Origin of the sequence: Pseudocolwellia antarctica (genome assembly GCF_049933045.1) — a bacterium.
Lineage (GTDB): Bacteria > Pseudomonadota > Gammaproteobacteria > Enterobacterales > Alteromonadaceae > Pseudocolwellia.
The window spans coordinates 2,710,554-2,825,896 of record NZ_CP187926.1 but is presented as its reverse complement, the minus strand read 5'-3'; the positions used below and the strand labels follow the sequence as shown (position 1 = coordinate 2,825,896).

92 protein-coding genes, 5 tRNA genes and 1 pseudogene (2 of these 98 cut by a window edge) are annotated in these 115,343 nt (G+C 36.6%); 48 read left to right on the top strand and 50 right to left on the bottom strand.

Features of this window, described 5'->3' with window-relative positions; genetic code table 11:
* The 3 genes from ybeY to miaB form a co-directional block, all read right to left on the bottom strand.
* Positions 1 to 286, bottom strand: partial view of an rRNA maturation RNase YbeY gene (gene ybeY, locus ACPUVN_RS12210; RefSeq protein ID WP_426369186.1) — the 5' portion only. Its footprint begins 155 nt before the window's first position; 286 of the gene's 441 nt are visible here — the first part of the coding sequence; its start codon is at positions 284 to 286; its stop codon lies off the left edge, out of view.
* 15 nt (positions 287 to 301) lie between these two features.
* The gene (locus ACPUVN_RS12205; protein WP_426370566.1) at positions 302 to 1,282 is read right to left on the bottom strand and encodes a PhoH family protein; all 981 of its coding nucleotides are present in this window, start codon (positions 1,280 to 1,282) and stop codon (positions 302 to 304) included.
* 111 nt (positions 1,283 to 1,393) lie between these two features.
* Positions 1,394 to 2,851 (bottom strand): tRNA (N6-isopentenyl adenosine(37)-C2)-methylthiotransferase MiaB, encoded by a 1,458-nt coding sequence (miaB, locus tag ACPUVN_RS12200; RefSeq protein WP_426360044.1) that lies wholly within the window; start codon positions 2,849 to 2,851, stop codon positions 1,394 to 1,396.
* Positions 2,852 to 3,156: 305 nt separating this feature from the next.
* On the opposite strand from miaB, the pseudogene ACPUVN_RS12195 reads away from it, so the two are divergent.
* Positions 3,157 to 4,109 (top strand): annotated as a pseudogene (locus ACPUVN_RS12195) (IS30 family transposase).
* 134 nt (positions 4,110 to 4,243) lie between these two features.
* Here ACPUVN_RS12195 and ACPUVN_RS12190 read toward each other — a convergent pair.
* Complete coding sequence (locus ACPUVN_RS12190; RefSeq protein WP_426369185.1) at positions 4,244 to 7,000, bottom strand: hypothetical protein; 2,757 nt, start codon at positions 6,998 to 7,000, stop codon at positions 4,244 to 4,246.
* A gap of 28 nt (positions 7,001 to 7,028) precedes the next feature.
* Positions 7,029 to 7,475 (bottom strand): hypothetical protein, encoded by a 447-nt coding sequence (locus ACPUVN_RS12185; protein ID WP_426360047.1) that lies wholly within the window; start codon positions 7,473 to 7,475, stop codon positions 7,029 to 7,031.
* 337 nt (positions 7,476 to 7,812) lie between these two features.
* Here ACPUVN_RS12185 and ACPUVN_RS12180 point away from each other — a divergent pair, with 337 nt between their 5' ends.
* Entirely contained in the window at positions 7,813 to 8,994 is a 1,182-nt protein-coding gene (locus tag ACPUVN_RS12180) for an FAD-dependent monooxygenase (RefSeq protein WP_426369184.1), read from the top strand.
* A gap of 79 nt (positions 8,995 to 9,073) precedes the next feature.
* Here ACPUVN_RS12180 and ACPUVN_RS12175 read toward each other — a convergent pair.
* The 14 genes from ACPUVN_RS12175 to hisG all read right to left on the bottom strand — a co-directional run bounded on the left by ACPUVN_RS12175 (position 9,074) and on the right by hisG (position 18,412).
* Positions 9,074 to 9,158: transfer RNA gene (locus tag ACPUVN_RS12175), tRNA-Leu, on the bottom strand.
* Positions 9,159 to 9,194: 36 nt separating this feature from the next.
* Positions 9,195 to 9,269 (bottom strand) — tRNA-Gln (locus ACPUVN_RS12170).
* A 78-nt stretch (positions 9,270 to 9,347) separates the two neighbouring features.
* Positions 9,348 to 9,422 (bottom strand) — tRNA-Gln (locus ACPUVN_RS12165).
* A gap of 40 nt (positions 9,423 to 9,462) precedes the next feature.
* Positions 9,463 to 9,547, bottom strand: a tRNA-Leu gene (locus ACPUVN_RS12160).
* Positions 9,548 to 9,558: 11 nt separating this feature from the next.
* A tRNA-Met gene (locus ACPUVN_RS12155) sits at positions 9,559 to 9,635 on the bottom strand.
* Positions 9,636 to 9,998: 363 nt separating this feature from the next.
* Positions 9,999 to 10,496, bottom strand: coding sequence for a GNAT family N-acetyltransferase (locus ACPUVN_RS12150; protein WP_426360051.1), 498 nt, complete (start codon positions 10,494 to 10,496; stop codon positions 9,999 to 10,001).
* Positions 10,497 to 11,160: 664 nt separating this feature from the next.
* Positions 11,161 to 11,781, bottom strand: a complete 621-nt coding sequence (gene hisIE / locus ACPUVN_RS12145; protein WP_426360053.1) for a bifunctional phosphoribosyl-AMP cyclohydrolase/phosphoribosyl-ATP diphosphatase HisIE — start codon at positions 11,779 to 11,781, stop codon at positions 11,161 to 11,163.
* Positions 11,775 to 12,551, bottom strand: a complete 777-nt coding sequence (gene hisF, locus ACPUVN_RS12140; RefSeq protein WP_426360054.1) for an imidazole glycerol phosphate synthase subunit HisF — start codon at positions 12,549 to 12,551, stop codon at positions 11,775 to 11,777. Before hisF ends, hisIE begins: the two co-directional genes overlap by 7 nt.
* A 36-nt stretch (positions 12,552 to 12,587) precedes the next feature.
* Entirely contained in the window at positions 12,588 to 13,325 is a 738-nt protein-coding gene (hisA, locus tag ACPUVN_RS12135; RefSeq protein ID WP_426360055.1) for a 1-(5-phosphoribosyl)-5-[(5-phosphoribosylamino)methylideneamino]imidazole-4-carboxamide isomerase, read from the bottom strand.
* A complete protein-coding gene (gene hisH, locus ACPUVN_RS12130) occupies positions 13,322 to 13,957 on the bottom strand; it encodes an imidazole glycerol phosphate synthase subunit HisH (RefSeq protein ID WP_426369183.1) in 636 nt (211 codons plus the stop codon). The genes hisA and hisH overlap by 4 nt, the downstream gene beginning before the upstream one ends.
* Positions 13,957 to 15,027, bottom strand: coding sequence for a bifunctional histidinol-phosphatase/imidazoleglycerol-phosphate dehydratase HisB (gene hisB / locus ACPUVN_RS12125; RefSeq protein WP_426360057.1), 1,071 nt, complete (start codon positions 15,025 to 15,027; stop codon positions 13,957 to 13,959). Before hisB ends, hisH begins: the two co-directional genes overlap by 1 nt.
* Position 15,028: 1 nt before the next feature.
* Positions 15,029 to 16,177, bottom strand: a complete 1,149-nt coding sequence (gene hisC, locus ACPUVN_RS12120) for a histidinol-phosphate transaminase (RefSeq protein WP_426369182.1) — start codon at positions 16,175 to 16,177, stop codon at positions 15,029 to 15,031.
* 3 nt (positions 16,178 to 16,180) lie between these two features.
* Positions 16,181 to 17,509, bottom strand: a complete 1,329-nt coding sequence (gene hisD / locus ACPUVN_RS12115; RefSeq protein WP_426369181.1) for a histidinol dehydrogenase — start codon at positions 17,507 to 17,509, stop codon at positions 16,181 to 16,183.
* Between the two features lie 3 nt (positions 17,510 to 17,512).
* A complete protein-coding gene (hisG, locus tag ACPUVN_RS12110) occupies positions 17,513 to 18,412 on the bottom strand; it encodes an ATP phosphoribosyltransferase (protein WP_426369180.1) in 900 nt (299 codons plus the stop codon).
* Positions 18,413 to 18,887: 475 nt separating this feature from the next.
* On the opposite strand from hisG, the gene ACPUVN_RS12105 reads away from it, so the two are divergent.
* From ACPUVN_RS12105 to ACPUVN_RS12075, 7 genes are all read left to right on the top strand, one after another.
* Entirely contained in the window at positions 18,888 to 20,837 is a 1,950-nt protein-coding gene (locus ACPUVN_RS12105) for an ATP-dependent DNA helicase (protein WP_426369179.1), read from the top strand.
* A gap of 68 nt (positions 20,838 to 20,905) precedes the next feature.
* On the top strand, positions 20,906 to 21,622 hold the full coding sequence (tsaB, locus tag ACPUVN_RS12100) for a tRNA (adenosine(37)-N6)-threonylcarbamoyltransferase complex dimerization subunit type 1 TsaB (protein WP_426360066.1): 717 nt from the start codon (positions 20,906 to 20,908) through the stop codon (positions 21,620 to 21,622).
* Between the two features lie 82 nt (positions 21,623 to 21,704).
* Complete coding sequence (locus ACPUVN_RS12095) at positions 21,705 to 22,136, top strand: hypothetical protein (RefSeq protein WP_426360068.1); 432 nt, start codon at positions 21,705 to 21,707, stop codon at positions 22,134 to 22,136.
* Positions 22,137 to 22,161: 25 nt separating this feature from the next.
* A complete protein-coding gene (locus ACPUVN_RS12090) occupies positions 22,162 to 22,791 on the top strand; it encodes a M50 family metallopeptidase (protein ID WP_426360069.1) in 630 nt (209 codons plus the stop codon).
* 68 nt (positions 22,792 to 22,859) lie between these two features.
* Positions 22,860 to 23,456: a Slp family lipoprotein gene (locus ACPUVN_RS12085; RefSeq protein WP_426360071.1), complete on the top strand. Its 597-nt coding sequence runs from the start codon at positions 22,860 to 22,862 to the stop codon at positions 23,454 to 23,456.
* A gap of 69 nt (positions 23,457 to 23,525) precedes the next feature.
* Positions 23,526 to 24,416: an alpha/beta fold hydrolase gene (locus tag ACPUVN_RS12080; RefSeq protein WP_426360072.1), complete on the top strand. Its 891-nt coding sequence runs from the start codon at positions 23,526 to 23,528 to the stop codon at positions 24,414 to 24,416.
* A 146-nt stretch (positions 24,417 to 24,562) separates the two neighbouring features.
* Positions 24,563 to 26,218, top strand: coding sequence for an AMP-binding protein (locus ACPUVN_RS12075; protein WP_426369178.1), 1,656 nt, complete (start codon positions 24,563 to 24,565; stop codon positions 26,216 to 26,218).
* A gap of 125 nt (positions 26,219 to 26,343) precedes the next feature.
* Here the strand turns inward: ACPUVN_RS12075 and ACPUVN_RS12070 are convergent, their stop codons facing one another.
* On the bottom strand, positions 26,344 to 27,081 hold the full coding sequence (locus ACPUVN_RS12070; RefSeq protein ID WP_426360075.1) for a YciK family oxidoreductase: 738 nt from the start codon (positions 27,079 to 27,081) through the stop codon (positions 26,344 to 26,346).
* 240 nt (positions 27,082 to 27,321) lie between these two features.
* Between ACPUVN_RS12070 and ACPUVN_RS12065 the strand changes: the two genes are divergently transcribed.
* Positions 27,322 to 29,688 (top strand): VolA/Pla-1 family phospholipase, encoded by a 2,367-nt coding sequence (locus ACPUVN_RS12065; protein ID WP_426369177.1) that lies wholly within the window; start codon positions 27,322 to 27,324, stop codon positions 29,686 to 29,688.
* Between the two features lie 259 nt (positions 29,689 to 29,947).
* Positions 29,948 to 30,991: a protease SohB gene (sohB, locus tag ACPUVN_RS12060; RefSeq protein ID WP_426369176.1), complete on the top strand. Its 1,044-nt coding sequence runs from the start codon at positions 29,948 to 29,950 to the stop codon at positions 30,989 to 30,991.
* Positions 30,992 to 31,074: 83 nt separating this feature from the next.
* Here sohB and ACPUVN_RS12055 read toward each other — a convergent pair whose 3' ends face one another.
* From ACPUVN_RS12055 to ACPUVN_RS12045, 3 genes are all read right to left on the bottom strand, one after another.
* The gene (locus tag ACPUVN_RS12055; RefSeq protein ID WP_426360542.1) at positions 31,075 to 32,508 is read right to left on the bottom strand and encodes a tryptophan halogenase family protein; all 1,434 of its coding nucleotides are present in this window, start codon (positions 32,506 to 32,508) and stop codon (positions 31,075 to 31,077) included.
* Between the two features lie 77 nt (positions 32,509 to 32,585).
* Positions 32,586 to 34,133, bottom strand: coding sequence for a tryptophan halogenase family protein (locus ACPUVN_RS12050; protein ID WP_426369175.1), 1,548 nt, complete (start codon positions 34,131 to 34,133; stop codon positions 32,586 to 32,588).
* 120 nt (positions 34,134 to 34,253) lie between these two features.
* Entirely contained in the window at positions 34,254 to 37,235 is a 2,982-nt protein-coding gene (locus ACPUVN_RS12045; RefSeq protein ID WP_426369174.1) for a TonB-dependent receptor, read from the bottom strand.
* 517 nt (positions 37,236 to 37,752) lie between these two features.
* On the opposite strand from ACPUVN_RS12045, the gene ACPUVN_RS12040 reads away from it, so the two are divergent.
* From ACPUVN_RS12040 to ACPUVN_RS12010, 7 genes are all read left to right on the top strand, one after another.
* A complete protein-coding gene (locus ACPUVN_RS12040; protein ID WP_426360081.1) occupies positions 37,753 to 38,049 on the top strand; it encodes an isoamylase early set domain-containing protein in 297 nt (98 codons plus the stop codon).
* A 292-nt stretch (positions 38,050 to 38,341) separates the two neighbouring features.
* Entirely contained in the window at positions 38,342 to 40,423 is a 2,082-nt protein-coding gene (gene glgX / locus ACPUVN_RS12035) for a glycogen debranching protein GlgX (RefSeq protein ID WP_426360082.1), read from the top strand.
* A gap of 93 nt (positions 40,424 to 40,516) precedes the next feature.
* Positions 40,517 to 42,925: a glycogen/starch/alpha-glucan phosphorylase gene (locus ACPUVN_RS12030; protein WP_426370565.1), complete on the top strand. Its 2,409-nt coding sequence runs from the start codon at positions 40,517 to 40,519 to the stop codon at positions 42,923 to 42,925.
* Positions 42,926 to 42,981: 56 nt separating this feature from the next.
* Positions 42,982 to 44,247, top strand: coding sequence for a glucose-1-phosphate adenylyltransferase (gene glgC / locus ACPUVN_RS12025; protein WP_426360084.1), 1,266 nt, complete (start codon positions 42,982 to 42,984; stop codon positions 44,245 to 44,247).
* Between the two features lie 19 nt (positions 44,248 to 44,266).
* Complete coding sequence (gene glgB, locus ACPUVN_RS12020; RefSeq protein WP_426369173.1) at positions 44,267 to 46,483, top strand: 1,4-alpha-glucan branching protein GlgB; 2,217 nt, start codon at positions 44,267 to 44,269, stop codon at positions 46,481 to 46,483.
* 193 nt (positions 46,484 to 46,676) lie between these two features.
* A complete protein-coding gene (locus tag ACPUVN_RS12015; RefSeq protein ID WP_426360088.1) occupies positions 46,677 to 48,236 on the top strand; it encodes a glycogen synthase in 1,560 nt (519 codons plus the stop codon).
* A 116-nt stretch (positions 48,237 to 48,352) separates the two neighbouring features.
* Complete coding sequence (locus ACPUVN_RS12010) at positions 48,353 to 48,775, top strand: FKBP-type peptidyl-prolyl cis-trans isomerase (protein ID WP_426360544.1); 423 nt, start codon at positions 48,353 to 48,355, stop codon at positions 48,773 to 48,775.
* Between the two features lie 124 nt (positions 48,776 to 48,899).
* Here ACPUVN_RS12010 and purL read toward each other — a convergent pair whose 3' ends face one another.
* Complete coding sequence (purL, locus tag ACPUVN_RS12005; RefSeq protein ID WP_426369172.1) at positions 48,900 to 52,832, bottom strand: phosphoribosylformylglycinamidine synthase; 3,933 nt, start codon at positions 52,830 to 52,832, stop codon at positions 48,900 to 48,902.
* Between the two features lie 440 nt (positions 52,833 to 53,272).
* On the opposite strand from purL, the gene mltF reads away from it, so the two are divergent.
* Positions 53,273 to 54,775 (top strand): membrane-bound lytic murein transglycosylase MltF, encoded by a 1,503-nt coding sequence (mltF, locus tag ACPUVN_RS12000; RefSeq protein ID WP_426369171.1) that lies wholly within the window; start codon positions 53,273 to 53,275, stop codon positions 54,773 to 54,775.
* Positions 54,776 to 54,871: 96 nt separating this feature from the next.
* Positions 54,872 to 55,009 (top strand): hypothetical protein, encoded by a 138-nt coding sequence (locus ACPUVN_RS11995; RefSeq protein WP_426369170.1) that lies wholly within the window; start codon positions 54,872 to 54,874, stop codon positions 55,007 to 55,009.
* 77 nt (positions 55,010 to 55,086) lie between these two features.
* Here ACPUVN_RS11995 and ACPUVN_RS11990 read toward each other — a convergent pair whose 3' ends face one another.
* Complete coding sequence (locus ACPUVN_RS11990) at positions 55,087 to 55,677, bottom strand: carboxymuconolactone decarboxylase family protein (protein WP_426369169.1); 591 nt, start codon at positions 55,675 to 55,677, stop codon at positions 55,087 to 55,089.
* Positions 55,678 to 55,966: 289 nt separating this feature from the next.
* Here ACPUVN_RS11990 and ACPUVN_RS11985 point away from each other — a divergent pair, with 289 nt between their 5' ends.
* The 7 genes from ACPUVN_RS11985 (at position 55,967) to purF (ending at position 62,720) form a co-directional block, all read left to right on the top strand.
* Entirely contained in the window at positions 55,967 to 56,440 is a 474-nt protein-coding gene (locus ACPUVN_RS11985) for a MarR family winged helix-turn-helix transcriptional regulator (protein ID WP_426360095.1), read from the top strand.
* Between the two features lie 94 nt (positions 56,441 to 56,534).
* Positions 56,535 to 57,317, top strand: a complete 783-nt coding sequence (truA, locus tag ACPUVN_RS11980) for a tRNA pseudouridine(38-40) synthase TruA (RefSeq protein ID WP_426369168.1) — start codon at positions 56,535 to 56,537, stop codon at positions 57,315 to 57,317.
* A 222-nt stretch (positions 57,318 to 57,539) separates the two neighbouring features.
* Positions 57,540 to 58,406, top strand: coding sequence for an acetyl-CoA carboxylase, carboxyltransferase subunit beta (gene accD / locus ACPUVN_RS11975; protein ID WP_426369167.1), 867 nt, complete (start codon positions 57,540 to 57,542; stop codon positions 58,404 to 58,406).
* Between the two features lie 18 nt (positions 58,407 to 58,424).
* Entirely contained in the window at positions 58,425 to 59,690 is a 1,266-nt protein-coding gene (folC, locus tag ACPUVN_RS11970) for a bifunctional tetrahydrofolate synthase/dihydrofolate synthase (RefSeq protein WP_426369166.1), read from the top strand.
* A gap of 34 nt (positions 59,691 to 59,724) precedes the next feature.
* Entirely contained in the window at positions 59,725 to 60,387 is a 663-nt protein-coding gene (locus ACPUVN_RS11965) for an SPOR domain-containing protein (RefSeq protein ID WP_426360099.1), read from the top strand.
* 304 nt (positions 60,388 to 60,691) lie between these two features.
* Positions 60,692 to 61,180, top strand: a complete 489-nt coding sequence (locus ACPUVN_RS11960; protein ID WP_426360545.1) for a CvpA family protein — start codon at positions 60,692 to 60,694, stop codon at positions 61,178 to 61,180.
* Positions 61,181 to 61,199: 19 nt separating this feature from the next.
* Positions 61,200 to 62,720, top strand: coding sequence for an amidophosphoribosyltransferase (gene purF / locus ACPUVN_RS11955; RefSeq protein WP_426360100.1), 1,521 nt, complete (start codon positions 61,200 to 61,202; stop codon positions 62,718 to 62,720).
* 105 nt (positions 62,721 to 62,825) lie between these two features.
* On the opposite strand, the gene ACPUVN_RS11950 is transcribed toward purF, so the two are convergent.
* The 4 genes from ACPUVN_RS11950 to ACPUVN_RS11935 all read right to left on the bottom strand — a co-directional run bounded on the left by ACPUVN_RS11950 (position 62,826) and on the right by ACPUVN_RS11935 (position 65,734).
* A complete protein-coding gene (locus ACPUVN_RS11950; RefSeq protein ID WP_426360101.1) occupies positions 62,826 to 63,434 on the bottom strand; it encodes a Yip1 family protein in 609 nt (202 codons plus the stop codon).
* 255 nt (positions 63,435 to 63,689) lie between these two features.
* The gene (locus ACPUVN_RS11945; RefSeq protein WP_426360102.1) at positions 63,690 to 63,965 is read right to left on the bottom strand and encodes a hypothetical protein; all 276 of its coding nucleotides are present in this window, start codon (positions 63,963 to 63,965) and stop codon (positions 63,690 to 63,692) included.
* Positions 63,966 to 64,133: 168 nt separating this feature from the next.
* Positions 64,134 to 64,502, bottom strand: a complete 369-nt coding sequence (locus ACPUVN_RS11940) for a hypothetical protein (protein WP_426369165.1) — start codon at positions 64,500 to 64,502, stop codon at positions 64,134 to 64,136.
* Positions 64,502 to 65,734: a class I SAM-dependent methyltransferase gene (locus tag ACPUVN_RS11935; RefSeq protein WP_426360104.1), complete on the bottom strand. Its 1,233-nt coding sequence runs from the start codon at positions 65,732 to 65,734 to the stop codon at positions 64,502 to 64,504. Before ACPUVN_RS11935 ends, ACPUVN_RS11940 begins: the two co-directional genes overlap by 1 nt.
* 397 nt (positions 65,735 to 66,131) lie before the next feature.
* Between ACPUVN_RS11935 and ACPUVN_RS11930 the strand changes: the two genes are divergently transcribed.
* The 4 genes from ACPUVN_RS11930 (at position 66,132) to leuD (ending at position 72,292) form a co-directional block, all read left to right on the top strand.
* Entirely contained in the window at positions 66,132 to 68,192 is a 2,061-nt protein-coding gene (locus tag ACPUVN_RS11930; RefSeq protein WP_426360105.1) for a hydantoinase/oxoprolinase family protein, read from the top strand.
* A 14-nt stretch (positions 68,193 to 68,206) separates the two neighbouring features.
* The gene (locus tag ACPUVN_RS11925) at positions 68,207 to 70,069 is read left to right on the top strand and encodes a hydantoinase B/oxoprolinase family protein (protein ID WP_426360107.1); all 1,863 of its coding nucleotides are present in this window, start codon (positions 68,207 to 68,209) and stop codon (positions 70,067 to 70,069) included.
* A gap of 154 nt (positions 70,070 to 70,223) precedes the next feature.
* A complete protein-coding gene (gene leuC / locus ACPUVN_RS11920; RefSeq protein ID WP_426360108.1) occupies positions 70,224 to 71,639 on the top strand; it encodes a 3-isopropylmalate dehydratase large subunit in 1,416 nt (471 codons plus the stop codon).
* A 2-nt stretch (positions 71,640 to 71,641) separates the two neighbouring features.
* Complete coding sequence (gene leuD, locus ACPUVN_RS11915) at positions 71,642 to 72,292, top strand: 3-isopropylmalate dehydratase small subunit (protein ID WP_426369164.1); 651 nt, start codon at positions 71,642 to 71,644, stop codon at positions 72,290 to 72,292.
* Between the two features lie 231 nt (positions 72,293 to 72,523).
* Here the strand turns inward: leuD and ACPUVN_RS11910 are convergent, their stop codons facing one another.
* From ACPUVN_RS11910 to ACPUVN_RS11875, 8 genes are all read right to left on the bottom strand, one after another.
* On the bottom strand, positions 72,524 to 73,216 hold the full coding sequence (locus ACPUVN_RS11910) for a Crp/Fnr family transcriptional regulator (RefSeq protein ID WP_426369163.1): 693 nt from the start codon (positions 73,214 to 73,216) through the stop codon (positions 72,524 to 72,526).
* Between the two features lie 215 nt (positions 73,217 to 73,431).
* Complete coding sequence (locus ACPUVN_RS11905; RefSeq protein WP_426369162.1) at positions 73,432 to 74,958, bottom strand: aldehyde dehydrogenase family protein; 1,527 nt, start codon at positions 74,956 to 74,958, stop codon at positions 73,432 to 73,434.
* 21 nt (positions 74,959 to 74,979) lie between these two features.
* A complete protein-coding gene (locus ACPUVN_RS11900; RefSeq protein ID WP_426360113.1) occupies positions 74,980 to 75,897 on the bottom strand; it encodes a hypothetical protein in 918 nt (305 codons plus the stop codon).
* 1 nt (position 75,898) lies between these two features.
* Positions 75,899 to 76,645, bottom strand: coding sequence for a maleate cis-trans isomerase family protein (locus ACPUVN_RS11895; protein WP_426369161.1), 747 nt, complete (start codon positions 76,643 to 76,645; stop codon positions 75,899 to 75,901).
* Positions 76,646 to 76,654: 9 nt separating this feature from the next.
* Positions 76,655 to 77,848 carry an FAD-dependent oxidoreductase gene (locus tag ACPUVN_RS11890; protein WP_426360115.1) on the bottom strand — a complete coding sequence of 398 codons (1,194 nt, stop codon included), beginning with the start codon at positions 77,846 to 77,848 and terminating at the stop codon, positions 76,655 to 76,657.
* Between the two features lie 118 nt (positions 77,849 to 77,966).
* The gene (locus ACPUVN_RS11885; RefSeq protein WP_426369160.1) at positions 77,967 to 79,493 is read right to left on the bottom strand and encodes an aldehyde dehydrogenase family protein; all 1,527 of its coding nucleotides are present in this window, start codon (positions 79,491 to 79,493) and stop codon (positions 77,967 to 77,969) included.
* A gap of 37 nt (positions 79,494 to 79,530) precedes the next feature.
* The gene (locus tag ACPUVN_RS11880; protein ID WP_426369159.1) at positions 79,531 to 81,684 is read right to left on the bottom strand and encodes a TonB-dependent receptor; all 2,154 of its coding nucleotides are present in this window, start codon (positions 81,682 to 81,684) and stop codon (positions 79,531 to 79,533) included.
* Positions 81,685 to 82,201: 517 nt separating this feature from the next.
* Positions 82,202 to 83,251 carry an FAD-binding oxidoreductase gene (locus ACPUVN_RS11875; protein WP_426369158.1) on the bottom strand — a complete coding sequence of 350 codons (1,050 nt, stop codon included), beginning with the start codon at positions 83,249 to 83,251 and terminating at the stop codon, positions 82,202 to 82,204.
* A gap of 530 nt (positions 83,252 to 83,781) precedes the next feature.
* On the opposite strand from ACPUVN_RS11875, the gene ACPUVN_RS11870 reads away from it, so the two are divergent.
* The 10 genes from ACPUVN_RS11870 (at position 83,782) to ACPUVN_RS11825 (ending at position 93,061) form a co-directional block, all read left to right on the top strand.
* Positions 83,782 to 84,642, top strand: coding sequence for an isocitrate lyase/PEP mutase family protein (locus ACPUVN_RS11870; RefSeq protein ID WP_426360119.1), 861 nt, complete (start codon positions 83,782 to 83,784; stop codon positions 84,640 to 84,642).
* 42 nt (positions 84,643 to 84,684) lie between these two features.
* Positions 84,685 to 85,314 (top strand): isochorismatase family protein, encoded by a 630-nt coding sequence (locus tag ACPUVN_RS11865; protein WP_426360120.1) that lies wholly within the window; start codon positions 84,685 to 84,687, stop codon positions 85,312 to 85,314.
* Between the two features lie 198 nt (positions 85,315 to 85,512).
* Positions 85,513 to 86,853, top strand: a complete 1,341-nt coding sequence (locus ACPUVN_RS11860; RefSeq protein WP_426369157.1) for an MATE family efflux transporter — start codon at positions 85,513 to 85,515, stop codon at positions 86,851 to 86,853.
* 315 nt (positions 86,854 to 87,168) lie between these two features.
* Positions 87,169 to 87,945, top strand: coding sequence for a GntR family transcriptional regulator (locus ACPUVN_RS11855; protein ID WP_426360122.1), 777 nt, complete (start codon positions 87,169 to 87,171; stop codon positions 87,943 to 87,945).
* 178 nt (positions 87,946 to 88,123) lie between these two features.
* Complete coding sequence (locus ACPUVN_RS11850) at positions 88,124 to 88,792, top strand: isochorismatase family protein (RefSeq protein ID WP_426369156.1); 669 nt, start codon at positions 88,124 to 88,126, stop codon at positions 88,790 to 88,792.
* Between the two features lie 13 nt (positions 88,793 to 88,805).
* Positions 88,806 to 89,750 (top strand): polysaccharide deacetylase family protein, encoded by a 945-nt coding sequence (locus tag ACPUVN_RS11845; RefSeq protein WP_426369155.1) that lies wholly within the window; start codon positions 88,806 to 88,808, stop codon positions 89,748 to 89,750.
* Entirely contained in the window at positions 89,750 to 90,670 is a 921-nt protein-coding gene (locus tag ACPUVN_RS11840) for a polysaccharide deacetylase family protein (RefSeq protein WP_426360125.1), read from the top strand. Before ACPUVN_RS11845 ends, ACPUVN_RS11840 begins: the two co-directional genes overlap by 1 nt.
* Before the next feature lie 435 nt (positions 90,671 to 91,105).
* Positions 91,106 to 91,630: a tyrosine-type recombinase/integrase gene (locus ACPUVN_RS11835; protein ID WP_426369154.1), complete on the top strand. Its 525-nt coding sequence runs from the start codon at positions 91,106 to 91,108 to the stop codon at positions 91,628 to 91,630.
* Complete coding sequence (locus ACPUVN_RS11830; RefSeq protein ID WP_426369153.1) at positions 91,614 to 92,006, top strand: tyrosine-type recombinase/integrase; 393 nt, start codon at positions 91,614 to 91,616, stop codon at positions 92,004 to 92,006. Before ACPUVN_RS11835 ends, ACPUVN_RS11830 begins: the two co-directional genes overlap by 17 nt.
* Positions 92,003 to 93,061: an IS91 family transposase gene (locus ACPUVN_RS11825; protein WP_426369152.1), complete on the top strand. Its 1,059-nt coding sequence runs from the start codon at positions 92,003 to 92,005 to the stop codon at positions 93,059 to 93,061. The genes ACPUVN_RS11830 and ACPUVN_RS11825 overlap by 4 nt, the downstream gene beginning before the upstream one ends.
* Positions 93,062 to 93,316: 255 nt before the next feature.
* Here the strand turns inward: ACPUVN_RS11825 and ACPUVN_RS11820 are convergent, their stop codons facing one another.
* The 3 genes from ACPUVN_RS11820 to ACPUVN_RS11810 form a co-directional block, all read right to left on the bottom strand.
* A complete protein-coding gene (locus ACPUVN_RS11820) occupies positions 93,317 to 93,634 on the bottom strand; it encodes a hypothetical protein (protein ID WP_426369151.1) in 318 nt (105 codons plus the stop codon).
* Positions 93,635 to 93,742: 108 nt separating this feature from the next.
* Positions 93,743 to 94,132, bottom strand: a complete 390-nt coding sequence (locus ACPUVN_RS11815; protein ID WP_426369150.1) for a hypothetical protein — start codon at positions 94,130 to 94,132, stop codon at positions 93,743 to 93,745.
* A gap of 1,248 nt (positions 94,133 to 95,380) precedes the next feature.
* Positions 95,381 to 96,412, bottom strand: coding sequence for a putative porin (locus ACPUVN_RS11810; protein ID WP_426369149.1), 1,032 nt, complete (start codon positions 96,410 to 96,412; stop codon positions 95,381 to 95,383).
* A 204-nt stretch (positions 96,413 to 96,616) separates the two neighbouring features.
* Here ACPUVN_RS11810 and ACPUVN_RS11805 point away from each other — a divergent pair, with 204 nt between their 5' ends.
* Genes ACPUVN_RS11805 through ACPUVN_RS11790 form a run of 4 tightly spaced genes read left to right on the top strand, consistent with a single transcriptional unit; the run spans position 96,617 to position 100,103 of the window.
* Complete coding sequence (locus tag ACPUVN_RS11805; protein WP_426360133.1) at positions 96,617 to 97,180, top strand: response regulator; 564 nt, start codon at positions 96,617 to 96,619, stop codon at positions 97,178 to 97,180.
* A gap of 25 nt (positions 97,181 to 97,205) precedes the next feature.
* Entirely contained in the window at positions 97,206 to 98,036 is an 831-nt protein-coding gene (locus tag ACPUVN_RS11800) for a phosphate/phosphite/phosphonate ABC transporter substrate-binding protein (protein ID WP_426369148.1), read from the top strand.
* A 5-nt stretch (positions 98,037 to 98,041) separates the two neighbouring features.
* Complete coding sequence (locus tag ACPUVN_RS11795; RefSeq protein ID WP_426369147.1) at positions 98,042 to 99,709, top strand: ATP-binding protein; 1,668 nt, start codon at positions 98,042 to 98,044, stop codon at positions 99,707 to 99,709.
* Positions 99,702 to 100,103 carry a response regulator gene (locus ACPUVN_RS11790; protein ID WP_426360136.1) on the top strand — a complete coding sequence of 134 codons (402 nt, stop codon included), beginning with the start codon at positions 99,702 to 99,704 and terminating at the stop codon, positions 100,101 to 100,103. The genes ACPUVN_RS11795 and ACPUVN_RS11790 overlap by 8 nt, the downstream gene beginning before the upstream one ends.
* An 84-nt stretch (positions 100,104 to 100,187) precedes the next feature.
* On the opposite strand, the gene ACPUVN_RS11785 is transcribed toward ACPUVN_RS11790, so the two are convergent.
* Positions 100,188 to 101,681: a sensor histidine kinase gene (locus ACPUVN_RS11785; RefSeq protein ID WP_426369146.1), complete on the bottom strand. Its 1,494-nt coding sequence runs from the start codon at positions 101,679 to 101,681 to the stop codon at positions 100,188 to 100,190.
* Complete coding sequence (locus tag ACPUVN_RS11780; protein ID WP_426360138.1) at positions 101,678 to 102,220, bottom strand: heme NO-binding domain-containing protein; 543 nt, start codon at positions 102,218 to 102,220, stop codon at positions 101,678 to 101,680. Before ACPUVN_RS11780 ends, ACPUVN_RS11785 begins: the two co-directional genes overlap by 4 nt.
* A 405-nt stretch (positions 102,221 to 102,625) precedes the next feature.
* Here ACPUVN_RS11780 and ACPUVN_RS11775 point away from each other — a divergent pair, with 405 nt between their 5' ends.
* Entirely contained in the window at positions 102,626 to 102,994 is a 369-nt protein-coding gene (locus ACPUVN_RS11775) for a DUF3703 domain-containing protein (RefSeq protein ID WP_426360139.1), read from the top strand.
* Positions 102,995 to 103,287: 293 nt separating this feature from the next.
* Here the strand turns inward: ACPUVN_RS11775 and ACPUVN_RS11770 are convergent, their stop codons facing one another.
* The 3 genes from ACPUVN_RS11770 to ACPUVN_RS11760 all read right to left on the bottom strand — a co-directional run bounded on the left by ACPUVN_RS11770 (position 103,288) and on the right by ACPUVN_RS11760 (position 107,007).
* On the bottom strand, positions 103,288 to 104,319 hold the full coding sequence (locus ACPUVN_RS11770; RefSeq protein WP_426369145.1) for a methionine synthase: 1,032 nt from the start codon (positions 104,317 to 104,319) through the stop codon (positions 103,288 to 103,290).
* A 91-nt stretch (positions 104,320 to 104,410) separates the two neighbouring features.
* A complete protein-coding gene (locus ACPUVN_RS11765) occupies positions 104,411 to 105,388 on the bottom strand; it encodes a DUF1852 domain-containing protein (RefSeq protein WP_426369144.1) in 978 nt (325 codons plus the stop codon).
* A 437-nt stretch (positions 105,389 to 105,825) separates the two neighbouring features.
* A complete protein-coding gene (locus tag ACPUVN_RS11760) occupies positions 105,826 to 107,007 on the bottom strand; it encodes a CaiB/BaiF CoA transferase family protein (protein ID WP_426369143.1) in 1,182 nt (393 codons plus the stop codon).
* A 156-nt stretch (positions 107,008 to 107,163) separates the two neighbouring features.
* Between ACPUVN_RS11760 and ACPUVN_RS11755 the strand changes: the two genes are divergently transcribed.
* Positions 107,164 to 108,093 carry a hydroxymethylglutaryl-CoA lyase gene (locus tag ACPUVN_RS11755; RefSeq protein WP_426369142.1) on the top strand — a complete coding sequence of 310 codons (930 nt, stop codon included), beginning with the start codon at positions 107,164 to 107,166 and terminating at the stop codon, positions 108,091 to 108,093.
* An 80-nt stretch (positions 108,094 to 108,173) separates the two neighbouring features.
* On the opposite strand, the gene ACPUVN_RS11750 is transcribed toward ACPUVN_RS11755, so the two are convergent.
* The 5 genes from ACPUVN_RS11750 to ACPUVN_RS11730 all read right to left on the bottom strand — a co-directional run bounded on the left by ACPUVN_RS11750 (position 108,174) and on the right by ACPUVN_RS11730 (position 114,391).
* Entirely contained in the window at positions 108,174 to 108,608 is a 435-nt protein-coding gene (locus ACPUVN_RS11750; protein ID WP_426370564.1) for a ClbS/DfsB family four-helix bundle protein, read from the bottom strand.
* Between the two features lie 134 nt (positions 108,609 to 108,742).
* Positions 108,743 to 109,300 carry a GNAT family acetyltransferase gene (locus ACPUVN_RS11745; RefSeq protein WP_426360145.1) on the bottom strand — a complete coding sequence of 186 codons (558 nt, stop codon included), beginning with the start codon at positions 109,298 to 109,300 and terminating at the stop codon, positions 108,743 to 108,745.
* 99 nt (positions 109,301 to 109,399) lie between these two features.
* Positions 109,400 to 112,183 (bottom strand): XrtA/PEP-CTERM system TPR-repeat protein PrsT, encoded by a 2,784-nt coding sequence (gene prsT, locus ACPUVN_RS11740; RefSeq protein WP_426369141.1) that lies wholly within the window; start codon positions 112,181 to 112,183, stop codon positions 109,400 to 109,402.
* An 81-nt stretch (positions 112,184 to 112,264) separates the two neighbouring features.
* Positions 112,265 to 113,293, bottom strand: coding sequence for a choice-of-anchor A family protein (locus ACPUVN_RS11735; protein ID WP_426360147.1), 1,029 nt, complete (start codon positions 113,291 to 113,293; stop codon positions 112,265 to 112,267).
* Positions 113,294 to 113,569: 276 nt separating this feature from the next.
* Complete coding sequence (locus ACPUVN_RS11730; RefSeq protein ID WP_426360148.1) at positions 113,570 to 114,391, bottom strand: aldo/keto reductase; 822 nt, start codon at positions 114,389 to 114,391, stop codon at positions 113,570 to 113,572.
* Positions 114,392 to 115,155: 764 nt separating this feature from the next.
* Here ACPUVN_RS11730 and ACPUVN_RS11725 point away from each other — a divergent pair.
* Positions 115,156 to 115,343 carry the 5' end (the start) of a Crp/Fnr family transcriptional regulator gene (locus ACPUVN_RS11725; RefSeq protein ID WP_426360149.1) on the top strand. 523 nt of this gene lie beyond the right edge of the window, so 188 of the gene's 711 nt are visible here — the first part of the coding sequence; it begins with the start codon at positions 115,156 to 115,158; its stop codon lies off the right edge, out of view.

Genomic DNA, 115,343 nt, shown 5'->3' with positions numbered 1-115,343 from the left:
GTTTATTTTGTTCTTTAGCTTCTTGATTAACAACATCAGAGCAAATAACAAGGTCGCCTAATAAGTTAAGATCAATGCCTTCAGGTACTTCAAAAGGAAAAGACAACACGTTAGTCGGCTTCTCTTTTTGACGATATTGATGATTAAGTTCTTGGCTTTCTTGAGACTCAACGAGTCGGATAGTTAATTCAGGATCGTTTTCAAGTGTAGATAATGCGGTTTCTGCCCATAATTGGAGTTGCTCTGTTGAAGGTAGATTTTTTTTCTTCACAGGCAATTTGAACATCTAAAAATACAGCCATTAACTTTGCGCCTTGGCTCTATTTTCAGCGGCAATAGCATCTTTTTCTGCTTTTAAACGATTCATTTTCTTTTCATGAGCATCGTAAGCATCAACTATTCTTCCAACAACTGGGTGTCGTACAACATCTTTTGAATCGAAGAAGTTGAAGCTAACACCTGGAATGTCTTCTAAAACTTCAATTGCATGGCGTAAACCTGACTTCTGACCACGAGGTAAATCTACTTGTGTAATGTCACCTGTGATCACCGCACGGGCATTAAAACCTATACGTGTTAAAAACATTTTCATTTGCTCAACGGTCGTATTCTGACTTTCATCAAGAATAATAAAAGCATCGTTAAGTGTACGTCCACGCATATAAGCAAGAGGAGCAACTTCAATAACGTTGCGTTCTATAAGCTTTTCAACTTTCTCGAAACCTAACATTTCAAATAAAGCGTCATAAAGAGGGCGTAAATAAGGGTCAACCTTTTGTGAAAGATCACCAGGAAGAAAACCTAACTTCTCACCTGCTTCAACAGCAGGGCGAGTAAGTAGAATACGTCTAACTTCTTGTCTTTCCAAAGCTTCAACAGCACAAGCTACAGCTAAATAAGTTTTACCTGTACCAGCAACGCCAACACCAAAACTGATGTCGTTAGTTGTAACGTTATGTACGTAACTTTGCTGGTTCTCATTACGTGGCTTGATCACACCACGTTTTGTTTTAATAGTAATTAACTTATCAAAATTAACATCAAGTTTACTGCTGTTAGGCTCTTGCTCTAAAGCGCTAGAGCCAATGATGGCAAGGTGCACCATTTCATCAGTAATATCTTGTTGCTTGTTTTTAACGGTACTGGTTTCCACATACAAATCTTTTAGTATGTTACTAACTGCTAAACAATTACTTTCTTTACCCACAATTTTAATTTGATTACCACGATAACTTATTTCAACGCCTAAACGTCTTTCAAGTGTTTTTAAATTACCGTCCATAGGTCCGTATAACGAAGCCTGACGAGAATTGTCTTCTGGTTCTAATGTTAGTATGTGGTTGCTATTTGTGCTCAAAGTAACGGTCCAAAAAAAGTTAAGTTTACTATGTGATTAAGGTGTAAAAGTACCTACGCCAATGTCGTTAGTGCTATTTACATCAGTATGTTGTTTAGCATGTTGGTGATGATTGTTTGCAAGAATATCAGCAGGAGAAAGCGCAATACGTAATCCCATGTCTTTTTCTTCTCTTACTAACTCACCACGTAAGGAGTTTGAGTAAACGTCAGTCACTTTAATATCAACAAATTGTCCAATAACATGATGCGGTGCTTCAAAGTTAACAATTCGATTGTTTTCAGTACGACCACGAAGCTCCATAGGATTTTTCTTCGATGGACCTTCAACAAGAATACGTTGTTCAGTACCTAACATTTGACGTGCAATACGTAATGCTTGATTACTGATAGTGTCTTGTAAAAACTGTAAGCGATCTTTCTTTGTTTGATCTGAAACATCGTCAGGTAAATCAGCTGCTGGTGTACCTGGACGAGCGCTATAAATAAAGCTAAAACTTAAATCAAAATCGATATCAGTAATTAATTTCATTGTTGCGTTAAAGTCGTCATCAGTTTCACCAGGGAAACCAATAATAAAATCAGATGACATACAGATTTCAGGACGCGCTTTTTTCAATTTACGTATTTGAGACTTGTATTCTAACGCCGTATGTCCACGCTTCATTTGTACTAAAATTCTATCGCTACCACTTTGTACAGGTAAGTGCAGGTGGCTAACTAACTCAGGCACATCTTTATATACTTCGATAATATCATCAGTAAATTCGATAGGGTGAGATGTTGTGTAACGAATTCTATCAATACCATCTATTGTTGCGATTAAACGTAATAATTCAGAGAAACGGCAAATGCTACCGTCATGAGACTCACCTCGGAAACCATTTACATTTTGTCCTAATAAATTAACTTCACGTACGCCTTGCTCAGCAAGTTGTGCTACTTCATATAGAACATCATCAAGTGGGCGACTAACTTCTTCACCACGAGTATAAGGTACAACACAGAAAGTACAGTATTTACTACAACCTTCCATAATTGATACGAAAGCTGTAGCGCCGTCAGCCTTAGGTTCAGGCAAACGGTCAAATTTTTCTATTTCAGGAAAGCTCACATCAACAACAGGGCTTCTATCGCCTGTTACTTGTTGGATCATTTCAGGCAGTCTATGTAAAGTTTGCGGACCAAAAACCATATCAACATAAGGTGCTCTTTGACGGATAGCGTCACCTTCTTGCGAAGCTACACAGCCACCTACACCAATCACTAAATCAGGATTGGTGACTTTAAGGTTTTTCCAACGACCGAGTTGATGAAATACTTTTTCTTGAGCCTTCTCACGTATTGAACAAGTATTTAATAAAATAACGTCAGCATCCTCAGCTTCGTCTGCTAACTCGTAACCATGAGTTGAATCTAAAAGTTCAGCCATTTTCTGCGAGTCATACTCGTTCATTTGGCAGCCCCATGTTTTGATGTAAAGCTTTTTACTCATTAATACTTGCCTAATATTCAATAGTGATTTTAAAAAAGGAGTCGTATTTTACTCTTTCTTTAGATGAGACGCTAGGGTTGTTATTCTTTGTAGAGGAAAATTTGTTCAAACGAATTATGTTTTCTTCTAAAGGTTTGTAATGAGGTGTGATTTTATTGTGGATCAGTTGGATTTTATTCTGTTTATTATTTCACGTCTCCGTTTTATTATGGCCGAATTCATATACTAAGTGCGACACCCAATTTAATAAAAACGATGAACTGCTATATTCTTAGTTTTTTGCTCCCGCCAAGAAGTAAAACACTATGAAATACAAGCAGCTCACCGAAGGTGATAGATATACGTTAGCCGCCTTAAAAAGGCAAGGCCTAAGCTTTACTAACATTGCAAAAGCAATGAATAGAGACCGAAGTACGATTTATCGCGAGATAAATCGTAACACTTGTTGGCATCAAGACGGCTCATATCGTCCCATAAAAGCACAGCGACGGACAAGAGCACGGCGCAGTCGTTCAAGGCGAAATCAGCATTTTACTGAAAAAGATTACGCGATTGTACGACAGCTTTTACGTAAACAGTGGAGTCCTGAACAAATTACCGGTCACTTGAAACGACAAGGGTTGCGTTGCTTTAGTCATGAAACTATTTACCGATATATTTGGCGTGATAAAAAGAAAGGTGGCTTGTTATGGAAGCAATTGCGCTGCGCTCAAAAACGAAGACGTAAACGTTATAAGGCTTATGATAGCCGCGGCAGACTTGCCGATAAATGCAATATAGCTGAACGCCCTAGCGAGGGAGAAACGCGTAAAAAAAAGGTCATTGGGAAATAGATACTGTCATGGGAAAAGGCTCTAAACATTGTATCGTTACACTGGTTGAGCGAAAAACTGGCTACACCTTAATAGGCCAATTAAACGATAGGACAACCAAGTCAACCAATAAGCGAACGATAAAACTAATGAGTAATATGCCAGAGCAATTTAAAACCATCACATCAGATAACGGCACCGAGTTTCATCAATATAAGAAAGTTGAAGAAGCAACTAACTGCCCTTATTATTTTGCTAACCCACATCACTCCAGGGAGCGTGGAACCAACGAAAATACTAACGGGTTAATTAGACAATATTTGGTAAAAGGAACATCAATGAAAGGATTAACTCAACAGCGATGTAATATCATCGCTGCTAAATTAAATGCAAGACCAAGGAAGCGACTTGGTTATAAAACACCGGAGGAATGTTTTTATGAATAACTACTTTTGTTGCACTTCAAACTTGATACTAAGATGTAACTAAGTGCATAATCACATCAGAGAAGTTTAATATCTTTGAGTAAGTTAAATAGTATTGTTTCACGATATGAGGTTCTACAGGTTAAAAATAACCCTTATGAAATACTCATTAAAGGAATACTGATAACAAGCTGACTACTCGAATTTTCTGTATTGAAAACATTGAAAGAGGCATTGTGTTTATTGGCTATTTGTCGAATGTAGTACATAGACATATCAAAGTTAACTTTGTTTTTAAACTTAGAAAAACCATTTTCATCATTCGTAATGGTTAGCCATATTTTGTGTTTGAACTCTTCTAAGCTAATTTCAAAGTTTCTTCCGCTACCATTCATAATAGTAGATGTAATGGTTTCGTAAATAATTTTATAGATGTCTGCTTGCATTTCTAAATTGAGTGTCGATTCTGACATCTCAATTTCTAATTGAACATTTGAATGATACTTTTGATGTATATAATCAACAAAATAAGGAAGTGCAACTTCTAAAGACTTACCTCTGTTAGTGTTAGGCTCCTCTTCATTTTCATTTTGTGCTAATGAATGTATACATTTATTTATAATACTTGAAACTTGATACAGATTTCCTGCAGGCAAGCTTTCTAAGTTATAAAGTAAGCCTTTAGCTTTTAGTAAGTTACGCTCTACATTAAAGGTAACTTTACCGTGGCTTTTTATATTATTCGATAAAATAGTATGTATATGTTTTATAGAGCGATATCTTAAATAGGTTAACCAAATAACAGCAATAAAAATAAAACTGATACTGAAAATATAAAGCACTTTTATTTGAGGGGTTAAATACCAAGGGTAAGCGACATTAACTTCCGTAAAGGTTACATTATCACTCCATTGCCCTAAGCTATTTGTCCCTTTGAAGGCTAGTTTATATATGCCTGATTCAAGGCCTGTTAAGGTTAATTGGTTACCATAAATACTCTGCCATTCACCACTATTTATTTGGTATTTAAATTGTTTATCTTTACCTGGACGAAAATCTAAGCTTGCTAAATTAATAGAAACCACATCATTTTCAGAGCCTACATTAATATCATCATTAAATAATTGTGTGTTACCTGACACTGTTACCTGACTGATAACAATTTTGGGGTTATATTTAGCTACTTTAGTGAGAGGGATTTCGAGTAACCCCGTATGGTGAGGCACAAATATTTTACTGTTAAGTATGACTGGAGCATCGGTAAAGTTATATTTCTCAGTGTTTGGTATTAATGATATTGAATCGTCATGAGTATTTATACGATAGAACCCCTGTGCTGCAGGAGCCCAAACTTCATCAGCAATAACATTTATCATTGAAAAACTAACGTCTTCAGCTATTTGTGATAAGACATCGCCATGAAAATTTAGCACAAAAATCCCATTACCTTTGGTTGCCGCATAAACTTTATTATTATGTGTAGCGAACGAGATAACTTTATTTTTTACCGATAACTTTAATTGACGGTTGGTTTTTGTATATCGGTTATAAATTTCAATTCCATCGGGAGTTGCTAACCAAATATTATTGTTATCTAAGGTCAAAATATCAATAATTTCTGGGTTTTTGATACCTTCTCTTAAACTGATATGATCAATAATTCGCTGAGTTTTCAGATTATAAATATAGAAACCATTTCCATCTGTGGCAATATAGAGAAGATGGTCTTTTTTAGTCAATTTTAATAGGATTTGATTATTATCGATAAAATCAACTTTCTTTGCAGTATTAGAGTCTTTTTTATATACCCATAAACCATCAAAAGCTGCAATATACAAAGCATCATCTATTGCTAGTAAATCCATTGTTCTTTTACCCAACAAGGTTAGTGATGGATTAATTTTTTCTGATATGTTTTTACCATTATTAAAAGCTTTATATATACCATCACCATATGTACCAATAATCACTTCATTATTAAATACTTCTATTTCATTAGCATTATCTGCCACATTATAAATTTTTGGATGATTTTTAACGACAGAAGGAAATATTTTTTGTATGCCTTTATTACTGACAAGCCATATAGTATTTGATTCTGCTTGAATCAAATCTCTTGGGATCATTGACTCTATTTCAGGATAATTATGTGTGATATTTATTAATGAAGGAATCGCTATTTTTGATATGACTCCTTCTTTACTTAAAAGAATAGCATGACCATCGTTTGATTTTGTACTGATAACATGTTTTTGAGTGTTGGGTATTTCATGACGAGAGCCATCATCACCTAGGTACAAGATTAAGGCGTCAGTAACGACTAATACTCCATCGTTAATTGGAGTAATAGATGATACTTTATTTTTAAGTAGCTGAGTAAAACTATCGTTTTCTAACTTAAATAACCCACTAAAGCCTGCTGTGTATAAATTATCTTTAGTGTTTTTTAAAGCAGAGGTTTTTATTTCATCGACTAAAAGTTTTGTTGTTTTATTTTTTTGCGAATATACATAAATTTCACCTTTTGTGGTTTTGAAATAATAATTTCCTTTATAAATAGCTGTTTTATGAGTAGAAATATGATCTTGATTAATATTTAATTTGATTGTTTTAGCTGTTCTAGGGTTAAGTCGCCATATTTCAGATGTGTTTGTGGTAACTATAAAATCATCACCATCCTTAATAACATCAAATATCCATGTATAAGGTATATTCCATTTTTCATTATTATTAGAAAAATGAATAAGATCAGTACCATCAAATCGAGCTAAAGTATTTTGTCCAGAAAACCAAATATAATTATTTTCATCTTCAATGACGCCACTAACTTTAAGGTAACTTAAAATTGACTCATTAGACTCTGCTTGAACAGTATTATATAAAGAAGAGTATAGAAATATAATAAGCGGCAATATAATCAGCCACTTATTAAATATAGATTTAAACGATGGCAAGTGGTGAGGTATTAATATGATCTTTTCTACCACAAACAGCAAAAACACTAGGCATTTTGTTTTCATTAATAGGCTTTTGTACCAATAAATAGGTTGGTTTTCTTGGGTCCGATGGAAGTTCTTTATTTGCCCATGTTTGACGTATTTTATCGGCGTACTCTTTGCCATATTTTGTTTCAAATCCTGCTGCGAGCATTTCAACGCCAAAATCATCCATAATCATCATTGTGGTGTTATGGTAGCCACTTGTAGCGTTAAAATCTATATCTACCGTTAATATTTTATTGTTAGGGAGGACTAGGTCTGCTCGTAAATTAGCAATTACTGCACGGTCTTCATGAGCTTTTAAATCTGATGTATTAGGCTTTGCGGTTAGATCAAACGTTAAATTAATGTCTTCTGCTATTTGTAATTTCTCATCTAAATGACTCATTTCTATTCCTTTGGTATTCATTATTATTAGGTTTGGAGAGTTTTCGGTATTTTTATCGATAATTAATTGTATTATCGCATTTTTAGATTACAGGGTTGTATATTACTTACCACGATAAGAGCCCTTATATCTCAGAGAATACTTTATCAACCAAATTAAGCCATTATATGTAATATATATTTGTAGCGACTATACCTTTGTAAAGTATATTAAAATGAATACTAAATACTACTTATTTTAGTTATATAAGCTTATTGAGTGGCGCTTTTATTTAATCATCGTATAAACACAGAAGGTTAGTTAAAATATAGTTATTAATAAGCTGAAGATTTTAAATATGAAAAATTTTGATTGTGTAGTGATTGGTGGTGGAATGATTGGTGCAGCATCTGCTGTAGCTTTGGCAAATTTAGGTTTGAAAATTGCTATTGTTGAATTGTCACCTTGTCAGGTTTTTTCAGCTCAATCATCTTTTGATTTAAGAGCTTCAGCAATTTCAGTAGCTACGCAACAATTACTAGAGCAGCTTGATGTTTGGCAGTCTCTATCACAAAAAAGAATGTGCCCTTATTCTAGACTAGGCGTTTGGGAAACTGAACTTTCATATACAGAGTTTGATGCTAAAAATATTGAGCAGTCGATATTAGGCCATATCGTTGAAAATAAATTGATTCAATTGTCATTATGGGAAGTAATATCGAGCAATAATAATATCACTACCTTTTGTCCTGATACGCTTATATCTTTTACACAAAATAGCGAACAAGTCATTGTTGAATTGGAAAGTGAAACCATAACGGCTAAGCTTCTAGTGGCAGCCGATGGAGCTAATAGCAAAGTAAGATCATTAGCTAACATTGGCGTTACTGGTTGGGACTATAATCAATCAGCTATGTTGATAAATGTTGAAACACAATTACCTCAGCAAAATATTACTTGGCAACAATTCTATGAAACGGGTCCTGTTGCTATGTTGCCATTGAGCGGGGAAAGTGAATTAGGCGGCTATGCATCTCTCGTTTGGTATCATCAAAAAAGTGAGATTAAACGTTTATCCTCATTAAGTAACCATCAGCTTGAAGCAGAAATTATGCAGCACTTTCCCACTCGTTTAGGAAAAATAAAAGTGCTTGATAAAGGCGCATTTCCACTAACACGTAAGCATGCAAATACTTATCAAAAAAATAGAGTGTTATTGCTAGGCGACTCGGCTCATACCATTAATCCTATGGCAGGACAGGGAGTCAATATTGGCTTTAAAGATGTAAAGGCACTTCAGCATATAATCGCAAAGGCTATAGGTAATGGTGAGTCTTGGTCTAATATTAATGTTCTTGCTCGTTATGAAAAACAAAGAAGAACAGACAACTTAATGATGATGACAACAATGGATATGCTATATAGCTCGTTTAGTCACCCATCTACCATTGCTAAAGTTGTTCGTAATGTAGGATTGCTATTAGCCAATCACTCAGGTGCTATTAAAAACAAAGCACTGGCGTATGCATGTGGTTTATAAGGTAATAATTTTTATTGAATGGATATGTAAATTTTATTCAAGATGATTTTAAAGGGAGGGATTTTAATTAGTCATTTAATGGTGCGGGTCAAGAGACTTGAACTCTCACATCTTGCGATACTGGAACCTAAATCCAGCGCGTCTACCAATTCCGCCAAACCCGCATTATTAAACTAATTTTTATTTTTTAAGCTTTAGAGTGGCAGGGGTAAGAGGATTTGAACCTCTGAATGACGGGATCAAAACCCGCTGCCTTACCGCTTGGCTATACCCCTGCAGAAAACTCAAAAATGTAAATTACAAGACAACTATTCTATATGATGGATTTTTTATAAAAGAATCTTCAAAGAAAGTGGCAGGGGTAAGAGGATTTGAACCTCTGAATGACGGGATCAAAACCCGCTGCCTTACCGCTTGGCTATACCCCTGCAATGTAACTTACTTTGCAACTAACGTTGCGATTTGAAATGGTACGGGTCAAGAGACTTGAACTCTCACATCTTGCGATACTGGAACCTAAATCCAGCGCGTCTACCAATTCCGCCAAACCCGCATTTCAAAAAATGGTGGCTACACCGGGACTCGAACCTGGGACCCCATCATTATGAGTGATGTGCTCTAACCAACTGAGCTATGTAGCCTAACCAACCTGCCTGAGCAAGTGGCGCGTATTATGCAAATCTCGTTGACCTACGTCAACCGTTTTTTTATAAAAAAACACACTTTTTAACTGTTTGAACAAACTGTGTTCGATTTGTTGTTAAACTGTCCGCTATATCCCTTGTAAACAGCCATTAAATTGAAGCTGCTTATTTGTTAACCTCAACTTAGAACTATTTAGCGATTAACTGTTATTTCAGCCACTTTGTTATCTGTTAATAATAATAGGTTAATTGTTGAGTTATTTCGAACTTATCTTAATGACTCTTTATTTATTTGGTTTTTTTACATAAATCACAATTCACTATCTAAGAAAGTGAATTGTGATTTTCAGTTAAAAGTTATTATTGCTCTACTTTATATAACATAGAAATATGCGGGATATTATCTTCTAAATACATATCAGAAACCGTAACAAAGCCATATTGCTGATAATAAGCTTCTAGGTGCTCTTGGGCTGATATTTTTATACTTTGCCCTGGAAAGTTAGTTTTACAAACCTCTAAAGCTTTTTTTAACAGTAAATGACCTAGTTTATATCCACGATAAGCAGGAGACACAACAACACGGCCCATACTTATATAATTATCGTAACTCGTACCTTTAGGTAAAATACGTAAATAAGCCGCTATTGGGTTACTGGGTTGTGCTTCATTATCTTTTTCATTGATATAAGCAAAAAAGTGTAAGGTTTCTGGATGTCTGTCATGTTCATCAAGCTCAGGGTAATAGCAAGCTTGCTCAACAACAAAAACATCAACACGAAGTTTTAATATATCGAACAGTTCATCTGTAGATAATTTTGAAAAGGGTTTAGTAGACCATGTTAGATCTGGCTGCATGTAATGTTCCGCGAGTTTCTTTATTAAATTGAGATTATCATAAAGGTAGTGATTTTATAAATACAGCTTTAAACGTCAGGTTGGGTGATGACTTAACTTTAGCTAATACCAAACGGATTAATTTATTGAGCAACTTAGAGCTACATTAGCAAGCTTAGAACAAGCAAAATTGATTAAACATAGTTATTCTATATTTTTTTAATTTTGTAATGTTATCAGTTTGCTAATGAGCTCCCGAAGGGCGAGAATTTAAAGGCTCATATGCCGCGTTATTGATTTTGACAAGGTTCCTACATGGATGTAGGACATTAGGGTAACGCAGGAGCAGTTACCGAGAATAACCATTCTCTTCAATCAATGCCTCGCCTACATGGATGTAGGTGCTTAGGTTCAGTATGGAACTATGAACCTGTGCCTCTAAGCCTTTAAATTCTCGCTAAGTGAGCAATAAATTAATCCGTTTGGTATAACATAGGTTTGTTATTAGATTATGTGTGATAGCTTTTTATTAGAAGCGTATAGATCACAATAGCATTAAATATTTCTTTAATGCTAATTGCTAGTAGGAAAGTTTAAGATCTAAATAATAAGAGAATAAAAAAGGCACTAAAAAGTGCCTTTGATGATATCTGTACTGGGAATAATTACTTATTCATAGTCCAGTTTATTTATTATGTCTTTGTTGTAATACTTCCATAACTTCTGAAAGCTCAACATTCTGATCTTTTAAGAGTACTAATGTGTGATAAAACAAATCAGCACATTCGCCTAAAAAGTCTTCTTTGGTTTCAGCAAGCGCAGCTATTACAACTTCAACGCCTTCTTCACCTACTTTTTGAGCAACCTTGTTAGTACCACGTGATAATAACTTTGCTGTGTAGCTTTCTTCTATTGGATCATTAGCGCGTTTATCTACAAAACGTTCTAAGTGGCTTAAAAAGTTTTGTTGGCTAAGCTTCTCTTCAGGAAAGCATGAAGTTGTATTTAGGTGACAAGTAGGGCCATTAGGATTAGCAGCAATTAATAAACAGTCTTTATCGCAGTCGGCTAATACTTGTTGCACATCTAAGGTGTTGTTTGAACTTTCGCCTTTCATCCATAAACGTTGCTTAGAACGGCTAAAGAAGGTGGCTTTACCTGATGTTAATGTCGCGTTTAATGCTTCTTCATTCATAAAACCTTGCATTAATACAGCACCTGTTGCGGCATCTTGAATAATGGCAGGTAATAGGTTATCCATTTTGTCCCAAGCGAGTTCTTGGCTATTTTCTAATGTAACTAACATATTCTGATCTCAACTTTGTTTTGTTTGAGCATCTCTTTTAAGTCAGAGATAGGGATGATGCCTTTATGAAAAACACTGGCAGCTAAAGCACCATCAACATCGGCTTGTTGAAATACATCACTAAAATGCACCATTTCTCCAGCTCCACCAGAAGCGATTAAAGGCACATTACAAACAGCGCGAGCTTGCTCAAGTTGTTTAATGTCGTAACCTTTACGAACACCATCTTGGTTCATGCAATTTAAAACAATTTCACCAGCACCTAATTCTTGAACTTTTTTGATCCATTCAAAAGTGGTCCATGATGTTTTTTGTGTACGTGATTCATCACCTGTAAATTGATAAACATGATATTCGTTTGTCTCTTCATTGAAAAAACTATCGATACCAACAACCACACATTGTTGACCAAATTGATCGGCTAAGCGCGATATTAATGAAGGATCCATTAAAGCAGGGGAGTTGATGCTAATTTTGTCAGCACCCATTTTTAATATTTGTTGTGCGTCAGCTTCAGTTTTAATACCACCAGCAACACAAAAAGGAATATCGATAACTTGAGCAATACGAGTTACCCAGCTTTTATCCACAACACGGCCATCAGCACTTGCTGTAATATCGTAAAAAACTAATTCGTCAGCACCTGCTTTTGCATATTGTTCAGCTAGAGGAACAATGTCACCAATAATTTCATGGTTACGAAATTTAACGCCTTTAACTACTTTACCGTCTTTAACATCAAGACAAGGGATTATTCTTTTAGCGAGCATAAATAACTCCTTCAAATAGTTTAGCTACTAAAGTTTTTACTTTGACGGCCAGCATGCGATTGCCTCTTCTAAAGTAAACTTACCTTCAAGTAATGAACGACCTAAAATTACGCCGCTAACGCCTGTTGGAATTAAGGCGGTAATATCATCTAACGAACCAATACCACCAGATGCTTGCCAATCAAGTTCAGGATATTGTGCACATAACTCAGAGTACATAGTTACGTTTGAGCCTGATAAAGTACCGTCTTTGCTGATGTCTGTACAAAGTACGTGTTTTAAGCCAGCGTCTTGATAGTGTTCTAATAAATCTTCTAGGTTAACGCCGCTGTCTTTTATCCAGCCATGAGTCGGTAAAGTTTTATTACCTTTCTCATCAATTTTAACGTCTAACGCTAAAACAATTTTTTCACCGCCAAATTCTTTGATCCAATCAGCCACTAACTCAGGTTGTTTTATTGCTAAAGAGCCAATAACAACACGGTCAGCGCCAACAGCCAATAACTGTTCTACGTCTTCTTTACAACGTACACCACCACCTACTTGAATCGTCATGGTTTCGTGGTTTACTAAAGTTTTGAGTAAAGTTAACTGACGTTTAGTTGAATCTTTCGCGCCATCTAAATCAACAAAGTGCATAACCGTTGCGCCCGCTTGTGCGTACAAGTCTTGGCGTTCTTTTGCTGTGTAAACGTAATTTGTTTTTTGTTGGTAATCGCCTTGGTATAGACGAACAACTTGACCATCAATAAGGTCTATTGCGGGGATCATCATGCCTTCATCTCCAAGAAATTCTTAATAATTTTACTACCAGCATTACCTGAACGTTCAGGGTGAAATTGACAACCAATAAAGTTGTCTTTAGCTATGGCTGCTGAAAATTCAGTACCATATTCACAAACAGCCGCAGTATATTCACCTACAGGAACAGCAAAGCTATGAACAAAGTAGAAATAGTCGCCTTTGCTAATACCTTGAAAAACAGGATGGTCGATAACTGACGTTAGCGTATTCCAGCCCATGTGTGGCAAACGTAAGCCTGCAGACTCAAGTGGTTTTACTTGAGTAGGTATTAAGTTCAAACAATCAATAATCTCTAACTCGCCAGAGAAGTTACCTTCGTGTGAGCTTTCAGTCATTAATTGCATACCTAAACAAAAACCTAAAACAGGTTGAGTTAAGCTTTGAATAGTAGGCGCTAAGTTTTTCTGATGAATGTTAGCCATGGCATGTTTAGCATTGCCAACACCAGGTAAAATTACTTTGTCAGCAGACTTTATAATTTCAACATCGTCAGTAATTAATGCTTTTAAGCCTATACGTTCAACAGCAAACTTTACTGAAGATAGGTTGGCACAGCCAGTATCTACAATAACGTTTAATTGGCTGTTTACTCCTGAAGTCACTATAAAGCTCCTTTAGTGCTCGGTAATACATCGCCTTTTACTTCAATTGCTTGACGTAATGCGCGGCCAAATACTTTAAATAAGCTTTCTACTTGGTGATGACAGTTACCTTCAGTTGTTGATAAGTGAAGAGTAATTGCCATAGCGTCTGCTAATGAGCGGAAAAAGTGAGAAACCATTTGAGTCGACATCGTGCCAACGCGATCATCAGTAAATTTAGCATCAAAGGCTAACCAAGGACGACCTGATAAATCGATAGAACATTCAGCTCTACATTCATCCATCGGAAGTACGAAGCCAAATCGGCCAATACCACGTTTATCGCCTAAAGCTTCTTTTAATGCTTGGCCTAAAGCTAATGCTGTATCTTCAACACTATGGTGCTCATCAATATGGTAATCACCATCAACATTGACTTGTAAAGAGAATCCACCGTGAGCTGATATTTGCTCTAACATATGATCGAAAAAGCCTAAGCCAGTTTCGATTTTAGTGCCAACTGGTGAATCTAAATTAACGGCAATGTTAATATCAGTTTCTTTAGTGGTACGAGTTACATTTGCTTTACGAGGCTTAACGAGTAGTTGCTCAGCAATATCATTCCAGTTTAATGTTTTTGGATTGTACTGAATACCTGTAATGCCCATGTTTTCGGCTAACTGAATGTCAGTAATACGATCGCCAATTACATAAGAGTCAGCAAAGTTAACTTTACCCGCTTTTAAGTATTCACTCACCAAGCCTAACTTAGGCTTACGGCAAGTGCAGTTGTCTTCATCAAAATGAGGGCATAATAAAACGTCATCAAAAATAACGCCTTGAGAAGAGAATATATCCATCATTTTGTTATGAGGTAAATCAAAGTCGCTTTGTGGGTAGCTGTCAGTACCTAAACCATCTTGGTTCGATACCATAACTAAACGGTAGCCTTTACTTTGTAATTTCAATAACACTGGAATCACATTAGGTTCGAATACCAATTTCTCTAAAGTATCTACTTGTTTATCAGTAATAGGTTCTTCTATTAATGTACCGTCGCGATCAATAAATAATATGTTTTGTTTTGCCATGTTATTTCTCTGAAACCTCTTGTGACTCGTTCGTTAAGCTAGAATTTGAAGATAAGGCTGCAAAGCCTGTTTCTATGACTTGTCTAAGAGCCATTAATTCTTCGGGGCTACCAATACTAATACGTAAACAACCAGCTAATTGTGGTTGTTTAGATTGATCTCTAATTAAGATGTTTTTTTCTACTAAAAGATTAAAAATGAAATTTTTATGTGTAGTTTTGAATAATACAAAGTTAGCGTTTGTAGGAAATACTTTGCTACACCATGATTGCTGAGATAACCATGATGATAAATCTTCAGCCAATGCATTTGTATTTTCTACTCGTTTAGCTACTCGCGCTAAGTTTTCATTTTGTAATGCTTTACTTGCTAGTTCGGCAACAGGTGCAGAAATAGGGTAGGGAGCAATCACTTTGCTTAGCATTGTAATGACTTCAGGGTTAGATAAAGTAAAACCACAACGCAATCCCGCTAATGCGAAAGCTTTTGATAAGGTTCTTAAAATAATTAAGTTGTCGTATTTAGCTATCCAGCTTGATACTGATGTATCTGCACAAAACTCAATATAAGCTTCATCAACAACAACCATAGCGGAATCTTTAAATAGGTTTAATGCTTGCTCGATTTGCTCTTGAGGTAAAATATTCCCTGTAGGGTTACCTGGAGAACATAAAAACACAACTTTAGCGTTTCCAACTTCTTGCTCAATATTTTTCATATCAAGTTCGTTATTAATTAACGGAACTCGAATAATACCAGCACCATGGTTTTCTGCGCTTATAGCATACATACCATACGTTGGCGGACATATAAGAATACTGTCTTCATAAGCTTTACAAAAGGTACGTATAATTAATTCAATACCTTCGTCTGCGCCACGTGTAGCTAATATGTTTGCTTTAGGCTGTTGGCTATATTCACTGTATGCACTAATGAGTGATACAGGTTGAAAGTCAGGGTATCGATTAACACAATCAGCACTGAGTTCATATTCACCTAAGCCAGAAGCTTCATTCGCATTTAACCATGTTTTATTGTTAAATTCGCCATTGCCCGCATGTAAACGACGCGCCGATTCGTATGGGATCATACTAACCAGTTCATCTCTAGCGAGCTTGTTTACAATTGAGTTTTTATTCGAGCTAGTCATTATTTATTGTCCACTCTCACTATTAATATCACTATCAGCTTCTAAACGAATAGTCACAGCACGTTGGTGAGCGTCTAAACCTTCAGCATCTGTTAGTTCAATAATACATTCAGCTAAGCTAGCTAAACCAGAACGTGTTATTTCTTGCACGGTAAAGCGTCGAGAAAAATCAGCTAAAGACAAGCTGCTTACCACTTTTGCGTAACCATAGGTTGGTAGCACGTGGTTAGTACCACTTGCGTAATCACCTGCAGACTCTGGTGTATAAGCACCAACAAATATAGAGCCAGCATTACGTAAACTTGAAAGTAATGACGAAGCATTATCGGTTTGAACAATTAAATGCTCTGGACCATATTCATTTGATACTTCAACGGCTTGTGCAATTGTTTCAGTTAAAATTAAACGACTTTGTTCAAGAGCAACTGTTGCTATTGAGTTACGGCTTAATAACTTAACTTGTTTTTGAAGTTCGCTATCAACAGCGGCTAATAATTTCTCGCTGTCTGATACTAAAATAACTTGGCTATCTGGACCATGTTCAGCTTGCGATAAAAGATCTGAAGCAATAAAAGCAGGGTTACTGTTTTCATCGCCAATCACTAATACTTCAGACGGACCCGCAGGCATATCAATAGCAAAACCAGCTACTTGTTGTGATAGCTGCTTTTTAGCTTCAGTCACAAACTTATTACCAGGACCGAATACTTTATGTACAGGTTTAATGCTTTCTGTACCAAAAGCCAATGCTGCACAAGCTTGTGCACCACCTACTGTGTATATTTCTGTAATACCACATAAGTTCGCTGCTGCTAAAATTTCATTAGCTAGCTTGCCATTTTTATCTGGAGGACAAACTAAAACCGTTCTTTTACAACCTGCGATTTGTGACGGAACACCCAACATTAATACGGTAGAAGGTAATGGAGCACTTCCTGCAGGAATATATAAACCAACACTTTCAATGGCTTCAGATTTCAAAACACATTTAACGCCTGGTGTTGTTTCTACGGCAATGTCTTCATGTTTTTGTGCTTCATGAAAACGTTTAATTTGACCGTAAGCCGTTTCAATTGCTTTTAAACGTTTTGGTGAAAGCGCTTGTTTAGCTTCTAATACTTGTTTTTGTGAAACAGCTAAAGTGCTTAGCGCTATACCGTCAAACTTTTCAGTTAAGTCGTATAATGCTTTATCGCCTTGGGTTTTAACTAGATCAAGGATCGTAGCAACTTGAGCTGATAAGGTCGCACTATCAGCAATAGCTGGACGAGCTAAAGCTTGTTGCTGTGCCTTTTGATCAAGTGAAGACCAATTAACTATTGGGTATTTCATGATTTAGCCCATCATCTTTTCAATTGGCATTACAAGAATAGAACGGCAGCCTAAAGCTTTCAAATCTTCCATTGTTTCCCAGAAAAATGTTTCTGTAGCTACAACATGAACAGCAACCATTGTTTCACTGCTTGCTAAAGGTAAAATTGTTGGTGTTTCAGTACCTGGCATTAATGTACTTACTTCAGCAATTTTATCTTTTGGTGCGTGTAGCATAATGTATTTGCTTTCTTTCGCTTTCATTACGCCGTGTATACGAGGTAATAACGTGTCTAAAATCGCTTGTTTTTCTGGGTTCAAAGTTTCAGCACGTTGAATTAACGATGCTTTAGAGCGGAATACTTCAGCTACTTCTTTTAAACCGTTCGCTTCTAACGTTGCACCTGTAGAAACTAAATCACAAATACCGTCAGCTAAGCCAACACGTGGAGCTACTTCAACAGAACCTTTTAATAAACAAAATTCAACGTTGATGCCGTTTTCTTTAGCAAAGCGTTTTAATAATTGTGGGTAAGTTGTAGCAAAGCGTAAGCCGTCTAAACACTTAAGACCTGTGTATTTAAACTCTTCTGGCATAGCAATCGAAAAACGACAACCACCAAAGTTTAATGGTGTTGTACGAATGTAGTCATTTTTGCTACCGATAAGCGCACGTGATAATTCTTCTTCTTCAAGTGTGTTGTCGCCAACAATACCTAAATCACAAACGCCATCCATAATTAAACCAGGAATATCGCTGCTTCTAACACGCATGATATCAATAGGCATATTAGCAACATGCGCAAGTAATCTTCTGTCAGATACGTTGAGCTTTAATCCACAACGTTTGAATAAAGCTTGTGTATCGTCGCTAAGACGACCTGATTTTTGCATTGCGATGCGTAAACGTGTTTCAGTTGTCATGCTTAAGTCCTATTAATATTTAATTTTTTAATCTGTTGATTTAACTCTTTTCGAATAAGAGCTAAACGTAAAAACCCCCGAGAGAGAAGACTCTTTTCGGGGGTTTTAGAAACTTTATTTGTTTCGCTCACCACTGAAAGGTCTATAGCCCCCCAGCGAATAAACCTGAGCAGCTAATCGATATGGTGATGATGATGTAAGTTCAGGTTTAAAATCATTATTTTCTCTTTTTTGAAAACTTAGTGTTTTCTGTTTAATAATCATTGCGTAGAAACTTCAGTACAGAAATAATTTTGATCTGCTTAATGTCGGGTACAATACTGTTTATTTACTTTTAGGGCAAGAGATTTCTTGTATCTCGTTATGCGTTTATGGTCTAACTTATTGGCGTGTTTTATAGCTTTTTGTTTTAACCCTTTAGTTTCTCCCTTATAATAAAATTAATATTTCTCTTACTTCAATTCTTCCTCATTTCATGAATTCAGTTGAACTTGCTTTCTCACAAAATGGTGCCCTAGCGAATGCTATTGACGGTTTTAGACCTCGACAAGCACAAACTGATATGGCAATTGAAGTCGCTAACTCGATAAAAACTAAATCATCACTTATTGTGGAAGCCGGAACGGGTACAGGTAAAACCTTTGCCTATTTAATTCCTGCGCTGATTGCTAATAAAGAAGCCGCAGAAAACGATGAGAAGCAAAAGAAAATTATTGTTTCAACAGGAACAAAAAATTTACAAGAACAACTCTTCCATAAAGATTTACCTTTAATTAAAAAATCGTTGGCGACTAAAGCACAAGTGGCTTTATTAAAAGGGCGATCTAACTATTTATGTATTTACCGACTTGATCAATACAAAGAATCAAGAGGGCAGTTAGATGCGGAAAGTTTAGCTGATTTTGTAAAAGTAAGAGAATGGGCAAATGTTACTCATAGTGGTGATATTGGTGAGTTAGTTAATGTTATTGAAAACTCTCCTGTATTTCCTTTTGTTACAAGCACAGTTGATAACTGTTTAGCTAAAGACTGCCCGAACATTGAAGACTGTTATTTGGTTAAAGCACGTCAAAATGCTATTGATGCGGATTTAGTGGTGGTTAATCATCATTTGTTTTTTGCTGATATGGCATTAAAAGATACTGGCTTTGGTGAATTAATTCCGAAAGCTGACATTATGATTTTTGATGAAGCTCATCAAATAGCCGATATTGCTAGTGAGTATTTTGGTGAAGCGTTTTCTACACGCCAACTTTTAGATTTATGTACTGATGTTCTACAACAATATAAAACCACGTTAACCGATGTTAAACAGTTAGGTAAAGCTGCGGAAAAACTATTAAAAACCAGCCAAGAGTTTAGGTTGTTATTTAATTACGATCCTGAGCGCGGCAACTGGCGAGAGAAACATCATCAGCAGCGATTTTCTCAAGCTTTTAGCTCATTAAAAGTTGATTTAGACTTCCTTTATCAAGTGATTAAATTATGTGTTTCTCGTAACGAAGCTATTGACCATTGTTTTGAACGTGCCGTTAATTTATTAGCACAATACGACATTATGCTTGATGTTGACGCTTTAGGAATGAGTTTTTGGTACGAAACAACACCAAGGCATGTGGTACTTCATAAAACACCACTTTCAGTTGCTGATAAATTTAGTGCTTATGTGGAAGACTCTGGTGCAGGTTGGATCTTCACATCAGCGACATTAGCGGTTGATGGCAAGTTTGACCATTTTGCTCAACATTTAGGTTTAAACAAAGCTCGCCATTTATTACTTGAAAGCCCATTTGATTATGAAACACAATCACAGCTTGTTGTTCCGCGCTATTTACCAGAAGCGAATGATAAAAATCGAGCTAAGGTTTTGGCTCAAATTGCTTTACCTTTAATTGAAGCGAGTGAAGGTGCTTGTTTTATGTTGTTTACGAGTTACCGCGTTATGCACCAAGTTGCCGAGCTGTTGTCTGAATTGATAGAAAATCCCTTGTTAGTTCAAGGGCAAATGGGTAAAAGAAAACTACTTGAAGAATTTGTTGAACAAAAGCGTGCGGTATTATTAGCGACAGCTAGTTTTTGGGAAGGGGTTGATGTCAGAGGAAATAGCCTAACGTGTGTTATTATCGACAAGTTACCTTTTGCTTCACCAGACGATCCTTTGTTACAAGCCCGAAATGAAGATACAAGACGTCGAGGTGGTGAACCGTTCTCGCAAATACAACTGCCACAAGCGGTGATCGCTTTAAAGCAAGGCGTTGGTCGTTTAATACGTGATGTAAGTGATAAAGGTGTTTTAGTTATTTGCGACAATAGATTAGTTAATAAACCTTACGGTGAGGTGTTCTTAAATAGTTTGCCAGCAATGAAACGTACAAGAAATATTGAACAAGCCGCTGACTTTTTGAAAAGTTTAAATAAGACTTAAATTATAACTATTTGAATAATGAGTTACTCAAGCTTAGCGCTTAATAAGATTGTTAATAGAGAAATGAAATGAATGAAAAAAATTATTTAGTGATTGATGCTTCAACAGAAGCTTGTTCAGTTGCTTTACAGTATCAAGGTAATATCACGAGTTTATATGAGTTATGCCCACAATCTCATAGTTTACGTTTATTGCCTATGATAGATGACTTATTAAAAGCTGCCGATTGTACGCTAAGTAAATTAGACGGAATTATTTTTGGTCAAGGACCTGGAAGTTTTACAGGTGTAAGAATAGGTATTGGGGTGACTCAAGGTTTAGCTTTTTCAGCTAGCTTACCCGTAGTTGGTGTTTCAACGTTGCAGACTATGGCACAGCAGGCATTCATTGAACATGGTCAAACTCGTGTTGTTTCAGCGATAGATGCCCGTATGAGTGAAGTCTATACTGGATATTATGAAGCTGATAGCAATAAGGTTATGCAGCCAAAAACAGCTCAAAGGGTATTAGCGCCCGAACTTGTTAAGCAGCACTATATCGACAATGCAAACTTAGACTTTACAGTTTTACCTTATGGTGTAGGTACGGGTTGGGAAGCTTATAAGAATGATCTTGATGAACTTAAAGCGAATGCTGGCGAGCCAGAAATCTTATTTCCTCATGCACAAGCTATGTTATTTATCGGGCAACTGGCTTTTGAACAAAATAAAGGCGTAGAAGCTGAACATGCACAACCTGTATATGTGCGTGATACTGTGTCCTGGAAGAAGCTTCCTGGAAAATAGACTATAGTATTTATACTTGGTTAATTAGAAACTAAAATAAATTTAGTTTTATACTTGGTTAATATTTGTTAAATTAGCACTTATGAACATTAATGACTCAACATATTCAAATCTAACATTGCGATCTGCACAAGGTGCGCAAGGCGTTAGTAAAGCTAATCAACAGACTTATGTTAAGCCTGTTGTTCCAGCTGTTGATGAAAATAATGCAAACAATCAAAGTGAAAGCTTAGGTCAAAATAAGTCACGTTTTGAAGTGAGTGAGCAAGCTATTGCCTTTCTTGAAGGGCAAAATGCATTACAGTCTGAGTCGTCTGGCTCAGCGATTGCGCTTCGTGACAATTCAAACTCTGCAAATGCTGGCTATGCTCAAGGCGAGCAATCAAATGGCAATTCTCAATATGATCAACCATCACAACAAAACTTATCTGCTGTAGCGGCATACGAGTCTGTTGATAATATTGCTCAAAGAGAAAACATAAAACAATTCTTCGGCGTTAATCTATTTGCCTAATACTCAAAAAAGTTCAGTTGGTTTTTTGAATAAATATCAATTCTGGGTGTTTGTTCTTGTTGCCATTATCTTCATTCAACTTCCTCTTGTTTCAGTCCCTTTTAAATGGTTAGAAAGTTATTTTCATGAAGTAAGTCATGGTCTTGCCGTATTAATAACGGGCGGCTCAGTGGTTCAAATTGAGTTATTTCCTAATGGCGCTGGCTTATGTACAACTCGTGGTGGTTTTACTTTACTGATTAGTTTTATGGGTTATGCTGGCGCAATTATGTGGGGATATTTAATTTATTCCATTGCTTCTATTAATCAAAAAATAGCTAAGCTCGCCTCAGGACTTATTATTGCACTTATCCTTAGCTCTTTAGTTTTTTGGGTAAGAGACATATTAACTGTGCTGATCCTTTTGGTGGTCTTGTGTATTTTTTTCTTACAGTTTAAGCTACCTAAAATAGGTTATTTGCAAAAATTATTGAAATTTACAGGTATTATGGTGTTATTGAACAGTCTGTTAAGTCCGCTTTATTTACTTGATGGACGCTCTATTGGTGATGGGGCTCGTTTAGCTGAAATAACCTTTATACCTGAAATTGTTTGGGTGATAATCTGGTCTATTATGGCTGTGTTCAGCTTGTTTTTATTAAGTAAAAAATCTTGAACATACTTTAAATAACCAACATCGACTTAAATAGATCAGTTAAGTAACAGACATAGAGAGAATTTATCATGACAAAATATTTGCTTATATCGTGCGTTTTATTCTTAACAGCATGTTCTTCGGTACCTAAAAAATTAGAGTTACCTGAAAACACAAACTCAGTAGACTTCTCAAAAGCACAATCAACAGAAACTAATTTTGTTGGTCAAAAAGCACGTTGGGGCGGAGTTATTGCTTCTATTCAAAACAATGCTGAAACTACGATGCTAGAAATTGTTAACTTTCCTTTAACCGGGAATTTAAAACCTAAAAAAGGTGATGAAACCTTAGGGCGTTTTAGAGTGTATTTTAACGGTTTATTAGATCCTGTTATTTATAAAGCAGGCAGAAGTATTACGGCTGTAGGTACTATTTCTGAATTTGAGAATGGAAAGATTGGTGAGCATGAATATAACTTTCCTGTACTAAATGATGCCAGCGTTCATCTTTGGAAGAAAATGCAGAATGTTAATGTGACGGCGATTCGTCAACCATATTGGCTTCATAACGATCCTTACTTTTGGAGTGGATCACGTTCTCATTATAATCGTCCTGTGATAATTCGCTCTTCTAGATCATCGAGCCAGCCAGCGAGTAAGTCTAAAGTATCATCAAGCAAGAAGTAACTATTCTTTAGGATACTAAGAGTCGTTAACTTTAAGCATAATTACTTCTAAGCATAGTTATATAAACTTATGACTCATACAAAACTCAATATAAAAGAAGTGGCTTATACAACAGCCACTTCGAAAATTAGTGCACTTACCTTCAATCAAAACCCACAAACTAAACAACCTAAAAATATCATACTTTTTTTACATGGTTGGTTAGACAATGCGGCCAGCTTTACTCCACTTTTTGAGCACTTAACTGTTGATAAAGGAGAGGGGTTTCAGATTGTCGCTATAGATTTACCCGGTCATGGCGCTTCTTCTCATAAAAGTGCTGATGCTCATTATCATTTTATTGATTGGGTTTACGATATATTAGTACTATTTGAAGCGAATGATTGGACTAATGTTCACATTGTTGGGCATTCAATGGGGGGGATGATTGGCTCGGCTTTCGCTTCTGCGTTTCCTGAAAAGGTGAAATCACTTACCTTAATTGATTCTATTGGTATGATCTACGCGGATGAGAAAGACAGTTCGTCATTATTGCGAAAAGGTATGCTTAGCCGATTAAAGAAAACCTCGGTAGCAGCAAGAAAGCTATCGATAGACAGAGCAACTAAAGCGCGCATGTTAATGTCAGATCTTGAATACCAGCATGCTGAAATGATAATTTCTCGAAATATTTCAGCTATTGGTGATGAACTTCAATGGCGCTCTGATCGAAAGCTCAATACTGTTTCTCCTTATCGGCTTACCTTAGCGCAATGTAAACAGTTGGTGTCAGATATAAAAGCACCTGTTCAAGTGATATACGGCAGTAACGGTTTGGATTTTATTAAGAAAGGAATTGAAGTATATTCTTCTTTAATACCTTGTAAAAAAATAGTAAAACTTGAAGGGGGTCATCATGTACATATGGAAAAACCTTCAGAAACAGCTAAGCTGATTAAAGAATTCGTTTTATCTGTATAAATTAGAGTAAAAGAGGCTATATACTCTAATTTGGTAGGAATTACACAAATTAGATATGATTTAACTGGAATGACCAGTTGAAATTTGATAAAACGTAAAACATATCAAACCTCCAATATAAATATTACAAAAATAGGGTGTGCGTTGTGAGTAAAATTTGGCTTGAAAAAAGTTATCCTCCAAAACTTCCATTTGAAATCGATCCCGATAAATATTCATCTCTCGTTCAAATGTTTAATAAATACTGTGGGCTTTATCATGATCGCACCGCTTTTATTAATATGGGAGCGAAAATTAACTACAAAGAGTTAGCTGAACAATCTGAAGCTTTTGCTGCTTATTTACAGCATGACTTGGGTTTAGTGAAAGGCGATAAATTTGCCATTATGACACCTAATTGTTTGCAGTATCCTATCGCGTTATTTGGCGCTTTGATGGCAGGCTTAACTATAGTAAATGTTAACCCTCTATATACTGCTCGTGAATTAGAACATCAGTTAAAAGATTCAGATACTAAAGCAATTCTAATTATTGAGAACTTTGCTAGCACGTTAGCTGATGTTATTGATAAAACAGATGTGAAGCACGTTATCCTTACATCATTAGGTGACCGATTAGGCTTAGTAAAAGGTGCTGTAGTTAACTTTGCTGTTAAGTATGTTAAGAAAATGGTGCCAGCTTTTAAGCTCTCAAATATATTGCGTTTTAATACGGTATTAACTGAAGGTGCTAAAAGAACATTTAAGCCTGTAGAAATTAACGGGCAAGATTTAGCTTTATTACAATATACCGGTGGAACAACAGGTGTTTCTAAAGGCGCTATGTTAACTCATCGCAATATGGTGGCTAATTTAGAACAAGCTAAAGCTGCGATTAAGCCTTTATTTACAGGTGGAGAAGAGATCATAGTCACAGCGTTACCGCTTTATCATATCTTCGCTTTAACAGCTAACTGCCTGACATTTGTTACCTTAGGTGGTACTAACTTATTAATTACAAACCCTAGAGATATGCCTGCGTTTGTAAAAGAGTTAGGGAAGCATAAGTTTAGTGCAATAACGGGCGTAAATACCTTATTTAATGGCTTATTGAATACTCCAGGTTTTAAAGATTTAGACTTTAGTCATTTAAAAATGGCGATGGGTGGTGGCATGGCTGTGCAACGACCTGTTGCTGAAAAATGGCAAGAAGTTACCTCTGTATTATTACTTGAAGGTTATGGATTAACTGAATGTGCGCCTATGGTGACGTTAAGCCCATACACTCAAAAAGCATATGACGGAACTATTGGATTACCTGCTTCATCAACAGATGTAAAAGTAATGGGTGAAGACGGTCAAGAAGTTGCGATAGGTGAGCCTGGTGAAATGTGGGTGAAAGGACCACAAGTGATGGCTGGTTATTATAACCGTCAGGAAGCGACAGATGAAATTTTGAAAGATGGCTGGTTAGCAACAGGCGATATTGCTTGTATGGACGAAAATGGTTATTTCAAAATTGTAGATCGTAAAAAAGACATGATTATTGTTTCTGGTTTCAATGTGTTTCCAAATGAGATTGAAGAAGTTGTGATGATGCATCAAGGGGTACTTGAAGTGGCCGCTGTTGGTGTAAGTGATGATGACGGTGATGAAAGAGTAAAAATATTTGTTGTGTTAAAAGACAAAAAAGTAACAGAAAAAGAGCTTATAGCTCATTGTCGTGAAAACTTAACAAATTATAAAGTACCAAAGCTTGTTGAATTCAGAGATGACTTACCTAAGACGAATGTAGGTAAGATTTTACGAAGAGAGCTGCGCTAATTGAAAAGTTAAGTAGTCAGCTCTTTATAAACAAGCCCACATATGTGGGCTTGGTATTTATTTTTTTTATAGCGATTTAATGAGTTCGTACATCCTTGATGCAATAGATAACGAGTTTTAATTAGCTATTGAGCGTTAATCACTTGCCCATTTACTTCAATGCTACTGTTACACATTAAATAAACGTAAGCAGGCATAATGTCAGCTGTAGAGGCTATACTCTCTGAATCTTCTCCAGGGTAAGCAACAGAACGCATTTTGGTATTTGTAGCGCCAGGGTTGATTGCATTAGTTCGTACTGATGTTGTATCGTATTCATCAGCAATAACTTGCATCATTCCCTCAATAGCAAACTTAGATACGCTATATGCACCCCAGTAAGCTTTACCTCTATTTCCAACTCCTGACGTCGTAAATACTAAAGAAGACTCTTTTGTTGTTTGTAATAAGGGTAGAAGGGCTTGTGAAAGTAAGTATTGTGAATTCACATTCACTTGCATCACATCATTCCATATTTGCTCATGAATTTGTGTGAAAGGTGACAACTCACCTAACATAGCGCCATTTAATAAAGCACCATCAAGTCGACCGAATTGATCTTTAATAGTGGAAACCATATCCAGATAGTTCTGTTTGGTTGCACCTTTAAAATCTAAAGGGATAATTGCAGGTTGAGAAGAACCTTGTTCTACTATCGAATCGTATACTGCTTCTAATTTTTGGGTAGTTTTACCCAATAAAATAACGGTTGCGCCTAACTGAGCATAAGTTAGTGCGGCTTGTTTACCAATACCATCTCCGGCACCAGTAACTAAAATAACTTTATTCGCTAGAGTATTAGCATCAAATTTAAAATCAAACATAATCATTAGAAGGTAGTAAAAATAGAGGGTGAATTCTACTCTGAGCGGAGCAAACAAACGAGTAAAAATTGAATTTAAAATAATAAACCATATGATATTTACAGAAACAACTAGCGCAAATTGAATTCTTAGGTTAAGTTTGACTGGTCGAACAAGTTATGTTTTAGCTATAAAAACTATCAAAAAATGGCTAAAGCTACTACAACTTTATATATGAAAGAATTGTTCTGGGGAGAATTAATGAAAAAATTATTATTAAGTGTCACTATCGCTGGTGTTTTAGGTTTAGCTGGATGTGATAGCGAATCACTCAAAGACGTTCAACAAAGCGTCGAAAACAATAACTCAGGTATTAAAGCTTCTGCACGTGTTGTTTTTGATCCCACCAATGGTCTTTTATCTGTTCCTAATGACTTATTGTTTCAAGACACAGTAGATGGCACATTAAATTTGCCTGTTGATGATGCATCAGATGAAAGCGACCCTTTTGTTGCTTTAAGCGCTTTAGATGGCTGGTCTACAGTTAATCCATTTGTTCTAAGTATTGATTTCCCTACAGGCACATCATTAGATGCTGACTCTGTAGTTGGAGGCGTTCAAGTTTTTGAAGCGACCATGGGCGGTGACGCAAATGATGCTGACTGTACAAGTGTAACAAGAGGCTTTGCTTGTAAGGTAGTTTCACAACTGACTTTTGGTGTTGACTATTTTGCACAAAAGTCTGGTGACAGTGTTGCTATTGTGCCTTTAAAGCCTTTAAAAGCTGAAACAACTTATTTAGTTGCCTTAACTGATGCTTTGAAAGATAGTAATGGTCAAGCTGTTGGTGGTTCAACTACCTATGAACTCGTGCGCCAAGACTTTGCAACTAAACCTTTAGCAACTGAAGCTCAATTAGGTTTACAAGCTATTATTAATAGCTTTGAAGATGTTATTATAAATGAAGGTGTTGAAGCTGATTCATTGATTTACACGATGGCGATGACTACTCAGTCTACCACTAGAGTTTTAGATACACTTAAAGGCTTAATGGCTGCTAATTTAGGTGCTGGTGGAGCTGCTCCTGCTGTTACTATTGATCCTTCGGGAGCTACAGTAAATGATGTATTTTTGTCACAAGGTTTAACTTTATCTCCAGACTTACAAGCGCTTTATTCTACCGCTAACTATCATAAAGGTGCCGTTACACTACCTTATTATTTAGGTGTGCCTAGTGCCGATAACCCTTTAGCACCTGTTAATTCTTGGTGGAAAGCGCGTTGTGATTCTGGTGCTACATTACTAGGTTTAGCGACTGTAAATCCAAGTGCGATACCTGCTGATGCATTAGATGCTAATGACGGCTTTTGTATGGCTGTTGGTCTTAGAGATTTAAGTAGCGCTTTTGATGTAGATACAGAGCGTAACTTAACAAAGTTTAATCCTATTCCTGTAGCTCAAACGGAAATGGAGATTGAGGTTCAAATGACTACGCCTCAAATATCACCTGTAACAGATGCTGTTCGTGCTAACTTTGGTCTACCTGCTTTGGTAACGCCTGATAATGGTTGGCCTGTGGTTATGTTACAACATGGTATTACTTCTAAAAAAGACGATATGCTTGCAATGACAGGTATATTATCAACGTTTGGCTTTGCTACGATAGCAATAGATCATCCTTTACACGGTAGTCGTGGTTTTGATCTTGATGGTGACACTATAGATGATATTAATGCATCAACGGTTTCTGCTACTCATTATATGAACTTAGCGAGCTTATTAACAACACGTGATAATTTACGTCAAAGTACGATTGATACCTTAGGTTTACGTTTAGGTTTAAATGCACTTGTAGGTGCTGATATTGATACCTCTGAAGTTCATTATTTAGGACATTCATTAGGGGCTATATCGGGTATTAATTTTGTAGCACTTGCTAATACTTCTATTAACCCTCTTTTAGATGATATGTTTAAAGTGACGTCTAACTCCCTTGCAATGCCGGGTACTATGGTAGCAAACTTCTTATTAGAGTCTCCTGCTTTTGGTGATTTGATAAAAGCGACGTTAACTTTGTCTCAATCAACAGAATTTGCAACCTTTGTATCTGCGAACTTTCCTGATGCAACTGAAGCAGAACTTGCACAAGCATATACCTTGTTCTATGCAAACTTAACTGAAGAGCAACAAGCTGACTTAAATGGTGTGTTTTCACAATTCACATTTGCTGCGCAAACAGTAACAGATGCTGGAGACCCTATTAATTACATAACTCAAATGGCAGAAACACAAACACCAACCCATTTAATTGAAGTAGTGGGTGATGGTGGAACTAACCTATCTGATCAAGTAATACCTAATCGCATAACAACTTCACCATTAGGTGGAACTGAAGGTGCAATAGCTTTATTGGGTTTACCTAGTGTAAGTAGCACTTCAGCAGGTTCTGGGGCTGTACGTTTCTTAAATGGTCATCATGGTTCAATCTTAACACCTGAAGTTCGTGATGAAGCGCCAGATGCTGCTTTAACAGGAGCTGCCACTCAAGAAATGCAATCACAAGTAACCGGTTTCTTTGCCACTAAAGGTACAGTTATTAATGTTACTAACACGACTGTAGTACAATAGGCTGTAATAAAGAGATGCTAATTGCTTTTATGTTATTCAGTAAACTTACACTGTAATAACTAAACACAGCAGTATGAGAGAAAAAGTCCTTTTATAGGGCTTTTTTTTTGTGTTTTTATCCCCATATTTATATCATTATATTTTATCATTTTTAATTAATACCAAGCACAATAACCAATTGACCATTTATTCTTCGTATAAAATAGGTCAATTTATTAACTTGTTTGGTATAACAGCGAACTACCCTTAGGAGAAAGGCTTGGAATTTTTGTACGAGTACGGACTATTTTTCGCTAAAACAATTACATTTGTTTTAGCTGTTATTGCTATTGTTGCGGTAATTGCATCGTCAGCGATTAAGCAAGGAAGTAAAAAAGGTGAGTTAGAAATAACTGATTTGTCAGAACATTTTGATGATGTTGAAGATGAAGTTATGCATCATTTACTTACTAAAGAACAAATTAAACAAAAAGAAAAAGCTGACAAAAAACAAGCTAAAGAAGATGCTAAAGCTGATAAAAAGTCTGCTAAAAGTGGAGAAGCTGAACAAGAGTCTCGCGTATTTGTTCTCGACTTTAACGGTAGTATAGATGCAAAAGAAGTGTCATCTTTACGTGAAGAAATCAGCGCTGTATTGACTGTTGCTACGCCTGAAGATGAAGTTTTTGTTCGTTTAGAAAGTGGCGGCGGCATGGTGCATGGCTATGGTTTAGCGTCATCTCAATTAGATCGTATTCGTCAAGGTAACATCCCTTTAACTGTGTCTGTAGATAAAGTGGCAGCCAGCGGCGGTTACATGATGGCTTGTGTAGCAAATAAAATTATTTCAGCGCCATTTGCTATTGTGGGCTCAATTGGTGTTATTGCTCAAGTACCTAACTTTAATAAACTATTAAAGAAAAACGATATTGATTACGAACAATTTACTGCAGGTGAATTTAAACGTACGGTAACTATGTTTGGTGAAAATACAGATAAAGGCCGTGAAAAGTTTAACGAAGAGTTAGAAGAAACTCATCAACTATTTAAAGGATTTGTTTCAGATCATCGACCTAGTCTTGATATAAGCAAGGTAGCTACAGGTGAGCATTGGTTTGGTATTAAAGCTAAAGAATTAGGTTTAGTTGATGATATTCAAACAAGTGATGATTATTTACAGCAATCAAACAAATCTAAAAAAGTTATCTCAATTAAATATGTTGTTAAGAAAGGTTTAGCTGAGAAGTTCTCGAAAGCAGCTTCTATGACTGTAGATCGTGTATTTAGTAACTTATGGCAGAAGAACAGAATATTCCCAGGTTAATAATCCTTGTTTGAACTAACAAACGTAAGTCATTAATTTGAAAATTTAAAAAAGGAGACTGATGTCTCCTTTTGTGTTTTTAGTTAATCGATATTTGATTTGCAATATTGATTAATAAATTCAGCATGAGAGGGCAGGCTGCTGACAGCTTTATCGATAGACTGCTTCAAACTTCCCATAAATTTCTTAAGCTCTTCGTCAGACATGATTTCTGCAATATGATGATATTGCATTGGCATTAGACCTTGCCCTAACATGACCTGAGTCCATGAATCTACACGAAAAACATCACCGTCATCTAAAAATACTCGACCTGTTTCTTTAAATAAACGAATTTTATGAGCCAGTGATTCAGGCACTTCCATATTTTTACAATGTTGCCAAAACTCGCTGTCGTTACGTTGATTTACGTTGTAATGTAAAATAATAAAATCACGAACCGCATTTAACTCTGATGTGAGCTTATTATTGTATTCATCGATCATTGTTTGTTCTATCCCTTGAAATGGGAATATGCGTAACAACCTGATAATACCTGACATGATCAGATGGATACTGGTGGACTCTAAAGGTTCTATAAAGCCACTAGACAAGCCTAGAGCAACACAATTCTTATTCCAACCTTTACGACGGCGACCTGTTTGGAATTTAATTGTTCTTGGCTGTGTAATCATATCGCCTTCAATATGCTCCAGCAGCTCTGCTGATGCATCGGTATCAGACATATATTTACTACAATAAACAAGACCATTGCCAACTCTATGTTGTAATGGGATTTTCCATTGCCAGCCACTTTTTCTTGCTATTGAACGTGTATAAGGGACAGCTGGCTCTAACGTTTTAGTTTGTACTGCAATAGCACTATCGCAAGGCAACCAATGAGACCAATCGTCGTAACCTGTATGTAAGGCTTGCTCTATAAGTAAACCTTTAAAACCTGTGCAATCAATGAAAAAATCACCTTCAATAACTTGACCTGAATCAAGTGTTAAAGAAGATATAAAACCGGTGGCGTTATTTTTATTTACTTGACTGATTTTCCCTTCAATTCTTTTTACGCCTAGTTTTTCACTAAATTTTCTTAAATATTTTGCATATAAAGTCGCATCTAAATGATAAGCATAATTAATAGGTGTTTGTTTAGAGAAACCAAATTTATTGGCTTTAGCTGCTTGTAGTTCGAAACAGTATTCACCAAAATCAGCTGTTATGCCTTTTTGTAATCCGTGCAACCAAAAGTGATGAAACTCTCCAGCCCAGCATTCTTTTCCTGTAGCTCCAAAAGAGTGTATGTATTGGCTATCATTCACTTTCCAATTTTCAAAGCTTATACCCAGTTTAAAAGTTGCATGGGTTTCTCGCATAAACTCTTGTTCATTTATGTTGAGTAATTTATGGAAGGTTTTAATAGGAGGAATCGTTGCTTCACCCACACCCACAGTTCCAATTTCATCAGACTCAACTAATGTTATGTTTAAGTTTTTACCTATGAGTTTTGATATTGCTGCTGCAGCCATCCAACCAGCGGTTCCACCACCAGCAATCACGATGTTTTTAATCAAATTATCTTTCAAAATAAACCTCTATTCGTCGATTAGGTATTACCTAAAATAGCGTTGATAAGCTCTCTGTTAGAGGGCAGTCGAGCTTTGTATTTCTCTATTTTTATTTTATTTTCATGTAGCATTTTTATTGCGAACCTAGAGGAGCCATATTTATGATCTAACGCTCTCGGTTTTGTAATAAATTTCATTCCATATAAAATATATTGGTAACTAGCAGAAGGGAATATCTCTTCATTTTGAATGAAGTCTAAGCGGTTAGGTGGCTGATATTGCCATAACTCTAATAGCTCCTGTAAGCGATCGGGTATAGATGAAGGTAACTTATTATCAACCCAATAAGAAGAATCTGTTCGTTTACTTATTACATAATGTAATTTCAAAAATTCTATTGTTCGCTCCCAACGATAAGTAAACCTTTCATTAAATCGTTTCGCTAATATTTTCATATGCTGTTTATTTACAGGGAACTCTTCGGTTAGCATATTACAACTTAACTCTACCATCGCTAAAGCAGAGGCTTCTAATGGCTCTAAAAAGCCAGATGACATTCCAATGGCTAAACAGTTTTTATACCAAAACTTCTCTCTATGCCCTGGTTGGAAAGTGATTTTTCTGGTTTCAATTGTTGATGCTTTTTCAGCTCCAATCGAATTAGCTATATATCGTCTTAATTCTGTTTCGGCATCAATGTCATTAATATGTTTACTTGAATAGGTATAGCCTACACCTCTTCTTGAAGGTAGAGCTATATCCCAAATCCAACCTGAAGATTGGGCTGTTGAGTTAGTTGTCGAAGCAATGTTTGAACTGTTTTCGGGGTGAGGTACTTGCGTTGCTATTGCACTGTCATTAAATAGTATGTGTTTCTTTTCTAAAAATTTCACACCGTAATGCTTACCTAATAGAAGTGATGCGCTGCCGGTACAATCAATAAATAAGTCACCCGTTATTTGACCATTATTCCTTGTTTCAATAGCTGTAATATCACCATCTTCTTCTGAGATAATATTAACCATGTGATCAAGAACATAATTGACATTTAATTTAGTCGTACAGTGTTTACTTAGTAAATCAGCGAACTTTTTTGCATCTAAATGATAACCATAATTGGTTACGGCTGCGTAGTCTGGTGTTGCTATTTGTTTAGGTGCTAAATCAGCTGCACAGATATGACTTTGAACGTTTACAGCATCAGCAAAACTAATGTTGGATTGAGAGGCTTGCCACGCTTGGTGTAAATCTACTTGGTTGTACCCATCAGGAGTCATGAAAGGGTGATAGTATGAGTCATTATTATCATTTGTTGTCCAATCAATAAATTTAGACCCTTGTTTGAATGATGCATCACATTCTTGAATAAATTGTTTTTCGTTAATACCTATTTTTTCGAGCGTATTACGCATTGAAGGCCAAGTACCTTCACCAACACCAATACTTTTTACATCTGGAGATTCAATAAGGATAACTTCGATAGAACCGTTTGAATCAGACATATGCTTTGCAGCTATACATCCAGCAGTTAACCACCCTGCAGAACCACCACCAACAATAACAATTTTTTTTATAGGTTTATTCATGAAAACCTCTTTTTTATGGCAACTAATTTACTTAGTTATAGATATTTATTAATGCTCTAATACAATAAATGCCGTATAAAAATACAGCATTTATGAATAGCTACATTCTAACTGGATAGATTAGAATGTATAGCGAGCACCTAGAGCATAGCGAGCATCTTGTTCTGCTACATTCCATAGTTGTACTTGATAACGACCATGAGATCTAGTGTCTTCTCCAGTAATGTTTATACCTTCAAAAAATACAGATAGTTGTTCATTAACTTGATAAGCAACGTTAAAGTCAATTTGATAATATTCTTCAGTGTAACCCGGCTCGTTAATATATCTGGCTTGAGTGTTTAAGAATTTATCACGCCAGTTATAAGCGATACGCGCTTGGAAATCATCTTTTTCGTACATTGCAATAAAGTTTGCAGTATCACTCAAACCAACAAGTGCAAACTGTGTTATTAATGGGTCACCATCGTTGTCAAAACCAATGTCACCATTAACCGTTGTGTAGTTAGCTTGTATACCAAAACCTGAATCGCCAAAGAAGTGTTGAAGGGCTATTTCAAAACCATCAATTTTAGCTTCTCGGTTGTTAACAAACTTAGTTACAGTGAAATCCATTAGTGGATCATCAGCATTCGGTAAAACATCATAATCAACTTCGAAGCTTTCAGCACTCTGTGAGTAGAAATCTACGTTGTTTTCTGTTGCTGCTACCATCGCAAATAAGTTTGTATCAGTTAGTTCTTCACCTAAAGCGATTAATGCTGCTTCCGCTGCTATAGCACGAGGTCCTGCTGTCGCATCACGTAAACCATATACATTTTCAACTACAGGTTGACGACCTGCAAAGTTATTTACACGTTTTTCATAATACCCAATTGAAGCATAACTGGTTTCTTCAAAGTACCACTCTACAGATAAGTCAAAGTTATCAGATTCAAGTGGAGCCAATTCTGGATTACCGCTTGAAGCGGTACCTAGTTGAACACCAGGGAATGTTGTTGGACCGCTTGGACCACCAACTGCTGAAGCAGCAGAACTTAATTGATCATAAGTAGGACGAGCGATAGTTTTGCTAAAAGATAGACGAGCAACTACATCATCAACTACTTCAATATCAAAATCGAAACTTGGTAAAATGTGGCTATAACTTGCATCAGTTGAAAAATCTTGTGTTCCTTCGCCAAATCTCACATTAAAGTCATTGTTACCTTCCCAAGCTACAGCATTTGGTAAAGCTACATTTGCAGAAGAGGTTAAGCTAGTATTTTCGATACGCACACCAGCAGCAATATTATAAGATCTTCCTGCTAATTCGCCGTTAAGATCGAGTTGGAAGTAAGCTGAATTAACATCTTCTTTAATAACTCTATCTGTAGCAGCTGCACCATCTGCAACAAATTCAAAACCATACTCTTCAGCTGCCCAAGCAGCAATTTGAGATGCGCTACCTACGAAACCTTGGTTGTATGCTCCTGTTTTATCGAAGTCATTAATTTCACCCGTAAAGTCTATAAGTGTTAAAAAGTCTTCAGGTAATTCTCCAGGATTTTCTATACCCCAGTTACCCATGGTATGACGAGTTAAACTCTGTACCGAGTGACTTTCCATAGAACGAGACTCAATACCAAATTCAATGCTACCTTCGTCAAATTCGTATGTACCCATTAATCTGAATTGATCAACATCTGATTTCTGAGAAGAAACTCTCATATCTAGAATTGATGTACCTACATCAGATATATCAAGTGCGTTATTACAGTTAAGTCCTCTTTCAGCATGACAATCATCAAAATCTATAGACATAGTAGGAAAGTCTTTAGTGAAATCTACACTTTGACCTGCTGAGATGTTTGCGCCTAAACCTGTATTTAACCATGAGCCATAATCGGCATCAGGTGAACTTTCAGCCGTTGACATATGTCCATCAAAAGTAATATTGAAATAATCGTTTACGTCATAGCTAATATTTAAACCAATCGAGTCATTTTCGTTTACTTGATTTAACTCTTGTTGCGCTAGACCTAAATCACGCGGAGCTTGATCTCCACGATCTTCATTATAATCTACAGGTGTGGTAACTGTTTCGCCGTCAAAGCCTAAGTTTGATTTGTATGTATCCATCCAAATAGATTGTTCAGCACGAGCTTGGAATACATCTTGTTTTGAGTAAGTGTAATCTAAAGTCGCGGTTAAATTTTCTGCAGGTCTAAATTGCAGTGTTAATTGTGCATTGGTTCTTTCACGCTCTTCATCAGTGATGTAGTAACGTAAATCTGAAGGCATAGAGTAATACTGACCAAGTGCTGGTTCGTTCGTTAGTATAATATCGTCAGCTGCTTGTGGAATAACTCCCTCATAAGCACTTGTGCGCCATTCATTAACAAATGCACCTGATTCTGAACTATGTCTTTCTTTAACATTAAAAGATAAAGATGCACCAAATACTTCATCATCATCAGTCCAACTGAATAAACCTGACAACTCTGGTGTTATATCATTACCAACACGATTAGTTGTATCCATTAACGCCTTAGCTCCAACACTTACATGTGTACCTGGATTGTCTAAAGGTTTAGCCGTTACGATATCAACAGTTGCACCAATGCCACCTGTAGCAATATTGCCGCGACCTGTTTTATATACGGATACTGATTTAACTGCATCAGAGGCTAAGTTTGAGAAGTCAAAAGCACGTGAATTAGAAACTCCACCGCCAGCAGGTAAACTTGAAGCCGGCATAGTTCGGCCGTTTAAAGTCACCATATTATAATCTGGACCAAAACCACGTACGGTTATTTTGCTACCTTCACCGCTTGCTCGATCAATTGAAACACCCGTAATACGTTGCAAAGATTCTGCTAAATTAGTGTCTGGAAATTTACCAATGTCTTCAGCTGAAATAGCATCGACTACACCACTTGCATCGCGTTTAAGTGCTGTAGATTCTTTGATGCTTGAGCGCATGCCTGTTACTTGTATAACTTCAGTTTTATCAACTAATTCTTCTGCATTAACTAAAGTGATAGGTGATATGGCTGTTGCACTTAGTGCAATGGATAAGCTGGTTGCTAGTTTGGTTTTATAAAATTTATTATGTTTCATCATTCCCCCCAAGAAATAAGTTATGTTTTAATTTGTAACCGCTTACATTTTTATATTCTTTACAGAATTAAAAATACTACATTTGCATTAAATAAAACAGCTTTGTAAGCGCTTACATTTTAAGTTAGGTTATTATTTGACATATATCAATACATTTTTTTCTTTTAAAGAGTGATTTAATTTAATTCTTTGATTGTTATGTATTTAATTATTTGTGTTATTTGTTATCTAAAGGTTAACCAATGAAGATAAGTAGGTTAGAGTCAGGTTAATATTAAGTTATGGGTGATACTTTTTCACTTGTGGTCTTTTTATGCATATCTCATTTGCTAGAATTAAAGTTTGTGCGTATAAATAATGGTGAAGGTAAGGTTTTTATTCTTATTTTTGATACGAGTAGACTGCTTAATTAATGTTTGTTGTTCGTTTAGTTAACCCAATACTCGTCATAAGATTGTCATGCTTTTGCGAGATGATCAGAAGTTAGATGATACACAATTTAATTATGGAGAATATTATGTTAGCTAAGAAGTTTTTTAAAACAAAAGATGAAGTAGAAGTAACATTTGAGTTTAGTAGGGAAGATGTTACATCTGTAGCTTTGGCTGGCGAGTTTAACGACTGGCAACCTGTAAGTATGAAGTTTAATAAAAAAGAAAAAGTATTTCGTACAAAAGTAAAACTCCCTAAAGGTGGAGAGTTCCAATTTAAGTATTTATTGAATGAAGCTGAGTGGGAAAATGACTACCAAGCAGATAAATACATATCTAATACAGCAGGAACTGAAGACAGCGTTGTTTTTACTCACGCTTAATCTAAGCTGTTATTGAACGGTTAGGTTTTTATATATTACACCTAAAATCAAATATTTAGGTGTTAGAACTTATGCTTTTATTAAAAAGCAGAGTGTTTTTGTTTATTCCTCATATTTATATAAGAAAAAGTTTTTAGACGTTTATCGTTTTTAAGCTATTTATAAATTGTAGCTATTTTGTAATAGGTATATGGTTTAAAGCATACATAGTATTGAATTTGATAATGTTTATATTAATTACCTCGTGTTGAAGTTGTTGTTCTGAGAAAGTAAAAAGTATTAAAGGTGATTAATGGTTAATTATAGTGTGGAACCTGGTCGTGCTTATCCGCTAGGCACAGATGTTGATGAATCTGGTGTAAATTTTTCGCTTTTTTCTGCACATGCAGAGAAAGTTGAATTGTGTGTTTTTGATGAATCAGGCCAGAAAGAATTAGCGCGATTTGTATTACCTTCTTACGAACATCATGTTTGGCATGGCTATTTAAAAGGTGCTAAAGCAGGTTTAGTTTATGGATATAGAGTTTACGGACCTTATCATCCTGAAGCGGGCCATCGTTTCAATCATCACAAACTTCTTTTAGATCCCTATGCTCGAGCGTTAAAAGGTAAGTTTGCTTGGTCGGATCGTCATTTAGGTTATATCGCTAACTCCCCTGAACAAGATTTATCGTTTGATGATAGAGATAATTCTGATGTCATGCTTAAGTCTGTAGTTATCGACCCAATAAAACCACAAATTAAACGTGTAGCTGTTCCTTGGCAAAATACTGTAATTTATGAAGGTCATGTTAAAGGGCTAACTCAGTTAAACGCCAAAGTACCAGCCGAATTACAAGGCTCCTTTCTTGGTATAAGCCATCCAGCGATGATTGCTCATTATCGTGCTATCGGTATTACCACTATAGAGTTATTACCTGTACAGCAATTTCTTTCTGAAAAATTTTTAGATGACAAAAAGCTGAGTAACTATTGGGGATACAACAGTATTTCTTTCTTTGTTCCTCATTCAGACTACATGAACACAGAACAAGTTTTCGAATTTCAGCGCATGGTTGATGAACTACATCAAGCGGGCTTTGAAGTATTAATTGATGTTGTATATAACCACACTGCAGAAGGTAATTGTTTAGGGCCTACTCTAAGTTTTAGAGGCATCGACAATAAATCTTATTATCGCTTAAACCCTTCAGAGCAACGTTATTATATCAATGACACAGGTTGTGGTAATACAGTAAATCTAAGTCACCCTAGAGTGCTACAAATGGTAATGGATAGTTTACGTTACTGGGTAGAGATTATGGGAGTTGACGGTTTTAGATTCGATTTAGCAACTATTTTAGGTCGTGAACCTCATGGTTTTGATAAACATAGCGGCTTTTTAGATGCCATATTACAAGATCCTTTATTGAGTACGGTTAAATTAATTGCTGAACCTTGGGATATAGGTCCTGGTGGATATCAGCTTGGTGGATTTCCAGCACCATGGTCTGAATGGAATGATAAGTACCGTGATTCTATAAGACGCTTCTGGCGTGGTGATAACGGTTTATTACCTGAATTTGCTCGACGAATTCACGGTTCAAGTGATGTTTTTGAGCATAGTGGTCGTAAGCCTTACGCAAGTGTTAACTTCTTAACCAGTCATGATGGATTTACATTACGTGATTTAGTCAGTTATGAGAAACGTCATAATGAACTCAACGGCGAAAATAATCGTGATGGCCATTCAGATAATATTTCTAAAAATTATGGCGAAGAAGGCCAAACAGAACAAGCTGAAATAATAGCGTTACGCTTAAGACAAATAAAAAACATGCTCGCCACTATTATGCTTTCTCAAGGTATACCTATGGTGTTAGCAGGTGATGAATTAGGCCGAACTCAGCAAGGCAATAATAATGCTTACTGCCAAGACAATGAGATTAACTGGCTTGATTGGAATGAAGATGCTTTATACGCAGATGAATTACCAATATTTCTAGCGAGTTTAACTGATTTAAGAAAACGTTTTCCTATGCTGGCTTACGATAAGTTCATTCATAACAATGATCCTAAATCAGCCGTAAAAATTACTTGGTTACACAATACAGGTAATCCAATGCAGAAAGACAATTGGCATTCTCATAATACGTCAACCTTAGGTTACTTAGTTCAAGGCGTAGAACAAGATTCACCATCAATACTGTGTATTTTCCATGGGAGTGAATTTACTACAGAATTTACCTTACCTGAATTGGAAGGCGTGACGGCTTGGGATGTTGTTATTGATACCTCAACCAGTGCTAAAAACGAAATACCTAAATTGCCAGCTGAAAGAGTTATTACTCTGCAACCTTATTCAACTACCGTACTTTTAAATGAAAATACTTAGTGAATAAGCTGTTAAATAAAATTAAGGAAGCAATGCCTAGTGAGTAAAGTTGATAACTTTTGTGAAGTAACGTCGTTAGATGACGATGTCGTGATGGATAACAATACCTTCGCTGATGATTTATCTCGTCACTTCTATTTTACTCTTGGGCGCGACAAAGTAAGCGAATCTCACCATTATATATATAACGCATTAGCGATAACCATTCGAGACAGGTTAGTTGCACAGTGGCGCGAAACGCGTTTAAACAGAATTAATGAACGTTCTGTAGCTTACATCTCATTAGAGTTTCTTATGGGAAGAACCCTTAATAATACGGTATTGAACTTAGATTTAGATGAAACCGTGCGTGAATCATTAAAAGGTTATTGCTGTGAACTTGAAGACGTAGAAACAGCAGAGCATGATGCGGGTTTGGGCAATGGCGGTTTAGGTCGACTTGCTGCGTGTTTTTTAGATAGTTGTGCTAGCTTAGCATTACCTGTTATTGGTTACGGCATTCGCTATGAATATGGCATGTTTAACCAACAAATTAAAAACGGCGAACAAATTGAACACCCTGATAGCTGGTTACGTGAAGGTAACCCATGGGAAATAGCGGTACCGGATAAAACCATTAAAGTGAAGTTTTTTGGTCAGGTTGATGTCGTAACTCATAGAGATGGATCGCAACACCGTCAATGGAATAACACGCATGATGTACTTGCTGTCCCTTATGATATGCCTATTCCTGGTTATAAAAACGGGATTGTAAATACATTAAGGTTATGGAAATCTGAAGCGACTGATGAATTTAATTTAGATGAGTTTAACGCAGGAAGTTACACCGAAGCGGTAGCCACCAAAAACTTAGCTGAACAAATTACTATGGTGCTTTACCCTAATGACACCAGTGAAAGTGGTAAAGAGTTAAGACTTCGTCAGCAATACTTTCTGTCTAGCGCATCGCTGCAAGATACGATTAATAACTATGTTGAATTATTTGACGATAGCTTCGATCAGTTTATCGAAAACCAAGCTTTTCAATTAAACGACACACACCCAAGTATTGCCGTTGCAGAGCTTATGCGTATTTTAATGGATGACTATGCTTTAGCTTGGGATAAAGCTTGGCATATCACAACACATACTATGGCTTACACTAATCATACCTTGTTACCTGAGGCGTTAGAGAAGTGGCCAGTACGTATTTTCTCTCATTTATTACCACGTATTTTAGAAATTATTTATGAGATTAATGCCCGTTTTTTACACCAAGTTTCAGTGTCTTGGCCTGGCAATATAGAAAAACAAAAATCGTTATCCTTAATTGAAGAAGGTCATGAACCGCAAATAAGAATGGCTCATTTGGCCATAGTAGGAAGCTATTCGGTTAATGGTGTTGCTGCTTTGCATACTCAGCTTTTGAAAGAGGGGTTATTTAATCAGTTTTATCAACTTTGGCCAGAAAAATTTAACAATAAAACCAATGGAGTAACACCAAGAAGATGGCTGTCTCATTGTAATAGAGCGTTATCGTCATTTATTACAAGTAAAATTGGTGATGAATGGATTGCTGACTTTTCACAGATCAAGCAACTTGAATCTTATGTAGACGATGAAGCATTTCAGCAACAATGGCGAGATTGTAAAACTAAAAATAAACAAGCACTTGCTGAGTTTGTAGAGAAAAATACAGGTGTAACCTTTGACGTTAATATGATGTTTGATGTTCAGGTAAAACGCATACACGAATACAAACGTCAGCTATTAAATGTATTACATATTATTGGTTTATATGATCAAATAAGAAAAGGTGATACAGATAACTTAGCACCAAGATGTGTGCTTATTGGTGGTAAAGCAGCGCCAGGTTATGTCATGGCAAAGCAGATCATTAAACTCATCAATAATGTTGCTGATACCATCAATTTGGATCCTAAAGTATCACCTTATTTACGTGTAGCTTTTGTACCTAATTACAATGTTACGGCAATGGAGGTTATTTGCCCTGCAACTGATTTATCTGAACAAATATCAACGGCAGGTAAAGAAGCGTCAGGCACAGGTAACATGAAATTCATGATGAACGGTGCATTAACTATTGGTACGCTTGATGGTGCTAATATAGAAATAAGAGAAGAAGTAGGCGAAGAAAACTTCTTTTTATTTGGTGCTCAAGCCCATGAAGTAGAAACGATACGAGCAAACTATAACCCTAACGACATTATTAATAATTCCCCCCATTTGTCTGCTGTTATGAAGCTACTAGAGAGCGGACATTTCAATTTATTTGAACCTGGCATATTTGATTCAATTATTCAGTCAATCCGTAGTCATGATGATATGTGGTTAACCGCTTATGACTTTGACTCTTATTATGAGGCCCAGCGCCAAGTAGATTGTGTTTTCAAGAACGAAAAACAATGGACTAAAAAGAGCATTATCAACACAACTGGAAGTGGAAAATTTTCGAGTGATCGCACGATCAAGCAGTATCGAGATGAAATTTGGAAGCTTTAATTATAAAAACGAAAATAAAATAGCTTACGTTAATTAATACGATATAAGGAGGCTTTATGCCTGTACAAGAAAAAAGGTATATTAGTAATTTAACTCGAGATACATACGCATTAATTTTGGCCGGGGGGAGAGGTTCAAGGTTACACGAACTAACTGATTGGCGTGCTAAACCCGCCACATTTTTTGGTGGTAAATTCCGTATTATAGATTTTCCGTTATCAAACTGTATTAATTCAGGTATTCGTCGAGTAGGTATTGCAACGCAATATAAATCTCATTCTCTTATCCGTCACGTAAACAGAGCATGGAGTCATTTCAAAAAAGAACTCGGAGAATCTGTTGAGATTTTACCCGCATCACAACGACAAGGTGACGGTTGGTACGCAGGTACCGCTGATGCTGTTTTTCAAAATATAGATATTATTCGTCATGAATTACCTAAGTACGTGATGATACTATCGGGCGACCATGTTTACCGTATGGATTATGGTGACTTATTAGCTAAACATGTTGAGAACGGTGCTGATATGACAGTTTGTTGTGTCGAAGTACCTGTTGAAGAAGCGGCTGGATCTTTCGGTGTAATGACCGTTGATGAAAACAATAAAGTTTGTCGCTTTGATGAAAAACCTGCACACCCATCAGAAGTTCCAGGTAAGCCAGGCATTACACTCGCCTCTATGGGGAATTATGTATTTAATACCCAATTCTTATTTGATGAATTAGATAAAGATCATGCTATTGATGCTTCTAGTGGCGATTTTGGCAATGATATTATTCCTAGAATTATTGAATCTCATCAAGTATTTGCATTCCCATTCCGTGATCCTAATGACGACAAACAACCTTACTGGCGCGATGTAGGTACATTAGATTCATTCTGGGAAGCGAATATGGAATTAGTAAGTCCAGAGCCACAGCTAGATATGTATGATGAAAGCTGGCCAATTTGGACATACCAAGAGCAAACAGCCCCTGCCAAATTTGTATTTGATGAAGATGGTCGAAGAGGCATGGCGATAGACTCTACTGTATCAGGTGGTGTTATTGTTTCAGGCTCTACAGTTAAAAAATCTTTATTATTTTCAAAGGTTAGAGTAAATTCCTTTTGTGAAATTAATGGTGCAGTCATACTGCCAGGCGCGATTATTGGTCGTAATTGTAAAATATTAAAAGCGATTATTGACCGTAGTTGTGAAGTGCCTGACGGTATGGAAATCGGTATTGACCATGAGGCTGACAGAGCTAATGGCTTTAGAGTGACTGATAAAGGTGTAGTATTAGTGACACGAGATATGATTGCTGCAATAAGTAATGACTAACACATCAGGGGTAAGCTAAATGAATAAAGACGCGTTGAGTATTCTGAATGAAAAAACCATTAACGCCATAGTTTCAGCTAAGCATGAGGATATATTTTCTGTTTTAGGCATGCATCCTCACCCTGAAAAAACTGGGTTAATCATTAGGAACTTTTTACCTGCCGCAAAAGCGGTGACTGTTATTGATAGAGTGACGCAAGAAAAACTGTGTTCATCAGTTCAAGTAGAGTCTTCAGGATTGTTTGAAGGCTTTATTGATACCGAAGAGTCTTCTATTGATTATCAATTATTAGTTAAATATCAATCATCTGAAATCGTTGTGGAAGATGTATATCGTTTTGCATCGTTACTAGAAAACGACGACCTTTATCTCTTTGGTGAAGGGACGCATGAGCAAACTTATCAATGGATGGGCGCTCATGTTAAAGAAGTTAATGGGATAAAAGGCGTTAATTTTGTTATTTGGGCACCAGATGCTCGTCGTATTTCAGTGGTTGGAGATTTCAACTTCTGGGATGGGCGTTGTCATATGATGCGTAAACATCCTGGTGGTGGCGTTTGGGATATTTTTATTCCTAACGTTGCTGGCGATGTTAATTACAAATATGAAATTAGAGGCAAAGATGGGGATACATTGCCGTTAAAAGCCGATCCTTATGCCTATAAAATGCAACTTGCTCCTCAAAATGCTTCCGTCACAGTTAATGACAGTGACTATGAATGGCAAGACAAAAAGTGGATGGAGCAAAGAGCCGCTGATAGTAATCAATATCATGGTCCCGTTTCTATTTATGAAGTTCACCTAGGTTCTTGGCGTCGTAAAGGTGGTGAATATAACGACTATCTTAATTACCGTGAATTAGCCGAGCAACTCGTACCTTATATTGCTTATATGGGTTTTACTCATGTGCAAATGATGCCGGTTAGTGAATTTCCATTTGATGGTTCATGGGGTTATCAACCTATTGGTATGTTTGCGCCTACGTGTCGATTTGGTTCGCCAGAAGACTTCAAATACTTTGTTGATTGTTGTCATGAAAAAAACATTGGTGTATTGCTCGATTGGGTACCAGGACATTTTCCAACAGATATTCATGGCCTCGGTAAACTTGATGGTAGTTGTCTTTATGAACATGAAGATTTACGTAAAGGTTTTCATCCTGATTGGAAAACCCTTATTTATAACTATGGCAGGGCAGAAGTTGTTAGTTACCTTATAAGTAATGCGTTGTATTGGTTAGATCAATTCCATATTGACGGACTACGTGTTGATGCGGTTGCTTCGATGCTTTATCTCGATTACAGCCGAGAAGCTGATGAATGGGTACCTAATATTCATGGTGGCAGAGAAAACTTAGAAGCCATTGAATTACTAAGACAAGTTAACAGCAGAGCTTATTTTAATTACCCTGGCGTTATGATGGTGGCTGAAGAGTCTACTGCATGGCCAGGCGTGTCAAAACCTGTGAGTGAAGATGGCTTAGGTTTTGGCTTTAAATGGAATATGGGCTGGATGAACGATACGCTTAAGTACATGGAAAGAGATCCATTGTATCGTCAGCACCACCATAATGAACTTACCTTTGGTCTTGTTTATGGCTTTAGCGAAAACTTTATATTGCCTTTAAGTCATGACGAAGTGGTTCACGGTAAGCGTTCATTATTAGAGAAAATGCCAGGAGACGATTGGCAAAAGTTTGCTAATTTACGTGCATATTATGGTTTCATGTGGACACATCCAGGTAAAAAACTACTCTTTATGGGCTGTGAATTTGCGCAACGTGATGAGTGGAATCATGATCAAAGCTTAGATTGGCACTTACTAGAGCATGACTCCCATAAAGGTATTCAAACCTTAGTTAAAGATTTGAATAAGGTGTATACAAGTACGCCAGCTTTACACGAGTTAGACTGTGACGGAAATGGTTTCGAGTGGTTAGTATCTGATAATTCATCAGAATCAATACTCGTTTATTTACGTAAAAGTGCTGAAGGCCAAGTCTTAGTTGTGGTGAACATGACGCCGTCTACTTATGAAAGCTACAAAGTAGGCGTACCTATTGCAGGTAGTTATGTTGAATGTTTAAACACTGACGACAGTAAATATGGTGGTAGTAATATCAAGAACGTACCTGTTATTGAATCTCAAAAAGGTACTTATAACGGTCAGAGTCATTTAATCGAAATCTCTGTTCCGCCATTATCTACAGTAGTCTTTGATATTCAAAAAGCATAAGTTTTACACTCCGGTACACGCATTTTAGGTTTTCATTTCACACGAAATAAACCTAAAATGTGTTCCTCTTTTAAATCATCTATAGTAGTTTGATTTAAAGCGAGCAACGTAATGCTCAACGTACATTCCCAAATAAATTTAACAATAGCTACTGATAGCCTTAGCTATTTTTATTGTTTTAAAAAGGTGATTCATGAATATATTAATGGTCTCGGCTGAAAATGACGCCTTACCTGGTGGTAAAGTCGGTGGTATAGGTGACGTAGTAAGAGATATGCCTAAAGCATTAGCTGAGCAAGGCGAATACGTTAATGTTGTTATGCCAAACTATGGGCTTTTACATGAGTTAGAAAATGCTGAGTTTGTAAAAGATGTCACCATTACTTTTGCAGGGCTGCAGCAAGTTGTCGGCTTTTATCGTTTTACTGTTCAAAACAGCCATAGCAATGTAACTCAGTGGATCGCTCACCATAGTATTTTTTCAAGTTGTGGTGTCGGCAGCGTTTATTGTGACGATCCTAACAATCGTCCATTCGCGACAGATGCTACTAAGTTTGCGTTATTTAATGCCGCAGTAGGTAAAGCCATTCTAGACCATGTGTTTGGTGATGTTGATGTTTTACATTTACATGACTGGCACACTGCTGTGTTATCGGTATTAAGAGCTTTTTCTCCTGAATACCAAGCGTTAAAAAATATCAAAACGGCTTATACAATTCATAACCTTGCACTACAAGGCATACGACCTTTATCGGGAGATGACTCTTCACTAAACTCATGGTTTCCTGAACTGACTTATGATGCAAGTGCGGTTAACGATCCTACTTATAGCCATTGCTTTAATCCTATGCGAGCGGCGATAAATTTATGTGACAAAGTTCATGCTGTATCGCCTAATTACACACAAGAAATTTTAAAACCAAGTAATACCGAACAAGGTTATTTCGGTGGTGAAGGGTTAGAAAAAGATCTACAAAATGCCGCTGCTGAAAATCGATTATTTGGTATTTTAAATGGTTGTGAATATAGCGATTCAAAATCTAAACCTTTAACCCTTAATAACTTCTTCTCATTATGCGAAAACGAAGTATTAAAGTGGGCGGGTAATCAACCAACGCTAGCAAGTGCTCATCATATTGCAGGAGCTCGTTTAGGTAAGTTAACCGCTAAAAAGATTGTAAAACGTCCATTTATCATGACGTCTGTTGGTCGTATCACTAACCAGAAAGTTTTATTACTACAACAAAAAATGTCAGATGGGCAAAGTGCACTACAACATATTTTGAATGAGTTAGGCGATTCAGGGATCTTTTTATTACTGGGCAGTGGCGATCCTACTTTTGAACAGTTTCTCACCCAAACCTCAGGTAAAAATTCAAACTTCATCTTTTTAAAAGGTTATTCAGAGCCACTTTCTGAAGCTATTTATAATATGGGTGACTTATTTATGATGCCAAGCTCGTTTGAGCCTTGTGGTATTAGTCAAATGCTATCAATGCGAGCAGGGCAACCTTGTATCGCTCATAGTGTTGGCGGGTTAACTGATACGATAGAAGATAAACATAATGGCTTCTTGTTTACGGGTGATACACAATTGAACCAAGCGATAAACATGATCCAATGTTTTAAAGATACGTTGTCACTTCATAAAAATGAGCCGAAGCAATTTAAAGACATTTCAACAAATGCCAGTAAAGCTCGTTTTTTATGGAGTAACTCGGCTGAACGTTATGTTGCCGATTTATATCAATAAATCTGTAGAACATTCGTTAAATACTATTCTAGAAAAATAAATAAAAGGTATAAAAGTAAATTATGGGTAAAGTTATTGTATTAGTTATTATCATCGTTGTAGTTGTATTACTTTATATGCGTTCAAACACCAATAAAGATGAGGCAGTTAAAAACAAGTTAGCAGGCAGCGCTTTTTTAATTGAAAATAAAACAGCTGAAGGCGTTATTGAAACAACTTCAGGGCTACAATATTTAGTGTTAAATAAATGTGAAGGAACAACTCATCCAACGAGCTCTGATAAAGTAAAAGTTCATTACCACGGTACTTTATTAGATGGCACTGTGTTTGATAGCTCGGTAGATAGAAATGAGCCTATTAGCTTTGGCTTAAACCAAGTAATAAAAGGTTGGACAGAAGGCGTACAGTTAATGACGGTAGGTGATAAATTCCGTTTCTTCATTCCATCAGGTTTAGCTTATGGTGATCGTTCTGCAGGAAAAATAACACCAGGTTCAACATTAATCTTTGATGTTGAATTGTTAGGTATTAATCAATAATTGTATTTGATTAGAATCATCTGAATTAAAAAGGCGTCTTATGAAAACATAAGACGCCTTTTTTGTATTTGAAGATAGAGTATCAAAGAACAAGTAGTTTACATACTCATTACATCATCACTTATTAACCAATGAACTTACGCGCATTACGGAACATTCTTACCCACGGTGAATCTTCTTGCCATTCGTCTGGATGCCACGAGTTGGCTACCGTTCTAAATACACGCTCAGGATGCGGCATCATAATCGTTACACGACCATCAGTTGTTGTAAGTGACGTAATACCATCTGGAGAACCGTTAGGGTTTGCAGGGTATGTTTCAGTTACATGTCCGTAGTTATCTACGTAACGAATAGCAACTGTGCCCGACTCGTTAGCAGTATCAATTGCGTCATCAGAAGCAAACTCTGCGTGTCCTTCACCATGTGAAACCGCGATAGGCATTCTTGAACCTTCCATTCCTTTGAAGAAGATTGAAGGGCTTTCTTGAATTTCAACTAAACTGAAACGTGCTTCAAAACGTTCTGATTTGTTTTGCACAAAACGTGGCCATGCTTCTGAACCTGGGATGATTTCTTTAAGGTTTGATAACATCTGACAACCATTACACACACCTAAACTGAATGTGTCTTCACGGTGGAAGAATGTTTTAAACATTTCGCGAGCATTCGGGTTGAATAAAATTGATTTTGCCCAACCTTCACCAGCACCTAAAACATCACCGTAAGAAAAACCGCCACAAGCCACCAAGCCGTTAAAGTCAGCTAAGTCTGTTCTGCCTGCTAAAATGTCAGACATATGAACGTCAATTGCAACAAAACCAGCACGGTCAAATGCAGCTGCCATTTCAACATGAGAGTTAACACCTTGCTCACGTAAAATTGCAATCTTAGGGTTACTATTGTTAACCGCGTCTTGCGCAATTAAGTGAGCAACAATGTCTTCGTTAATATCAAACGTCAGTTCAGCGTTTAAGCCTGGATCTTCAGTATCAAATTTAACGTCGTGTTCTTGTTGAGCACATTCAGGGTTATCACGTAATGATTGCATCTTGAATGTGGTTTGTGCCCAAAGTGTACGGTAATAAGTACGAGTGTTAGCTAATACTTCTTCGCCATCACGAGTAAAGCGAATAGTATCTTCGTTATTTAAAGCACCAATAGTTGAACAACAATCTGCAATATTATGTTCTGTAAATACAGCGTTAATAGCAGCTAAATCACTTTCGCGTACTTGAATGACTGCACCTAACTCTTCGTTAAATAGCACGTCTAAATCATTCCCTTTAAGTGAAGATAGATCAATATCAACACCCGTATGACCAGCAAATGCCATTTCTGTAACGGTTGTAAATAAACCTCCGTCAGATCTATCGTGATAAGCGATTAACTTTTCTTGCGCAACTAATGTTTGAATCGCGTTAAAGAAACCTTTTAATGTTTCTGGACTATCTACGTCTGGCGTTTCAGTACCTAATTGCTTGTAAACTTGTGCTAAACAAGAACCACCTAAACGATTCTTACCTTTTGATAAGTCGATAGCAATAAGTACTGTTTCACCTTTATCTGTGCGAAGTTCTGGTGTAACTGTTTTACGAATGTCTTCTACAACACCAAAGGCTGTAATGACCAAAGAAAGCGGAGAGGTTACTGATTTCTCAACACCATCATCTTCCCACTTTGTTTTCATCGACATTGAGTCTTTACCCACTGGAATCGTTAATCCTAATACAGGACATAACTCTTCACCAATGGCTTTAACTGCTTCGTATAAACCAGCATCTTCACCAGGGTGACCCGCTGGAGACATCCAGTTTGCAGAAAGTTTGATACGGTTTAATTTATTTCCATCAGAACCAGCAATATTAGCACATGCAATGTTGGTTAAAGACTCCGCTACAGCTAAGCGAGCTGAAGCACCAAAGTTTAATAGAGCAACAGGTGTACGTTCACCTAATGACATAGCTTCACCGTGGTAAGAATCAAGAGCCGACGCAGTAACACCACAGTCAGCTACAGGAACTTGCCAAGGACCAACCATTTGATCTCTGTTAACCATACCCGTTACCGATCTATCTCCAATGGTAATCAGGAAGGTTTTTTCAGCAACCGTTGGTAACGTTAAAATACGTTCTGCAGCATCTTCAAGTGTTACATTGCTTAACGTTAATTCATCACCAACCGCCGTTGCTGTTTTAACATCTTTAATAATTTTAGGTGTTTTGCCTAAAAGTACTTCTAATGGTAAATCGATAGGTGTTTTTAAGTTATCAACATCAGCAAAGTGAGAATCGGTAACGGTTAAATGTTCTTCTTCAGTGGCTCTACCCACAACAGCAAATGGAGCACGTTCACGTTCACAAATCATTGTGAATTGAGCTAACTGCTCATCAGAAACAGCTAATACATAACGCTCTTGTGATTCATTACACCAAATTTCATGAGGTGCCATGCTGCGTTCATCGTTTGGTACATTACGTAATTCAAATACACCACCACGACCGCCATCAGAAACTAGTTCAGGAAATGCGTTAGATAAACCACCAGCACCTACATCATGAATAAATAAAATAGGGTTTTCATCACCTAACTGCCAACACTTATCAATAACTTCTTGGCAACGACGTTCCATTTCTGGGTTTTCACGTTGTACTGAAGCAAAATCTAAGCTTTCAGCTGATTGACCCGAAGCCATTGATGAAGCTGCACCGCCACCTAAACCTATGTTCATTGCTGGGCCACCTAATGCGATTAAGTTAGCGCCAACAATAATGTCGCCTTTTTGTACGTGCTCGTCACGAATATTACCTAAACCACCAGCAAGCATTATAGGTTTATGGTAACCGCGAACTTCTGTTCCGTTAAACGAGTTTACTTCTTCTTCATAAGTACGGAAGTAACCTAAAATAGCAGGGCGACCAAATTCATTGTTAAATGCAGCGCCGCCTAATGGGCCTTCAAGCATAATATCTAATGCAGAAACAATACGCGATGGTTTGCCGAAGTCTGTTTCCCACGGTTGTTCAAAGTTAGGAATACGTAAGTTTGAAACTGAAAAACCCACTAAACCTGCTTTCGGTTTTGAACCAATACCTGTAGCGCCTTCATCACGAATTTCACCACCACTACCTGTTGCTGCACCAGGGTAAGGAGAAATAGCGGTAGGATGATTATGTGTTTCAACCTTCATTAATATTTGAATGTCTTCATGGTGGTAACTATATTCATTCGTTTTTGGATCAGGGAAGAAGCGTCCGCCTTTATTACCTACCATAACTGCAGCATTATCTGAGTATGCGCTTAATACAAAATCAGCATTTAATTCGTGTGTATTTCTGATCATCTTGAACAATGATTTTGGCTGTTTTACACCATCTATTGTCCAGTCTGCATTGAATATTTTATGACGACAATGCTCAGAGTTTGCTTGAGCAAACATGTAAAGCTCGATGTCGTTAGGGTTGCGACCTAATTTAGTAAAGTTTTCGAATAAGTAGTTAACTTCATCTTCAGCAAGGGCTAAACCTAGGTTGATGTTTGCATCAACTAATGCGCCTTTACCGCCATTCATAATGTCGATTGAAGATAATTCGCCTGGCTCAGCCGTAGCAAATAATAAGGTAGCTTGTTCCATTTCTGAATACACAGCTTCCATCATGCGATCATGAATTAAGTTATTTAATTGAACTTGCTGCTCGTTAGATAGTGCTTCAGCAGTGATGTAATAAGCCATCCCGCGCTCTAAACGAACAACCTTATTTAATCCACAGTTATGAGCAATATCCGTCGATTTTGAAGACCATGGAGAAATAGTACCAGGACGTGGTGTAACTAATAAAAAGTTACCTACAGGTTCATGTGTTTCAATAGTTGGTCCGTATTTCAGAAGCTCCTGTAAAACATGTGATTCTTCGCTAGATAGTTCTTCAGATATATGAGCAAAGTGAGTGTATTCTGCATAGATATCCGTAACAGGAAGAGATAGCTCAGCACATTGGATAAGTAATTTTTTTACTTTAAATTCAGAGAGTGCAGGAGCGCCGCGAAGGGTTTTCATCAACATCGACATAGTCTATTTCACCGGGTTAGATTAATAAGGAAAAAAGCGCGCGTAGTATATACTTAAATCAATTTAAGATACAGCAATCAGTAGCACTTAAAAGGCAAAAATAAGGGTGGTAAACTTGACCGAATGCTCAGGTTTTATGGTTCGTTTGCTTCATTTCATTTGAGATAATTCGATAGCAATTCACGCTATGTAATTTAATGAGGGCATCAGCACCTATAATTAACATTAAAAATTAGTTATGTAAGCTTGTTGTTCGAAATCAAACGTTAATAAGCGCGTAACCTTGCATATCTGTTTTTTAAATAGTTGTAAAAACACAGTCTGTAAATCAATAATCTTAATGTAATCAATAACTAAATTCTAATGACTATATATTTTATTAAAAAGATCTTTGCGAAATAGTGTAAATAACGACACAATATGAGGATATGAAAAATAAACTACGAAAATCGTCTTATAATATATTGTATTCAATAAGGTATATCTTATTGTGTTCAGTATTTTTATTAGGTTGTCAGCCTGTTAACCAAGTCTCTGGTCTTCAAAGGATCATCGATCGTGGTTACGTGACAGTAGGGACGTTATACGGAGCAACAAGTTATTATATTGAAGCCGAGGGTCCAACGGGCTTTGAATATGAACTTGCCAGACAGTATGCTGATTACTTAGGTGTAGATTTAGTTGTTGTACCTGCCTACCATTTAGATGATTTATTTCCCAAACTTGATTCTGGTGATGTTGATTTTTTAGCTGCAGGTTTAGCGGTAACGAATAAACGTTTGCAAGAATATAGTGTTGCACCAAGCTACGATAACGTTAGCCAAAAACTTGTGTTTAAACAGGGAAATATTCGACCAAGAACATTAGATGCGTTAACAGGGAAACTTGTCGTTACAGCAAGAACAAGCCACGCAGAAAATCTAGCTAAACTTAAGTTAACCAACGACAGTTTGTCTTGGCAAGAAAGCTCAGAGTTAGACGCTGAAGAATTACTACTTAAAGTATTAGAAGACGAAATTGATTACACCGTAATAGACAGTAATGCGCTAGCTATTAGCCGTCGTTATTATCCTGAAATTAGTATCGGTTTTACAATTAAAGAATCAGAGTCATTGTCTTGGTTAGTCAGTAAAGAAAATGACACATCAATATTAGCCAGTTTAGTTGAGTTTTTTGGTGAAATTCATCATGACGGTAGTTTATTAGCGTTAGACGATAAGTATTACGGACATATAGAACAGTTCAACTACGTTGATACGCGTATGTTTATTAAAGCGATTGAAGATACTCTTCCTGAGTTTCAGCCTATTTTTGAGAAGCATGGTCAAAACGTTGATTGGAAATTATTAGCCGCTATCAGTTATCAAGAATCTCATTGGGATCCTAAAGCACGCTCACATACAGGTGTTAGAGGTTTGATGATGTTGACCTTACCAACCGCCAAGCAAATGGGCATTAAAAGTCGATTAGATCCTGATCAAAGTATTCGCGGTGGTGCTAAATATATTAAAAGAATGATAGATAAGATGCCTGATCGCATTCAATATCCAGATCGTTTATGGTTTGCTTTAGCTTCATACAATGTAGGTTTTGGACATTTAAATGATGCAAGAATAATAACAGAGCGCCAAGGTGGAGACCCAGATCGTTGGGTTGAAGTAAAATCACGTTTACCGTTATTAAAACAAAAGAAATACTACAAAACGACTCGATATGGTTACGCGCGTGGTGATGAGCCTGTTAATTATGTTGAGAATATTCGTCGTTACTATGATACGTTAGATTGGATGGTTGAACAGACTCAAAATGCAGAAGAACTACTTGAGCTTGAAACTATCGAAATAGAACCGTTATTACTTGAAACGCAAGAAAACACAGAAGAAGACACTTCAACTGAAATTGCCTCTCCAATTACTTCTAGCGATTCTTAATTTCAAAACATTGACTGTTTTAGAAATTAATTTATGAATGTCATAAATAGTTCATAAATCATCCCCATAATGACTGCTTAAAAGGAGAACTTATATATGTCATTTAATACAAGAAAACGCTTAACAAGCATGCAAAGAAGAAGACAACTAAATCGTCAAAAAAGCAAAACGATTGGTCGTCGTCAGTCACAATTTATACAAGAATCTGTACTTTTAGAAGAGAAAAACTCGTAAATTGAAATAGAAGTAAGTAGCGGAACTTAATGTTGTTAATTAAGCCCCTACCTACAATTCTATTAGGAAGCTATCAACTATACGTGCTTGCCACGAGTCCAGGTTGATTCAGATAATAATCGTTCACCAGCATCTACTGCGCCAGTTTCCATTGTAGTACCCATAGAGTCATTCCAACGGTTTAAATAACCAAATAAAGCCACAACCCCTAAAATCTCAACAACTTCACCTTCGTCCCAATATTTATTTATTTCAGCAGAAATCACATCATCTACAGCATTAGGTACACTTGATGCTGCTAAAGCAAATTCAAAGGCTGCTTTTTCAGCTGCAGTGTATAAATCAGTTTCACGGAAAGACCAAATGTTAGCTAAACGTTCTTCAGTTCCGCCATAACGTTCAGCAGCTAAAATAGTATGAGCTTCACAGTAACGACAACCTGTATTTGCACTTGTTATATAACCAATTAAGCGTTTTTGCTCTGCTGTTACACGACCTTCATTTGCCATTACTGCCATGTTTAGGCTAATAAATGCTTTAGCAATTGCAGGGCGGCGTTGCATCGTTAAAACACTATTCGGGCAAAAGCCTAAGGTTTCATTAAAAAATCGAGCAAGTTCAGCAACTTCTTCATTATGATCTGAGGCTAAAGGTTTAACTAAAGGCATAAATTATCTCCATCCATATTGTTTATTATTTGAGTGAACTTAGCATAAATATACAATGTTGCATATGCAATAACTATATTGCGTCTGTTTGTTATTTTGGGCTTAAATATGAGGTAACGTGTACAAGTTAAGATAGATAAATGTTAATCTTGATTTATGTATTTATATAGAGAATATCAGCATTTCTTCCTCAGCCAGAAACAAAGCTTTTACGCTTTCTAATAAAATTGACAGCCCTTTAGACTTAACTGCTCATCTACCATTTCGTGTTGCAGTAGTAAGTAATTTATTGGCATTAAACCGTGATTGGAAAATTCGTGGCTTGTGCGATTTAGAGCCTAGAGAAATGCGTGTACTCTTAAATATAGGTTCCTACATGCCAATTAAATCGGCAGATATAGCCTATCAATCACGTTTAGATTCTTACACTGTGAGTAGGGCTGTTAAGAAACTTCATTCATTAAATTTAATTGATATTGAAGCTGATAAATTTGGTAAGAACATTAAAAACCTGAGCCTTAATGAAGCAGGAATAAACCTTTACCATGAACTAACTGCTGCCTTAGAACCTCGTTCAGAAGAGCTGGAAAGTGTATTAACAGAAAAAGAAAGAGTCTTGTTTTATAATATGCTGGAAAAGATAGAAATAAAGGCTGAGTCTTTATTAGCAGAGCAAGCGATTGAAATGATCAAACAAGGTCAAGAACCACCAGCAGACCAAAAAGAATTAATTCGTTGGTATAAGAAAGGCCAAACTGATTAAGAAAATCACCTAGAAAGATCAGTCCTTAGAAAATAACATTGATATTTTGAGCCTAAATATAGGACAATGCGCGCCCGAAACAGTGGAGTAATTAATGCGATATGCTTTAGGTATAGAATACGACGGTAGCAGATACTGTGGTTGGCAGCGTCAGAACAACGGTATTGGTGTTCAACAACGAGTTGAAGAAGCGTTATCTAAAATAGCCAATGAGCCTATTGAGGTGATTTGTGCTGGGCGAACCGATACGGGTGTCAATGCAACCAATCAAGTTGTACATTTTGAAACTGACCAAATTCGTAAAGATGTTGCTTGGACATTAGGTGTAAACACTCATTTACCTGCTGACATAGCTGTTACTTGGGTAAAACCAGTAAGTGATGAATTTCACGCTAGGTTCAGTGCAACCGCAAGAAACTATCGTTATATTATTTATAATTCAAGATTGCGTTCGGCTATATTAAATCACGGTATTAGTTTTTGTCATCAACCGTTAAATGAAAATTTAATGCACCAAGCTGCACAACTTCTTGTAGGTCGACACGACTTCACTTCATATAGAACAGTGCATTGTCAGTCACATTCAGCGATAAGAACCTTGTATCATATCAATGTTACTCGTTTGAATAACTATGTAATTATTGATGTAAAAGGTAATGCTTTTCTACATCACATGGTAAGAAATATTGCAGGTTCTTTAATGGAAGTTGGGCAGGGTGATTGTCCCGTTTCTTGGATAAAAGAAGTGCTTGATGCACAAAATCGATGTGTTGCTGGAATGACAGCTGCATCTGCTGGGCTTTATTTTGTTGATGTCGATTACCCAGAAGAATTTGATATTCCTAAACGACATTTAGGTCCGCTATTTTTAACTTAGTGTAAAAATTTATTAACCTGAAACAAAAACTATCCCCCTAAAGTAAAGAAACTTTCACTTTAAACAAAAAAACTACGCTATTAGTGTAATTTTTTGTATTAAAAATAGGGTAAAATATGTTTTAATTATGGGTTATATAAGATTATTAAAATATTTCCGATTGTTTTGATTTTTTTTAAATCAATTTGATCCTCTTTCCTTGTGCAATAGGCAATGTAAATTATGAGCTGGATAGAAAAAATTCTCCCAAAAGCCAATTCTAAGGCTACACAAAAACGTGGCGTTCCTGAAGGTGTATGGAGCAAGTGTACTGAATGTAATGCAGTACTATATAAAGTTGAATTAGAACGTCAAATGTTCGTGTGTCCTAAATGTGACCACCATATGAGAGTTAGTGCTAGAAAGCGTATTGACGGCTTTTTAGACCCAGATGGTAGAATTGAATTAGGCGAAGAGTTTGAAGCGAAAGATATTTTAAAGTTTAAAGATTCTAAAAAATATAAAGATCGCATTGTAGCAGCACAAAAAGCAACAGGTGAAAAAGATGCCTTAGTTGTAATGAAAGGCGAATTAAATGGCGCCCCTATTGTAGTTGCTGCATTTGAATTTGCTTTCTTAGGCGGTTCAATGGCCTCAGTTGTTGGCGCGCGTTTCGTTAAAGGCGTTGAATACTGTTTAGAACACAACTTACCGTTTGTATGTTTTTCTGCAAGTGGTGGTGCTCGTATGCAAGAAGCCTTGTTCTCTCTTATGCAAATGGCAAAAACAAGTGCTGCTTTAGCTAAAATGAGCGAAAAAGGTTTACCTTATGTGTCAGTACTTACTGACCCTACAATGGGTGGCGTATCTGCAAGTTTAGCTATGCTAGGTGACATTAACGTTGCTGAGCCTAAAGCCTTAATTGGTTTTGCTGGCCCACGAGTTATCGAACAAACAGTACGTGAGAAACTACCTGAAGGTTTCCAACGTAGTGAGTTCTTAAAAGAAAAAGGTGCGATAGATTTAATTGTAGACCGTAGAGAAATGCGTGCTACTTTATCGCGTATGTTAGCTAAGTTTATGGGATACGAAAGCCCTAAAGCTTCTTAAGAATTTAGCAATAAATACATGAAAGAAAATTTAAAAAGCCACTCATTAAGAACCACTCTTGATGAGTGGCTTTCTTATATCGAAAGCATTCACTTTACTGAAATTGATATGGGATTAACTCGTACCAAGCAAGTTGCTGAGCGCTTATCTATTGATTTAACTGCTTCAAAAGTTATTACTGTTGCTGGCACAAATGGCAAAGGTACAACCTGTGCGTTTTTAGAGAATTTTTTACTGAACGAGCATGCTTCAGTTGCGGTGTATTCTTCACCTCATATTGAAAAGTTTAATGAACGCCTGCGCATGAATAAAATTGATGTAGAAGATCAATTATTAATGAATGCTTTTGAAAAAATTGAACAAGCGCGTGCTGATGTTTCATTAAGCTATTATGAATACACCACATTAGCCGCCTTAATTATTGTGAGCGACTCTAAACCTGACTACCTTATTTTAGAAGTTGGTCTTGGTGGACGATTAGACGCAACCAATATGGTTGATTGTGATATTGCGGTTTTAACTACTATTGATTTGGATCATCAGAAATTCTTAGGTGATACCAGAGAAAAAATCGGCTTTGAAAAAGCAGGCATCATGCGCAGCAATACATTTGCTGTTGTGGGTGACACAGATACACCACAATCAATTATTACTCATGCATTAAATATTAATGCAAAAGCGTTATACCGAGAACAAGCATTCTCTTTAAAACAAAATGGTACAACGTGGGCTTTTACATTACATAATGACGTTTATGAGCAACTCAATAAACCGTATATCCCCATAGATAATGTAGCCACGGCACTAACGGTTATTTCTCTTTTAGGCATTGATTTAGATGCAGCTAAAATTAATCATGTTATTGAACTGACCAAAGTTGCTGGGCGTACAGAACGTTTTGTTGAAAACTGTGATGTAATTCTCGATGTTGGGCATAATCCACAAGCCGCTCGATATTTAGCAAGCCAATTAAAGCAAATGAACTACAATAAAGTTTTTGCTGTAACAGGTATGCTAATCGATAAAGATATAACGAACGCATTAGCGCCACTTATTGAACATGTTGATACTTGGTTTTTAGGTAGTTTACATGTTGGAAGAGGGGCAACGTCCCAACAGCTTTGTGAAAAACTTAACATCGCGAATGAATCAGTTAATTGCTTTGACAATGTCACTCAAGCATTTAAAATGGCGAGTTCTGTAGCAAATTCAGATGATTTGATTTTAGTTTACGGATCATTTTATACCGTAGCTGAAATAAGACGCTTACTTGTTAAAGAGTAAGCCTTCAATAATCTGTCAATTTTAGGAGTTTAGTTTGTCTACACCTTTTCAAAATCGAATAGTTGGAACTGTGATTGTAGCCGCTGTAGCTATTATATTTCTTCCTGATTTTCTTGACGGCAATAAAAAGAAATACAACGCAGAATTTGAAAATATTCCACAATCACCTCAAGTTGAACTTAACACCTCTGTAAAAGCTTTTCCAACTGAAAAGTTAGAAGATATAGAGCTTAAGTCAGAAGAGGTGATCGAAGAAGAGCAAGACAATCTACTTCAACTCGCTTCTGAGGATAAAGAAGATAAAACCGTTGAAGATAACTTAACGACTCCTGTGCTAACTACCGATATTGTTAAAATAAAAACTTTAGCAAAGCCTGAGCAATTAGGTGAAGAAGTTAAAAAAACCGAACCTAAACCTGATATTAACGTTATTCCTAAAAAGATTGATGCTAAAGAAGCTTGGGTGATCCAACTAGGAAGCTTTCGACATGAAAAGAATGTTTCAGACCTAGTCGCAAAATTAAAATATCATGGCTATACAACGTTTACCCGTCCTATTAAAACAAAGAACGGCGTTTTAACTAAAGTATTTATAGGCCCTGATATCAGCAAGTCTTCCCTAGAAAGTAAAATAAATCCATTAAAACAATTAACTCATGTTGAAGGTAAAGTTACACGTTTTTATCCTACTAAATAATCTGAACTCTGGATAAGTTATTATGCCTAATATAGGTATTTAACTGTTTAACATCGTTGTTTTTATTGTTAATAGCCAACAGTTAATTAAGAAAAACGCCTTATTATACAAGTTAATAGCAACGTTATGAGATTAGTCCTAGGCACCAGAAAGTGAATTTTTTGATATTTACTTTCTTATATTTATAAATCAATAGATTACAAAATCCATCACCCTAAGTTCAGGTTAAATAACAAAATTAATAGCTTTATTTGGCTCGCATCTGGTAGAATGCGCGCCTCTAATCAATGAGAAAATTCGAATGATGATTTGGGTAGATTATGCCATCTTGGCAATAATAGGCATATCAACGCTAGTTAGTTTAGTCCGTGGCTTCGTTAAAGAAGCTGTATCAGTTGTTATTTGGATCGGCGCTTTCTTTATTGCGAGTACCTTCTATACAGATCTTGCTGTGCATCTCTCAAATATTACTGATCAATTCCTTCGTAATGCAGCAGCTATAACCATTCTTTTCGTTTCTACGCTAATCATTGGCGCTCTAATTAATTATGTTGTTGGCCAGCTTGTTAGTAAAACAGGCCTTTCAGGTACAGACCGCGTATTAGGTTTAGCTTTTGGTGCTTTAAGAGGTGTATTAATCGTTAGTGCAATACTCTTCTTATTAGACGCCTTTACCCCATCTGCATCGGCAGAGTGGTGGGTTAACTCATTACTTATCCCAGAATTTAAATTGATTGTTGTTTGGTTTTTTGAATACCTTAAACAGTCATCAAGTTTTTTAATACAATCATAGATCGGCGGAGAATAATTTCATGTGTGGTATTGTTGGCATAGTAGGTAAAAGTAACGTAAGTCAATTAATCTATGATGGATTAACGGTTCTTCAACATAGAGGCCAAGACGCAGCAGGTATTGTTACCATAAATAACAACACATTCAGATTGCGTAAAGGTAACGGCTTAGTGAAAGATGTTTTTCACACGCGCCATATGTTGAGACTACAAGGAAGCATAGGTATCGGTCATATCAGATACCCAACTGCAGGATCTTCTAGTTCTTCAGAAGCTCAACCATTTTATGCTAATTCTCCTTTTGGAATTTCATTAGCTCATAATGGTAACTTAACTAATGCTGATGAATTAAAAAGCTGGTTAAACCTTCAAGCGAGACGTCACGTAAATACTACGTCTGACTCTGAACTATTGTTGAATATTTTGGCTCATGAGCTGCAATGTACAACGGGTTTAGCACTTACTCCTGATGATATGTTTAATGCGATTAGCAACGTACATAAAAGAGTAAGAGGAGCTTATGCAACTGTTGCCTTGGTTATAGGCCATGGTATGTTAGCGTTCCGCGATCCAAATGGTATTCGCCCTTTAGTTTTTGGTAAAAGAGAAACTGAAAGCGGCTTAGAGTATATGGTTGCTTCTGAAAGTGTTGCCCTTGATGCTTGTGGTTATGAATTTGTGCGCGATGTTGCTCCAGGTGAAGCGATTTACTTCACAGAATCAGGCGAGTTATTTAGCAAGCAATGTGCTGAAAACCCAACGTATTGCCCATGTATTTTTGAATATGTTTATTTTGCTCGTCCAGATTCAACCATGGATAAAGTTTCAGTTTACGCATCACGCGTTGAAATGGGTAAGAAATTAGGCGAGAAAATAGTAAGAGAATGGGATGATATCGATATCGATGTAGTTATTCCAATTCCTGAAACTTCATGTGATTCAGCGTTAGAAATTGCTCATCAGTTAAACGTACCATACCGTCAAGGTTTCGTTAAAAACAGATACATTGGCAGAACGTTTATCATGCCTGGTCAAGAACAACGTGAAAAATCTGTTCGTCAAAAACTCAATGCGATCAAAGCTGAATTTAAAGGTAAGAACGTTTTACTTGTAGATGACTCTATTGTTCGTGGAACGACTTCTGGCCAGATTATTGAAATGGCTAGAGCATCAGGCGCTAAGAAGGTTTACTTCGCTTCAGCAGCTCCTGAAGTACGTTTCCCTAACGTTTACGGTATTGATATGCCAAGTGCTAATGAATTAATTGCACATGGTCGTGAATTAGATGACATTTGTGACTTAATTGGCGCAGATAAACTTATATTCCAATCAATAGATGATTTAGTGTCTGCTGTGAATAAAGCGAATCCAGAAATCAAAATGTTTGATACGTCTGTTTTCAATGGCCAATATATCACCAAAGATATTAATCAAGCGTATTTAGACAAGCTTGATGCATTAAGAAATAATGAGACAAAAGAAAACTCTGACCGAAATGCAGAATCTATTATTGATATGTACAACGAAGGTGCCGACGAATAGTTAGCGATTAACTTTCTTGTAAAATACTAAAGGCACCCTCAGGTGCCTTTTTAATATCTGTTATTCAATTTTTACAGTGAATATTTACTTTAAACTCTATTTTAATTAATTAAATATATGTAAAACCTCTGGACCTAAACCTACACCAAACAGAATAATCATCGCAGCCAGTAAACCTACAAGTAATACCAAGCCACAGGTAACAACAGAACTCGCGTAAATAAAGCCTTCTTCTTCAGGAATGTTCATCATAATAGGTACTCCTGAATATAATAGGTATACCGAATAAGCCATGGCACATACACAAGCAAGTACCACAAACCATAAAACAGGGTACAAGGCGACAATACCCACCATAAGTAATGGTGTTGCTGTATAAGCTGCTAGTTCTAATGATTGAGTGAAGTCTGGCGATGAATCAAAGGTTCTTGCCATCCAATGTATTAAGTAGGCGAGGGCTGCAACACCAATCACTAAGGTGACATAAAATATCACTGCCATAACAATAGCATTTGTATTAGTGAGTTTTATTGGGTCGCCAACACCAATAGTCCAGCCGATGTGAGCTGCTGCAAAGTAGCCACAAATACTAGGAATTAAAGCGATAGTGCAAATATGAATTAAGCTATAAAGTAAGCTTTCGTGGCGTTTCTCGATTACCTGCCATTCTTCTTTAGGGTGAGCGTACAAACCCCATATATGATTTAGTATCATCGTAATCTCCTTCCACGGTTCCGAACAAAGGACAACTCAACGCAATGTTGGCTCGTTATGTTAAATTATATAGTTATTATTGTTTAATTATTATTATTGAGTTCTTATAGTTATTAAATCTTACATTCTTATTTATGTAAGATAGTGACTCAAAGGTCAAGAAATGTTGATAAAATAATCTAAGAACAGATCTTTTAAGTATGCTTTCATCTATAGGTTTTAAGGGCTTTTATAGGTGATTTAAAACTGTTTACGTTAGCTTACCTTTATTCTAACGATGTTCATTATTTCAATTTCAAAGCCAGCAACTACTTCTTTACTCACATAGTAAGTTACATTAACTCTGTTATTGATTAACGACTTATAAAGTTTTTTACGTTTATATTTGAACGGCACATTAATGTTTTCAAACATCAAAGTATTAATAAACCAATCATCATCTTCTCGCTGAACATGAGAGATCACCTTAAGATTATCTGTATGAATAAGTTCTTGGTGTTTTTTTATTAATTTGTCGCTTGGAGATTTCATAAAAAACCTTATGGTTAGAGGTTATATTTTATTATCTCAAGAATTGATGACTTTATACAGACCCTAGTGTTTTCAATCACCCACAAAAAAGCCAGTTATCAAGATAACTGGCTTTATATGGCAATCATGTTTTGTAAAATCAGCTCTTACATAAACATAAGTGTGTTGTTATTTTTTCGCTATATCTTCAATGATGGTATGAAAGCCTTTAGTGGTTTGATTGTTCGCGGCTTCATTGGCTTCTTTACGAGACACATAAAACAATCTTCCCATAAAGCTTTGACGCCATGCTTCGCGTTCTTGCAATATTTCTTCATCAAGCTCTAACTTTTCAATACCAGCCGCTAGGTCTAAGCCGTTTAATTTGGCAACACGTTCTTGAGAATCAAGTCTGTCACGTAAAACATTAAGCTCGCTGGCGAGTACCATCACCATAGACATCAGTTGATCTGTGGCTTTATCATTAGAAAACTGAGGGCGTTTACCTTTAGCGTCTTGTATTACGTGTGGACGATCATCAGCAGTATAATCAGACATTACGCTACCTCCTTTTTAGTTAAAGGTTTTTGTGCAATAAGTACTTCCCAGCCACCGCCTGGTGCAAACTCACCTGCGGTAAAGTCACGGTCAGCAACAGCTTCTGCAGTATCAACATCATAGCCAGCCGCTGCGGCTGCAGCAAACTCCATTACCGCCATTGGTGCGGTATCAAAACGTACCTCAGTACGAGGGAATCCTGCTTTTTCAGCTAATTCAATTTGGTCCATATCACGCATAGCACCCCAGAACGGTTCATTGTTGTACCAGGTTTCGTTATCAAGAATAAATTGAGTGAAAGGGTCCATTAAATCGAAGGGAGGTAAATCTGCATGGATCATTAAGCCGCCTGGTTTTAATAACCTTTCACATTCTTTGAATATTTTAGGCATAGCGACAGCACTGGTTTCATGCAACATAATGTGGCTAACAACTAAATCAAAATAACCATCTTCAAATGTGGTTTCTTCTGCATTCATTTGTGCAAAGTTAATGTCGTGACCCATCGCTTTTGCACGCGCATGTGCATAACGAATAACGGGAGCACCAACATCTATTCCCCAAATTTCAGCATCAGGAAAATACTCTTGATAAGGTAAAGTAGAATGACCAACCGTGCAGCCCATATCTAAAATTCTTAGTGGTTTAAAGTCAGGTTTATTACGTTTTAAATAGTTACAAACAGAACGACCTAAATCGTCATTGTTAGGACCTGTATAACCCATGCTATATAAGTATACGCCACGGTCATACAAAACACCTGCAGCAACATCATCTTTAGCAACTTCAGAGCAATAACCGCCTGGCATACAGTGAATATCTAATGCACTTACATAACGAGGTGGAACAAAACCTTCAGGGATAATTAATTGACCTGTAGAGCTTGCTGAATACTTTTTAGCTTTTTCAATTAACTCAGGTAATTCTCTATCAATACTTACGTTGGTTGATTCCCATAAAAGCTCTTGAGAAATACGGTTAATCGAAGCATAAAGTTGAAAGTAATTATCAGGCAGCATGCCTTTACGAATATCTAATCTATTCTCAGGTGCTCTGCCATGTTCACGTTCAAAGTTTTTCGCTACGCGATTTTCATAAATAGGCTGTAAACCTGGCAACATAGATTGTTGAATATAGCCTTTAAGGCTTTTGGCAAACTCTTGACGTGACGCATCATCGTGGGTGATGTTTGGCAACATATCGTGCCTGTTTTGTTGAAAACAATTGAGCATGAATCTTTCTCCTTCTGGCTTTCAGCTAAAATTGCATACTGCTTATAGTTAATAGCATAGCTGCAATTCAAATAATTTATAAAACATAACTAACCATAATCTTGGCAAGAGCCGAGATCATTGATAATTGTCATAAATTAAAAATAGAATTTCCCCAAAATAAGTAATAACCACGCAGTTGACATTTATCATGGCGTATAACAAGTGCCTAGCTATGATGAATTCAAGACTAACTCACTGTTTTAACATTGAGGGTAGCAATATGAGGTGGTGTACTAAGCCCCTTTTCATTACTGACAAGCTGATGGTGTTCTATACTTGAACTAAATCCTTAATAGCCTGCTAGTTATCTAATTAAGTATTACCTGGATTTGCTAAAATTGAGGGGAAAAGAATTATGAGTTATCGTTTAGGCGTTGACGTTGGGGGCACTTTTACCGATTTGCTACTCATCAATGAACAAACTGGCCAAACTTACACTGCTAAAGTGCCTTCTACACCACACGACTCATCAGTAGGTGTATTAAATGGTATTGCACGAATTTGTGACGAATCAGGTGTAACGCCTACCGACATTAAACGTGTAATGCATGGAACAACGGTAGCAACTAATGCTGTTTTAACAGGTAAGGGCGCTAAAGTAGGTCTAGTAACCACTAAAGGTTATGAACAAACATTACAAGTGGCTCGTTCTTTCTGTCCTGGTGGTTTAGGTGGTTGGGTAAGTTTTGTTAAAAAACCTTTACTCGCAAGCTTAGAGCTTACAATTGGTGCTGATGAACGTATTGATGCTAAAGGTAATGTTGTAAGAGATTTAAATGAAGCGACTTTACGTGTTGATATGCAAAAGCTTGCAGATAAAGGTGAAGTGGAAGCTCTCACCATTTGTTTCATTAATTCTTACTTAAGCGATAAGCATGAAAAACGTGCTAAAGCGATTGCCCAAGAAATCTTTGGCGATATGCCAATCTCAATCTCAAGCGAAGTTGTTCCTGAAATGCAGGAATACGAACGTACAGAAACTACCGTAGTTAATTCGTATGTTCGTCCAGAAGTAGCTAAGTATGTTACTAACCTTCAACAAGCACTTAAAGCACGTATGGGTGATGATGTTCAATTATCTATACTTCGTTCTGATGGCGGTTTAGCGTCAGGTCGTGCGTCAGGTGATTCTCCAGTTAACTTATTAATGTCAGGTCCTGCAGGTGGTGTAGCGGGTGCTATATATTTCTGTAGCCGTGCAGGTTACGACAATATTCTTACGTTCGACATGGGTGGTACGTCTACCGATGTTGCCTTAATTCAAAACTCTAAAGCTAAAGTGCGTCGCGAAACTATAGTTGGTGATGTACGTGTACGTGCGCCTTCAGTAGATGTTCGTACAGTAGGTGCAGGCGGTGGTTCAATCGCTTTTGTACCTGAACTGACTAAAGCATTACGAGTAGGTCCAGAATCTGCGGGTGCTGTACCAGGCCCCGCTGCTTACATGAAAGGCGGAACAGAGCCAACAGTATGTGACGCTAACGTTGTATTAGGTTACTTACCATCTGATGCCCAATTGGGTGGAGCGATGGCGATAGATCGTGAAGCTGCTGTTACAGCAGTGAAAAAAGTGGCTGATGCTATGGGCATAGATACCATGGAAGCTGCTGAAGGTATTATCAAAATTGCTAACGAAGCCATGTTTGGTGCGTTACGTTTAGTCTCCGTTGAACAAGGTTACGATCCTCGCGATTTTGCACTTGTTGGTTTTGGTGGCGCGGGTCCATTACATGCTAATGCATTAGGTATTTTAACCGACGCATGGCCAGTGATTGTACCGCCAGGTCCAGGTGTACTTTGTGCTTACGGTGATGCAACAACTCAAGTTCAAGATGAAGCTACACGTACTTATCTTACTCTAGCTCAAAAAACTACAGCAGATGTTCTACTTAACGATTTAGCTGAATTAAGAAGCCGTGCTGCAGAATCACTTATTGCTGATGGTATTCCTGAAGCTGATTTAGAAGTAACGTTCCAAGCTGATTTACGTTATGCAGGTCAAGCATTTGAAATCAGCGTTGACTTTACTGAGCAAGATCTGAAAAACGAAGGTCTCGCTTTATTAACGGGTCACTTTGATGACGAACATGAAAAACTATTCACCTTTAAGCTAGACGACGGCCATGAAATATTAATGATCAGAGCTGTAGTTAAAGCTGTTTCTGGTGAGATAGCTGAACGGTTACAAGGTGAAGAAAAGTTCACATTAGAAGATTGTAAAATTCAAGATACACGTTTCTTCTACGAAGGTCAGTGGCATGATGGTGCTCTATATGACCGCAGCAAATTGCACCAAAAACTGGTGGTAGCAGGTCCTGCTATTGTGAGTGAAATGGACTCGACTACCGTTATATTACCTGGTTATCAGGCGAATATTGACGCGGTTGGCAATCTGTTAATCAATCCAGTGAAATAAGTGGGGATATAAAAATGACTGCTCAGATTATAGAAACTAACCCAATCCGACTACAACGTGTTGATGTAGATGGTGTAACGGTAGATATTATTGAAAATGCATTACGTAATGCACGTGAAGAAATGGATGCGGTTTTATTCCGTACTGCTATGTCTCCAGGTATTCGTGAACAAGGTGATTGTTTTCCACTTATCGCTAACCGCGAAGGTAAAATGGTTGTTGGTCAAATGGGGTCTTTTATTAATGGCTTCACCGACGCTTATGACGGCACTTTAGAAGAAGGCGATATCATTTTAACGAATGATCCGTATATGTGTAATGCTGCTGTTTCGCATCTTAATGATTGGCTAGTATTAGTCCCTGTTTTTAAAGATGGTCGTCACATTGCTTGGTCTGCTATGTTTGGTCACATGTCAGATAATGGCGGTATGGTACCCGGTTCAATGCCTATTGAAGCAACCACAATATTCCAAGAAGGTGTAAGAATTCCACCGGTTAAACTTTACAAAAAAGGTGTATTACAAGAAGAAGTATTAGAACTTATTCTTCATAACGTAAGAACACCACAGTGGAACCGTTTTGATTTAAATGCATTAGTTGCGGCTTGTAAAACAGCAGCACTACGTTGTAACGAACTTGCTGAGCGTTTTAGTGATGACGTATTCGATTCAACCATGCAAATCATGTTAGAACGAAATAAAATGGCGATGGGTCAAATCATCAAAATGTTCATTCCTGAAGAGCCACGTGAATTTGCTGATTACTTATGTGATGACGGCATGGGCATGGGACCTTACAAGATTAATTGTAAAATGTGGCGTGAAGGCGAAAAGGTTATTTTCGACTTTGAAGGCACAGATCCTCAAGCACAAAGTTCAGTTAACTTTTATCTGAACGAAGACATGTTCAAAATGTTCTTTGGCTCTTTCACTATCAACGTTGTAGATCCTCAAATTATCTTTAATGATGGTTTTTATGATCTTGTTGATGTTCGTATTCCTGAAGGCACATTACTTAAACCTAAATACCCAGCAGCATTATCGGGTCGTACACACGCACTAGGTCGTATCTTCGATATTCTAGGCGCTTTATTAGGTATGGGGGCACCAAAAGAAATGTTAAATGCTGCGGGATTCTCTGATTCGCCTCATTTATTCTATTCAGGTTATGACGACAATAACGAATGGTTCCAGTTATTCCAAATTGGTTTTGGTGGTATTCCAGGTCGTCCAGTAGGCGATGGCCCCGATGGTCATTCACTATGGCCAGGCTTTACTAACGTACCGAATGAGTTTATTGAAACCTACTTCCCTATGCGTATTGAAAACTATGAAACTATTCCTGACTCAGGTGGTGCTGGTTTACATCGTGGTGGTAACGGCTTAAGCGTTGCATACCGTTTTCTATGTGATGGTCAAATTGCGATTCATGATGATCGTTGGTTAGTTCATCCTTGGGGTGTTAACGGTGGTGATCCAGGTATGCGTTCAAATAAACGTATGGTGCGTGCTGATGGAAGTGAAGAATGGTTACCGTCTAAATGTGAAAACATCAAAGTTAAAGCCGGCGACTTATTATACTTCAATACTTGGGGTGGCGGTGGTTGGGGCGACCCATACGAGCGTGAACCTCAACTGGTACTAGACGATATAAATCGCAATTTAGCTACCGTTGAAGGTGCTAAAGCTTACGGAGTAGTGGTCGTAAATGGTGCTGTTGATGAAGTAGCTACAACTGAACTTCGTAGTAAGTTGATCAGTGAACGTGGTGAAATACCTTTATTTAACCACGGCGGTACGATTGAAGAAATAAAAGCGCGTTGTTTAGAAGAAACGGGTCTTGAACCACCAATCACACCTTCTTTTCAGAAAAAGTAAAAAGCCAAGTGCTTAGTCAGAAAATCTTCTGATCACCTAAGTTATTGATTGCCTAGATATCGCCAGCATTTGCTGGCGATATCATAAAATACCTATATAAAAACTAAATTAACCTAGCCCGTTTTTTCATTTAACGGTGTTTGGAGAGAGAAACATGAGTTCAGCAAAAACTTTATACGACAAACTTTGGGAACGTCGTTGCGTAAAAACTTATGACGACGGAATGTCTTTAATCTATATCGATCGTCACATTGTTCACGAAGTTTCATCAGCACAAGCTTTCGAAGGTTTGCGCGTAGAAAAACGTAGACCATGGCGATTAAGCTCGATAATAGCTACCCCAGATCATAACGTACCAACAACCAACAGAGCTGCTGGTATTGCTGGTATTGAAGATGAAACTTCACGCATACAAGTTAAAACCTTAGATGATAACTGTATTGATTTTGATGTTCCTCAATTTCCATTAACCGATATTCGACAAGGTATTGTTCACGTTATTGCACCTGAGCAAGGCTTAACATTACCAGGTACTACCGTTGTTTGTGGCGATTCTCACACAGCAACACATGGTGCTTTTGCTGCGCTAGGTGTAGGTATAGGTACGTCGGAAGTTGAGCATGTTTTAGCGACTCAATGTTTATTACAACGTAAAGCAAAAAACTTGTTAATTGAAGTGAATGGCGAGCTGTCTTTTGGTGTTACAGCCAAAGATGTTGTTTTATACGTAATTGGTCAAATTGGTACGGCTGGCGGAACAGGTTTTACCATTGAATTTGCAGGTAGTGCAGTTCGTGGTCTAACTATGGAAGGTCGTATGAGCCTTTGTAATATGGCGATAGAGGCTGGCGCACGAGCAGGTTTAGTAGCTTACGATCAAGTTACTGAAGACTATATTGAAGGTCGACCTTATGCACCAAAAGGTGATGAATGGCAGCAAGCAACATCTATCTGGAAAGACTTACACAGTGATGAAGGCGCTATATTTGATATTGAATACCGTTTTAACGCTGTAGATGTAAAGCCACAAGTAAGTTGGGGTACTTCTCCTGAAATGGTTACTGCTGTTGATACGTGTGTACCAGACCCTAAAGACTTTGGCTCAAAAGCAATCGATTACCAAAACGCTCTTAATTACATGGGCTTAAAAGCAGGACAAGCTATAAGCGATATCTATTTAGATCGTATATTCATTGGTTCTTGTACTAATTCACGTATTGAAGATATTCGTGCTGTCGCTAAAGTGGTTAATGGCAAAAAAGTAGCTAAAAGTATAACCCAAGCCATGGTTGTACCTGGCTCAGGCTTAGTTAAACAGCAAGCCGAAAAAGAAGGTTTAGATAAAATTATTTTAGAAGCTGGTTTTGAATGGCGTGAACCAGGTTGTTCAATGTGTTTAGCCATGAATGCTGATAGATTAATGGCGAAAGAGCATTGTGCATCAACGTCAAACCGTAACTTTGAAGGTCGTCAAGGCAGTGGAGGCAGAACCCATTTAGTGAGTCCTGCAATGGCAGCTGCAGCGGCAATCGCTGGTCATTTTGTTGATATTACCAAAGGAGGTATTTAATTATGCAAGCTTTTACATCTCATACAGGTAAAGTGTTGCCATTTGATCGTAATAACGTTGATACCGATGCTATCTTGCCTAAACAATACCTTAAATCTATCAGCAAGTTTGGTTACGGCGATTGGTTATTTGATGACTTTCGTTACTTTGATGAAGGGTCTGTAACAACAGATATTAAAACCCGTAGAATTAACCCTGACTTTATTCTTAATAAACCAGAATACCAAGGTGCTAGCATCTTGTTAGCGCGTGATAACTTTGGTTGTGGATCAAGTCGTGAACATGCGGCATGGGCGTTTAGAGATTACGGTATTCGTGCGTTAATCGCGCCAAGCTTTGCAGATATTTTTTATAACAATTGTAATAAAAATGGCATTTTACCTATTACCTTACCTGAAGCTATAGTTGACGATTTATTTGAACGTTGTAAAGCTGCAGGTGACTTGGTATTAAGTATTGATCTAGAAAAGTGTGAAGTGCATTTAGGTAATGAAAAAATTGCCTCGTTCACTATGGATGAAGGGCGTCGTCAAAACCTATTACAAGGTAAAGATGATATCGCCTTAACTCTTGCTCATTCTGATGCTATTCATAACTTTGAAGATTTACTTGAAGAAAGAGAGCCTTGGTTGTTCAAGAAAATAGAAGTTTAGTTGCTAGAACTTTAAATCGAATGAAGTAGTAGATAGAGTGAACTTTAGATAGGTCGGACTTTAAATATTAAGCTTCATCATTCAACAAAATCACACCTTAGCGTGTGATTTTTTTTTCCTGACTTTTGTAAATCATTAGAAAATCAATTAGAGAATAGCCAAATAATGAGTAGGGGAGTTTAAGATAAGTTTTATTTTAATTGAACAGAGGTGAATCATTTTCTAAGCTGATTAATCAGTAGCTGCAAGCTCTTCTATGGTATCTAACTTCAAAATACATATAGAGTTTGGTGTTAGAGTAGAAATAACGCCATCTCGCTTTAATTGGCTTATAGAACGACTCACCGTTTCAACGGTAAGACCTAAATAATCTGCGATATCATTGCGTGACATCGGCAGTTCTATTTTCTCTGGGCTGGCATCAGGAATACGTTTTAATAACTGGCTGAGGAGAAAGCATATTCGTTCGTAGGCTTTTAATTGTCCGAGTAAATAGACTTGCTCTAATGCGATAGATAACACCAAAGAATCTATGTTTTTCAAATTCGTTTTTAACCTAGGGATTTCTTCAGACAGAGATGATAAATCTTTACGTTTAAATTCATAAACCGTTAAATCACTTAAGCTTTTTATATTATATTCGTAGGTATCTGAGTGAGAAAGACCAACAAAGTCACCTGGAAACAAAAAGGATATAACTTGTCTGCGTCCGTTACTTGAGATCTTTTCTACTGTCGCGACGCCAGACACAATATTAAATAGCTTGTCAGCAGGTGTGGTTTGCATGACTAGATATTGTTGCTTCGACAATGTTTTAAGACGAGATATTTGTAGTAACTGCTCTCGGTTATTTTGAGTTAAATCATGAAATAATAAACAATCATTTTCAAAGTTTACGCTTTGGTAAGGGATATTTAACGACATTGATTAGAAACCCTTTTTGTTATTGAATTTGATCTGGATGATGCTTGCTAAGGCGATTAAAATTAATGTATTGGAAATCGTAAATAAAGTCTAATGAATAATATTAAGCTTAAATGAAAATGCAGTTTGAAATCGCTTTCAAACTGCATTTTAATCGGGGAGATTAATCATTTTGTACTAACTATTCTTCAATAAGTAGAAGTTATTTAGTAAAGCTATACAACGGCACAAATAGTTTTCCAATCAAGGTAATTATCTAAAGCTAATTTACCGCTATCACGACCGTAACCTGACTGTTTAATACCACCAATAGGCATTGAAGCATCAAACATAGAATGGCTATTAATCCATACTGTACCTGCTTGGATTTGACGAGATAGTCGCTGAGCGTGAGTAAAGTCTTGAGTCCAAATACTTGAAGCCAAACCAAATTCACTGTTGTTACTCCACTCTATCGCATCATTTATATCGTCATAAGATTCAGCAACAATAACGGGGCCAAATACTTCTTCACAATGAATGGCACTATTTAGCTGTGTACCAGTAACTACGGTAGGTTGAATAAAAGTACCATTACTTCCTAAGCGTTGACCGCCAGTAACAATAGTAGCGCCTTCATTTTCAGCTGTTTTAATGTAGCTTTCAATCTTTTCAGCTTGATCTACAGATACAACGGGACCCATTTGAGTTTCACGATTTAAACCATGACCCAACTGTAAACCTGCGCCATATTCTGCAATACCTTCTAATACTTGATCGAAGATAGAACGATGAATATAGGTACGCGAGTTAGCAACACACACTTGTCCGCTATTAAAAAATATACCGTTAGCTATGCCTGGTATGGCTAAATCAAGGTTTGCGTCAGGTAAAACAATAGCGGGAGACTTACCGCCTAGTTCTAATGTAATGCGCTTAAGGTTTGATTTACTTGCATCAACGATTGCACGACCTGTACTCGTTGAACCCGTAAATGCGACTTTACTTACGCCCATATGATTAGCTAAACAAGAGCCAGTTTTAGCGCCTTCACCTGTAATAACGTTAATAACACCTTCAGGTACGCCAGCTTCATGGATAAGTTCAGCTAAACGTAAAGCACTTAATGAGGTTAGCTCTGCTGGTTTATGTACAACAGTACAACCTGCAGCTAATGCTGGGGCTAATTTCATTGCTGTTAAAACAAGTGGTGAATTCCAAGGAGTAATAGCTGCTACAACACCAACAGGTTCACGTACCGTCCACGCTTGAACATCGCGACCTTCTGGTTGGTAATTGATAGAAGTATTGAGGATCTGACCTTCAATATTCATCGCTTGACCAGCGAAATAACGAAATTGATTTGCTGCGGCTGGAATTTCTGCCCAACGTGCAACATACCAAGGCTTACCTTGATCTAATATTTCAAGTTCACATAACTCGTCAATATTCGCTTCAATTAAATCGGCAACCTTATTTAAAATGCCTGCACGTTCCATTGGCGTTATTTTAGACCAAGGGCCTTTTAAAGCGGCTTGCGCACAAGACACTGCATCATTAACATCGGCTTCAGAGGCATTAGCAATTCTAGCAATCACTTTACCTGTAGCAGGATCGTGTGTTTCAAGATATTGTCCGCTTCTAGGTGCGCGGTATTCCCCGTTAATAAATAACTGTTTATCGGGAGTTGTGGCAAGTAAGTCACGTACTGCTTGTGTTTCCGCTTCAGGGGTAACACCATCGTTGAGTATCACATCAGTCATAATTGGCTCCTTAATTGTCGGCTAGTCTTTTAATTGACCAGGAATATGAGTTTCTTGCTGCTCTAAATACCAATCAGCAATTTCTTCACGTGTTGCCCACCAAACATCAGGTAGCGTTTTTGCATATTCAATAAATTCACGAATAGCACGAATGCGATAAGCTCTGCCCGTAACGTGTGGGTGTAAGCCAACATTCATAATGCGCGCTTGCGTAGCACCTTCTTTATAAAGAACGTTTAATTCTTCAATTAAAATGTCGCGGTACTCATCTGTTGTATGACCACGGCGAGTAATAATGGTGAAGTCATTAATTTCATTTGAATAAGGAACAGAAACAATAGGGCCATTATCTGTGCGGATCATGAAAGGTTGATCGTCATTCATAATGTCACAGTAAAATTTATAGCCTTCTTTTGCTAAAATAGCCGGCGTATTTAACGTGCCACGTAAAGACGACGATAACCAACCGATAGGGCGCTTACCCACATAGCTTTCGTACATATCAATAGAACGAGAAATAACTTCTTGTTCTTTTTCTGGTTCATGAGCAAAGTTTGTTAATAACTCGCCTTGTTCATAGTTATGAGTGATAAGTTCCCAACCGCGATCTAAACAAGCTTTAACCATAGGGTTACGGCGTTCAAATGTTACGGCATTAGTGGTACAACTTGCTTTAACGCCTAATTCATCAAATAAGTCGTATAAACGCCAAATACCGACACGTTGTCCGTATTCACGCCAGCTAAAGTTTGGGTAATCAGGAATGTTGCCTGGTAACGTATCAGGTAATATTGCTGGGCCACCTGCATAATAAGGCGCATCAGTTTCTTTAATGAGATCCCACGTTTCTAAATTAAAAGTTAACACTAAAGCGACCTTTTTACCGTCAGGCCATTTTAATTGTCCACGTTCACTAATCGGTACGTAATCATATTCCATCTTAAAACTCCTCTAACAAACGACCAAAGCCTTGAACTTTGTCGGTTATGCCAAATGTACGAAGTGCATGCCAGTAAGTTGCCGTGTTGATAGCAATAACGGGTTTACCTAATTCAAGCTCTAATTTCGGCGCTAATCTTGCCATAGAAAGGTTGGTACCTACTTGAATAATCGCATCAACATCATCACTATCCAACTTTTTAACGGTATCGCGCGTTAATGAAAATGGCGTTTCAGCTATACCTAACCAGCTAGGACGTTGCATAGGAATATCACGAACAGTCTCGTAACCGTGATCACTGAAATAGTTGTTAACTTCAGTATTCGCAACGGGGAAATAAGGTGATAAGAAGGCGATTTTTTTGATACCTCCAATCGCTTGTAATGCAGCGGCTACAGATTCAGAACCCATAGATATTCCTATACCTGCAACTGATTCTATACGATTTTTCCAAGCTTGTGCGCCTTCAGCTCCACCGTAAAAGGTAACAGCAGACATACCCATAACAAGGTAGTCAGGGGCACAAGTCATTACACCTCTTACTGCTTCTTCAGTACCTTCATCAATCATTTTAGTGCCAGCCATAAAGCTTTCGTTTGATACGGCTTTTGCGTTTTCGATCACGATGCGGCTGTAGTGATTTGTTACGCCAGCAGGGCGCATTTCATCAAATTCTGGTTGTACAATGGTATTTGTTGATGGACCTAGTACACCAAATTTAGCTCTGTATCCGAGTGCGTCTCTCATAGTATTTTCCTATTTAATATTGTTGGCTTGTTCAAGACTAGTAAACATTGCTTGTCGTCTAAGGAAAGCTAAACGTTGTTCGTCGTCATTACAGATGTCGTACATTTCTTGTAAACGCATCGCATGATTTTCTTCAGGGCTGTGTTCTAAAAGTCTTTTGTTTTGCATGGTTTGAGCTTGAATAAAACTATGTGTTACAGGGCGACGTTGAGCGTCGTATAACTCAAAGTTTGCATCATCATGACCTTCAGTCAGGTTTAACTTGATTTTGTCTGCTAAATTCCAACCATCATGAATACCGCTGTTCATACCAAAACCACCTAAAGGATTATTCATATGACAAGCATCTCCCACTAAACAAACGCGACCGTGGTTAAACTTTTTAGCAACACGTTGGTGTACGCGATAAATTGTTCGATGTTCAGTTTCTACATCTTCTCGACCAATTAAGTCGCGGAATACTTGATTTTTCTTTTCATCAGAAAGTAAGAACTCGTCTGGTTGGTCTTCGCTTGCAGGCACTAAAATTCGCCATACACTTGGCACACGAAGTAATACCATCCACTCTTTTGGATCTGATACGTAACTTACATAAGCAAGGTTGTCTATGTAGTCTTTTAATTCTACTTTGGTTGATAACGTTAAGAATTTTTCTGGGTAAGTAAAACCTTCAAATTCAACACCTAACCATTTACGAATAATTGAATTACCGCCGTCGGCAGCCACTAGATATTTAGCTTTGATTTTTTCTACCGAAAATGGACCTTCAAGAGCAACTTCAACACCGTCGTCTGTTTGTTCAAAATGAACAACTCTATGATTAAAAAGCACTTCAGCTTTAGGATGATTTTCTAGTTTCTTAGCAACCATACTCGACAATACGTGTTGTTCACACTGTAGGCGAAACGGGAATTTTTCTTTGCCTTCAAGTTCTGATAAATCGAACTCAACCACTTCGCCACTTTCACGTTCACGAAAATGATAAACAGGTGCTTTTAAACCGCGTTCAATTAATTCGTCTGCCATGCCCAGTTCATCAAGCATTTCTAATGTTGGTGGATGAAAAGTAGATGCACGTAAGTCAACAGCACAATCAGCGCCAGCTTCACAAAGAATTACATCAAAACCCATACTCGCAAGGCGATATGCCGTTACGGTTCCTACTGGACCAGCGCCAGCAACGATAACTTGAGTAGATTTCATAGACTTTTAACCTTATTGTTTAACAGTTGTTGGTGCTTTGATTAACTGTTTTATGTTGAAATAACGAGCTCTTGTAAACTATGACTATAGGTCGCGTTTAGTTCGAGCTTAAATTCTTCTATAACTTAGCTGTAACAGCTTTAGTCTCTAAGTAGGCATTAAGTCCTTCTTGGCCGTATTCACGACCCCAACCTGATTGTCCATAGCCTCCAAAAGGAATATTTGTACCAATAGCTCTATGGCAATTAATAGATACTTGTCCAGCTCGAATACGAGCAACGAGTGCATGCGCAGCCGCTAAATCTTTTGTCCAAACACTGCCGGATAAACCATAATCTGTGTTGTTAGCAAGCTCAGCTATTTTGTCGATATCGAGTGTTGAAAATTTTTGTACTGTCATCACCGGACCGAAGATCTCTTCTCTCACTATGGTCATTTCAGGTGTGCAATCAGTAAAGATTGTTGGTTGAATATATAAGCCTGGTCCTGAAAGTTGTTTACCACCTGATAACAGCGTCGCGCCTTCTTTGATGCCTGTTTTGATATAGTTAATGACTTTTTTACAGTGTTGTTCTGAAATTATTGGACCTATTACCGTTGCAGGATCGATACCGTGACCTATAACTAATTGCTCGGTATAAAACTTAACGCGATCCATCAATTCATCATGTATCGATTCATGAATAAATAGTCGAGAACCCGCCATTGAGTTTTGTCCTTGCATAAAAAATGCAGCATTGACGATACCAGGCACTACTTCATCAAAATCAGCATCAGGCATAACAATAACGGGCGATTTTCCACTTAGCTCTAAGGACAATTTTTTAAGATTACCTGTTGCCGCGAGAATAATTTTTCTACCTGTTTCTGTTGATCCCGTAAAAGAAACTTTATCAACGTCTGAGTGTGTAGAAAGTGCCACACCTGCAACTTTACCCAAACCATTTACAACATTAACAACACCAGCAGGAATACCTGCTTCTAAACACAGTTGACCAAGTAATAAACTAGATAAAGGTGCTTTTTCTGATGGTTTTAAAACGACAGTACAGCCCGCTGCAAGTGCTGGAGCCAGCTTTAACATGGCTGAAATAGCAGGTGCATTCCATGGGATAATTAACCCCGCTACTCCAACAGGCTCTTTTAATGTGTAAGTTAAAGCCTCTGATAAATCAGTTAAATGTCGAGGTGATGTGGTTGTAATACCTTCAATACGCTGAGCAGCCCCTGCATAATATTCAAGCATTTCTACAATGTTGCTTACGGTAAGGCGAGCAATATTGGTAGACATACCAGCATCTAATACTTCAATTTCTGTTAATAAATCTGTATTTAATTCAATAAGTTTAGCTAAGCGATTAATTAATCTTGCTCTTTCAAAATGAGTGAGCTTTGACCAAGGACCTTTTAATGCTTTGCGTGCAGCTTTTACCGCTTGGTCAATATCGTTTGAACTAGCAATAGCAACATTGGCAAGCACATGGTTTCTTGCTGGATCGCATGTTTCAATAGTTTCACTGGCTTCGCTATCGACCCATACACCATCAATTAATAATTGATGTGATTGATCTAAAAACTGCTGTGTAGCGGCCGAAATATTGATGCGCAAAGCCTTTTTATCTTTCTTATGGTTGCTGTTTTGCATACTTACTCACTTTTCCATTCCATTAGGTTAAAGATGCTTAAAATAATTCGTATGACAAGCTTAATCGCCATGTCATAGGATCTGACATGAAGCGTGATTGAATTAAGCTAAATCCAAAGCCTGTAAATGCGTATTTCTCATTACCTAAGTTTTTACCTGAGAGTGTTAGTTTCCATCGGTCAACAGCATATGAAGCATAAGCGTCGATTAAAGTAACTGGTGCGATATGTCCTGTGCTGGAATTGTCTGCAGTAGAAAAGTAGTCGCCGCGGCGATTAATATTAGTGCCTAACATTAGAGTTCCGTTACCAATATCCTTGGTATAATCCAAGCCAGCAGCGTATTGATATTCAAATACATTGGTCATTTTATTGCCAACCAATCCACTTGTTGTTTCAACGCCGTTAATATTAACACCTGTGTATTCACCATCTTGAGAAACACCATTGGCCCATAAATTTAAACTGGAGCTTAAGCGCACATAAAGTTCTACCTCTATACCTTTATGTTCTGCATCATAATTTTCAGTAACAAATGAACCAAACTCATCAACAGACTGCTGTTGTAGCCTTGAATATTCATTGAAAAAACCAGCAACATTTATACGTAGGCGATTGTTCCACCATTCACTTTTAAACCCTGCTTCGTAGGCATCCATAATTTGCATATCAAAGGGTGTGTTTAAGGCTTCAGGAGTAGACGCTAAGCTGTTGTATCCGCCAGCTTTAAAACCTTCGGTGTAACTTGTGTAAAAGAGTAAATCTTTGTTAGCTTGATAATTTAAAGCGATTTTTGGAGTAAATCGTTTAAAGGTATCATCACGAACCACAGGGCTAGTTTCTAATGTGGCATCGAGTTCTTTATCATCTATGGTATAACGAGCACCTAGCGTTAAACCAAGTTTATCAGTTACGTTAATTGTCGCTTGCCCGAATGCAGCATAACTTTTTGTATCAACATCAAAGTCACTAAAGGAAGGGGCAAAGAATACCGCTGAATTTATTATTTGCTCGCCTGATTCATTAAAATAATACAATCCAGCAATATAATTTACTCGGCTATTCCAGGCAGTACCTTGAAGTTGGAGTTCTTGTGTGAAGCTTGTTTGATCACTGACTGAGTCTCTAGAGAATAACTCAGAAAAGCCTGCAACAGGTATTCCTAGAAGAGCATTGTCAATTCCTCCGCCAAATCCTGTTGCCCAATCATTTTGTAATTTAGACCATGAAGTAATTGATAGAAGTTTTAATGAGTCATTAATGTTTTTAGTTAAATGTAAGCTAGTGCCATATTGTTTATCATTAGTTGATGATTCAAATGGCGATAAAACAGTATCAAATTCACCTGAAGTAAAAGGTATTTGATTGTAAGGGTTTTCTATTTGAAAAGGGTCTAATGCTGAAGTGTACAGTCCATCACTTTCATACTTGGTATAAAAATATTTCCACCTTGCTGTGTAGTCATCTCCTTCATAAAATAAATCACCCTGAAAGCCAGCATAATCTTCAGCGCCAACCTCTTTATCTAATGTTGCATTATATTGACGACCTCCATCACGTGTACGTATCATACCGGTAATACCACCACGTAACTTTTCATCATCACTTAGGGCGCCACTGACACTGAATTTGTCATAAACTTCACCCCAAGTACCTAAACCTATTTCGTTTTTGAACCTAAATAATTCATCAGGAACACGAGAGATAATTTTTAAAGCGCCAGCCGAACTATTTCTACCGTAAAGGGTACCTTGTGGACCACGTAATACTTCGATACGTTCTAGTTCGAGTGATTCAATAAATGATGATGCCGAGCGAGGTTGATACACATCATCAATATAAATACCTACTTCAGCTTCAGAAGTAATAAGAGCGCCATCAGTTACGCCACCGCCTCGAATGAAAGGGGTAATGCCTGCACTACCGCCGCTAACACCTTTAATCATGACATTAGGCATAACTTGACTTAAATCTTTTGTATTATCTATTTGTAATCTTTCAATATCTTGTGGGCTTAACGCTGAAATAGAAACGGGGGTGCTTTGAATACTTTCAGCTTTACGCTGAGCTGTAACAGTGATTTTTTCAATGGCAAGGTCGTTTTCAACTTCTTCGGCTTGAACGATTCCACCTGCAGTAACACCTAAAGCTAAAGAGCAACTTACAATAACGTTTGAGTTAATATATTTCATATGGCATTCCCAATGTTTGTATTTCAGGTAAAAAACTAAATTTATTATTATTTTTGTTTGTTGATTTTTATTTGCTCCATTTAGGTATCAACATTTAGTTGCTTACTTTGTATGGTAGATATATCAACATATCTTAAACTTATAGCTAACGGAGGGGCTGCACTATGATAATTGTCAATAACTTGAAGCAAATTGAATTAACTGATGTGAAAGTTAATATAAAAAAGTTATTGAAAGCTTGATAAAGAATATTGAAGAAATTGAAGGGGAGTTGACTTTAATTATTCTTAAAAAATGTTTATGTAAATAACCTGATCTCGGCTTAACGAATGTTTCTCTAACATCTGTTTTTTCTTACTTCTGCGTTAAATTTACTTGCAATAGGCTTGCTATTGACGCGAAATTTGCCTTGAATTAAGAAAAACTATCAAGCCAGAGAGTCAATTAAAAAATTATTACTTATTTTTAAATTTGTTAAATATCTCTTAAACCGAGTTCAGGTTAAATAAGGTAATGATTATGATGCGGAATTTACAAATGCATCAGCTAAAAAGTGTTTTTCGTCTAAACCCTTTTCAATTAATAGTTTTTGCGCAGCATTGATCATTAACGTTGAGCCACAAGCATAAACTCTGCTTTTAGCTAAGTTTGGTTGTAAACGTAATAATACTTTTTGAACATAACCTTGGGTGTAAGGAGTCTCTTTATACTGAGTGAGTGTGGTTGTTGAAAGCTGATTTAAGGGAGTAGCAGATAAGGTATAAATAATGTTTATCTTTAAAGCTCTGTTTGAAAACTTTTTGATTAAATCTAAATAAAAATCCTCTACTTTTCTCCCACCCCAAATCACAGTGATTGAATGAGGAAGTTCACTTTCAGGTAAATATTCTAGTGTTTCTAATAAGGCATTAATAGGAGCTATTCCAGTTCCTGTAGCTAAAAAATATATATCTTGTTGTACAATATCATCGCGTAAAAAGAATGTACCTTTAGGTCCTTGCAATGTAAGTAAATCATTAACTTTTGCTTGATTAAACCAGTAGTTACTCATTACGCCTTCTTCAATCTTACGTATATGTATTTCTATGGTTTGTTCATTTACTTTGGCTGTTGCTAAAGAGTAACTTCGACAAATATTATTAGGGCTTGTGATATCAATATATTGCCCAGGTAGATAATCTAATCTAACAATTAAAGGTAGTCGTAAAGTCACTTTTAAAACATTGTTCGATAGCAAAGTAAGTGCGGCAATACCACAAGGAAAAGTAAGGCTTTTAGGCAGTGTAATTTTACTTAAGTTACCCGCATCAATTTTTATATTCGACTGGGCTGTTCTTGCACAGGTAAGTATGTAGTTATCTTTAATTTCTTGAGGTGATAATTCTTCCTGGCGATACGCTAACGTTTCACCTGATAGCACTTTTACTTTGCAAAAACCGCAGCGACCTGATCGGCAACTATGATTGATTGGAGAAGCTGCCTCTATACTCGCATCAAGTATAGTTTGACCTTCTTGTTGTTCGAAGCTTATGCCACTAGTTGTGCTAATGATTTTCTTATTGCTCATATATTTAAGCCTGCAGTTAAGCTTTTGGTTAAGAAAATAAATGTTAAGTTATGTAGTGTGTTTATTTACTTTTAATCAATGTTAAACATGTCTGAAGATACTATCTGAAAGTCAGCATAGTCTTTGATAATTGTCATGGCTGATATTTTTTAATCGTTGATACTTATCCCATCTAAATTGCTTCAAAAATGATAACACTCCCTCAAGCATTCATTTAAATCATAGAATTTAAGAGTGCTGTTATTTAGAAAACCTCTTCTCAGGATGAGTTAGGTTTAAAGGTAACGTTAATTTGAATGCAATAAACATTACAATCTTAGACAGGGAAGTCGTCCCATTTTACGTTTTACCGTATGTTTTACCTTAATTTCATGCGGTTATTATTAGTATAAAAATATTGAGACTTGTCTCTGGAAGATGTCCTCGCTACCCAGAACGCAACATATCGTTCTCACTTAGTTTTGCACTAAATGTGATATGTCGTATTGAAACGGTCGAGAGTTTATTTGTTAAAACAATAGGAAAAATAAATGGCCAATCCAATTCTTCGTGAAAAACTAAATAAGGGTGAATTTATATTTGCTCCAGGTATTCAAGACATGATCACTGCTAGCGTAGCGAATAAAGTTGGCTTTGATGTTGTTTATGGTTCTGGATACTGGTCAACAGCTTCAGCATATGGTTTACCTGATGCAGGTATCGTAAGTGTTACGCAAATGGTTGATCGTATGGCTACCTTAGTAAAAACAAGTAACAGTGCGGTTATTGCTGATGCTGACACTGGTTTTGGTGGATTACTTAACGTACATCACACTGTACTTAGCTATCAAGAAGCTGGCGTTTCAGCGATTCAGATTGAAGATCAAGAATTCCCTAAAAAATGTGGACATACACCTAACCGTAAAGTTATTCCTCTTGAAGATATGGTTGAGAAAATCAAAGTTGCTATTGATGCTCGCACAGACCCAGATATGTTAATTATCGCTCGCACCGACTCACGTCAAGCAGAAGGTTTTGATGCTGCTATTGCTCGTGCTCAAGCGTATCAAGAAGCGGGTGCTGATGTATTGTTTGTTGAAGCGCTAGAAAGCAAAGATGAAATGCGTCGTGCATGTGCTTTGGTTAATGGTCCAATGATGGCAAACATGGCTAATGGTGGCTGTACACCAATGATGGATGCTGAAGAGATGAAAGACATTGGTTTTGCTTTAGCTATTGCTCCAGCGTTAACAAGTTTAGCGGCTATTCATGCAGTAGAACAAGCTCTTGTTGGTTTCAAAGAACAAGGCAGCCCAGTACCTGAAGGGGTTCCTATTGGCGACTTTAAAGAGTTTTGCTCATTAATTGGATTTGAAGAAGTTTGGGAATTTGAGAAAAAATGGGCTAAGTAGCCTTTAGTTTTCTGTTAAATACGTTGATAAGGTAAATAAATAATGACAACTAATACTGATATTGATCAAAACTATGCAGCAGCTTACGGCAACAAAGTAGGCTACGGTAAAAAACCAGCGCTTATTCTTATTGATTTTGTTGAAGCATATTATGATAAATCATGCCCATTATATGCTGATGTTGAAGATGCTTTAGCGTCTGCAATACGTGTACTTGACGCGGCTCGAAAAGCTGGCGTTTTGGTGGTTTATACGAATGTTGTATATCACAAGTCAGGTGTTAATGGCGGTAGGTTTTTTGAAAAAATCTTACCTTTAGAACACTTAGTTGAAGGTTCTCCAATGGGAGCATGGGCTGGTGAACTGTCTCCTACAGCAGATGAACTTGTTATTTCTAAGCAATATCCAAGTGCGTTTTTTGGAACATCTTTAGCTTCTACTTTAACAGCGGCTGGTGTTGATAGTGTTATTCTTACAGGCTTAACAACAAGTGGTTGTGTAAGAGCGAGTTGTGTTGATGCTATTTCAAGTGGCTTTATTCCTACTGTTGTTGCTGAAGCGTGTGGCGATCGTCATGAAGATCCACATAACGCCAATTTGTTTGATATGAATGCTAAATATGCTGATGTTGTTAGCGAAAGTGACATTATTAAGTACTTAGAATCTCTATAAAGGATTCATAAGTATTTATTTTGTGAGGGTTATAGGTAGGTTTAAGCTCTTAGCTTAGCCTACCTATTTTTTATTACAGCTAATAAACAGAATCAGTTCAAATTTTATAGATGAATATCCTTATCATTATTAAATAATCTTTTATTTTAGCGTCTTGTTTCAGGACTCTTTTCCTCGATTATTCAAATCAGAGCCATCATGTCAGAATTAAATAAAACCATTGAGCCCCAAGTTGATATAAAAAAACTCTTTTCTCTAGCTTTTTCTGTGGGTGGTGTCCAAGCCATGATTGCTGTGGTTGGAATTCTAACTATAAAAATTATTGCGCCTTTAGGTCATGACGTACTTGCAGGCGTTACTGCAGGTCAGCGTCTTTATTTTATTATTCAGGCAGTTTTATTAGGTTTAAATGTTGGTTCATTAGCGTTAATTTCTCGTAGTCATGGTGAAAAAAATCATCAACAAACTAATGCTTGGATACGTCTCTCGTTATTAATTACCGTTATTACTACTCTTATTTTTGGCGTTGTTTTCTGGTTGATACCTGAATTTTTATTGCAAACTTTAGGTATGGAAGGTGAGGCACTTACAGAAGGTATTAGTTATATTCAGGTGCTTGCTTATTGCGGCTGGCTCATTGGTTTTTATTTTATATTAGCTGGCGCGTTACGAGCTTGTGGCATTGTGAAAACTCCTTTACTTAGTGGGATTTTGTTAAATGTTGGCACTTTATTCATCACTTATGTATTTGTTGAATATAATATTAATCCCGTTAGTCACTGGTCAGGAAGCTTAGCTTTAGCCGCTATTCTTGGTAACGTACTTGGCTTGGTATTTATGATGTACCTCAGTCGTTCGAGATTAAAGGAAATGTTCGTTGGTAAATGGACATTTAAAAACACTAAAGGTTTACTCAAAGTCAGTTCCCCCGCTATTTTTGAACAAGTACTTCGTCAAGTCGCAGTACTTGCTTTCTTATGGGTTGTTGCTCACTACGGCACAGCTCCTTTTGCTGCTTATGGCGCCAGTGTTATGTTGATCACAGTGTCTCTAGTTGTTGGCTTTGGTCTATCAATGGCTACAGCCGTTATGGTTGGACAAGCGATAGGCGCAGGCACTGTATATATGGCTAAGCAAGTATTGCGAACATCACTTATTACTTCTGTTATTTTTATGAGTACTATCGGATTAGTTATCGGATACTTTGCAGAAGAAATATCTATTTGGATGGTGGGCGAAGGTGAAGTTGCTTATTACACGTCTATTTTAGTTTTATTTTACGCGATTATTCAACCTATTATGGCGGTAGATTTTGTGTTAACTGGGGCTTTGCAGGGTAGTGGTGATACGCGCTGGCCTATGTTAAGTGTAATGTTAGGTAACGTTATTATTCGATTTAGTGCTGCTATGGTTTTATTACATTTCGAAGCACCTGTAGAGTGGATCTTTGCTACGGTATTTATCGACTACTCTGTTAAAACCGCCTTGTTAGTGTGGCGTGTATATGGATGTAATTGGCTAAAAGAATATGATGTTTAATTGTGAACTTATCAATAAATAATAATTTTTTTTGAACATTTGCTTAAATCGAGCATATTATTAAATATAATTCATTTGACATATCTATATATCATTATACTATAGGTGGATGGTAAATATTTAAAAAGACATTGATGCTGATGACCAAAAAATCACAATGATTGAATTTTTGGTCTCCTGTAAGAGTATGATTATTATTGATTTTGATATGAAGTTTATATCATTATAATATCTATTTGTTATATCTTTATAAAAATAATAAAATATATACATTAAACGTAAGAAATAATAACTAATAATCAGGATGAATATTAAATGAGCCCAATTGATAAACTAATTAGCCCAAAACAGCAAAAATCTCTGGATCCAAATAGTCATACACCTTTGTATCACCAACTCTATAGTCTTTTTAAGAAAGTGATACTTAATGGCACTTTGCCTCATGGTGCATTTATGCCGACTGAGCAGCAGTTATCTGATGCATTTAATGTATCTCGTATCACTTCTAAACGTGCGATGGATGAACTAGCGGCTGAAAAGTTAGTTGAGCGCCGTCGTGGTAAAGGTACCCATGTTATTTTTAAATATACACCGGGTTCAGTAAAGGCACCTCTTGTTGGTCTTTTGCAAGAAATTGAAAGTATGGCACGACAAACAAAAGTACGTGTATTGTCGGTTGATATTTTAAAGCCGCCTGAAGACATTCGTGAAAAGTTAGCGTTAGAGCCTAACGAAACTGCCATTAAAATTGTACGTGTAAGATCGCGTGATGGCATTCCTTTTGGTTATTACGTGAGTTGGACTATTGGTTTAGATAAAAAACCAAGTATTCAAACGTTAGAGTCTATTCCTCGTTTAGAAATTTTCCGAGAAAAAGGCCTAGATTTTACTCACATGAAGCAAACCCTTACTGCGTGCGCTGCTGATGAAGTATTAGCAGAAAGTTTAGATGCAGAAGTTGGTGACCCTTTACTAAGTATGATACGTCAATCGTTTGATAGTAACGAAAAGCAAGTGGATTACATGCAAGTTTATTATCACCCAGAACGATTCCAATTTGAGATGGACCTGACCATTGATGAAAATTCATAGTTTATTTACTGTGTAAATAAACGTAGCCAGGACCAATCAAGCGTTTTTAAAGCAAAGACTTATCTTTGTTATAGTGTAAGCAGGTAGCGTAACTTATTGTGATAGTTATTTTAATCACAGCTTTTAAGTTAACTACTGTGCTGAAGTATAAATTTAATTATTGATCCCTGGAGACAACATGGAAACAACCACTAAAACAGCTAAAGAAATTTATTTCGATGTTAAATCGAATCCGGCACGTGCAAAGTTTGGTTTTGGTAAGAAAGCAATATTGGTGAATATTGATATTCAAAAAGCTTACACACGCACAGATTTATTTAAAACAGCTTATGAAAGCGATCCCAAACAAATCGATTACGTAAACGAATTAGCTGCTGAATTTCGTAAATTAGATTGGCCTGTTGTTTGGACAAATGTTGCTTATATGGACTCAGGTGAAGATGCTGGTATTTGGGGCACACGCACCGATACACCAGACAGCCTACAAAATATCAAGTTTGATAGTGTTCGCAGCGAACTTGATGACCGCTTAATTTTAGACCGAAAAAAAGACGTTTTTTATTGTAAAAAAATGCCTTCTCCTTTCTTTGAAACCCAATTACAAAGTTTATGCGTATGGCACCAAGTAGACACCGTTATTTTAACGGGCGGCTCTACTTCTGGCTGTATTCGTTCTGCTGCTGTAGATAGCCTTTCTCGCGGTTACCGTACTATGGTTCCAGAGCAATGTGTAGCTGATAAGCATGAAAGTTATCATTACGCTAATTTAACAGATTTAGCCCTTAAATATGCTGATGTTATTGACGTACAAGAAGCGCTTTCGTGGTTAGCTGAACAAAGTAAATAGTGAGGAGTGAATCATGAAAGAAGAACCTGGTTACTACGACTATTGGCCTTACGAAAACCGACCTAAAATTAAATGGCCTAATGGTGCGAGAGTTGCGTTATGGGTAGCACCTAATATTGAATTTTATGAATTAAATCCTCCAGCTAATCCACAACGAGCCGCTTGGCCTCAGCCTTATCCCGCCGTTGGTGGTTATTCTATTAGAGATTACGGAAATAGAGTAGGGCATACGCGTCAAATGCAGTTGTTAGAAAAATACGGCATTAGAGGTTCAATATCACTCTCTACCGCATTATGTGATCACCATCCAGAAATTATAGACATGTGTAAAGAACGTAACTGGGAATTTTTCAGTCATGGTATTTACAATACACGTTACACCTATGGCATGAGTGAAGAGCAAGAGCGCGACATGATACGCGACTCTATCGAAACTATTTATAAACATACAGGTCAAAAATGTGCGGGTTACTTAGCTCCTGCACTTTCACACTCTGAATATACCCTCGATTTATTTGCTGAAGCGGGTACTGAATTATTTGGTAATGACGCAGGGTTTTATACCTGTGACTTATTCCATGATGATCAACCTACGCCTATTCATTTACGCAGTGGTAAACGTTTTGTTTCTATTCCTTATTCGTTAGAAATGAACGACACCATCGCCTATGTTGTGAATAAAGTTGAACCTCGTCGATACGGTCAAATGATCAAAGACAACTTCGACAGACTTTATCAAGAAGGTGCAGAATCAGGCACCATCATGTGTATTCCTACGCATAACTATCAAGTGAGTTGTCCGCATCGTTTACGCGCGTTTGAAGAAGCCCTTGAATACATTACAGGTCATAGTGATGTTTGGATAACTACGGGTAAAGAAATAGCACAGCACTTTTTAGATAATCATTACGATACGGTAAATGATGATATCGCGAGTAAAATAGTGGGAGCAAAATAATGGCACTTGATAAAGAATATTTAGAATACTCAAAGCGTCAGTATGGAATGGACCACGACCGTTATAGCTGGAGCATGTTAGAAGATCGCCCTAAAGTGAATTGGCCTGATGGAAAATCGTTAGCTTTATGGGTTAACGTGAGTTTGCAATACTTCCCGTTAGATCAAAAGGGTATTCCTTTTAAAGTACCTGGCGGCATGACAATGCCTTATCCTGATTTACGTCATTATTCGTTACGTGATTATGGCAACCGAGTCGGCATTTATCGTTTCTTTAAAGCTTTTGATCGTTTTGGTATTAAACCTACAATTGCGATGAACACACGTTTAGCTGAAAAATATCCTTACCTATTAAAGAAAGTTGTAGAACGTGGCGATGAAATTATTTGTCATGGCTACCATATGGATGCATTGCATCACGATGGTTTAGCAGAAGGTGAAGAAGCTGAATTAGTAAGTAAATCGTTAGATAGATTACGTGAACTCAGTGGTCAAAAGGTAAAAGGTTGGTTAAGTCCTGCGCGTAATGAAAGTTCGATTACTCCTGAACTGCTTAAACAGAATAACGTACGTTACTTTTGTGATTGGGTGAACGACGACATGCCGTATAGTTTTAATACTGAAAATGGTCCACTTGTCGCAATGCCTTTATCGAATGAGTTAGATGATCAGTTCATATTAATGAACAACTTACATTCAGAGCAATCTTACATTGAACAAATTGAAGATGCGTGTGATTTATTAATTAAAGAAGCTGAAACCTCAGGCGGTAGAATATTAGCGTTAAACATTCATCCTTGGTTATTAGGACAACCTCATCGTATTGCTAAGTTAGAAAATTTGCTTGAAAAATTAATGAGCAAGTCTCAAGTTTGGTCTGCTTCAGCGAGTGAAATTCTTAATGCGTTTGAAAATAAATAGAACAGCCTAGGGCTAATTAAATAATATACTCAGCGAATATCCATCTATATTTTCTGAGTTATTAGTTTTTTAATAAAAGCTCCCACTGCACGATTACATCAGCTGTGCCACCTAATGGCATCAGAACTGCCCGTCATTATCATCTAAAACTGTCACTTATTAACATTTACTGTGAGCACTCTATAATATTAAGTTTACCTCGAATAAAGATGATCACTTTGTGCGCTTAGCAGAAGCTAATCGTGCTAATTCAGACTTTAGCTTGTAGCTAAAAGCTGAAGTTAGCTTTTAGTGTCTGTTTTATCGGAGGAGGATCATATCCACCTTAGAGTGTGTTGTTGAACGAAGCCGCTCTGCGGCAGAGTAACTTTTAAACAACCTTCCATACTCAATAATAGCATGGTCATTTCGACGATGCGTTATTGGAGTAACCCCATGAATACATCACAACAACAACGCTACAATTATCTTTATGAACAACATCTTATCAACTTAAGACTGCAAGGTAAACGCCCTTCAACCATCGACGGTTATGCGCGCGCTGTACGCCGTATTACTGCCTTTTTTGATAAATCGCCTGACAGCCTTTGTATCAATGAACTCAAACAATATTTCAACAGTCTCATTCAAACCCACTCTTGGAGTACCGTTAAAATTGACCGGAACGGGTTGCAATTCTTTTACCGCTACACCCTCAATAAACAGTGGGAGTGGCTCGCTATCGTCAAACCGCCACAAGTAAAACGCATCTCCGATATATTAACCCCCACTCAAATCAGTGAGGTCATTAATCAAACCAAGCAGTTACGTTATCAAGTGTTTTTTATGACGCTCTATTCAATGGGATTACGCTTAAGTGAAGGGCTCAATTTAACCATTCATGATATCGATAAAGCCACCATGTTGGTGCATGTGCGAGACGGTAAAGGCGGAAAAAGACCGCATGGTGCCCATCCCTGACCCCACACTTATCGCACTGCGACGTTATTGGAAAACACACCGCCATCCAACGTTGATATTTCCAAGTACGCAAGCAAAATCCCAAGCTGAAATACAAACACCTATGGATAAAGGCAGTGTGCAAAAAGCCTTGAAACGTGTGTTGCAAGATTGCGGTATTCATAAGCGTATTAGTCCACATTCACTGCGTCATTGCTTTGCAACACATCTGTTAGAGCAAGGGCTTGATTTGCGTTCTTTGCAGCAATTGCTTGGACACGCCAATCTTAACACCACGGCACGCTACACACAGCTCACCAAAGTAAAACAGCGTGATATGTCACACGCGATAAACAAACTCACCGATAAACTCAACATCACATGGTCTGAAACATGAGTACCTTTGTCGATTTACTCCGCCAACATCACCAAGCCCTTGACGCTGAGTATAGCAGGGAATTATCACCCGATATGCGCAGGGCCATGTATGCCATGATGATGTGTAAAACACCTCAGCAGCGACAATCGCTTTGGGCCTGTGAGCATTGCCAGCACCATGACCGCTCGCCGCTCTCGTGTGGTCATCGACACTGCCCGCAGTGTCAACAAAATACCACCTCACAATGGTTGGCCAGACAACAGGCAAAGCTGTTGCCGGTTGAGTATTTTATGGTGACATTCACCTTACCTTTTGAGTTAAGAGCCTTGGTAAGAAGGCGCCCCAAGGCCATGTTCAAACTGATGTTTTCTGTTACCTCAAGCATTTTAAAAGACTTTGCTAGCCGCCAAGAGCTAGGCGACATAGGCTTTACCTCGGTACTGCATACCCACAGTCGACGACGAGCGTTACATCCCCATTTACACATTATTGTGCCCAATGGCGGTTATGACCCCGCGCGAAAGCAATGGCGTAAAGGCAAGAAAGGCTACTTGTTTAATGAATTTGCACTCGCCAACGTCTGGCGAGCACGCGTGTTCGAGGCCATTAAAAAGCATCCTGAGCTTTCAGTCGATAATATCAAGATGATGCCCAAAAAATGGGTCGTTGATTGTAAAAACGTCGGTCAAGGTTTACCCGCCTTAAAATACCTATCGCGGTATTTATATCGCGGCGTATTACCGGATAAAGACATCATTCATTATGACCAGCGCACGGTCACCTTTCGCTATACCGACAGTGCAACGAACAAAACTACACATCGCACACTGCCAACGCTCAAGTTCTTAATGCTGATACTGCAACATGTGTTACCCAAGGGCTTACAACGGGTGCGTGACTATGGATTGTTATCTTCAGGGGCTAAAAAGTTACGGCTGATTATCCAACTGCTCTTATTACCGGTAAGCGATTGGCTCAACACGACAAAAGAAACCACCTCACTACGAGCGAGTAAAATATGCCCCTGCTGTCAACATAAAATGCACTGTACAGGCGTCACACGAATACCCTAGCCGAAAGGTGAATATAATAAGGATAATGGCAAGGGCAAAGCGCTAATCAATAGGAGAGAAAACAACCGATGAAACAGTAAAGAATGAACCGGCGAAAAAGTACGCTATTTCTCGCTTTAGCCTCGTGCGCGTTGAAATCAGGCAACTGATCGCAACCCCTTCAGCAAATCAATCGCTATTGACTATATAAAGCAGACTCCGGGCTTGTCCAACACCTGAATAAGGTGTCGGCTGCGCGACACCTATTCTTATTTGTTATATTTCAATTTTACACGATAGCAATGCTTTTTCTAAAACGGCGGTATGAACAGCATAGCCTGCAATATGGTAACAACCTCCACCAATATTTTCAGCGTAACCCGCAAACTGACAATGTTTTAAAACCTTATCAGAATATTTACCTAAGAACTTATCGATACAAAGTTGTTTTTCTTCATCTTGCTTATTAACAACATCCAAAATATTTTCAGATTGTGCATCTGTATATTTTTCTTTCTGAATGCGAGGATCTTCAAGTGGAGTAGCACAAGAAAATAAAAATAATGAACAGAGCGATACAATTAAAATTTTCACAGAACCTCCTTTGAAATATAACGCCTTGCTAAGAGGCAAAAAATTGTTTGCTAAAATGTTTGAGGTACGAAAAACAGCAAACTGTTTTTTGTCCTTTTGAGCAACTTGTTATATTTTTTCAATTAATTTCAATGACTTTTCTGAAATATTGAAGCTTACATTAGGGCTATTACTATCTATTTTAAACTTGAAGCCACAATGAATTGCTGCGGCTATAAAAACCCCATTAGTAATATAGCCAATATCTCGTTCTGCAAGATGCTTTAGGCCATTGCTAGTTCGTCGAGTGTTAATACTTTTTATTTGTTGTATATCACACAGCCACTTACAAGTTTTATTAAATGAATCGACACTATTAATTAATTTGAGTTGTTCTTCTTTAAATTGAATTTCTTTTTCAGAAGTAGATAACCCTTTTCCATTGGCATAAATTCCAACACCAAAATCAGTTAGAGCAGGTAATTGCTTTATACAAATTTTAATTTTTTCAGATGACACTAAACTCTCCTAAAAATATAACGCCTCATTCAGAGGCTAAAAATTGATGGCTAAAATAGCGAGGCACGAGCAATAGCTAGCTGTTTTTAGTCCTTTGCAATGCCTTGTTAGCCGTGGAAGATAAACGTTGGCGGTTTACCGCTATAACTTTCTAATAATACAACTAACGCTATTTAAATACACTTTACTTAAAAATTAACACCAAGAAAACAACACTATGATATTAACGTTAAGTAAATTTTAATTAGGGAGAGGTAAATAGAAACGTAAAACCTTTTTACTAAAAACCAATCCCTGATTTATACAAACTGAATAAGACTGCTAACGCCCCAAACAGAGGCTAAAAATTGTTGGCCAAAATGGCGAGGCACGAGCAACGGCCAGCTGTTTTTAGTCCTGCTGCTTTGCCTTGTTAGCAGTGTAAGATAAGCTTTGGCGGTTTACCGCTATAACTTTTTAATATTACAACTAACGCTATTTAATACACTTTACTCAAAAATTAACACCAAGAAAAGAACACTACGATATTAACGATTAGTTAAGTTTAAGTAGGGAGAGGTTAAGTGAAACGTGAAACCTTTTCACTAAAAACCAACCCTTGATTTATACAAATTGAATAAGACTGCTAACAGTTTAATATGAGGCTAACACCCGTGTTTCTACAACGAAGTTAACATCATTTTGGTTTAATAATTGTAATCCACAATAATTTAATTTTGAATATTAATCAATTGTTTATAATTACAAATGAAAACCTGTCATTCATCTTTTCGTTAGGTGTTAACTGCATACTTGTGGAAAGAAGGATATATGATGGTCTGTATATAAAATCAGTAATAATTATAAAAAAATTTATAAACGTCACCTCCCTATATGAACCATATTTCTGATCAAATACGACTGGCGTGTTACGCAAAAAAAACAATTCAAGCTTAACTGTTTATTGTCAAAAAGTTATCTTCAATAGACTCATCTTTTTAAATTTTTGGAACGTTAGATTTCGTATCAAAGTGATCATTAAAAAAGATGGATTTAGTTCATGAAAAGGGTCTGCTTTGTGGCAAAAGAGTGCGTTAGCTGTATTCAAAATATTCCAAGATGACATCTATTTTAATCTCAATTTGTTGTGACAGAGTTAAATGTAATTGATTGGATTAGCTAAATGCGATTAGGCGGCACTGATACTAGATATTTTCCACCACTTAACGTAATAATTTTTTTACCGTCATCTCGTTCTATTCATACCACTTAAAAGGTATATTTTGTTTCTAACCTGAATCGTACACTCTGTTCAGGTGTTCCAATTAAACGTTGTGTTTTAGACAAGCGACCACCTACCCATAATTTTTTTGTTAATTTATGGCGAATCCTTAAATCCCAAGCTTTAAAATTACTTGTTGCGAATCGACTCGAAGCGTTTTGTGCAAATTCAGTTATTACCGAAAACCGTTCAACATTTAAATATTTTAATTGTGTTAAATAACTGCCCACATTTTTTAAACCACCATATTTAAGTTCAACTGTATAGCTAAGTTTTTGATTTGAAAATTCATCACTAAATTCGGTAGGAATGTTTTTTATAGACGATCCAATATCTGTACCTAATTGCCATTTTCCTTGTTTTAATGCCATTGATAAACGAACAAATTGATTATCAAATTGGGTATCTTTCTTGGCATAAGTTGCATTGTCTTCACCACGGTAATCTACCAACCAAGGCGATAAAGTAAGTTGCCCTAAGTTTGTTGGAATTTCTTTTTGATATTGAAGAATAGACATATGCCCAATAGTATTACTAGCACCATCGAGAGGTTTAAAAGTAGCAAATTTAAAACGCTGATCAGAACCAATATTATAATCTACATGGATACCAATAGGGTTTAAGTCTCTGTCCCAAAATAAGTCTGTTACTTGTTGAGTTTTCCATGGGATTTTACCTACAAATAAAGTTACTTTGTCAAATTGAGCTTTTGCATAAAAACGAGAAAGGTAAATATCTTTATCACCCTCAGCTTGGTCTGTTATTTGATACAGGGTAATAGCAGGAACATTCTGTTTGTTTTTTAGCCCCGTTCGAGCTTGAGCCGAGAATGACCAATTTTCATTGATTTGGCTTGTAAGACCAATAGCAGCAATCGCTCTGATCCTTTTGCGTGGCGTTAGATTAATTTGATTTGTTTCGTTTTCATACCTTAGTAAAACACTGGCATTAATTTCTGTTGCTTGGCCGTTATGAGTCATTAATGTGCACAAGACTATAAACATATAAAACTTTGTCATTTTCAATTTACCTTTTTGTAAAAGGGCTAATCAGTAAAAAATTTTTATCACTCACATAGTGATTAAAAAATATTTTGATAGAAATCAATCTGCTAGTTTAAAAGTACTAAATGTCACAAATGTCGTGTATAGTATATTAGTCACATATGTCTTGTATGTCTAATTTATGATATAAATATACAATCTTATTCAGGAAGAACAATTATGACAAAAGTTAAATCTCTAACTACAGGTGACATTGCACAATATTGTGATGTGAATTTACGCACCGTTATTCGTTGGATTGATAAAGGCAGCTTACAAGGTTACAAGCTTCCAGGAAGAGGAAACAACAGAGTTACTGTAGATAATTTTGTTGCTTTCTTAAAAGAAAATAAAATGCCTGTACCCGCTGAGCTTTTATCAAAAAATAAAACTATTTTAATAGTAGATGATGAAGAAAATATGGCAAATGCGATAAAGCGAGTACTGAAGAAAGGCGGTTTTACATGCGACACAGCAAGTAATGGTTTTTTAGCTGGTAGTAAATTAATGGAACATAAACCAGCTTTAATGACCTTAGATTTAACGATGCCGGGATTGAATGGCTTTGAACTGTTGAAACATTTAAGAGCTGAAGATCAATTTAAAGATTTAAAAGTTTTGGTTATTTCAGCATTAACACAAGACCGTCTTGATGAAGCGTTAGCGTTAGGCGCAGATGCTGTGCTTTCAAAGCCATTTAAAAATGATGAGTTACTAAGTTTAGTTAACAAATTAACTCACTAATAATATAAAGAAATGAGGTGTTATTATGTATAAAGTCATGTTTTTTTTGGGACTATTAATTAGTCTTCCTTTTGGAGTGCAAGCACAAGAGAACACGTTAACTTTTGGTGTAGTACCTCAACAATCAGCAAAGCGTTTAGCCGCTTTATGGACACCTGTTTTACAACATATTAGCCAAGAAACGGGCATTAATATTGTATTTAGTACGGCTAAAGATATACCTACTTTTGAGAAACGTCTCAAGTCGGGTGAGTATGATATTGCTTACATGAATCCATATCATTATGTGGTATTTAATAAAACAACAGGCTACAACGCAATAGCAAAACAAACTGATAAAACCATTAAAGGCGTTATCGTTGCTAGAGCTAATGGTGATATTAAAACAATTAATGATCTTGAAGGAAGTCGTTTAGCGTTTCCTGCCCCTGCATCTTTTGCCGCTACTATTTTACCTCAAGCTGAACTTAATAAATTAGGCATAACGTTCACGTCTATGTATGTATCTTCTCATGATTCTGTTTATCTAAACGTATCAAAAGGTTTTTTTCTTGCTGGAGGAGGGATAGAACGTACCCTTAATAATATGCCAGAAGAAATAAAGTCTACCTTAGTAACTATTTGGCAAAGTGAAAAATATACATCGCATGCCATTGCTACCCACCCAAGAGTAGATAACGGCTATCGTGAAAAAATATTAGCCTCTTTAATGAATATGAATGACACAGAGGAAGGAATGGCTTTATTGAAGCATATTAACTTTAAAGGCTTTGAAGCTGCAGTAAATAAAGACTGGGACGATGTTAGATCACTACATATTCAAACTCAAATATCAATAAACCAGGAAAAAGAGTAAACAATATGATCAACTTATCATTACGTAATAAAGCAATAGTAAGCATTGCAGGAATAGAAGCCGCGCTATTGATTATTTTAATCTTTACTGCGGTGAATTTTATGCGTGATACGTTAAGTGATGATTTAGTTAAACGTTCATCTACCATTGCCACTTTATTTGCGAGTACAACAAAAAACTCGGTATTAACATACGACTTAGCCTCATTAGAAACCTATTGTATAGAGTTAATGAAGAACCCTGATATTGTCTATGTGAGGTTAGTAAATAGTGAAAACCAAGTATTAGCGCAAGCAGGTGATGAAACATTATTGTCACGTCCATTTATACAAGATGAAAAGGTGGGCGCCGTAACTGATGGTGTTTTCGATAACTTTGCCAATATAAATGAATCTGAACATGTGTATGGGCGAGTTGAGCTTGGCCTCGATATTAGCAACATAAACAAATCGGTTGAAAAAATTCAGCAGTGGACGACAGGTATTGCCTTAATAGAAATGGCACTGGTTGCACTATTTTCTTTTATATTAGGTAACTACTTAACAAGTCAACTACACCGTTTACGTATAGCAGCAAGAGAAATATCGGATAATGTGGAAAGTGGAAATACTATTCATAATCAATTACCTGTAAATGGTAAAGATGAATTGGCTGATGTGACAGTCGCTTTCAATAAATTAATGGTAACAATAGATACTGAAAGTACGCGTAAAGAAATATATCAAAAAGAACTCGAATTACTGAATCGGACTTTAGAAGAAAAAGTAGAGCAGCGAACAACGTTGCTCAATGAACGAAATATTCAACTAGAGCAAATTAATAAAGAACTACATCAAACACAGCAACAACTTGTTCAATCGGAAAAAATGGCATCAATAGGGCAACTTGCCGCAGGTGTTGCTCATGAAATTAATAACCCCATTGGTTTTATAAGTAGCAATTTGGAGTCATTAAAAGGATACACAGATTCTTATCGCCAATTAAGTCAAAAGGTGGAAGAATTATTATTGATTGATGATCTGGAAAGTAGAGATTTATCGCAAAATAAATTATCACAATGGTTAGATAAAGAAGATCTATCATTTATTAATGATGATACTAGCGATCTTTTAAATGAGTCTATCGGGGGCTTAGAACGTGTGACTGAAATCGTTAAAAATCTTAAACAATTCTCTCGGGCAGATTCAGACGATAAAGAATGGTTTGATGTTAATGAATGCATATCTACCTCGCTAAGAGTCGTAGAGAATAAACTTAAATATCATTGCAATATAGATACCCATTTAGGCACTTTACCTAAAGTATGGATGAATTTCGGTAAAATAAGTCAAGTTTTAACAAACTTACTTATTAATGCAGGGCATGCAATTACGGAACAAGGCCAGATAACTATCTCAACCGAGTTAAAAAACGACTATGTGTTAATTTCTATTGAAGATGATGGAATGGGGATATCACCAGATAACTTAAATAAGCTATTTGACCCATTTTTTACAACAAAAGACGTAGGTCTAGGAACTGGTTTAGGATTGTCGATTTCTTACGGCATTATTCAAGAGCACGGAGGTAAGATATCTGTTACTAGTGAGCTAAATAAAGGAAGTCATTTTAGCATCTTTCTCCCTATTGCAAAGATTAACGAACAGGTTATTGAGGAAGGTAGTTATGATTAGTGAAAATATAGCCTCTAATATACCTCTCACAGTGCTTTGTGTAGATGATGAAGTAAATATACTTAAATCAATGAAACGCTTGTTGCACAAGCAAGGTTATCAATTATTATTAGCCGAAAGCGGTTTAAAAGCATTAGAAATTATACAACAACAAAAAGTTCACTTAGTGATATCTGATATGAGAATGCCTAATATGTCAGGTGATAAGTTACTGGAAAATATAGCGACACTTTCACCTGATACTTACCGTGTTTTATTAACGGGGTATTCAGATATAAAATCAACGATAGTGGCTGGAAATAAAGGAAAAATTCATCGATATATATCAAAACCTTGGGATAATAAAGAAATAATAAAAACAATAGAAAACGCTTTAGAAAATGTACGTGTTTAAAGTTTAAGTGTTTGATAGAATAGGCTAACTTACAAATAAAAATTATTGTAATATTAAGGTTATTGAAGAAAAATAAAGTATAAATTAGTTAAATGTTGGAAATAATATATGAAATGTAGTACCAACATTAAGGGTAGAGTCAACGGTAACTTTAGCATCATGAGCTTCTAAAATAGCATAGGAAACAGACAAACCTAAACCCGTACCTATACCTATAGGCTTAGTGGTAAAAAAAGGAGTGAACAGTTGGTCTATTGTTTCTTTGTCCATACCACTTCCTGTATCAGTAACATGAATAATAACGCCCTCATTACAGATACTATAATCTATTGTAAGCTTACCTTTACCTTCCATTGCATGCGCTGCGTTAACAAATAAATTAACAAAAACCTGCTGCAATTGACCGGTATTCCCTAATATTGAAGGACAAGCGCTGTCGACTTTATTATCAACTTTATGATCGTACTTAAACATGTTTCCAGCAATTTTATGAGCTGAAATAATACATTTTCTTAACGACATTTCGACTAATATCTCATCACCTGAATGAGAAAATCCCTTCAAATTATCTACTATTTCTCTTACTCTATCTAAACCTTCAATATTAGATTGAAGCAGTTCATTTGAGTCTTCTTCTAAATAGTTAAGGTCGATTTTTTCACATATGTCTTCAAAAACAGACGCTTTTAATATGTTATCTGAGCTGAAATTGGATTTTATTTCCGTATTTAGATTTTTGTAATCATTAAGGTAATCTACGAGTACTTCCATGTTTGAACGAATAAAAGCAATGGGGTTATTTATTTCATGAGCAACACCTGCGGCTAATTGTCCTAGTGAAGCCATTTTTTCTGATTGAATAAGTTGTCGACGAACCTTTTCAAGATGATTTAACGACTCTTGCAGTTGTTTATTCTTTTTAAGTATTTTACTGTCAGATAAACATCGACGAATACCACTGATTAAATATTCTCGAGCAGTATTTAATACGGGTAATATTTCTTCTTTAAAGTGAGTTTCCTCACTTAAGAAACATAACCAGACCATTTTGTTATCAGACAATGCTACGTTTGTATAAAGAATTGAATTGATTAAAGAAGAGTCTTTAAGATGGTTTATCTCGACCTTAGATAAGATCCAAGATTCTAGTATGATTTCTTCAGCTAACGGTAAGCTATTTTTAATGGACTCTTTAAGTTGATTATTTTCTAGGTAACCTTCTTCTAAATACCATGTTTTATTAGACTCTCCTGGGATTTCTTTACTATTTTCATAGGTCATAAAAAAACCATAATGGGCAGAGCAAAACTTTCCAGTTAACATCACTATATTAGAAAGCATATTATTGAGGGATATTTCAGATGCTATATCACTTGATGTTTGTTCTAAATATCTTAATTCAACTTGTTTTTGTGTAGAAGAAATAAGAGCATTTTTTAGTGATTGGTTTGCTTCATATATATCTAAAGAATATTTTTCGAGTTGATTTTCAGCTAATTGACGTGCTTTTTTCTCTCTACTGACTTTACGCTCGAGAATAGAGATGCGTTTTTGTAATTCTTCAGTAGATAACGTCAAACTTTCACAACCTCCATCACACAACGATCATTACCTTCGTGCTCACACTTAGATTGAGATACTTCTATTTTTTGTCCTATATGTTCAGCTAAGCCATGTACAATGCCTTCGCAAAAAAAACATAATTTACGGGGAGAACGATAATGAAATGATAAGGTGTTAGTTGTTTCATTCAAAAATTCGAATTCAGGAAGTAGAGCATCTGGATTGAGCTTTTTAACTTCAACATGAATAATGTTTTGAACAGCATGTAAAAATTGAAAAACATCTTTAAAATCATGTGCACCAGCAGGAGCTAAATTATAAAACTCCTTAAATACCCATTTTCCAAAGTGAAACTGGACCTCTTTTGAAGAAATATTCTTTTCATCTACCACAATATCTATGAGGGTAAATAATTCTTGGTCGTCATAAGTTTCTACAGTGGTATAGATACCTTCACTTTTTAAATTCGCTTTATTAAGTAAAGTATCCCAAAATTCATCTCCCCAGAGCTCTTCGATAAATTCATTAAACTTTACAAAAACAATACCTTTCATATTTTTTACTAGCGTCTTTTATTTTAAAACTTTTATTTTAAAATAAGTATAGTACTAAAAGTGTATTAATCTAGTTTTATAAAAAACGATGATAGTTTGATTGGCTATGTTTTTTAAGTTATTGGTTTTGTTTGGTGTGTTGTGGAGTATCGAGTATTTATGATCACCTGTATAAGTCGCTTTATGACAACAGTCACTTTGCCTTATCTTTCGGGGGAAGCTATTACTTTTTAGATTTAATTATACCTATAATAATTATCACTTTATTTTCTAGTCTTACCGTATTATTCACTTATAATAAGCCCATTATAGTGAAGGTTTTATCTGGTGTTTTTGTTGCTTTGATTTGCTGCTTTTCAGCATTATTTCTGGCAATATCCAGTATATAGTTAGAGGAGTTACAGTATGTTTAATCGATTCACTAAAAATATTAAACCCTACGTAGAAGAAGAATTAGACCTAGCTCGCAAGGCAAACCTAAATGGCCATTCGGTACAGGCATTCAAGCATTTAGAAAATGCTCATGTGCTCGGTCAAGAATCTACCTATTTCCATGTTAAAGTTCATCTTCTTATGCTGCATTGGGCTATAAAAGAACATGACTTACCTGAGCTTTTAGGGCAGTTTTTTCGTGTTGTAGGAGCGGCAAGCAAAACAGCTGTCGGCTTTATTCCAAGTGGAAATACGGGCGGTTCAAACGTTAGTCCATTTAAAGTTATGCCCATCAGTACAAAGCATGAAGATTATATTGCCCGTGCTAAATCGGGTATTTAATAAGTTTCTTGTAGTACAAATAACTTATAAAGCTAAATAAATGATAAGTAAATACGATGGAAGATAGTGCACAGATAAGAAATTCAAAAATTGTTTGGTGAGTTTAGTTGCTTGAAGATATTAAACAAAAAAGCTCAATAGATTTAACATCCATTGAGCTTTTACTTTTCTAAATTTATATCAACTGAGTTTTTATTAAACCAGTAATCGAGAATATACTAGCAGTGATTAATTTATCTATCCTTTACTGATAGAAACCCTAATATAAAACTGCAACAACTCATATCTTGAAATTACTTCGCCAATAACTCTTTTCTAATAATTTCTGCACCCGCGCTTAACGCGGCTAACTTACCTTGTGCCACTTGATGTGATAAAGGTGTCATGCCACAGTTTGTACAAGGGTATAGCTTATCTGCATCAACATATTTTAATGCTTCACGTAAGGTATTAGCGACTTCTTCAGGTGTTTCAATGGTATTGGTTGCCACATCAATTGCGCCAACCATAACTTTCTTACCTCTGATAAGTTCGAGTAGGTCCATTGGAACATGAGAGTTGTGACACTCTAATGAAATAATATCAATATTAGATTGTTGTAATTTAGGGAATGCTTCTTCATATTGGCGCCATTCAGATCCTAAAGTTTTTTTCCAATCTGTATTCGCTTTTATGCCATAGCCGTAACAAATATGAACAGCAGTTTCGCACTTAAGCCCTTCGATAGCTCTTTCTAAACAGGCGATACCCCATTCATTAACTTCTTCAAAAAACACATTAAATGCAGGTTCATCAAATTGAATAATATCAACACCAGCGGCTTCTAATTCTTTGGCTTCTTGGTTTAATATTATGGCGAATTCCCACGCTAGTTTTTCACGGCTTTTGTAATGATCATCGGAAAGGGTATCTATCATGGTCATAGGACCTGGCAAAGCCCACTTTATAGGTTGCTTGGTTTGCTGGCGTAAAAACTTAGCGTCTTCAACAAACACTGACTTTTGTCGACTAACAGGACCAACGACTGTAGGTACACTAGCATCATAGCGGTCACGAATTTTAACAGTTTTACGGTTTTCAAAATCAACGCCGTTAAGGTGTTCAATAAAGGTGGTAACGAAGTGTTGGCGTGTTTGTTCGCCATCGCTAACAATATCTATACCTGCGTGTTGTTGGTCTTGTAACGACAAGCGAAGCGCGTCGTGTTTTCCTTGGATGAGTTCTTCACCTTTTAATTTCCAAGGTGACCATAGTGTTTCGGGTTCTGCAAGCCAAGAAGGTTTAGGTAAACTGCCAGCTGTTGAAGTAGGTAATAATTTTTTCATAAAAATGATGCCATATTATAGAGTTATTGTTTAACGTCGTTATTAGTCGTTATTAAAGGTTAAGTATTAAATCAGCTATAAATAAATATGATTAAACGTAATTAGCTGATCTTTGTGCTAATACCTTTTGGTATGGTTTGATGAAGTGCTCTTGTGCAAACTTCCCTTGCTCATTACCTAACTTGCTACGTTCTTCTCGGTCATAAACGATTTGAGTTAATGAATGATCTTGGTTCTTCAAATTTGGCTTATAAGATTTTCCTGCTGCTGCATTGGCATTATAAATCTCAGGTCGATAGATTTTTTGAAAAGTGCCCATTGTGCTTATGGTGCTAATTAGCTCAAGGCTTGTGTAATCATTAAGTAAATCACCCAAAAAATAAAAAGCTAAAGGGGCAACACTATTTGCAGGCATAAAATAACGAACCTGTAAGCCCATTTTCTTGAAGTATTGCTCAGTTAAAGAGGATCCATTTGGCTGATATTCAAAACCCAACACAGGATGTTGATTTTCAGTTCTCTGATAGGTTTTGTTGTCTGAAACACTCAGGCATATCACGGGTGTTTTATTGAAGTTTTGTTTGTAAACGTTTGAATTAACGAAGCTCTGAAAGAGTTTTCCATGCAGTTCGCCAAAATCATCTGGAATACTAAATGTAGACTTCCCCTGATTATGTTCTTGCAGTAATACGCTAAAATCATAATCTCGAACATAAGAAGAAAAGTTATTTCCTACAATGCCTTCAGTGCGTTTGTTCGTGTGATGGTCAACAATATTTGTTTTCAGTACTTCGATAGAAGGAAAGCTTTTACCACTGTCTTCAATATCAACATTAACGGAAATGATTTCAAGCTCAACAGAATATCGATCGCTTTTGAGATTATCCCAATGGGCTAAAGCATTAAAACTATTATTAATCATCTTTAAAGCGTTACGTAAGTTTGCTTGGCGATAACTTCCTCTAGCCAAATTAGCAAAGTTGGTTGTGATACGTGTATTGTCTGATGGTTGATAATTCTCATCGAGACAAATGCTTTTAATAGAAAAGGTAAAGTCTTTGTTCTTCATGATCTGATATCCAATTTATTGAGATAAAATCTAATTTTATTTATGGCTCTTTCTCGGAGTTACAGTGTTATTTTCTAATATTTCTTATTAATCGTTTTTACATGATTTTTTGATTTTCATTTACCAATCAAACTAAGAGTTAACTGTAATATTGCCAAGAGTTAAGCTTACTGTGTGTTTTATACGTGCTTTGTATTATGAATAAAATTGATTTAATTTCATTGAATCATGAGATATTTTCATGCATTAGGTTTTATGCATGTTTGAGGAGGCTGCGAACGTTAGCTTAAGATCCTTAAATTACATATTTTGGCGTAACTTCTTATCCTTAATTCAGGTTCTTTAATTTTTCTATATTTTACTAAAACAAAAAAGCTCAATAGATATAACATCTATTGAGCTTTGTTTTTTTTAGCCTGATAAACTTAATTTTTTAGCTAGCTAACTCTTAAAATATTAGCCGCGATAAGCTTATCTATTTCTTCTTGAGAATAACCCATACCTGCAAGAATAGTTTTTGCGTCGCCGCCTTCGCGTGGTGGATCGCAACGTAAACCAAACTTCTCTCGGTTCATCTCAATTGGTAGGGCAGGGAGTTTAACTTGCATACCATCTTCTAGGGTTATATTTAATAAACCGCCATTATTAAGGTGCGGATCGTTTATTAGATCGTTTGGTTTATTAACAGGGGCATAAGGTAAGCCGATTGTATCGAGTGTTTGTGTTAACTGCTCGGTAGACATTTGCGCGAACATTGCTGTAAGGCAAGGGATAACTTTGTCTCTGTTATCAAAACGGCCTGTGTTGGTGTCTAATGTTGTATCGCTGGCAAAGTCCGATAATTCAAATGTTTCACAAAACTTACGCCATTGTGTATCACTTACTACGGCAACAAATACACGTTCGTTACTTGATGTGGTGAATGAGTCGTAAACTCCCCAAGCTGATTGGCGAACTGACATTGGAGGTGGTTCTACACCGGTAATAGCACCTTGCGCAATATGTTGTCCTACCATAAAGGCAGTGGTTTCAAATAAAGCGCTTTGTACTAATTTGCCTTTACCTGTTGTATGACGTTCTTCCATTGCCGCTAAAATACCGATAACGCCAAACATAGCACCTGTAATGTCTATAACTGATGAGCCAGCGCGCATAGGTTTGTCAGGTAGTCCTGTCATGTAAGCTAGGCCACCCATCATTTGAGCCACTTCGTCTAAGGCTGTCCTGTGTTCGTAAGGACCACTTAAAAAGCCTTTTAGAGAGCAGTAAATCACGCTTGGGTTTGTAGCTGCTATAGTTTCATAATCTAGACCTGTTGATTTTAAACCGCCAGGTCTAAAGTTTTCGATGACTACGTCTGCTTCATTTACTAGGTCTTTGGCAATTTTAGCGCCTTCTTCAGACTTAATATCTAAACAAATGCTTTGTTTGTTACGGTTATACATAGAGAAATAACCTGTACCAGAGCCTTTTAATCTTCGGGTGTTATCACCTTTAAGGGGTTCGATCTTTATTACTTCTGCGCCTAAGTCAGCCAAAATTAGTCCTGTAGCTGGTCCCATAACCATGTGGCTAAATTCAACTACTTTTATACCTTTTAAAGGTTGGTTGCTGCTCATTTATATTCCCCTTGGGTTATATTTTTTATTTATTGCTGACTAAATTTAACTGGTTATTAATGAGTTAATGTCATAATATTATATCATTCTAGTATAAAGTTTACGTATTAACAAAAAAACTTTCAATATTTTATTTATTTTATCTTGGGAGAAGGTATGAAAAAGACTGATATATTAATAAGTGAAGTAGGCCCAAGAGACGGCTTACAAAGCTTAAGCGCGATTATGCCGACTGAAGCTAAGAAGCTATGGATAAACGCTTTAGCAAAATCAGGCATTCAAGAAATTGAAGTGGGATCTTTTGTTCCAGCGAAAGTATTACCTCAATTAGCAGATACCGCCGAAATTGTTGCTCATGCTCGAAGTATTCCTGGTGTTCAAGTGGCGGTATTAGTGCCTAATTATAGAGGTGCTGAAAATGCGATTGCCGCTGGCGCGCATAAAATAAGTATTCCCTTGTCGGTAAGCGAAACTCACAGCTTACGCAATGTAAAACGTTCACACGAACAAATGATAAGTGAAATTACCCGTATTGCTGAGTTAGTGAAAACAATTCCTAAAGCTGACCGTCCGCATTTTGAAGTAGGACTTTCTACTGCTTTTGGCTGTAGTTTGGAAGGCGCGGTTTCAGAAGATTTAGTGGTACGTTTAGCTGAAGCATCAATAGCTGCAGGTTGTGATGAAGTTGGCTTGTCTGATACTACAGGTAGCGGAAACCCAGCTCAGTTAAAACGTTTACTAAGAAAAGTATGGGAAGCGGTTGGCAGAGATAAACTCACAGGTGTGCATTTACATAATACACGCGGTCAAGGTTTAGCTAACGTACTTGCTGCTATTGATATGGGTGTTGAAACGATAGATTCGTCTATGGGCGGTATTGGTGGTTGTCCTGCTGCACCTGGTGCGAGTGGTAATATAGTGACTGAAGATTTAGTTTTTTTACTTGAATCTATGGGCTTGAGCACAGGTATTAATTTTGAAGCTTTGTGTGATGCACGCCGTGTTTTTTCTGAACTTATGCCTGATGTAGAGTTATACGGTTTTACCCCATTAGCAGGTTTGCCTAAAGGTTTTGAGATTAAGTAGTCTTCAAATAGAATAAACCAGATTAAACGAAAAACCAGAGTCTTTAAGGCTCTGGTTTTTTTAATTTTTGATTCATCTAATCAGAATAAAATTAATTGATTTGGTTTTGCTTTTTGAATTTTGCTTCGTATATTAACCATAGGAGAGGCGGTATTAAACTGTATCATTTTACCTAAAGTATATTTTTTGTACCATGGCTTACCGTATATCTGGTGATCGCTTAATGATGCTATAAGCTTAAGTACTTCTTTGCTCACAACAGTGAACTCTTCAAGTAAATCGTCATAACTCCATTGAGCATATTGAAACTGAAAGTGTTGAGCGAGTTTACCTAATTCATTCCATTTGTAGCCTGTTTCTGGAAAATCAACAATTTGGCTTTGATTACTAAGTTTAACCCACTTCAATACTAATTTCTGCCAACCAATAAGGTAGGCTAGGGTATCGCAAACACTAATCTTAGTGCCTTTAACATTACCCACAACACCAAGTTGACGAGATACATTATTTGGTATTGTTGAGTAGTCAGCTAAAATTTTATTAAAAGCTATAGAGATAGATGCTTCAGCTCTGTCTTGTTTGTTGGGATAGAGCTTTTAGATGCTGGTTTTTTAGGTGAAGAAGTCACTTAAAGCTCCAAGAAAATAACTTATGGTTTTGTATTACAAGCTAGTTTGTAATAGTGGTTATTATTCCATTCAAAATGCTTTATCACTTGTAGATCAGTTTTACGTGTATGGGCTTCAAAAGATCTTGGATTCACCTTGTTAATAAACGTAACCATTATCGGGTAGCGTTTATTCATTTCACTTAGAGAAAAGTTAAATATTTGTTCGAAAATACCTGAACCACGAACAGATTTATCTACACAAACTGGGCCGTATTGATAAGAGTTTTCGGCCGTTATGTTTTGGTCTAAATAGGTAGAGTCGTCTAAGTTTTTTATCATGAATTCAAATAATGGCCATTGTGACCAAAACTGCCAAGAGGCAGCCATCGCATAAGCGACAATCTTGTTACCTACGCAGGCAATAAAAAGACCATTTTCATCTTCAATTAGACGGGTTAAATGAGACTCTGTAAACGCAGTTGTGATAAAGCCATCAGCCTTATCTTCTTCGTTTATAGAATCTATTTGGTATTTGTAATGCAGTTTTAAAATCTCTTCTACATTATCTAAGGTGGCGTTTTTTAGTTCTACTTTCATTATTCTTCCTTATTTAATGAGAGGGGACACTTTTAAAACGGTCTGACTTTCGCCAGACGTTTTATTAATTGATGTTTGTTTTATTTTTAGTACTCAGTTTTACCATGTAGCTAATAATGTTCTTGCTAGCTCTTTATCACGGAAAGGTTGTTTGCTATTTACTGTGTTTTCTAAATAAATTTTGGCTTCTGCGCGTTTACCTAATTTATCAAGTGTGAGTGCTAAATGGTATTTGATTTCAGCATCTTCGTAATCCAAGGTATTAGCTTGTCTTAATAGATCGAGGGCTTGCTTATATTGTTCATTATGAAAAGCTAACCAAGCTTTTGTATCAATAATATGAACATTAGTTTTAGCTATTTCGTAAGCTGTTTCAGCGTAACCATTAGCTTTATCTAATTCTCCAATAGCTAACGATGTTAACGCGGCATTATTAAGTAATATTGCGTTTGTTGGGTATTGAGTAACGAGTTGTTGATAATACTTTGCCGCTTTAGCTTTTTCACCTTTGTCTCGGTAATTTTCGCCTAATAAAACCACTGCCATTTGATCATCAGGATTATTCACTAACCATTCATCAAGGAGTGTTGATATATTATCGAAGTTTTGCTGGCGGCGATAAATACGATATAGGCCAATTAATGCCTGTTTATTGGCTTGTTGTTTGTGTGATGATTTAAAACTTTTAGTTGCTGAGTCTAGATCATTTAGCACCCAGTACATATCACCTCGCAAACGATTAATTAATGAATTATCGTCACTGATATTGGCTAGTTTATCTATATAAGATTCTGATAACGCTTGGTCTTTATTTTCATTATAAATAGTGATCAATAGAACATAAGCTGGCACATAAGAATTCTGCCAAGAAATTGCTCGTTGTAAGTTAATAACTGCTGCATTTCTGTCGCCGTAGCTTAATTGTAGCTGTGCTAATAAATATAAACGTTCACCTTTTTGATCTGCATATGTAACGGCTTGAGACATTTCATACAAGGCTTCTTTTTGCTGACCCGTTTTAATATAAAGCTGTGCCGCTAAATGGTGGATATCGCTATTTTCGTTATATTTTTCAAGATAAGCTTGTACTAATGCAATGGCTTTTTTTGAATTGTTGTTAGCAAGGTGTATTTGAGTTAATCGCGTTAGCGCTAATACACTGCTTGGGTTATGTATTAAGGCTTTTTCATATAACTGCATAGCTTGTTCATTCATTTTTTGCACTTGATACATTTCTGCTAATTCAATGAATAATGCACTGTTATCGCCAAGCTCTAACTGCTCTTTAATTAAATCAATTGCTTGTTCTTGTTCGTTATTATTGAAATAAATTCGCGCTAATAAAGTGACTGCGGTGAAGTTATTTTGGTTTAATGATATTGCTTGTTGGTAGCTTTTTTTCGCATTAACAAGATCACCTGTAACGCCATAAAAAGTGCCTAGGATTTCATGAGCAGAGCTATTTTCTGGTGCGAGTTCAATTAGCTTTTTAGCTTGAATTAGACCTGCTTTATATTGTCGTAATTCTTTATATGACTTGGTCAAAATAAACAATAATTCAATTTCTTGCTGAGGTGATGGTTGTATTTCTAACCATTGTTTACGAATTAACTCACTGGCTTGATAAAACTTTTGTTGCAGTATTAATAACTTTGCTAAGTCTAAGGTGCTGTCAGTATTATTAGGGGAAAATCTTAGTGCTTCAGTAAAGTAATGTTCAGCTCTTACGTTGTTACCTAATAATATATATGAGCGAGCAAGTAGGCTCAAAATTTCAATATCGTTTGGGTTATCTAAATGTACTTTTCTTAGTAGTTTTTGTGCCGTTCCGTAACTGCCTAATGCTAATTTAGTACGTGCTAGCAATTTTATAGCAGTAATGTCTTTAGGCTGTTTTTTATTATATTTACTTAAAGAATCATCCGCTTTTTCCATCAAGTTTTGTCTAAAGTTAACAACACCATCAATGAATAAGTAAATAGGTTGTTGTTCAATAAGTTCTTCAGGTAAACCATTAATAATGTTTTTTAGATGTTCATTAGCTACTGTATAGCTTTTTTCGTCACCTAACGATAAAGATGAAAGACTCTTAATATAGTTGGTTACGGGCTCATTTGGGATAACTTCTATTATCTTATTTATATCATCAAGCGCTTCTTGGTATTTACCTTGGTCAGTTAGTAATACTGAGCGTATTAATAAACCATTATAGTTATTCTCTTCAAGTGCTAACAAACGCTGAATAAGGTTAAAGGCTTGGGTTACATCATTATTTTTCTTGTAAATAATTGCAGCTGTTATTAATACTTGTTTACCTTCTGGCGCTAATGATAAAGCTTTATTTATCCAACTTTTCGCAGCATTAATATTATTCCTCTCAAGTTCAAGTGTAGCGTAGCCAAGCATGGCATTACTATTAACAGGAGATATTTTAAGTGCTTGTTCGAAAGCTTCTGAAGATTCGGCATATTCTTTTTTACCCAATAAAGCTAAACCATTAAAGGTTAACATTTCACTCTTGTAGCGCGAGTTGGCATTGTAAGGCGTTATTAATTCTAAAACCTCATCGTATCGTCTTTGCATTAAATAGGTTTTAGCAAATAAAGGTAATAAACGAGTTTCGTCAGCACCTTGATGTTTAGCGTCAATTAAAAGAATTTCAGCTTGTTCACTTTCACCTTTTGCTAATAAGTTCTCTGCAAATAATACGATTGAAGGTAAGTGTTCGGGCTGTGCTTTCAATGCATTCTTTAAATGGATCATTGAAGCATCGTAATCTGAAGCATTATAACTATTTAATGCATCTTCATAAGTTGAGTTATTATTGGCAACAGCAGTAAACGATAAGAAAAATAATACGGAGTGTAATAAGCCTAATTTCATTAAAGACAACCTTGGGAAATAAAGTCAAATAAAAACGGAGCAACAAGTGCTCCGTAATAAGTATTAGTTAACTATTAACAACTAAGCAAGTTGTATTTTTTTACGCAGAATAAAGAACAATGCACCAGCTAGTAAAATTAATGTAGAAGGCTCAGGCACAGTAACAGGGTCAGGGCCACTAACTGTTGAAGCTGTTAGGTCAGCATTTGGTAAATGTATTTGACCGCTATGTTGTTGGCTAAGGCCATATACCGCAACAGAACCATCAATATCACTATTTGATGTAAGCACTGCTAATGGAGCTAAAATGTTACCGTAGAAGTTTGAACTAAGTGTAATAGTTGTTGCTTCATAGAAGTTCCAAACAACTTTAGAACGACCTTCTTCTGAACTTAAAAATGAATTAGCTGAAATTTTGTTGTTATTAAAATCAATTGTAGTACCTGGAACGTTAATAATGATGGCACTTAAATCGTCTATGCTGTCATCAGACAAGTTATAAATAACTTCTAAATCTTTATTTTGATTATCAACTAAATAAGAGTTTTTACCCGATGCGGTTACAGTACCTAATTCAAAAACAGCAAAACCATTTGCATCTATATTTTGACTGTCGATAGTAATTGAATTATTACCACCTTGATTTTGTCCTTTTACTAGCACTTCACCAGTAGTCGTTAAGTTTTTATAATCGTTAGATACAGCGTTAATTTCTGCTTCAATACTCGCTGCCTTAGCTGACAAGTTTGTATTTTGAGTTACAGATGCTGCACTTTCAATAGTATTACCGTTAACACTTGGTCTACCATTTTGGTCTGTGGTAACAGTGCCAGATACTTCGGCAGTATTATTACTACCAAGAATTTTAAGGTTTCTGTCTAAATCACCTGCAAGCTCAAGCGCAACAGTATTGTTTAATCTACTGCCGATCTCAGCATTACCTGCATTAAGATCTCCGCCAATAAAAGCATTACCATGTACATGTAAGCTACTAGAGTTTACATCGCCAATAGCTATTAGGTTATAGTCGTTTAATACAAAGGAGCTAGCATTTACGAAAGACGCAAATGTTAAACATAAAGAAGAAAAAATTACTGCAAGCTTAGTCATTAGTCATCACTTAATTTTTTAAAGTTTAAAGAATATACAATATATAAGAGGGATTATAGCAAAAAATGGGCCAATAGAACAACGGTATTACTTATCAATAAGTTATAATATGAAAGGTTTCATAAAACTGTCACATGTCAGTATTGTTGACACTATTTTGCCTTTTAGATTACTTTTCTGGTTTATAAAGAGGTTAAGTATGAAACTATTAGTAAGATAAATTTTGACAATTCACCTTACTAAAGGCTCTATATTAATCTTAGTACAATATAGAATTTACTCAAATTCTAATGGGTGCGGACCTAAACGTTTATTTTGATTAAGCTTATCAATAATATTTAAATCATCAATTGTCAGCTCAAAATCAAAGACATTGAAGTTTTCGATAATTCTTGAAGGTGTTACTGATTTAGGAATAGCAATAATGTTATTTTGTATATGCCAGCGTAATACAATTTGTGCAGGGCTCTTGCCGTATTGATTCGCTATTTTGATCATGTTTTTATGATCGAATATACCGTCACCACCTTGTGCAAGAGGACTCCAAGCTTGCACTTTTATGCCTTGCTTTGTACACCACTGTGTTATTTCTTTTTGTGAAAGCAGGGGATGTAATTCAATTTGGTTGATAGCTGGCTTTACACCTGTTTCTTTAATGATGCGTTCCATATGCTCAGGTAAAAAATTACTTACGCCAATACTTCTTATTAAGCCATCTTCCTGCGCTCTAATAAGTTCTTTCCAAGCAGAAACATATAAGTTTTGTGTTGGTGCTGGCCAATGAATCAAATAAGAATCTACATAATCAAGCTCAAGTAATTCAAGGCTTTTGTTTAAAGCCCCTCTAACATTATTATGTTCAGGGTTCCAAAGCTTGGTAGTAATAAACATATCTTTTCTGTTTAATGCGCTGCTTTTAATCGCTGCACCTACACCTTTTTCATTTTCATAAACGGTTGCCGTATCGATTGAACGGTAACCCGCTTCGAAAGCTGTAGTAACCGCTCTTTCAGTTTCATCGTTTGTTGCTTGCCATACGCCTAAACCAATTTGTGGGATTTTTTTACCATCAAGCATGGTGATATATTTTTGTGTCATTAGTTAATTACTCATTCATATTTAGTTAACGTTTAAGCTAAAGTTATTTTTAATAAGTCTTCTGTATTACCTAAAAATAGTAGGTGTATGGTTTTACTCGTCGACTTATTATTTTATCTCTTTAACCAAATAAAGGTGTTAGATTGAATATCATCAGTAAAATACCCTTTATCATTACGAGGGCACGATCTATTTGGACCTTGAAAGTCACTTTGTAATTTCATTAACGAGTAAATAACGTTACTGCATCTTAGTTTTTTAAAAAAATGCTTGGTTCAAAAATAATTTATTTTACGATGAGTAGCTTTCTTAGTTCTTAATATATTGCAAATATACTCTGTGTATTATTATTAATGAAAGCTATTTTTTTGTTAATGCGATAAGTCAAAAATATTCGTTTATCATTGTTTTAAATCTCTGATACTTTACTTCTTTTTATATAAGTACTTAGACTATTTTATATACATAGGCTAGATGACTTACGTTTATCTATATATCGACCTGCTAATCATTATATTTTTGATTGAGGCTTGCCGTTTATTTATCACTTTGAGCTTTAATATTTACTTTAAAATATGTACTAACTTTCTTGATATTAATGCATATATATCTTTGTATATTATATGCACATCTAAATGGGTATTTGACAAAGTACATTGCTAATTGTATATAATGTTCTATCAATATACCATTTAAATTATAATATCACTTCTCAGATATTTAATCTAAACTCTAAAATAATAATACTTATAGGAGAGGGTTTAATGCCCCGTACATTAATTACTCACCCAACCGACTTATCTGGTAAGGGGACTCATACCCGTGAGTATGTTCTGTTTAAAGAATTGAAAGCTGATGAATTAGATCGATTATCATCTTTATCAAAAATTAAAATATTGAGTGAAAAACAGTATTTACTGTCTCAGTATTCTCCTGCACTTCAAGTGTTTAA

Coding starts and splice junctions, on each gene's coding strand:
- ACPUVN_RS11935 (WP_426360104.1), bottom strand. CDS start 65,734: ATGCTCAATTGTTTTCAACAAAACAGGCACGATATGTTGCCAAACATC.
- ACPUVN_RS11825 (WP_426369152.1), top strand. CDS start 92,003: ATGAGTACCTTTGTCGATTTACTCCGCCAACATCACCAAGCCCTTGAC.
- ACPUVN_RS11885 (WP_426369160.1), bottom strand. CDS start 79,493: ATGCAAAACAGCAACCATAAGAAAGATAAAAAGGCTTTGCGCATCAAT.
- ACPUVN_RS11940 (WP_426369165.1), bottom strand. CDS start 64,502: ATGTCTGATTATACTGCTGATGATCGTCCACACGTAATACAAGACGCT.
- ACPUVN_RS11795 (WP_426369147.1), top strand. CDS start 98,042: ATGATCAACTTATCATTACGTAATAAAGCAATAGTAAGCATTGCAGGA.
- ACPUVN_RS11895 (WP_426369161.1), bottom strand. CDS start 76,645: ATGAGAGACGCACTCGGATACAGAGCTAAATTTGGTGTACTAGGTCCA.
- hisF (WP_426360054.1), bottom strand. CDS start 12,551: ATGCTCGCTAAAAGAATAATCCCTTGTCTTGATGTTAAAGACGGTAAA.
- ACPUVN_RS11855 (WP_426360122.1), top strand. CDS start 87,169: ATGAGCCCAATTGATAAACTAATTAGCCCAAAACAGCAAAAATCTCTG.
- miaB (WP_426360044.1), bottom strand. CDS start 2,851: ATGAGTAAAAAGCTTTACATCAAAACATGGGGCTGCCAAATGAACGAG.
- ACPUVN_RS11995 (WP_426369170.1), top strand. CDS start 54,872: ATGTCATTTAATACAAGAAAACGCTTAACAAGCATGCAAAGAAGAAGA.
- ACPUVN_RS11755 (WP_426369142.1), top strand. CDS start 107,164: ATGAAAAAGACTGATATATTAATAAGTGAAGTAGGCCCAAGAGACGGC.
- ACPUVN_RS11760 (WP_426369143.1), bottom strand. CDS start 107,007: ATGAGCAGCAACCAACCTTTAAAAGGTATAAAAGTAGTTGAATTTAGC.
- glgC (WP_426360084.1), top strand. CDS start 42,982: ATGCCTGTACAAGAAAAAAGGTATATTAGTAATTTAACTCGAGATACA.
- ACPUVN_RS11930 (WP_426360105.1), top strand. CDS start 66,132: ATGAGTTATCGTTTAGGCGTTGACGTTGGGGGCACTTTTACCGATTTG.
- ACPUVN_RS12070 (WP_426360075.1), bottom strand. CDS start 27,081: ATGTTTGATTTTAAATTTGATGCTAATACTCTAGCGAATAAAGTTATT.
- hisA (WP_426360055.1), bottom strand. CDS start 13,325: ATGATGATCCCCGCAATAGACCTTATTGATGGTCAAGTTGTTCGTCTA.
- ACPUVN_RS11905 (WP_426369162.1), bottom strand. CDS start 74,958: ATGACTGATGTGATACTCAACGATGGTGTTACCCCTGAAGCGGAAACA.
- ACPUVN_RS11805 (WP_426360133.1), top strand. CDS start 96,617: ATGACAAAAGTTAAATCTCTAACTACAGGTGACATTGCACAATATTGT.
- hisD (WP_426369181.1), bottom strand. CDS start 17,509: ATGAAATACCCAATAGTTAATTGGTCTTCACTTGATCAAAAGGCACAG.
- ACPUVN_RS11810 (WP_426369149.1), bottom strand. CDS start 96,412: ATGACAAAGTTTTATATGTTTATAGTCTTGTGCACATTAATGACTCAT.
- ACPUVN_RS12085 (WP_426360071.1), top strand. CDS start 22,860: ATGACAAAATATTTGCTTATATCGTGCGTTTTATTCTTAACAGCATGT.
- ACPUVN_RS11990 (WP_426369169.1), bottom strand. CDS start 55,677: ATGCCTTTAGTTAAACCTTTAGCCTCAGATCATAATGAAGAAGTTGCT.
- ACPUVN_RS11945 (WP_426360102.1), bottom strand. CDS start 63,965: ATGAAATCTCCAAGCGACAAATTAATAAAAAAACACCAAGAACTTATT.
- ACPUVN_RS12080 (WP_426360072.1), top strand. CDS start 23,526: ATGACTCATACAAAACTCAATATAAAAGAAGTGGCTTATACAACAGCC.
- accD (WP_426369167.1), top strand. CDS start 57,540: ATGAGCTGGATAGAAAAAATTCTCCCAAAAGCCAATTCTAAGGCTACA.
- glgB (WP_426369173.1), top strand. CDS start 44,267: ATGAATAAAGACGCGTTGAGTATTCTGAATGAAAAAACCATTAACGCC.
- hisG (WP_426369180.1), bottom strand. CDS start 18,412: ATGACAACTGAAACACGTTTACGCATCGCAATGCAAAAATCAGGTCGT.
- tsaB (WP_426360066.1), top strand. CDS start 20,906: ATGAATGAAAAAAATTATTTAGTGATTGATGCTTCAACAGAAGCTTGT.
- ACPUVN_RS11765 (WP_426369144.1), bottom strand. CDS start 105,388: ATGAAGAACAAAGACTTTACCTTTTCTATTAAAAGCATTTGTCTCGAT.
- purF (WP_426360100.1), top strand. CDS start 61,200: ATGTGTGGTATTGTTGGCATAGTAGGTAAAAGTAACGTAAGTCAATTA.
- hisB (WP_426360057.1), bottom strand. CDS start 15,027: ATGGCAAAACAAAACATATTATTTATTGATCGCGACGGTACATTAATA.
- prsT (WP_426369141.1), bottom strand. CDS start 112,183: ATGAAATTAGGCTTATTACACTCCGTATTATTTTTCTTATCGTTTACT.
- ACPUVN_RS11830 (WP_426369153.1), top strand. CDS start 91,614: ATGGTGCCCATCCCTGACCCCACACTTATCGCACTGCGACGTTATTGG.
- ACPUVN_RS11840 (WP_426360125.1), top strand. CDS start 89,750: ATGGCACTTGATAAAGAATATTTAGAATACTCAAAGCGTCAGTATGGA.
- ACPUVN_RS11780 (WP_426360138.1), bottom strand. CDS start 102,220: ATGAAAGGTATTGTTTTTGTAAAGTTTAATGAATTTATCGAAGAGCTC.
- leuC (WP_426360108.1), top strand. CDS start 70,224: ATGAGTTCAGCAAAAACTTTATACGACAAACTTTGGGAACGTCGTTGC.
- ACPUVN_RS12095 (WP_426360068.1), top strand. CDS start 21,705: ATGAACATTAATGACTCAACATATTCAAATCTAACATTGCGATCTGCA.
- ACPUVN_RS11770 (WP_426369145.1), bottom strand. CDS start 104,319: ATGAAAAAATTATTACCTACTTCAACAGCTGGCAGTTTACCTAAACCT.
- ACPUVN_RS11870 (WP_426360119.1), top strand. CDS start 83,782: ATGGCCAATCCAATTCTTCGTGAAAAACTAAATAAGGGTGAATTTATA.
- ACPUVN_RS12205 (WP_426370566.1), bottom strand. CDS start 1,282: ATGGACGGTAATTTAAAAACACTTGAAAGACGTTTAGGCGTTGAAATA.
- purL (WP_426369172.1), bottom strand. CDS start 52,832: ATGAAAACCCTTCGCGGCGCTCCTGCACTCTCTGAATTTAAAGTAAAA.
- ACPUVN_RS11835 (WP_426369154.1), top strand. CDS start 91,106: ATGAATACATCACAACAACAACGCTACAATTATCTTTATGAACAACAT.
- ACPUVN_RS12030 (WP_426370565.1), top strand. CDS start 40,517: ATGGATAACAATACCTTCGCTGATGATTTATCTCGTCACTTCTATTTT.
- ACPUVN_RS12105 (WP_426369179.1), top strand. CDS start 18,888: ATGAATTCAGTTGAACTTGCTTTCTCACAAAATGGTGCCCTAGCGAAT.
- ACPUVN_RS11800 (WP_426369148.1), top strand. CDS start 97,206: ATGTATAAAGTCATGTTTTTTTTGGGACTATTAATTAGTCTTCCTTTT.
- ACPUVN_RS12015 (WP_426360088.1), top strand. CDS start 46,677: ATGAATATATTAATGGTCTCGGCTGAAAATGACGCCTTACCTGGTGGT.
- ACPUVN_RS11950 (WP_426360101.1), bottom strand. CDS start 63,434: ATGATACTAAATCATATATGGGGTTTGTACGCTCACCCTAAAGAAGAA.
- ACPUVN_RS11890 (WP_426360115.1), bottom strand. CDS start 77,848: ATGAAATCTACTCAAGTTATCGTTGCTGGCGCTGGTCCAGTAGGAACC.
- ACPUVN_RS11900 (WP_426360113.1), bottom strand. CDS start 75,897: ATGGAATATGATTACGTACCGATTAGTGAACGTGGACAATTAAAATGG.
- mltF (WP_426369171.1), top strand. CDS start 53,273: ATGAAAAATAAACTACGAAAATCGTCTTATAATATATTGTATTCAATA.
- hisIE (WP_426360053.1), bottom strand. CDS start 11,781: ATGTTAGTTACATTAGAAAATAGCCAAGAACTCGCTTGGGACAAAATG.
- ACPUVN_RS11960 (WP_426360545.1), top strand. CDS start 60,692: ATGATTTGGGTAGATTATGCCATCTTGGCAATAATAGGCATATCAACG.
- ACPUVN_RS11880 (WP_426369159.1), bottom strand. CDS start 81,684: ATGAAATATATTAACTCAAACGTTATTGTAAGTTGCTCTTTAGCTTTA.
- glgX (WP_426360082.1), top strand. CDS start 38,342: ATGGTTAATTATAGTGTGGAACCTGGTCGTGCTTATCCGCTAGGCACA.
- ACPUVN_RS12150 (WP_426360051.1), bottom strand. CDS start 10,496: ATGCAGCCAGATCTAACATGGTCTACTAAACCCTTTTCAAAATTATCT.
- ACPUVN_RS12055 (WP_426360542.1), bottom strand. CDS start 32,508: ATGGCTGCAGCAGCAATATCAAAACTCATAGGTAAAAACTTAAACATA.
- ACPUVN_RS11910 (WP_426369163.1), bottom strand. CDS start 73,216: ATGTCGTTAAATATCCCTTACCAAAGCGTAAACTTTGAAAATGATTGT.
- hisC (WP_426369182.1), bottom strand. CDS start 16,177: ATGACTAGCTCGAATAAAAACTCAATTGTAAACAAGCTCGCTAGAGAT.
- ACPUVN_RS12065 (WP_426369177.1), top strand. CDS start 27,322: ATGAAAAAATTATTATTAAGTGTCACTATCGCTGGTGTTTTAGGTTTA.
- ACPUVN_RS11925 (WP_426360107.1), top strand. CDS start 68,207: ATGACTGCTCAGATTATAGAAACTAACCCAATCCGACTACAACGTGTT.
- ACPUVN_RS11850 (WP_426369156.1), top strand. CDS start 88,124: ATGGAAACAACCACTAAAACAGCTAAAGAAATTTATTTCGATGTTAAA.
- ACPUVN_RS12045 (WP_426369174.1), bottom strand. CDS start 37,235: ATGAAACATAATAAATTTTATAAAACCAAACTAGCAACCAGCTTATCC.
- folC (WP_426369166.1), top strand. CDS start 58,425: ATGAAAGAAAATTTAAAAAGCCACTCATTAAGAACCACTCTTGATGAG.
- ACPUVN_RS11860 (WP_426369157.1), top strand. CDS start 85,513: ATGTCAGAATTAAATAAAACCATTGAGCCCCAAGTTGATATAAAAAAA.
- ACPUVN_RS11865 (WP_426360120.1), top strand. CDS start 84,685: ATGACAACTAATACTGATATTGATCAAAACTATGCAGCAGCTTACGGC.
- leuD (WP_426369164.1), top strand. CDS start 71,642: ATGCAAGCTTTTACATCTCATACAGGTAAAGTGTTGCCATTTGATCGT.
- ACPUVN_RS11845 (WP_426369155.1), top strand. CDS start 88,806: ATGAAAGAAGAACCTGGTTACTACGACTATTGGCCTTACGAAAACCGA.
- ACPUVN_RS11775 (WP_426360139.1), top strand. CDS start 102,626: ATGTTTAATCGATTCACTAAAAATATTAAACCCTACGTAGAAGAAGAA.
- ACPUVN_RS11790 (WP_426360136.1), top strand. CDS start 99,702: ATGATTAGTGAAAATATAGCCTCTAATATACCTCTCACAGTGCTTTGT.
- ACPUVN_RS12040 (WP_426360081.1), top strand. CDS start 37,753: ATGTTAGCTAAGAAGTTTTTTAAAACAAAAGATGAAGTAGAAGTAACA.
- ACPUVN_RS12185 (WP_426360047.1), bottom strand. CDS start 7,475: ATGAGTCATTTAGATGAGAAATTACAAATAGCAGAAGACATTAATTTA.
- ACPUVN_RS12010 (WP_426360544.1), top strand. CDS start 48,353: ATGCGTTCAAACACCAATAAAGATGAGGCAGTTAAAAACAAGTTAGCA.
- ACPUVN_RS11745 (WP_426360145.1), bottom strand. CDS start 109,300: ATGAAAGTAGAACTAAAAAACGCCACCTTAGATAATGTAGAAGAGATT.
- truA (WP_426369168.1), top strand. CDS start 56,535: ATGCGATATGCTTTAGGTATAGAATACGACGGTAGCAGATACTGTGGT.
- ACPUVN_RS11735 (WP_426360147.1), bottom strand. CDS start 113,293: ATGACTAAGCTTGCAGTAATTTTTTCTTCTTTATGTTTAACATTTGCG.
- ACPUVN_RS11730 (WP_426360148.1), bottom strand. CDS start 114,391: ATGACACAAAAATATATCACCATGCTTGATGGTAAAAAAATCCCACAA.
- ACPUVN_RS12050 (WP_426369175.1), bottom strand. CDS start 34,133: ATGAATAAACCTATAAAAAAAATTGTTATTGTTGGTGGTGGTTCTGCA.
- ACPUVN_RS11875 (WP_426369158.1), bottom strand. CDS start 83,251: ATGAGCAATAAGAAAATCATTAGCACAACTAGTGGCATAAGCTTCGAA.
- ACPUVN_RS12180 (WP_426369184.1), top strand. CDS start 7,813: ATGAAAAATTTTGATTGTGTAGTGATTGGTGGTGGAATGATTGGTGCA.